The 115343-nt window shown below is 69.2% G+C and carries 92 protein-coding genes, 1 tRNA gene and 1 pseudogene (2 of these 94 running past the window's edge); 44 read left to right on the plus strand and 50 right to left on the minus strand.

Annotated features, from left to right (window positions below; translation table 11 throughout):
- Positions 1 to 804, plus strand: the 3' portion of a protein-coding gene (locus tag AB0I98_RS10045) for a condensation domain-containing protein (RefSeq protein WP_362938069.1). 579 nt of this gene lie to the left of the window's left edge; only the last 804 of its 1383 coding nucleotides appear in the window; its start codon lies beyond the left edge, outside the window; its stop codon occupies positions 802 to 804.
- 84 nt (positions 805 to 888) lie between these two features.
- Positions 889 to 1734 (plus strand): hypothetical protein, encoded by an 846-nt coding sequence (locus tag AB0I98_RS10050; RefSeq protein ID WP_362938072.1) that lies wholly within the window; start codon positions 889 to 891, stop codon positions 1732 to 1734.
- Positions 1735 to 1781: 47 nt separating this feature from the next.
- On the opposite strand, the gene mmsA is transcribed toward AB0I98_RS10050, so the two are convergent.
- Genes mmsA through iolC form a run of 5 tightly spaced genes read right to left on the minus strand, consistent with a single transcriptional unit; the run spans position 1782 to position 7827 of the window.
- On the minus strand, positions 1782 to 3284 hold the full coding sequence (mmsA, locus tag AB0I98_RS10055) for a CoA-acylating methylmalonate-semialdehyde dehydrogenase (RefSeq protein WP_362938075.1): 1503 nt from the start codon (positions 3282 to 3284) through the stop codon (positions 1782 to 1784).
- A gap of 14 nt (positions 3285 to 3298) precedes the next feature.
- Positions 3299 to 5182 carry a 3D-(3,5/4)-trihydroxycyclohexane-1,2-dione acylhydrolase (decyclizing) gene (gene iolD / locus AB0I98_RS10060; RefSeq protein ID WP_362938078.1) on the minus strand — a complete coding sequence of 628 codons (1884 nt, stop codon included), beginning with the start codon at positions 5180 to 5182 and terminating at the stop codon, positions 3299 to 3301.
- A complete protein-coding gene (gene iolB, locus AB0I98_RS10065) occupies positions 5179 to 5991 on the minus strand; it encodes a 5-deoxy-glucuronate isomerase (RefSeq protein WP_328364195.1) in 813 nt (270 codons plus the stop codon). The genes iolD and iolB overlap by 4 nt, the downstream gene beginning before the upstream one ends.
- A gap of 7 nt (positions 5992 to 5998) precedes the next feature.
- A complete protein-coding gene (locus AB0I98_RS10070; protein ID WP_362938081.1) occupies positions 5999 to 6880 on the minus strand; it encodes a deoxyribose-phosphate aldolase in 882 nt (293 codons plus the stop codon).
- On the minus strand, positions 6877 to 7827 hold the full coding sequence (iolC, locus tag AB0I98_RS10075; RefSeq protein ID WP_362938085.1) for a 5-dehydro-2-deoxygluconokinase: 951 nt from the start codon (positions 7825 to 7827) through the stop codon (positions 6877 to 6879). The genes AB0I98_RS10070 and iolC overlap by 4 nt, the downstream gene beginning before the upstream one ends.
- 125 nt (positions 7828 to 7952) lie before the next feature.
- Here iolC and AB0I98_RS10080 point away from each other — a divergent pair, with 125 nt between their 5' ends.
- The gene (locus tag AB0I98_RS10080) at positions 7953 to 8870 is read left to right on the plus strand and encodes a sugar phosphate isomerase/epimerase (protein WP_362938088.1); all 918 of its coding nucleotides are present in this window, start codon (positions 7953 to 7955) and stop codon (positions 8868 to 8870) included.
- A 351-nt stretch (positions 8871 to 9221) separates the two neighbouring features.
- Positions 9222 to 9422 (plus strand): MerR family transcriptional regulator, encoded by a 201-nt coding sequence (locus AB0I98_RS10085; protein ID WP_362938091.1) that lies wholly within the window; start codon positions 9222 to 9224, stop codon positions 9420 to 9422.
- Positions 9423 to 9510: 88 nt separating this feature from the next.
- Here AB0I98_RS10085 and AB0I98_RS10090 read toward each other — a convergent pair whose 3' ends face one another.
- Positions 9511 to 10557: a zinc-dependent alcohol dehydrogenase family protein gene (locus AB0I98_RS10090; protein ID WP_362938094.1), complete on the minus strand. Its 1047-nt coding sequence runs from the start codon at positions 10555 to 10557 to the stop codon at positions 9511 to 9513.
- A 102-nt stretch (positions 10558 to 10659) separates the two neighbouring features.
- The gene (locus tag AB0I98_RS10095; protein ID WP_362938097.1) at positions 10660 to 12912 is read right to left on the minus strand and encodes an MMPL family transporter; all 2253 of its coding nucleotides are present in this window, start codon (positions 12910 to 12912) and stop codon (positions 10660 to 10662) included.
- Positions 12913 to 13040: 128 nt separating this feature from the next.
- Here AB0I98_RS10095 and AB0I98_RS10100 point away from each other — a divergent pair, with 128 nt between their 5' ends.
- The 3 genes from AB0I98_RS10100 (at position 13041) to AB0I98_RS10110 (ending at position 16301) form a co-directional block, all read left to right on the plus strand.
- Positions 13041 to 13724 (plus strand): TetR/AcrR family transcriptional regulator, encoded by a 684-nt coding sequence (locus AB0I98_RS10100; protein ID WP_362938100.1) that lies wholly within the window; start codon positions 13041 to 13043, stop codon positions 13722 to 13724.
- A gap of 92 nt (positions 13725 to 13816) precedes the next feature.
- Positions 13817 to 14032 (plus strand): cation transporter, encoded by a 216-nt coding sequence (locus AB0I98_RS10105; RefSeq protein WP_362938103.1) that lies wholly within the window; start codon positions 13817 to 13819, stop codon positions 14030 to 14032.
- Between the two features lie 25 nt (positions 14033 to 14057).
- Complete coding sequence (locus AB0I98_RS10110) at positions 14058 to 16301, plus strand: heavy metal translocating P-type ATPase (protein WP_362938106.1); 2244 nt, start codon at positions 14058 to 14060, stop codon at positions 16299 to 16301.
- Positions 16302 to 16918: 617 nt separating this feature from the next.
- Here the strand turns inward: AB0I98_RS10110 and AB0I98_RS10115 are convergent.
- Together AB0I98_RS10115 and AB0I98_RS10120 are read right to left on the minus strand one after the other, a co-directional pair.
- Entirely contained in the window at positions 16919 to 18208 is a 1290-nt protein-coding gene (locus AB0I98_RS10115; RefSeq protein ID WP_362938109.1) for a citrate synthase, read from the minus strand.
- Positions 18209 to 18428: 220 nt separating this feature from the next.
- Positions 18429 to 20690 carry an ATP-dependent RecD-like DNA helicase gene (locus tag AB0I98_RS10120; RefSeq protein WP_362938112.1) on the minus strand — a complete coding sequence of 754 codons (2262 nt, stop codon included), beginning with the start codon at positions 20688 to 20690 and terminating at the stop codon, positions 18429 to 18431.
- Between the two features lie 125 nt (positions 20691 to 20815).
- On the opposite strand from AB0I98_RS10120, the gene AB0I98_RS10125 reads away from it, so the two are divergent.
- Positions 20816 to 21718, plus strand: coding sequence for a ribokinase (locus AB0I98_RS10125; RefSeq protein ID WP_362938115.1), 903 nt, complete (start codon positions 20816 to 20818; stop codon positions 21716 to 21718).
- 251 nt (positions 21719 to 21969) lie between these two features.
- The gene (locus tag AB0I98_RS10130; protein WP_362938118.1) at positions 21970 to 22932 is read left to right on the plus strand and encodes a helix-turn-helix domain-containing protein; all 963 of its coding nucleotides are present in this window, start codon (positions 21970 to 21972) and stop codon (positions 22930 to 22932) included.
- Between the two features lie 203 nt (positions 22933 to 23135).
- Here the strand turns inward: AB0I98_RS10130 and AB0I98_RS10135 are convergent, their stop codons facing one another.
- Genes AB0I98_RS10135 through AB0I98_RS10145 form a run of 3 tightly spaced genes read right to left on the minus strand, consistent with a single transcriptional unit; the run spans position 23136 to position 26289 of the window.
- Positions 23136 to 23969 (minus strand): sugar phosphate isomerase/epimerase family protein, encoded by an 834-nt coding sequence (locus tag AB0I98_RS10135; RefSeq protein ID WP_362938121.1) that lies wholly within the window; start codon positions 23967 to 23969, stop codon positions 23136 to 23138.
- Positions 23966 to 25135, minus strand: coding sequence for a dihydrodipicolinate synthase family protein (locus tag AB0I98_RS10140; protein ID WP_362938124.1), 1170 nt, complete (start codon positions 25133 to 25135; stop codon positions 23966 to 23968). The genes AB0I98_RS10135 and AB0I98_RS10140 overlap by 4 nt, the downstream gene beginning before the upstream one ends.
- Entirely contained in the window at positions 25132 to 26289 is a 1158-nt protein-coding gene (locus AB0I98_RS10145) for a Gfo/Idh/MocA family oxidoreductase (protein WP_362938128.1), read from the minus strand. Before AB0I98_RS10145 ends, AB0I98_RS10140 begins: the two co-directional genes overlap by 4 nt.
- Before the next feature lie 306 nt (positions 26290 to 26595).
- Here AB0I98_RS10145 and AB0I98_RS10150 point away from each other — a divergent pair, with 306 nt between their 5' ends.
- The gene (locus tag AB0I98_RS10150) at positions 26596 to 27642 is read left to right on the plus strand and encodes a LacI family DNA-binding transcriptional regulator (RefSeq protein WP_362938342.1); all 1047 of its coding nucleotides are present in this window, start codon (positions 26596 to 26598) and stop codon (positions 27640 to 27642) included.
- Positions 27643 to 27882: 240 nt separating this feature from the next.
- Here AB0I98_RS10150 and AB0I98_RS10155 read toward each other — a convergent pair whose 3' ends face one another.
- Positions 27883 to 28536: a hypothetical protein gene (locus AB0I98_RS10155; protein WP_362938131.1), complete on the minus strand. Its 654-nt coding sequence runs from the start codon at positions 28534 to 28536 to the stop codon at positions 27883 to 27885.
- A 172-nt stretch (positions 28537 to 28708) separates the two neighbouring features.
- Between AB0I98_RS10155 and AB0I98_RS10160 the strand changes: the two genes are divergently transcribed.
- The gene (locus AB0I98_RS10160; RefSeq protein WP_362938134.1) at positions 28709 to 29641 is read left to right on the plus strand and encodes a bifunctional helix-turn-helix transcriptional regulator/GNAT family N-acetyltransferase; all 933 of its coding nucleotides are present in this window, start codon (positions 28709 to 28711) and stop codon (positions 29639 to 29641) included.
- 18 nt (positions 29642 to 29659) lie between these two features.
- Positions 29660 to 30460 (plus strand): sugar phosphate isomerase/epimerase family protein, encoded by an 801-nt coding sequence (locus tag AB0I98_RS10165; protein ID WP_210576798.1) that lies wholly within the window; start codon positions 29660 to 29662, stop codon positions 30458 to 30460.
- On the opposite strand, the gene AB0I98_RS10170 is transcribed toward AB0I98_RS10165, so the two are convergent.
- Positions 30444 to 31388: a LysR family transcriptional regulator gene (locus AB0I98_RS10170; RefSeq protein WP_362938137.1), complete on the minus strand. Its 945-nt coding sequence runs from the start codon at positions 31386 to 31388 to the stop codon at positions 30444 to 30446. The genes AB0I98_RS10165 and AB0I98_RS10170 overlap by 17 nt on opposite strands.
- 125 nt (positions 31389 to 31513) lie before the next feature.
- On the opposite strand from AB0I98_RS10170, the gene dnaE reads away from it, so the two are divergent.
- Positions 31514 to 35110, plus strand: a complete 3597-nt coding sequence (gene dnaE, locus AB0I98_RS10175) for a DNA polymerase III subunit alpha (protein WP_362938140.1) — start codon at positions 31514 to 31516, stop codon at positions 35108 to 35110.
- A gap of 81 nt (positions 35111 to 35191) precedes the next feature.
- Here the strand turns inward: dnaE and AB0I98_RS10180 are convergent, their stop codons facing one another.
- Together AB0I98_RS10180 and aroA are read right to left on the minus strand one after the other, a co-directional pair.
- Positions 35192 to 35833: a GNAT family protein gene (locus tag AB0I98_RS10180; protein WP_362938143.1), complete on the minus strand. Its 642-nt coding sequence runs from the start codon at positions 35831 to 35833 to the stop codon at positions 35192 to 35194.
- A gap of 28 nt (positions 35834 to 35861) precedes the next feature.
- A complete protein-coding gene (aroA, locus tag AB0I98_RS10185) occupies positions 35862 to 37088 on the minus strand; it encodes a 3-phosphoshikimate 1-carboxyvinyltransferase (protein WP_362938146.1) in 1227 nt (408 codons plus the stop codon).
- 403 nt (positions 37089 to 37491) lie between these two features.
- Here aroA and AB0I98_RS10190 point away from each other — a divergent pair, with 403 nt between their 5' ends.
- Both AB0I98_RS10190 and AB0I98_RS10195 read left to right on the plus strand, forming a co-directional pair.
- Positions 37492 to 39282 carry a glycoside hydrolase family 3 protein gene (locus AB0I98_RS10190; protein ID WP_362938148.1) on the plus strand — a complete coding sequence of 597 codons (1791 nt, stop codon included), beginning with the start codon at positions 37492 to 37494 and terminating at the stop codon, positions 39280 to 39282.
- 116 nt (positions 39283 to 39398) lie between these two features.
- Positions 39399 to 40031, plus strand: a complete 633-nt coding sequence (locus tag AB0I98_RS10195) for a hypothetical protein (RefSeq protein WP_362938345.1) — start codon at positions 39399 to 39401, stop codon at positions 40029 to 40031.
- A 46-nt stretch (positions 40032 to 40077) separates the two neighbouring features.
- Here AB0I98_RS10195 and AB0I98_RS10200 read toward each other — a convergent pair whose 3' ends face one another.
- From AB0I98_RS10200 to AB0I98_RS10240, 9 genes are all read right to left on the minus strand, one after another.
- Positions 40078 to 41511 carry a S28 family serine protease gene (locus AB0I98_RS10200; protein ID WP_362938151.1) on the minus strand — a complete coding sequence of 478 codons (1434 nt, stop codon included), beginning with the start codon at positions 41509 to 41511 and terminating at the stop codon, positions 40078 to 40080.
- Between the two features lie 168 nt (positions 41512 to 41679).
- A complete protein-coding gene (locus AB0I98_RS10205; RefSeq protein ID WP_362938348.1) occupies positions 41680 to 42069 on the minus strand; it encodes a hypothetical protein in 390 nt (129 codons plus the stop codon).
- Between the two features lie 89 nt (positions 42070 to 42158).
- Complete coding sequence (locus tag AB0I98_RS10210; protein ID WP_362938154.1) at positions 42159 to 45884, minus strand: ABC transporter ATP-binding protein; 3726 nt, start codon at positions 45882 to 45884, stop codon at positions 42159 to 42161.
- 89 nt (positions 45885 to 45973) lie between these two features.
- Positions 45974 to 46987, minus strand: coding sequence for an esterase-like activity of phytase family protein (locus AB0I98_RS10215; RefSeq protein WP_362938157.1), 1014 nt, complete (start codon positions 46985 to 46987; stop codon positions 45974 to 45976).
- 109 nt (positions 46988 to 47096) lie between these two features.
- On the minus strand, positions 47097 to 47570 hold the full coding sequence (locus tag AB0I98_RS10220; protein ID WP_362938160.1) for an asparaginase domain-containing protein: 474 nt from the start codon (positions 47568 to 47570) through the stop codon (positions 47097 to 47099).
- Positions 47571 to 47587: 17 nt separating this feature from the next.
- Positions 47588 to 48751 (minus strand): threonine synthase, encoded by a 1164-nt coding sequence (locus AB0I98_RS10225; protein ID WP_362938163.1) that lies wholly within the window; start codon positions 48749 to 48751, stop codon positions 47588 to 47590.
- Positions 48748 to 49707, minus strand: coding sequence for an ornithine cyclodeaminase family protein (locus AB0I98_RS10230; RefSeq protein ID WP_362938166.1), 960 nt, complete (start codon positions 49705 to 49707; stop codon positions 48748 to 48750). The genes AB0I98_RS10225 and AB0I98_RS10230 overlap by 4 nt, the downstream gene beginning before the upstream one ends.
- Complete coding sequence (locus tag AB0I98_RS10235; protein ID WP_362938169.1) at positions 49704 to 50867, minus strand: DSD1 family PLP-dependent enzyme; 1164 nt, start codon at positions 50865 to 50867, stop codon at positions 49704 to 49706. Before AB0I98_RS10235 ends, AB0I98_RS10230 begins: the two co-directional genes overlap by 4 nt.
- Positions 50864 to 51514: a helix-turn-helix transcriptional regulator gene (locus AB0I98_RS10240; protein WP_328364150.1), complete on the minus strand. Its 651-nt coding sequence runs from the start codon at positions 51512 to 51514 to the stop codon at positions 50864 to 50866. The genes AB0I98_RS10235 and AB0I98_RS10240 overlap by 4 nt, the downstream gene beginning before the upstream one ends.
- A 295-nt stretch (positions 51515 to 51809) precedes the next feature.
- On the opposite strand from AB0I98_RS10240, the gene AB0I98_RS10245 reads away from it, so the two are divergent.
- Together AB0I98_RS10245 and AB0I98_RS10250 are read left to right on the plus strand one after the other, a co-directional pair.
- Positions 51810 to 52754 (plus strand): EamA family transporter, encoded by a 945-nt coding sequence (locus AB0I98_RS10245; RefSeq protein WP_362938172.1) that lies wholly within the window; start codon positions 51810 to 51812, stop codon positions 52752 to 52754.
- Positions 52755 to 52931: 177 nt separating this feature from the next.
- A complete protein-coding gene (locus AB0I98_RS10250) occupies positions 52932 to 53735 on the plus strand; it encodes an endonuclease (protein WP_362938351.1) in 804 nt (267 codons plus the stop codon).
- Positions 53736 to 53784: 49 nt separating this feature from the next.
- Here AB0I98_RS10250 and AB0I98_RS10255 read toward each other — a convergent pair whose 3' ends face one another.
- The 3 genes from AB0I98_RS10255 to AB0I98_RS10265 form a co-directional block, all read right to left on the minus strand.
- Complete coding sequence (locus AB0I98_RS10255; protein ID WP_362938354.1) at positions 53785 to 54684, minus strand: SprT family zinc-dependent metalloprotease; 900 nt, start codon at positions 54682 to 54684, stop codon at positions 53785 to 53787.
- Positions 54569 to 58153, minus strand: a complete 3585-nt coding sequence (locus AB0I98_RS10260) for a DEAD/DEAH box helicase family protein (RefSeq protein ID WP_362938175.1) — start codon at positions 58151 to 58153, stop codon at positions 54569 to 54571. The genes AB0I98_RS10255 and AB0I98_RS10260 overlap by 116 nt, the downstream gene beginning before the upstream one ends.
- A gap of 150 nt (positions 58154 to 58303) precedes the next feature.
- On the minus strand, positions 58304 to 58672 hold the full coding sequence (locus tag AB0I98_RS10265; protein WP_362938178.1) for a hypothetical protein: 369 nt from the start codon (positions 58670 to 58672) through the stop codon (positions 58304 to 58306).
- A gap of 521 nt (positions 58673 to 59193) precedes the next feature.
- Here AB0I98_RS10265 and AB0I98_RS10270 point away from each other — a divergent pair.
- A complete protein-coding gene (locus AB0I98_RS10270) occupies positions 59194 to 60543 on the plus strand; it encodes a hypothetical protein (protein ID WP_362938181.1) in 1350 nt (449 codons plus the stop codon).
- Between the two features lie 93 nt (positions 60544 to 60636).
- Positions 60637 to 60732, plus strand: coding sequence for a DUF397 domain-containing protein (locus AB0I98_RS10275; protein WP_362938184.1), 96 nt, complete (start codon positions 60637 to 60639; stop codon positions 60730 to 60732).
- A gap of 61 nt (positions 60733 to 60793) precedes the next feature.
- On the opposite strand, the gene AB0I98_RS10280 is transcribed toward AB0I98_RS10275, so the two are convergent.
- The 7 genes from AB0I98_RS10280 to AB0I98_RS10310 form a co-directional block, all read right to left on the minus strand.
- Complete coding sequence (locus tag AB0I98_RS10280; RefSeq protein WP_362938187.1) at positions 60794 to 62002, minus strand: restriction endonuclease subunit S; 1209 nt, start codon at positions 62000 to 62002, stop codon at positions 60794 to 60796.
- The gene (locus AB0I98_RS10285; RefSeq protein ID WP_362938190.1) at positions 61995 to 64601 is read right to left on the minus strand and encodes an N-6 DNA methylase; all 2607 of its coding nucleotides are present in this window, start codon (positions 64599 to 64601) and stop codon (positions 61995 to 61997) included. Before AB0I98_RS10285 ends, AB0I98_RS10280 begins: the two co-directional genes overlap by 8 nt.
- Before the next feature lie 107 nt (positions 64602 to 64708).
- A complete protein-coding gene (locus tag AB0I98_RS10290) occupies positions 64709 to 65389 on the minus strand; it encodes an RloB family protein (protein ID WP_362938193.1) in 681 nt (226 codons plus the stop codon).
- Positions 65389 to 66666, minus strand: coding sequence for an AAA family ATPase (locus AB0I98_RS10295; RefSeq protein WP_362938196.1), 1278 nt, complete (start codon positions 66664 to 66666; stop codon positions 65389 to 65391). The genes AB0I98_RS10290 and AB0I98_RS10295 overlap by 1 nt, the downstream gene beginning before the upstream one ends.
- A gap of 118 nt (positions 66667 to 66784) precedes the next feature.
- A complete protein-coding gene (locus AB0I98_RS10300) occupies positions 66785 to 68476 on the minus strand; it encodes a thiamine pyrophosphate-binding protein (protein ID WP_362938199.1) in 1692 nt (563 codons plus the stop codon).
- Positions 68473 to 69441 carry an agmatinase gene (gene speB, locus AB0I98_RS10305; protein ID WP_362938202.1) on the minus strand — a complete coding sequence of 323 codons (969 nt, stop codon included), beginning with the start codon at positions 69439 to 69441 and terminating at the stop codon, positions 68473 to 68475. Before speB ends, AB0I98_RS10300 begins: the two co-directional genes overlap by 4 nt.
- A gap of 56 nt (positions 69442 to 69497) precedes the next feature.
- Entirely contained in the window at positions 69498 to 70952 is a 1455-nt protein-coding gene (locus AB0I98_RS10310) for a sodium:solute symporter (RefSeq protein WP_362938205.1), read from the minus strand.
- 122 nt (positions 70953 to 71074) lie between these two features.
- On the opposite strand from AB0I98_RS10310, the gene AB0I98_RS10315 reads away from it, so the two are divergent.
- Together AB0I98_RS10315 and AB0I98_RS10320 are read left to right on the plus strand one after the other, a co-directional pair.
- Positions 71075 to 72754 (plus strand): helix-turn-helix domain-containing protein, encoded by a 1680-nt coding sequence (locus tag AB0I98_RS10315; RefSeq protein ID WP_362938208.1) that lies wholly within the window; start codon positions 71075 to 71077, stop codon positions 72752 to 72754.
- Positions 72755 to 72820: 66 nt separating this feature from the next.
- Complete coding sequence (locus AB0I98_RS10320; RefSeq protein WP_362938211.1) at positions 72821 to 73609, plus strand: phosphatase; 789 nt, start codon at positions 72821 to 72823, stop codon at positions 73607 to 73609.
- Here AB0I98_RS10320 and AB0I98_RS10325 read toward each other — a convergent pair.
- The 4 genes from AB0I98_RS10325 to AB0I98_RS10340 all read right to left on the minus strand — a co-directional run bounded on the left by AB0I98_RS10325 (position 73602) and on the right by AB0I98_RS10340 (position 76458).
- Positions 73602 to 74471 (minus strand): acyl-CoA thioesterase II, encoded by an 870-nt coding sequence (locus tag AB0I98_RS10325; RefSeq protein WP_362938214.1) that lies wholly within the window; start codon positions 74469 to 74471, stop codon positions 73602 to 73604. The genes AB0I98_RS10320 and AB0I98_RS10325 overlap by 8 nt on opposite strands.
- A 35-nt stretch (positions 74472 to 74506) precedes the next feature.
- Positions 74507 to 75664 carry an acyl-CoA dehydrogenase family protein gene (locus AB0I98_RS10330; RefSeq protein ID WP_210576800.1) on the minus strand — a complete coding sequence of 386 codons (1158 nt, stop codon included), beginning with the start codon at positions 75662 to 75664 and terminating at the stop codon, positions 74507 to 74509.
- A 194-nt stretch (positions 75665 to 75858) separates the two neighbouring features.
- Positions 75859 to 76212: a hypothetical protein gene (locus AB0I98_RS10335; protein ID WP_362938217.1), complete on the minus strand. Its 354-nt coding sequence runs from the start codon at positions 76210 to 76212 to the stop codon at positions 75859 to 75861.
- A 9-nt stretch (positions 76213 to 76221) separates the two neighbouring features.
- The gene (locus tag AB0I98_RS10340) at positions 76222 to 76458 is read right to left on the minus strand and encodes a hypothetical protein (protein WP_362938220.1); all 237 of its coding nucleotides are present in this window, start codon (positions 76456 to 76458) and stop codon (positions 76222 to 76224) included.
- A 439-nt stretch (positions 76459 to 76897) separates the two neighbouring features.
- On the opposite strand from AB0I98_RS10340, the gene AB0I98_RS10345 reads away from it, so the two are divergent.
- Entirely contained in the window at positions 76898 to 77149 is a 252-nt protein-coding gene (locus AB0I98_RS10345; protein WP_362938223.1) for a hypothetical protein, read from the plus strand.
- Between the two features lie 47 nt (positions 77150 to 77196).
- Here AB0I98_RS10345 and AB0I98_RS10350 read toward each other — a convergent pair whose 3' ends face one another.
- Positions 77197 to 77790, minus strand: coding sequence for a TetR/AcrR family transcriptional regulator (locus AB0I98_RS10350; protein WP_362938226.1), 594 nt, complete (start codon positions 77788 to 77790; stop codon positions 77197 to 77199).
- An 86-nt stretch (positions 77791 to 77876) separates the two neighbouring features.
- Between AB0I98_RS10350 and AB0I98_RS10355 the strand changes: the two genes are divergently transcribed.
- The 10 genes from AB0I98_RS10355 to AB0I98_RS10400 all read left to right on the plus strand — a co-directional run bounded on the left by AB0I98_RS10355 (position 77877) and on the right by AB0I98_RS10400 (position 90878).
- Positions 77877 to 79493, plus strand: coding sequence for a carboxyl transferase domain-containing protein (locus AB0I98_RS10355; RefSeq protein WP_362938229.1), 1617 nt, complete (start codon positions 77877 to 77879; stop codon positions 79491 to 79493).
- 29 nt (positions 79494 to 79522) lie between these two features.
- The gene (locus AB0I98_RS10360; RefSeq protein WP_362938357.1) at positions 79523 to 81439 is read left to right on the plus strand and encodes a biotin carboxylase N-terminal domain-containing protein; all 1917 of its coding nucleotides are present in this window, start codon (positions 79523 to 79525) and stop codon (positions 81437 to 81439) included.
- Positions 81436 to 82392 (plus strand): hydroxymethylglutaryl-CoA lyase, encoded by a 957-nt coding sequence (locus AB0I98_RS10365; protein ID WP_362938232.1) that lies wholly within the window; start codon positions 81436 to 81438, stop codon positions 82390 to 82392. Before AB0I98_RS10360 ends, AB0I98_RS10365 begins: the two co-directional genes overlap by 4 nt.
- Positions 82393 to 82398: 6 nt before the next feature.
- Positions 82399 to 83559 carry an acyl-CoA dehydrogenase family protein gene (locus AB0I98_RS10370; RefSeq protein ID WP_362938235.1) on the plus strand — a complete coding sequence of 387 codons (1161 nt, stop codon included), beginning with the start codon at positions 82399 to 82401 and terminating at the stop codon, positions 83557 to 83559.
- 133 nt (positions 83560 to 83692) lie between these two features.
- Entirely contained in the window at positions 83693 to 84739 is a 1047-nt protein-coding gene (locus AB0I98_RS10375; RefSeq protein ID WP_362938238.1) for an ABC transporter substrate-binding protein, read from the plus strand.
- A 140-nt stretch (positions 84740 to 84879) separates the two neighbouring features.
- Positions 84880 to 85725, plus strand: coding sequence for a siderophore-interacting protein (locus AB0I98_RS10380; protein WP_362938241.1), 846 nt, complete (start codon positions 84880 to 84882; stop codon positions 85723 to 85725).
- A gap of 153 nt (positions 85726 to 85878) precedes the next feature.
- Positions 85879 to 87321 carry a lysine decarboxylase DesA gene (gene desA / locus AB0I98_RS10385; RefSeq protein ID WP_362938244.1) on the plus strand — a complete coding sequence of 481 codons (1443 nt, stop codon included), beginning with the start codon at positions 85879 to 85881 and terminating at the stop codon, positions 87319 to 87321.
- Complete coding sequence (locus AB0I98_RS10390; protein WP_362938247.1) at positions 87305 to 88582, plus strand: lysine N(6)-hydroxylase/L-ornithine N(5)-oxygenase family protein; 1278 nt, start codon at positions 87305 to 87307, stop codon at positions 88580 to 88582. The genes desA and AB0I98_RS10390 overlap by 17 nt, the downstream gene beginning before the upstream one ends.
- Positions 88579 to 89112 (plus strand): GNAT family N-acetyltransferase, encoded by a 534-nt coding sequence (locus AB0I98_RS10395; RefSeq protein WP_362938250.1) that lies wholly within the window; start codon positions 88579 to 88581, stop codon positions 89110 to 89112. The genes AB0I98_RS10390 and AB0I98_RS10395 overlap by 4 nt, the downstream gene beginning before the upstream one ends.
- Positions 89109 to 90878 (plus strand): IucA/IucC family siderophore biosynthesis protein, encoded by a 1770-nt coding sequence (locus tag AB0I98_RS10400; RefSeq protein WP_362938253.1) that lies wholly within the window; start codon positions 89109 to 89111, stop codon positions 90876 to 90878. The genes AB0I98_RS10395 and AB0I98_RS10400 overlap by 4 nt, the downstream gene beginning before the upstream one ends.
- 130 nt (positions 90879 to 91008) lie before the next feature.
- Here the strand turns inward: AB0I98_RS10400 and AB0I98_RS10405 are convergent, their stop codons facing one another.
- Complete coding sequence (locus AB0I98_RS10405; RefSeq protein ID WP_362938256.1) at positions 91009 to 92568, minus strand: beta-N-acetylhexosaminidase; 1560 nt, start codon at positions 92566 to 92568, stop codon at positions 91009 to 91011.
- Positions 92569 to 92697: 129 nt separating this feature from the next.
- Here AB0I98_RS10405 and AB0I98_RS10410 point away from each other — a divergent pair, with 129 nt between their 5' ends.
- Positions 92698 to 93582: a DUF4429 domain-containing protein gene (locus AB0I98_RS10410; RefSeq protein ID WP_362938259.1), complete on the plus strand. Its 885-nt coding sequence runs from the start codon at positions 92698 to 92700 to the stop codon at positions 93580 to 93582.
- Between the two features lie 12 nt (positions 93583 to 93594).
- Here AB0I98_RS10410 and AB0I98_RS10415 read toward each other — a convergent pair whose 3' ends face one another.
- Positions 93595 to 95154, minus strand: coding sequence for a metallophosphoesterase family protein (locus AB0I98_RS10415; protein WP_362938262.1), 1560 nt, complete (start codon positions 95152 to 95154; stop codon positions 93595 to 93597).
- Between the two features lie 186 nt (positions 95155 to 95340).
- Between AB0I98_RS10415 and AB0I98_RS10420 the strand changes: the two genes are divergently transcribed.
- Together AB0I98_RS10420 and glmS are read left to right on the plus strand one after the other, a co-directional pair.
- Entirely contained in the window at positions 95341 to 95598 is a 258-nt protein-coding gene (locus tag AB0I98_RS10420) for a hypothetical protein (RefSeq protein ID WP_210576728.1), read from the plus strand.
- Between the two features lie 12 nt (positions 95599 to 95610).
- On the plus strand, positions 95611 to 97428 hold the full coding sequence (glmS, locus tag AB0I98_RS10425; protein WP_362938265.1) for a glutamine--fructose-6-phosphate transaminase (isomerizing): 1818 nt from the start codon (positions 95611 to 95613) through the stop codon (positions 97426 to 97428).
- A 150-nt stretch (positions 97429 to 97578) separates the two neighbouring features.
- Here the strand turns inward: glmS and AB0I98_RS10430 are convergent, their stop codons facing one another.
- The gene (locus AB0I98_RS10430; RefSeq protein ID WP_362938268.1) at positions 97579 to 98145 is read right to left on the minus strand and encodes a GPR1/FUN34/YaaH family transporter; all 567 of its coding nucleotides are present in this window, start codon (positions 98143 to 98145) and stop codon (positions 97579 to 97581) included.
- A gap of 151 nt (positions 98146 to 98296) precedes the next feature.
- Complete coding sequence (locus AB0I98_RS10435) at positions 98297 to 98824, minus strand: universal stress protein (protein WP_362938271.1); 528 nt, start codon at positions 98822 to 98824, stop codon at positions 98297 to 98299.
- Between the two features lie 317 nt (positions 98825 to 99141).
- Here AB0I98_RS10435 and AB0I98_RS10440 point away from each other — a divergent pair, with 317 nt between their 5' ends.
- The 5 genes and pseudogenes from AB0I98_RS10440 (at position 99142) to AB0I98_RS10460 (ending at position 102610) form a co-directional block, all read left to right on the plus strand.
- On the plus strand, positions 99142 to 99462 hold the full coding sequence (locus tag AB0I98_RS10440; RefSeq protein ID WP_210576732.1) for a hypothetical protein: 321 nt from the start codon (positions 99142 to 99144) through the stop codon (positions 99460 to 99462).
- Between the two features lie 378 nt (positions 99463 to 99840).
- Positions 99841 to 101105, plus strand: a pseudogene (locus AB0I98_RS10445) (helix-turn-helix domain-containing protein).
- Between the two features lie 147 nt (positions 101106 to 101252).
- Complete coding sequence (gene orn / locus AB0I98_RS10450) at positions 101253 to 101855, plus strand: oligoribonuclease (RefSeq protein WP_210576734.1); 603 nt, start codon at positions 101253 to 101255, stop codon at positions 101853 to 101855.
- A gap of 115 nt (positions 101856 to 101970) precedes the next feature.
- A tRNA-His gene (locus AB0I98_RS10455) sits at positions 101971 to 102043 on the plus strand.
- A gap of 66 nt (positions 102044 to 102109) precedes the next feature.
- Complete coding sequence (locus AB0I98_RS10460; protein WP_362938274.1) at positions 102110 to 102610, plus strand: GNAT family N-acetyltransferase; 501 nt, start codon at positions 102110 to 102112, stop codon at positions 102608 to 102610.
- Between the two features lie 2 nt (positions 102611 to 102612).
- On the opposite strand, the gene AB0I98_RS10465 is transcribed toward AB0I98_RS10460, so the two are convergent.
- On the minus strand, positions 102613 to 103668 hold the full coding sequence (locus AB0I98_RS10465; RefSeq protein ID WP_362938277.1) for a LacI family DNA-binding transcriptional regulator: 1056 nt from the start codon (positions 103666 to 103668) through the stop codon (positions 102613 to 102615).
- A 329-nt stretch (positions 103669 to 103997) separates the two neighbouring features.
- Here AB0I98_RS10465 and AB0I98_RS10470 point away from each other — a divergent pair, with 329 nt between their 5' ends.
- The 4 genes from AB0I98_RS10470 (at position 103998) to AB0I98_RS10485 (ending at position 108772) form a co-directional block, all read left to right on the plus strand.
- The gene (locus AB0I98_RS10470; RefSeq protein ID WP_362938280.1) at positions 103998 to 105317 is read left to right on the plus strand and encodes an extracellular solute-binding protein; all 1320 of its coding nucleotides are present in this window, start codon (positions 103998 to 104000) and stop codon (positions 105315 to 105317) included.
- A gap of 5 nt (positions 105318 to 105322) precedes the next feature.
- Positions 105323 to 106333 (plus strand): sugar ABC transporter permease, encoded by a 1011-nt coding sequence (locus AB0I98_RS10475; protein WP_362938283.1) that lies wholly within the window; start codon positions 105323 to 105325, stop codon positions 106331 to 106333.
- Between the two features lie 11 nt (positions 106334 to 106344).
- On the plus strand, positions 106345 to 107247 hold the full coding sequence (locus AB0I98_RS10480; RefSeq protein ID WP_362938286.1) for a carbohydrate ABC transporter permease: 903 nt from the start codon (positions 106345 to 106347) through the stop codon (positions 107245 to 107247).
- Between the two features lie 97 nt (positions 107248 to 107344).
- Positions 107345 to 108772 (plus strand): GH1 family beta-glucosidase, encoded by a 1428-nt coding sequence (locus AB0I98_RS10485; protein WP_362938289.1) that lies wholly within the window; start codon positions 107345 to 107347, stop codon positions 108770 to 108772.
- A 66-nt stretch (positions 108773 to 108838) separates the two neighbouring features.
- On the opposite strand, the gene AB0I98_RS10490 is transcribed toward AB0I98_RS10485, so the two are convergent.
- The 5 genes in view from AB0I98_RS10490 to AB0I98_RS10510 are tightly spaced (at most 24 nt apart) and all read right to left on the minus strand, a layout consistent with a single transcriptional unit that may run on beyond the window.
- A complete protein-coding gene (locus tag AB0I98_RS10490) occupies positions 108839 to 110845 on the minus strand; it encodes a beta-galactosidase (protein WP_362938292.1) in 2007 nt (668 codons plus the stop codon).
- Positions 110842 to 112155: a glycoside hydrolase family 36 protein gene (locus AB0I98_RS10495; RefSeq protein WP_362938295.1), complete on the minus strand. Its 1314-nt coding sequence runs from the start codon at positions 112153 to 112155 to the stop codon at positions 110842 to 110844. The genes AB0I98_RS10490 and AB0I98_RS10495 overlap by 4 nt, the downstream gene beginning before the upstream one ends.
- Positions 112156 to 112179: 24 nt before the next feature.
- Positions 112180 to 113064: a carbohydrate ABC transporter permease gene (locus AB0I98_RS10500; RefSeq protein WP_362938298.1), complete on the minus strand. Its 885-nt coding sequence runs from the start codon at positions 113062 to 113064 to the stop codon at positions 112180 to 112182.
- A complete protein-coding gene (locus tag AB0I98_RS10505) occupies positions 113061 to 114038 on the minus strand; it encodes a sugar ABC transporter permease (protein ID WP_362938301.1) in 978 nt (325 codons plus the stop codon). Before AB0I98_RS10505 ends, AB0I98_RS10500 begins: the two co-directional genes overlap by 4 nt.
- Positions 114035 to 115343, minus strand: the 3' portion of a protein-coding gene (locus AB0I98_RS10510) for an ABC transporter substrate-binding protein (protein ID WP_362938304.1). Its footprint extends 5 nt past the window's final position; only the last 1309 of its 1314 coding nucleotides appear in the window; its start codon lies beyond the right edge, outside the window; the stop codon is at positions 114035 to 114037. Before AB0I98_RS10510 ends, AB0I98_RS10505 begins: the two co-directional genes overlap by 4 nt.

A 115343-nucleotide genomic window follows, 5' to 3' on the forward strand; every position in this document is an offset into this window, starting at 1 on the left:
GGCAGTCCGGCTCCACAGGATCCAGTCAGCAGTTATGTCGACTTCTGCGAGATCGAGCGGGCGGACGCCGACCGGATCGACGAGAGCCACGAAATCGTCGCCCGCTGGCGGGAGTTCATCCGCCGCTGCGACGGCCGGCTGCCGAACTTCCCCGTCGACCTCGGCCTGGACCCCGACGCCGGGCTGCCCACCCAGAAGTTGATGCGGGAGACGCTGGTGGACGCGGACGACGCCGCCGCCTTCGAGGCGTACTGCCGGCCCTACGGCGGCAGCCTCGTCGGCGTCCTGGCCGCCACCGGCCTCATCGTCCGGGAGCTCGGCGGGCAGTCCGTCTACCGCACGGTCGTGCCCTTCCACACCCGGGTGAAGTCCCACTGGTCGGACACCGTGGGCTGGTTCGTGGGCGGCGCCCCGATCGAGGTTCCCCTGGCGCCGGGCCTCGACTTCCCGGCCGCCCTGAAGGCCGTACGCGCCGAGATGCACGCCAACCGGTCCCTGGCCCGCATGCCCATCGCCCGGGTGCTGCGGCTGCTCGGCTCCGACTTCCGTCCGACCTCGCCCGACCTGTACTCCATCGTCTCCTTCGTCGACGGACGGGACCTGCCCCGCTCCGCGGACTGGTCCGAGCTGGCGGCGTACGGACTGCTGCGGGTGTCCTACGGCGACCAGGTGTGCGTATGGATCAACCGGCTGCACGAGGGCCTGTGGTTCGCGAGCCGCTACCCGGACACCGATGTCGCGCACAAGAACATGCGGTTGTACGTCGAGCGGCTGCGGGACCTGATCAGGTCCGTGCCGCGGTGACGATCACCCCGCTGTGCGCGCTGATGTCAGTGGGGCTCATCAGGGCCCCGTGCACAGTCGATTCACGGCTACGGGTGGGGACGAATGAAGCAGAAGTACACCGCTGCCTGGGTGGGGTTCACGGCGGCGGCGCTGGTGGCGACGGCCGGGTGCGGCGCGGAGGCCACGAAGGAGACCGCGGAGCAGGCGGTCAAGGCGGCCGGCAACGCGGACAAGATCATGGCGGTGCTGTCGCGGGCCGCGGACCGGACCGAGGAACTCGGGTCTGCCGAGGTGAAGATGACCACCTCGATCGACGGCGGCGCCCCGATCGCCATGGACGGCACGTACTCCTGGGGCGACGGGTACGCGTTCGACGTCGAGATGGACACCAAGGCCGTGCAGATGCAGGAACTGACGGACGCACCGAAGGTCCGCTGCCTGTTCGTGGACGGCGACTACTACTACGACGTCGACCCACAGCCCTCCGGCCCCCTCGCGGGCAAGGAGTGGATGAAGATCGACGGTTCGGCCGTGTTCGGCGAGGACGCCGACCAGGCGCTCAGCGGAAGCTCCGGCGGCAGCCCGTCGGCCTCCATGAAGAGCCTGAAGTACGCCGAGGACGTCGAGGACCTCGGCACGGAGACCGTGAACGGGCAGCGGACGACGCACTACCGGGCCGTCCTCGACAAGGACAAGATGGGCCAGCTCAAGGAGCTCTACGGCGACGACGAATCCCTCTACAGCTCGATGCTCGGCGCCGACGGCTCGCTGACCATGGACATCTGGGTCGGCGACAAGGACCTGCCGGTGCGGCTGAAGCAGGAGACCGGCGCCATGAAGGTCACCATGGACTTCGAGAAGTTCGGCGCCACGGCCGACGTCTCGGCGCCGCCCGCCGCGCAGACCGGTGACCTCACCGAGGTGCTCAAGGCGGCCAACGGTCAGTGACATGACGGAGCCCGGGCACGTGCGGTGCCCGGGCTCAGCTGTGTCACTCAGTGGTTGCGCGGGAAGCCCAGGTCGACGCCGGCCGGGGCGTCGGCCGGGTCGGGCCAGCGGGTGGTGACGACCTTGCCGCGGGTGTAGAAGTGCGTGCCGTCGTTGCCGTAGATGTGGTGGTCGCCGAAGAGCGAGTCCTTCCAGCCACCGAAGCTGTGGTAGCCGACGGGGACCGGGATCGGGACGTTCACGCCGACCATGCCGGCCTCGATCTCCAGCTGGAAGCGGCGGGCGGCGCCGCCGTCCCGGGTGAAGATCGCGGTGCCGTTGCCGAAGGGGGAGGCGTTGATGAGGGCCACGCCCTCGTCGTACGTCTCCGCACGCAGCACGCACAGGACGGGGCCGAAGATCTCGTCCTGGTAGGCCTTCGCGGTGGTCGGCACCTTGTCCAGCAGGGAGATGCCGATCCAGTGGCCGTCCTCGAAGCCGTCGACCGTGTAGCCGGTGCCGTCGAGGACGACCTCGCAGCCCTCGCCCGCCGCGCCCTCGACGTAGGAGGCCACCTTGTCGCGGTGGACCTTGGTGATCAGCGGGCCCATCTCGGAGGTGGGGTCGTTGCCGGGGCCGATCTTGATCTTCTCGGCGCGCTCGCGGATCTTCTCCACCAGCTCGTCGCCGATCGCGCCGACCGCCACGACCGCGGAGATCGCCATGCAGCGCTCGCCCGCGGAACCGTAGGCGGCGGAGACGGCGGCGTCGGCCGCCGCGTCCAGGTCGGCGTCCGGCAGGACCAGCATGTGGTTCTTGGCGCCGCCGAGCGCCTGGACGCGCTTGTGGTTGGCGGAGGCTGTGGTGTGGATGTAGCGGGCGATCGGGGTCGAGCCGACGAAGGAGACGGCCTTGACGTCCGGGTGCTCGAGCAGGCGGTCGACGGCCACCTTGTCGCCGTGGACGACGTTGAACACGCCGTCCGGCAGCCCGGCTTCCGCCAGCAGCTCGGCGATCTTGATCGACGCCGACGGGTCCTTCTCGGACGGCTTCAGCACGAAGGTGTTGCCGCACGCGATGGCCATCGGGAACATCCACATCGGGACCATCGCCGGGAAGTTGAACGGCGTGATGCCCGCGACGACGCCCAGCGGCTGGCGGATGGAGGCGACGTCCACGCGGCTGGCGACCTGCGTCGACAGCTCGCCCTTCAGCTGCACGTTGATGCCGCACGCCAGGTCGACGATCTCCAGGCCGCGCGCGACCTCGCCGAGGGCGTCGGAGTGCACCTTGCCGTGCTCGGCGGTGATCAGCTCGGCGATGGCGTCCCGGTTGGCGTCGAGCAGCGCCCGGAACTTGAACAGGATGTTGGTGCGCTGGGCCAGCGAGGACTGGCCCCAGGTCACGTAGGCCTCCTTGGCGGCCTGCACCGCCGCGTCCACCTCGTCGACCGAGGCGAACGCGACCTTCGTGGTGACCGCGCCGGTGGCAGGGTCGGTGACCGGCCCGTACGTACCCGACGCGCCTTCGACGGTCTTGCCGCCGATCCAGTGGTTGACGATCTTCGTCATGACCAAGAACTCCTTCACAGATGGCGGCGTCGGGCGTTGACGTGCCGGTCGTACTCCTCGCGGGCCTTCACCGCCGACGAACGGGTCGCGGTCTCGGCCACAGGTACATCCCACCAGGCCTGCGCCGGAGGCGGGCCCGACACTGTGTATGCCGTTTCGGTCTCGACGTAGACACATGTGGGAGTGTCGGCGGCCCGCGCCTCGGCGAGCGCCTCGTGCAGGTCGGCGACGGTCTTCGCGCGCAGCACGCGCATGCCGAGGCTGGCGGCGTTGGCGGCGAGGTCCACCGGCAGCGGGGCGCCGGAGAACGTCCCGTCTCCGGCGCGGAAGCGGTAGGCGGTGCCGAACCGCTCGGCGCCGGTCTCCTCCGACAGGCCGCCGATGGACGCGTACCCGTGGTTCTGCACGAGCAGCATCTTGATCGCGATGCCCTCCTGCACGGCCGTCACGATCTCCGTCGGCATCATCAGGTAGGTGCCGTCGCCGACCAGCGCCCACACGGGACGGTCGGGCGCCGCGAGCTTCACGCCGATCGCGGCCGGGATCTCGTAGCCCATGCAGGAGTAGCCGTACTCCAGGTGGTACTGGTCCGCCGACCGCGCCCGCCACAGCTTGTGCAGGTCGCCCGGGAGCGAGCCGGCCGCGTTGATGATGATGTCCGACTCGTCGACGATGGCGTCCAGCGCGCCGATGACCTGCGGCTGCGTCGGCCGGACATCGGGCTCCTCGGCCTCGAAGCAGGCGTCGACGCGCTGCTCCCAGCGCTCCTTGTCCTCGCTGTACTCGGTGACGTACGCGTCGGGGACCCGGTGGCCGTGCATGCCCAGGGACTGGGTGAGTTCCTGGAGGCCGCTGCGGGCGTCCGCGATCAGCGGCAGACCGGAGAGCTTGTGGCCGTCGTACGGGGCGATGTTGAGGTTGAGGAAGCGGACGTTCTCGCCGGTGAAGAGGGTGCCGGAGGCCGTGGTGAAGTCCGTGTAGCGGGTGCCGACGCCGATCACCAGGTCGGCGGTGCGGGCGAGTTCGTCGGCGGTCGCGGTGCCGGTGTGGCCGACGGCGCCGACGTCCTGCGGGTGGTCGAAGCGCAGGGAGCCCTTGCCCGCCTGGGTGGAGGCGACCGGGATGCCGGTGGTGCGGGCGAACTCCTCCAGCGCCTCCTCGGCACGGCTGTGGTGGACGCCGCCGCCCGCGACGACGAGCGGGCGCCGGGCGGCTCGGATCGCGTTCACGGCCTCGGCGAGCTCGGTCGGGTCCGCTCCTGGCCGTCGTACGACCCAGGTGCGCTCGGCGAAGAACTCGTCCGGCCAGTCGTAGGCCTCGGCCTGGACGTCCTGGGGCATCGCGAGGGTCACCGCGCCGGTCTCCACCGGGTCGGTGAGCACGCGCATCGCTTGCAGGGCCGCCGGGATGAGGGCCTCGGGGCGGTGGATCCGGTCGAAGTACCTCGACACCGGGCGGAGGCTGTCGTTGACCGAGATGTCGCCCGCGTACGGCACTTCGAGCTGCTGGAGGACCGGGTCGGCGGGGCGGGTGGCGAAGATGTCGCCGGGGAGGAGCAGCACCGGAAGGTGGTTGATGGTGGCGAGGGCGGCGCCCGTGACCAGGTTGGTCGCGCCCGGGCCGATGGAGGTCGTCACCGCGTGCGTGGACAGGCGGTTGGACTGGCGGGCGTAGCCGATCGCCGCGTGCACCATGGACTGCTCGTTGCGGCCCTGGTGGTACGGCATGTCATCGGCGTACTCGAGCAGCGCCTGGCCGAGCCCGGCGACGTTGCCGTGGCCGAAGATGCCCCAGGTGGCGTCGATGAGCCGGTGCCGTATGCCGTCCCGCTCCGTGTACTGGACGGACAGGAAGCGCACCAGCGCCTGCGCGACCGTCAGCCTCGTCGTTGAGGTCATCGGTAACCCTCCGTGTGATCCGGGTGGAAGCAGATCCGCCACTCCCGAGTCTCGCCGGGCCCCGCCATGACGTTCAGGTAGTACATGTCGTGGCCGGGCTGGGCGATCGACGGGCCGTGCCATCCGTCGGGGACGAGGACGGCGTCTCCGGAGCGGACCTCCGCGAGGACGTCGGATCCGCCCTCACGGGAGGGGAATACGCGCTGATAGCCGAAGCCGTTCGGGCCGTCGATCTCGAAGTAGTAGATCTCCTCGAGCTCCGCTTCCTCGCCGGGCCGGTGCTCGTCGTGCTTGTGCGGCGGATACGACGACCAGTTGCCGCCGGGTGTGATCACCTCGACCGCGATGAGCTTGTCGCATTCGAACGCGTCGGCGGAGGCGAAGTTGCGCACATGGCGGGTGCGGTTGCCGCTGCCGCGCTGCTCGACGGGGACCTCCGGCGCGGGGCCGTAGCGGGCGGGGAGTCGTCGCTCGCACTTCGCTCCTGCCAGGGCGAAGCGGCCTCCCGCGCCGGAGGCGATCTGTACCCGGGCGTCTCGGGGCGCGTACGCGAAGTCGGTGACCGACGCGAACACGCTCTCCCTGCCCAGGAGTTGGAATACCTCGTCCTCCACTTGCACCGTACAACCACCGCTCAGCGGCACCACGATCCACTCGCTGTCACCGGTGGTGAAGGTGTGCGAACCACCCGCCTCCAGCTCGACGATCCGCAGACTGGAGTGGGTCCAGCCGGCCAGCTTGGGGTCGATGTCGAGCGCGTAGTGCGGGTCGGCGGTGGCGCCCTTCGGGACGTACAACTCGTTGCTCATGCGGCCCTCACAGCAGTCCTACGGCGGTGTCCACGGCGGCGGCCACATCGCCGTCCGCCGGGTACAGCAGCGAACGGCCGACCACCAGGCCCTGGACGGTCGGCAGTTGGAGGGCGCCGCGCCATTTCTCGTACGCGCCGTCCTGATCGTCCCCGACATCGCCGCCCAGCAGCACGGCGGGGAGGGTGGAGGTCTCCATGACCCGGGCCATGTCGTCCGGGTTGTCGGTGACGGGGACCTTCAGCCAGGTGTACGCCGAGGTGCCGCCCAGGCCGGAGGCGATGGCGATCGACTTGGTGACGGCGTCGGCGGAGAGATCGTTGCGGAGCTTTCCCTCGGGCGTACGACGGCTGATGAACGGCTCGACGAACACGGGGAGTTGGCGGGCAGCCATGTCGTCGATCGCGCGGGCCGTGGACTCCAGGGTGGTGAGGGAGCCCGGGTCGTCGAAGTCGATCCGCAGCAGCAGCTTGCCCGCGTCGAAGCCGAGGCGCTCGATGTCCTGGGGGCGGTGGCCGGTGAAGCGGTCGTCGAGTTCGAAGGAGGCGCCCTGGAGGCCGCCGCGGTTCATCGAGCCCATGACGACCTTGCCGTCCAGGGCGCCGAGCAGCAGCAGGTCGTCCAGGATGTCGGCGGTGGCGAGGACGCCGTCGACGCCGGGTCTGGCGAGGGCCAGGCAGAGGCGTTCCAGGAGATCCGCGCGGTTCGCCATGGCGAACTTGCGGTCGCCGACGCCGAGCGCGCCGCGGGCGGGATGGTCGGCGGCCACGATCATCAGCCGGCCCGAGTCGCCCAGCAGCGGCCGACGGATGCGGCGGGCGGCCGCTTCGGCGATCGCCTCGGGGTGGCGGCTGCGGGTGCGGACCAGCGCCTCGATGTCGACGGTCACAGCACGGCTCCCGCGGTGAGGGCGGCTTCCACTTCGGCGGGGGTCGGCATGGCGGACGAGCACTCCAGTCGGGAAGCGACGATGGCACCGGCGGCGTTGGCGTGCCGCATGATCTTCTCCAGGTCCCAGCCTGCGAGCAGGCCATGGCAGAGGGACCCGCCGAAGGCATCGCCGGCGCCGAGGCCGTTGAGGACGGTCACGGGCAGGGGCGGGACTTCGGCGCTTTCGCCCTTGCTGTTGACGGCGAGGACGCCCTTGGGGCCCTGCTTGACGACGGCCAGTTCGACACCGGCGTCCAGGAGGGCGCGGGCGGCGGCGTGCGGTTCACGGACGCCGGTGGCGACCTCCACCTCGTCGAGGTTGCCGACCGCGACGGTGGTGTGGCGCAGGGCCTCGGTGTAGAAGGGGCGGGCCGCGTCCGGGTCGCTCCAGAACATGGGGCGCCAGTCGAGGTCGAAGACCGTCGTGCCGGCCTTGGCCCGGTGGGCGAGGGCCGCGAGGGTCGCCGTACGGCTCGGCTCCTCGCTCAGGCCCGTGCCGGTCACCCAGAAGACACTCGCGTCGCGGATCGCGTCGAGGTCGAGCTCATGGGCGTCGATCTCCAGGTCAGGGGCCTTGGGGCGGCGGTAGAAGTACAGCGGGAAGTCGTCCGGCGGGAAGACCTCGCAGAAGGTGACGGGGGTGGGCAGTCCGGCGACCGGGGTGACCCAGCGGTCGTCGACGCCGAAGTCCCGCAGTGCCTCGTGGAGGTAGGTGCCGAACGGGTCGTCGCCGGTACGGGTGATCACGGCGGTACGGCGGCCGAGGCGGGCCGCGGCGACCGCGACGTTCGTCGCCGAGCCGCCGAGGAACTTGCCGAAGGACGTCACCTGCGGCAGCGGGACACCCGTCTGCAGCGGATAGAGGTCCACGCCGATCCGTCCCATGGTGATCAGGTCGTACGCCATCGCGTTCCCTTCGTATCGGCTCTCTCCGGCTTTCTAGACCCCGATGGCGAGCCCTGTCAATGTTTTGTCCAGACATTCGGACCAGAGCTTGACAGGCCCTGCCGTGCGACCGGAAGCTGGCCGCCATGACTTCGTTGTCACCACAGTCCTCACTGTCCCGCATCCGGGTCGGGTCGGCGCCCGACTCCTGGGGTGTGTGGTTCCCCGACGACCCGCAGCAGGTTCCCTGGCAGCGCTTCCTCGACGAGGTCGCGCAGTCCGGCTACGAGTGGATCGAGCTCGGCCCGTACGGCTATCTGCCGACCGACCCCGCCGTGCTCACCGAGGAGACCGCGAGGCGTGGCCTCAAGGTGTCGGCCGGGACGGTCTTCACGGGGCTGCATCACGGTGAGGCCGTGTGGGAGAAGACGTGGGCGCATGTCGCGGACAACGCGGTGCTCGCGCAGGCCATGGGGGCGAAGCATCTGGTCGTCATCCCGTCCTTCTGGCGGGACGACAAGACCGGTGAGGTGCTGGAGCCGAGCTCTCTGACGGCCGAGCAGTGGCGGAACCTCGCCTCTCTGACCGAGCGGCTGGGGCGTCGGGTGCGGGAGGAGTACGGCCTGCAGATCGTCGTCCACCCCCACGCCGACACGCACATCGACTCCGAGGAGAACGTCGTCCGGTTCCTGGACGCGACCGACTCCGATCTGGTGTCGCTGTGCCTGGACACCGGGCACTACGCATACTGCGGTGGGGACAGCGTCAAGCTCATCGAGACGTACGGTTCGCGGATCGGGTATCTGCATCTCAAGCAGGTGGATCCGGAGATCCTGGCGGAGGTACGGGCGGAGGGGACGCCGTTCGGGCCTGCGGTGGCGCGGGGTGTGATGTGCGAACCGCCGTCCGGGGTGCCGGCGTTGGGGCCGGTGCTGGAGGCTGCGCAGCGGCTGGATGTGGATCTGTTCGCGATTGTGGAGCAGGACATGTATCCGTGTGCGGCGGATGTGCCGTTGCCTATTGCGGTGCGGACGCGGGCGTTTTTGAGGTCTTGCGGGGCGTAGCCCTCCGGGGTGGGGCCGGGCGCCTACTGGTCTGGTGGGTTGCGGGAGTAGGGCGGGTGCGGGTTGTGGGGGTTGTGGGGGTTGTTCGCGCCCACGCGGCGGAGCCGCAAATCGATACAGCCCCGCGCCCCTTACGGGCGCTGCAAGCAACCCTCGTGTCACAAATGACTCCCTTGCGTCACACATGTCGCATGTTCGCGAGTCATCCGTCACACCCCGTGCACAGGCCCTGACCCGCGCTCACTCTGCGTCGTTCACCGGGCACAGGCTTTGTGATCGCCAGCGCAGCGCCCGGTACCCCCGACGGCCGTTCCCGGCTGCCGCCGCGGTGCGCGCAGGGAGGTGCACCTCATGACCGACCGACGGCTCTGGTCCTACAAGGAGATCGCGGCGCACATCCGGGTGCAGCCGGACACCGTGCGGTCCTACCGCAAGCACGGGCTGCTGCCGCCACCCGACCATGTGGAGGGCGGCAAACCCTACTGGTACGCGGACACCGTCCGGGCGTGGGTCGCTTCCCGCCCGGGCAACCGGGCCCGTAGAGACGACTGAACGGCCCGTCGAGAGGGCTGAACCGCCCGTCGGCAAGGCTGAATGCCCCGTGCCTGCCCGGAAGCGCGGCCGGGCAGGCGCGGCGCGTTCAGCTCCACGGCTCGATGACCGTCACCCCCGCTCCCGGTGCCGTGCCCATCGCGGCGAGGGCCGCCGGTGTCGCGTCCAGCGTGATGGTGGAGGTGACCAGGAGGTCGGGGCGCAGGGCGCCTGTCCGGACCAGCTCCAGCATGGGCGGGTAGGTGTGAGCCGCCATGCCGTGGCTGCCGAGGAGTTCCAGTTCCAGGGCGATCGCGCGGGCCATCGGGACGGGGGTGGTGCCCGTGGGCGAGGGCAGCAGACCGACCTGGATGTGCCGGCCCCGGCGGCGCAGGCCGCTCACGGAGGCGGCGCAGGTCGCGGGTGCGCCGAGGGCGTCCAGGGAGAGGTGTGCGCCGCCGCCCGTAAGGTCGCGGATCGCCGCCGCCGTGTCCGGCGTCCTCATCCCGTCCACACACTCCGCCGCCCCGAACTTCCTTGCCAGGTCCAGTGCTTGGGCGGATACGTCGACGGCGATCACCCTCGCTCCGGACGCCGCCGCGATCATCACCGCCGACAGGCCCACGCCCCCGCAGCCGTGCACCGCGACCCACTCCCCCGCCGCGACCCTGCCCTGCTGCACCACCGCCCGGAACGCCGTCGCGAACCGGCAGCCCAGCGAGGCCGCCGTCGCGAACGACATGCCGTCGGGCACCGCGACGAGGTTGACGTCGGCGTGGTCCAGCGCGACGTACTCGGCGAACGAGCCCCAGTGCGTGAAGCCGGGCTGGGTCTGGCGTTCGCACACCTGCTGGTCGCCCGCCGCGCAGGAGGCGCAGGTGCCGCAGGCGCAGACGAAGGGGACGGTCACTCTGTCGCCGGGGCGCCATGCGGTCACTCGGTCGCCCACCGACTCGACTACACCGGCGAGTTCATGGCCCGGGACGTGGGGGAGCGTGATGTCCTCGTCGTGGCCTTGCCAGCCGTGCCAGTCGCTGCGGCAGAGGCCGGTTGCCTCGACTCTTACGGTCACTCCGTGGGGGGCGGGGGTTGGGTCGGGGGCGTCATTTCTGACCTCGGGCGGTTGGCCGTATCGCTCGAACATCACTGCGCGCATGTGTCTCAGCCTCCGAGGTGGGTGCCGCTATATGCCGGTTGTTGTCTGCGGCATCATCGTGGCTGGTCGCGCAGTTCCCCGCGCCCCTACGGGGCGCACTGCTCAACCGTGGGCTGTCACCTTGTCCCCTGTCTCCTCCCCTGCCTCCGTCGCGTCCGGCTGTGCCGTTCCGGCCCCATCGCCCTCGCTCAAGCCGAACCGCTGATGCAAGCGGCGCAACGGACGGGGTGCCCACCAAGTCGCCCTGCCCGTGAGGCGCATCACCGCTGGGACCAGGAGGCTGCGGATGATCATGGCGTCCATGAGGACCGCCAGGGCGATGCCCAGGCCGAGCATCTTGGTGTTGGTTACTCGGGAGGTGCCTATGGCGACCATCACCACGGCCAGGATGACGGCGGCAGCGGTGATCAGTCCGCCTGTGCGCTGGAGGCCGTGCCGGACTGCCTGTTGGTGGTCGCCTGTGTGGTCGTACTCCTCCTTGATGCGGGAGAGCAGGAAGACGCCGTAGTCCATGGAGAGCCCGAAGGCCACGCAGAACATCAGGACCGGGAGGGTGGTCTCGATGGAGCCGGGGCTGGTGAAGCCGAGCAGGCCGGAGAGGTGGCCGTCCTGGAAGATCCAGACCACCGCGCCGAACATCGCCGTCAGGCTGAGCGCGTTGAGCACCACCGCCTGGATGGGGATGAGCACGCTGCCGGTGAGGAGGAAGACCAGGAGCAGGGTGACTATGGCGATGAAGGCCGCCGCCAAGGGAAGCTGCTCGGCGATCGCGTCCTTTGAATCGACCAGGACGGCCGCAGTGCCGGTCACCTTGGTGTCGAAGGGGGCGTCCGTTTCCCGAAGTTCGCCGACGAGTCGCTGGGCCGGGTCGTCGACCGGCTCGCCCTCGGGCTGCACGGTGAAGTAGGCCGAGTCGCCCTTCACCAGCGGGCCCTCGACCCGCAGCACGTCGGGGAGGGCGGCGATCCGCTGCTTGTAGGCGGCGTACTGCGCCTCGGTCGCCCGTCCCTCGGCCAGTACTTCGAGGCCGCCGCCGGGGCTGCCCGGGAAGCCCTCCCGGATGTGCTGCTGCACGACGTGGGACTCGGCGCTGGACGGCAGTTGGCGGTCGTCCGCCGTGCCGAACTTCACGCCCAGGAACGGCAGGCCCAGGAGGACCAGCACGGCGGTGGTGCCCAGGGCGAAGAACGGGGCGCGGCCCATGACGAGGGACGCGGTGCGCGCCCAGGCCGAACCTTCTTCGTCAGAGGTGCCGGGGGCTGCGGTCACCTTGGACTGCCTCCCGCGTCGGAACAGCTTCCGCAGGTCCAGTGCGTTCACCCGGTGCCCCAGCAGCATCAGCGCCGCCGGGAGCAGGATCAGCGCCGCCGCCGCGGCCAGCAGCACCACGGCGATACCCGCGTAGGCGAAGGACCGCAGGAAGTACTGCGGGAAGAGCAGCATCGCCGCCAGCGACACCGCGACCGTGAGGGCGGAGAAGAGGACGGTGCGGCCGGCCGTGCGCAGTGTGGTGCCGACCGCTGTCAACGGCTCGGCTCCTGTGGAGAGTTCCTCGCGGTAGCGGCGGACGATGAACAGGGCGTAGTCCACGGCCAGTCCGAGGCCCAGGGCCGTGGTCAGGTTCATCGCGAAGATGGAGACGTCGGTGAACTCGGTGAGGCCGCGCAGTACCGCGTTCGTCCCCAGGATCGCGACGATGCCGATGCCGAGCGGCAGCAGGGCCGCGACCGCGCTGCCGAAGACCATCACCAGCAGGACGAGGGTCACCGGCAGGGCGATCACCTCGGCGCGGGTCAGGTCCTCCTGGATGATCGTCTGCATCTCGTGCCGCACGGCGACCATGCCGCCGACCTTCACCTCCACCGGGCCGTGCGTGCCGCGGAACGAGGGCACGATGCGGTCCAGGGTCTCGCCCATCGCCGTCTCATCGCCGGTGAGCCGGGCGGCGATCAGAGCCTCGTGCCCGTCCTTGGCGCGCAGGGCAGCAGCCGCCGAGGGCTCGGCCTGCCAGTAGGAGCCGACGACTATGACGCCCTTCTCCCTTGCCAGCCGCTCGGCGAGACGCTCGGCCTCGGCGGCGACCGCCGGATCGTCGACCGAGGCGCGGCCCGCGTCGACGAGCAGCAGGAAGTTGGGCTGGGAGTCGGGGAATTCACGCTCCAGTGCCCTGGTCGCGTAGGTCGACTCGGCGTCCGGGTCCTCCCAGCCGCCGCTCCCCAGCCGGTCGGCCACACCGCCGCCGGCCAGCACGGCGAGGGCGGTCAGCACCAGGGCCGCGAGCAGCGATAACCGGGGTCGTGCGGTGACGAAACGGGTCCAGGCTCCGACCCGAGGCGGGCTGTTGACTTCGGTCATGGTGCGGTGTCCCCTTCACCGTGGAAACCGTAGACTGGAAAACACGAGAGATCGCTCGCGTTCCGACTCCAGAATGCGAGCGATCACTCGTGTTTGTCAATGATGTTCGGAGAACTGGGGATAACCGCGTGCCCGAGAACCAGGAGAAGCAGGAGAAGCAAGAGAAGAAGGACCAGCCGCGCCGGCGCCAGGCCCGCGGTGAGCGCCGCATCGCCCAGCTGCTGGAGGCCGCGGCCCATGTCTTCTGCACGACCGGCTACACGGCGGCCAGCGCCAACGCCATCGCCCGTGAGGCGGGCGTCTCGCCGGGCACGCTGTACCAGTTCTTCCCGAACAAGGAAGCGATCGCGATCGAGCTGGGCGACCGGCTCATGCACGAGATGCGGGAGGCGTACGGCGAGGCTCTCGCGCCGATCGACCCCGCGACCCCGCTGGAGGAGGCCGTCGGTGCGGCTGTCGACCGCTTCATCGCCTTCAACTGCGAACACCCCGTGTTCTTCGCGCTGATGCACGGCCCCGACGTCCCCGGCCGGATCGCCGAGGACCACGACGCGCTGCATGCGACCCTGCTCTCCCGGGTGGAGGGGCTACTCTCCTCACTCCTGCCGGACACCCCGGCCACCGACATCACCCGCATCGCACATGTGGTCCTGGGGATGTACATGGCCGGCCTGGAGCTGGTGCTCGCCCACGAAGGCGCCGAACGCGACGCGTACATACAGGAATTGAAGAACGTACTGATCCGCTACCTGGACCCGATGGTCGGCGACCGACTCGGCCGCACGGACCTCACCGCGACGCCGACTCCCTGAGCTTGGAGAGGTACCCCCTAGGGGTATACTCTGTGGGTATGGGGCTCCCCTGGGTCCCGTCAGCCTCACATGCCTCCACGAGGAGTTACGACATGAGCATCACCGCCACGTACAAGGTCAGCGGGATGAGCTGCGGACACTGCGAGGGCGCCGTCTCCGGCGAGATCTCCGAACTCCCCGGCGTCAGCTCGGTGAAGGCCGTCGCCTCGACCGGCGAGGTCACCGTCACCTCGGAGACCGCACTGGACGACGAGGCCGTGCGCACCGCCGTCGACGAGGCCGGCTTCGAACTCGTCGGTACGGTCTGAGAGCACCCCGAGAGCCCCTGAGCGCATGACCGGCGTCACCGTCACCACCACCGCCTCCACCGCTCCCGCGCCGATAGCCGCGACCTCCGAGGTCGAGCTGCTCATCGGCGGGATGACCTGCGCCGCCTGCGCGGCCCGCGTCGAGAAGAAGCTCAACCGCATGGACGGTGTGACGGCCACGGTGAACTTCGCGACGGAGAAGGCCAAGGTCAGCTACCCCGCAGACCTCGAGGTCGCCGACCTGATCGCCACGGTCGTCAAGACCGGCTATACGGCCGAGGAGCCCGCGCCCGTCAGCGAGGCGACGCCGCCCGAGGACCCCGAACTCACGTCCTACCGGCACCGCTTCACCGTCTCCGCGCTGCTCGCGATCCCGGTCATTCTGCTGTCGATGGTCCCGCCCCTCCAGTTCGACTACTGGCAGTGGCTCGCGCTCACCCTCGCCGCGCCCGCCGTCGCCTGGGGCGGATGGCCCTTCCACAAGGCCGCCTGGACGAATCTCAGGCACGGCGCCGCCACCATGGACACCCTGGTGTCGCTCGGCACGCTGGCCGCGTTCGGCTGGTCCCTGTGGGCGCTGTTCTTCGGCGACGCGGGCATGCCGGGCATGCGGGACAGCTTCCGGCTGACCGTCGGCGGCATGGACGGCGCGTCGACGATCTACCTCGAAGTGGCGTCCGGAGTCGTCGCGTTCATCCTGCTGGGCCGCTATCTGGAGGCCCGCTCCAAGCGCCGCGCGGGGGCCGCTCTGCGGGCGCTCATGGAACTCGGCGCGAAGGATGTCGCCGTCCTGCGTGACGGGCGGGAAGTGCGGATTCCGGTGGCGCGGCTGGCGGTCGGTGACCGGTTCGTCGTACGGCCCGGCGAGAAGGTCGCCACCGACGGGACGGTCGTGGAGGGCTCCTCCGCCGTCGATGCCTCCATGCTGACCGGCGAGTCCGTGCCGGTGGATGTGACGGTCGGGGACGCGGTCACGGGCGCCACGGTCAACGCGGGCGGGCGGCTGGTCGTCGAGGCCGTCCGGGTCGGCGCCGGCACCCAACTCGCCCGGATGGCCAAGCTGGTGGAGGACGCACAGAACGGCAAGGCCGAGGTGCAGCGGCTCGCCGACCGGGTCTCCGGGGTCTTCGTGCCGGTCGTCATCCTCATCGCGGTCGCCGCGTTCGGCGCCTGGCTCGGCCTCACCGGCGACACCGTCGCCGCGTTCACCGCGGCCGTCGCGGTCCTGATCATCGCCTGCCCGTGCGCGCTGGGCCTGGCCACCCCGACCGCCCTCATGGTCGGCACCGGCCGCGGCGCCCAGCTCGGCATCATCATCAAGGGCCCCGAGGTCCTGGAGTCCACCCGCCGCGTCGACACGGTCGTCCTGGACAAGACCGGAACGGTCACCACCGGCCGCATGACCCTCCAGCAGGTGTACGTCGCCGAAGGCGTCGACGAGCAGGAGCTGCTGCGGCTCGCCGGCGCCCTGGAACACGCCTCCGAGCATCCCGTCGCCAGGGCGGTCGCCGCGGGCGCCGAGGAGCGCGTCGGACCGCTGCCGTCGGCCGAGGGCTTCGAGAACATACCCGGGCGGGGTGTGCGAGGGCGCGTGGAGGGCCGTGAGGTGGCCGTGGGGCGCCTCTATGAAGGTCTCCCCGAGGAGCTGGCCCGGGCGAAGGGCGAGGTCGAGAGCAGCGGTCGTACGGCCGTCGTGGTCGGCTGGGACGGAGTGGCACGCGGTGTCGTCGCCGTCGCGGACGCCGTCAAGGAGACCAGCGCCGAGGCCGTGCGCGAGCTGCGCGCGCTGGGGCTGACGCCGGTGCTGCTGACCGGCGACAACCGGGCGGTCGCTCAGACGGTCGCGCGGGCCGTCGGGATCGACGAGGTGATCGCCGAGGTGCTGCCCGAGGACAAGGTCGAGGTCGTACGGCGGCTGCGGCGCGAGGGACGTACGGTCGCCATGGTCGGTGACGGCGTCAACGACGCGGCGGCGCTCGCCACCGCCGATCTCGGGCTGGCGATGGGTACGGGGACGGACGCGGCGATCGAGGCGAGCGATCTGACGCTGGTGCGCGGGGATCTGCGGGTGGCCGCGGACGCGATCCGGCTGTCCCGGAAGACGCTGTCCACGATCAGGGGAAATCTTGTGTGGGCGTTCGGTTACAACGTGGCCGCGCTGCCGCTGGCCGCGGCGGGGCTGCTGAACCCGATGATCGCCGGGGCGGCGATGGCCTTCTCGTCCGTGTTCGTGGTGACGAACAGCCTTCGGCTGCGGACGTTCCGCTGAAGTTACCGCTGGTTACGCGGAAGTAGAGGTGAGAGACCCCCTGGAGTCCGCGACGAGCCTCACATAAGCTCTTCACAAGGCTCGCGCATCTTCCTTACGATAGGGCCCCGATCACCGAATCGGGGCTCTTGCGCATCTAACGGACATATGCAAGAGACGCAGATCACAGTGATGTGAAGGTAACCATCGAAGGGGTTCGAAGGTCTAAGTTGACGATGTCGGGAAGCGTCTTGGGGGGCGCCAACTGACATCTGAGGATGTCTTGGGGGACTTCCTCAGAGCTGCGTTGCCGGGGCACGTACAGACGGGAAGCTTTGAGCGGCCCTCCCGATCGTGCGCTGTCCCGGCAGACCGCACACCCCAGGAGTACGACGAGTCCGCTCGTTTTACTCAAAAACTGCCTCGGCAGTTTGCTCGACAGCGATTTCAGGCGCTGGTTTCTCACAGACGCCCGGCCGGATCCCGTGGGGGGAATCCGCACCGGGACATGGGAAGGCGCCCTGATCGTCGGCCCGTGGGGGGACCGGCGCAGGGCGCCTTCCTTCTTTTTGCTTTTTGCTCAGAGCACGACCCCAGTGACGGGGCACCAGTGACCCGGCGCCCCTCACCAGCAGGTGTCAGCGAGCCTCCACCGGCACGAAGTCGCGCTCGACCACGCCCGTGTAGATCTGGCGCGGGCGGCCGATGCGGGAGCCGGGTTCCTTGATCATTTCGTGCCACTGGGCGATCCAGCCCGGGAGGCGGCCGAGGGCGAAGAGGACCGTGAACATCTCGGTCGGGAAGCCCATGGCGCGGTAGATCAGGCCGGTGTAGAAGTCGACGTTCGGGTAGAGGCTGCGCGAGACGAAGTAGTCGTCGGAGAGCGCGTGCTCCTCCAGCTTCAGCGCGATGTCCAGCAGCTCGTCGGACTTGCCGAGGGCCGAGAGGACATCGTGCGCCGCCGCCTTGATGATCTTCGCGCGCGGGTCGAAGTTCTTGTAGACCCGGTGGCCGAAGCCCATCAGCCGGACGCCGTCCTCCTTGTTCTTCACCTTGCGGATGAAGGAGTCGACATCGCCGCCGGAGGCCTGGATGCCCTCGAGCATCTCCAGGACGGACTGGTTGGCACCGCCGTGCAGCGGGCCCCACAGCGCGGAGATGCCCGCGGAGATCGAGGCGAACATGTTCGCCTGCGAGGAGCCGACCAGACGCACCGTGGAGGTCGAGCAGTTCTGCTCGTGGTCCGCGTGCAGGATCAGCAGCTTGTCGAGGGCGGCGACCACGACCGGGTCGAGGTCGTACTCCTGAGCCGGCACCGAGAAGGTCATGCGCAGGAAGTTCTCGACGTACCCGAGGTCGTTGCGCGGGTAGACGAAGGGGTGGCCGATCGACTTCTTGTACGCGTACGCCGCGATCGTCGGGAGCTTGGCGAGCAGCCGGATCGTGGAGAGGTTGCGCTGCGTCTCGTCGAACGGGTTGTGGCTGTCCTGGTAGAAGGTCGACAGCGCCGAGACGACCGACGACAGCATCGCCATCGGGTGGGCGTCGCGCGGGAAGCCCTTGTAGAAGTTCTTGACGTCCTCGTGCAGCAGGGTGTGCTGCGTGATGTCGTTCTTGAACGTGGTGAGCTCGTCGACGGTCGGCAGCTCGCCGTTGATCAGCAGGTAGGCGACCTCCAGGAAGGTGGAGCGCTCGGCCAGCTGCTCGATCGGGTAGCCGCGGTACCGCAGAATGCCCGCTTCGCCGTCCAGATAGGTAATGGCGGATTTGTACGCGGCGGTATTGCCGTAACCGCTGTCCAGCGTCACCAGACCGGTCTGGGCGCGGAGCTTGCCGATGTCGAAGCCCTTGTCACCGACGGTGCTGTCGATCACCGGGTAGGTGTACTCGCCGTCGCCGTACCGCAGTACTACAGAGTTGTCGCTCACGTCTTCCCTCACCGACGTTGTGCCTCATCTTCGAGGTTGCCCTGACTGTCTCTACCATCCCCCATTTGGCGCAGGTGAGTGCACTCGGGGTCGACCATTGGGCCTATTGGCGGCACTGAGTGCCGCCAACTGTTCATCCTGCCCCTTCTTGTTCCCCGTCTGCTAGTGCTGTGTGACCCAAACGACTCATTTGATCGATCATTTTTTACACGGCCTCTCGTCAGCCGTTCAGAGGCCGCGGCGAGAGCCTGAAGTCGAGGGCCGTGCAGCGGCGTCCCGCGGACACCGTCCGCACCGCCTGTCCGATCGCCTTGCGCGAACCGACGAGGACGACCAGCTGCTTGGCCCGGGTCACCGCGGTGTACAGCAGATTCCGCTGAAGCATCATCCAGGCCCCGGTGGTGACCGGGATCACCACCGCCGGATATTCACTCCCCTGCGAGCGGTGAATCGTCACCGCGTAGGCATGGGCCAGTTCGTCCAGTTCGTCGAATTCATACGGAACCTCCTCATCTTCGTCGGTCAGCACCGTGAGGCGCTGGTCGACCGGGTCGAGCGAGGTGACCACGCCGACAGTGCCGTTGAAGACACCGTTCTTGCCCTTCTCGTAATTGTTGCGAATCTGGGTGACCTTGTCGCCGACCCGGAAGACACGGCCGCCGAACCGCTTCTCGGCCAGATCGGGGCGCCCGGGTGTGATCGCCTGCTGGAGCAGGCCGTTGAGGTTGCCAGCGCCCGCGGGCCCCCGGTGCATGGGCGCGAGCACCTGGACGTCACGGCGCGGGTCGAGCCCGAACTTGGCCGGAATCCGCCGTGCCGCCACATCGACGGTGAGCCGGCCGGCCTCCTCCGTGTCGTCCTCGACGAAGAGGAAGAAGTCCTTCATGCCGTCGGTGACCGGATGCTGCCCGGAGTTGATCCGGTGCGCGTTCGTCACCACGCCCGACTGCTGGGCCTGGCGGAACACGCGCGTGAGGCGGACGGCGGGGATCGGGCTGCCTTCGGCCAGCAGATCGCGCAGCACCTCGCCGGCCCCGACGCTGGGCAGCTGATCGACGTCCCCGACGAACAGCAGATGCGCTCCCGGGGGCACCGCCTTCACCAGCTTGTTGGCGAGCAGGAGGTCCAGCATCGAGGCCTCGTCCACCACCACCAGGTCGGCATCCAGAGGCCGGTCCTTGTCGTAGGCGGCGTCCCCGCCGGGCTTCAGCTCCAGCAGCCGGTGGACGGTGGAGGCCTCGGCGCCGGTGAGTTCGGCGAGGCGTTTGGCGGCGCGGCCGGTGGGGGCGGCGAGGACGACCTTCGCCTTCTTGGCGCGGGCCAGTTCGACGATCGAGCGGACCGTGAAGGACTTGCCGCAGCCGGGCCCGCCGGTGAGGACCGCGACCTTCTTCGTCAGCGCCAGCTTGACGGCGGCCTCCTGTTCGGGGGCGAGCTCGGCGCCCGTACGCCCCTTCAGCCAGCCGAGCGCCTTGTCCCAGGCCACGTCATGGAAGCCGGGCATCCGGTCCTCGTCGGTGCGCAGGAGGCGCAACAGCTGGGCGGAGAGGGCGAGTTCGGCGCGGTGGAAGGGGACGAGGTACACGGCGGTGACGGCTCCACCGTCCGAGCCCGGCACCTTCTCCCGTACGACGCCAGGCTCGCCGGATTCCTCGTCCGGCTGGGCCAGTTCGGCGAGGCACTCGATGACCAGGCCGGTGTCGACCTGCAGCAGCTTCACCGCGTCGGCGATCAGCTGCTCCTCGGGGAGGTAGCAGTTGCCCTGGTCGGTGGCCTGCGACAGCGCGTACTGCAAGCCCGCCTTGACCCTCTCCGGGCTGTCGTGCGGTATGCCGACGGACTGGGCGATCTTGTCGGCGGTGAGGAAGCCGATGCCCCAGACGTCGGAGGCAAGGCGATAGGGCTGGTTCTTCACCACGGAGATCGAGGCGTCGCCGTACTTCTTGTAGATGCGGACGGCGATGGACGTGGACACCTCCACCGTCTGCAGAAAGAGCATGACCTCCTTGATCGCCTTCTGCTCCTCCCAGGCGTCGGCGATCTTCTTGGTCCGCTTGGGACCGAGCCCGGGGACCTCGATGAGCCGCTTGGGCTCCTCCTCGATGATCTGCAGGGTGTCCAGGCCGAAGTGCTGGGTGATCCGGTCGGCGAAGACCGGCCCGATGCCCTTGACCAGACCGGAGCCGAGATAGCGGCGGATGCCCTGGACGGTGGCCGGGAGGACCGTCGTGTAGTTCTCGACGGTGAACTGCTTGCCGTACTGCGGATGCGAGCCCCAGCGGCCCTCCAGCCGCAGCGACTCCCCGACCTGGGCCCCGAGCAGCGCCCCGACGACGGTCAGCAGATCCCCGCCGCCGCGGCCGGTGTCGAGCCGGGCGACCGTGTAGCCGTTCTCCTCGTTGGCATACGTGATCCGCTCCAGGACGCCTTCAAGTACGGCGAGATGCCGCTCGCCCGTAGAACTCCCCGCCTGACTGGCCATGATCCGACGGTACCGGCAGGCACCGACAGACCGCAGTGGCGAGCACCGCGGCCTGTGGGAGTACCTACGATGCGAGCGACCATGTTCGAGATGAGATGGTCCTGGGCGAATCGGGGAGACATTCCATGTACGACTACGACCTCCTGGTCGTGGGTTCCGCCAACGCCGACCTGGTGATCGGCGTCGAGCGGAGGCCCGCCGCCGGGGAGACGGTGCTCGGCTCCGACCTGACCGTCCACCCCGGCGGCAAGGGCGCGAACCAGGCGGTCGCGGCCGCCCGGCTGGGGGCCCGTACGGTGCTGCTGGCCCGGGTCGGCGACGACGACCACGGGCGGCTGCTGCTCGACTCGCAGCGGGCGGCCGGCGTCGACACGGTGGGTCTCCTGGTCGGCGGCGCTCCGACCGGGGTGGCGCTGATCACCGTGGACCCGTCCGGGGACAACAGCATCGTGGTCTCGCCGGGCGCCAACGCCCGTCTGACGCCACCGGACGTACGGGTCGCGGCCAGCCTCTTCCAGGCGTCCCGGGTGGTCTCGGCGCAGCTGGAGATTCCGCTGGAGACGGTCGTGGAGGTGGCGAGGAACCTCGCGGACGGCAGCCGCTTCGTACTGAACCCGTCACCCCCGCGCCCCCTGCCGTCCGAACTCCTCGCCGCCTGCGACCCGTTGATCGTGAACGAGCACGAGGCGAAGGTGATCCTGGGCGCGGCCGCCGTGGGGGATTCCCCCGAGGACTGGGCGCGGATCCTGCTCGCGAAGGGCCCGCGGTCGGTCGTCGTGACCCTGGGCGCGGACGGTGCGCTGGTGGCCTCCAACGAGGGTGTCACCCGGGTCCCGTCCGTGAAGGTGAACGCCATGGACACGACGGGCGCGGGTGACGCGTTCACCGGCGCGCTGGCCTGGAAGCTGAGCGCGGGCGCGTCCCTGGTCGAGGCGGCGGCGTACGCGGCCCGGGTCGGAGCGGCGGCCGTCACGAAGCCGGGCGCGCAGGAGTCGTTTCCCACGGCGGCAGAGGTGGATGCCCTGTGAGGATGAAACAGAATTGAAGAGGCCCGGTCATCGACCGGGCCCCCTCATGTTTTCCCCTCCGCATCAGAACCCCCGCGATCCCCCCAGATCCCCCTCCAGAAGTCCTGATGCCAAGTACGACCCGCGGACTGCCGGAAGGGTTGCACGGTCTCTCCAGAATTTTTCGGTCCGCCCGCGCGCGGGGTCCCTACGATGGCCCGAAGGACGAGGGCCCAGAGCTTCCCGCGCGGTGCGGGTGGGGGTGCACGCCGATGCTGATGCAGGAGTTCACGACCGAGGTGGTGCCTGCCGCTGAGCGGTTCGAGCTGTGGCAGGACATCAGCGCGCGCACGTACATGCCCCATCTGCTGCGCACCGACTGCCGGGGCGACTTCCGCGCCACGCTGCGCACGCTGCCGCTCGGTGATGTGCGGATCTCCTCGGTGGCCTTCGAGCATCTGGTGTCCGTCCGCACGACCCGGCTCATCCGGCGCTTCGATCCCGAGGTCTACCTGTTCAACTGCCAGCTCCACGGCAAGGGAGTCGTCGCACAGGACGGCCACGACCGGGCCTTCCGCGCCGGTGACCTGCTGCTCATCGACAGCAGCCTGCCGTACGAGTCCTGGCACTGCATGTCGTCGGACACCGCGTCGACGGTGATCGTCGCGATGCCGCGCGCGGTGCTGCCGCTGCCGCCGCGGACGGTACGGCGGCTGCTGGCCCAGCCGATTCCGCTGGACCGGGGCCTGGGTGGGGTGCTGTACCGCTGGCTGGCCGACATCGCGGCCCGCGCCGACGAGTTCACCGAGGCCGATGTGCCGACGCTGGCCTCGGTCACCACGGATCTGCTCGCGTCCGTGTTCGGCGACTGTCTGGACGCCGAGGACGCGCTGACGCCGGAGGCCCGCCGCCGCGCCCTGCACACCCGGATCCGGGACTTCATCGACCAGAACCTCGGCGATCCGTCGCTCTCCCCGGCGGGCGTCGCGGCAGCCCACGGCATCTCGGTGCGCCACCTCCACCAGCTGTTCGCCGAGGAGGGCGCGACGCCGGCCGCCTGGATCCGCCACCGCCGCCTGGAGCGCTGCCGCCGCGACCTCGCCGACCCGCGCCTGCGCGCCCGCTCCATCCAGACGGTGGCGGCCCGTTGGGGCTTCACCGACCCGGCGGCGTTCAGCCGGGTCTTCCGGCGGGAGTACGGAATGGCGCCCAGGGACTACCGCCACCGCACCTGACGAGCCCGCCGCTCATCGCACGGAAGCGTGCAGGAATCGCCAAGATCCGTGCACGCCCGGCCAAGGATCCGGGCGCTGTGCCTTGACATCCTGTTGCCCGGGGGAGGACCCGTCGCACCGCGAGGGAAGCACGGGGCACGGGGGTACGGCGGCTCACTGCCGGTGTCGGCGCGGCAGTGAGCACCGTACACAGCGCCCGCCTGTCACCCGGCCGTGTGCTCCACGAACCGCGCCGCCGTCTCCGCCAGCACCTCCCGCCCGTCCCGGGCCCACAGCGCGTCGTTGAACAGCTCGACCTCGATGGGCCCGGTGTACCCGGCCGCCTCGACGTACCCCTGCCACTCCCGCATGTCGATCGAGCCGTCCCCGATCTGACCGCGGCCGTTCAGCACGCCCTCCGGCAACGGGGTGGTCCAGTCGGCCAGTTGGAAGGTGTGGATACGGCCGCCGGCGCCCGCGCGGGCGATCTGCGCGGGCGCGTTGTCGTCCCACCAGATGTGGTACGTGTCCACCGTGACGCCGACCTGCTGCGCGGGGAAGCGTTCCGCGAGGTCGAGGGCCTGGGTGAGGGTGGAGACCACGCAGCGGTCCGCCGCGTACATCGGGTGCAGCGGCTCGATAGCCAGCCGTACGCCGTGAGATTCGGCGTATGGCCCCAACTCGCCCAGCGCGTCGGCGATCCGCTCCCGCGCGCCGTGCAGGTCCTTCGAACCGGCCGGAAGGCCGCCGGAGACCAGGACCAGCGTGTCCGTGCCGAGCGTGGCCGCCTCGTCGATCGCTCGGCGGTTGTCTTCGAGGGCCTTGGCCCGCTCCCCCGGGTCGATCGCCGTGAAGAAGCCGCCGCGGCACAGAGTCGTCACCGTCAGGCCCGCCTCGCGGACCAGCTTGGCGGTCGCCTCCAGGCCGTACGACTGGACCGGATCACGCCAGAGGCCGACGTTGCGGATGCCCAACCGGCCGCAGGCGTCGGCCAGTTCGGGCATGCTCAGCTGCTTGACCGTCATCTGGTTGATGCTGAAGCGTTCGATGCCGGTCACTGGTTCACTCCGTACAGGCTCAGCAGGTTCTTCATCCGCTCCTCCGCCAGCTTCGGGTCGGGGAACAGGCCCAGTCCGTCGGCGAGTTCGTAGGCGCGGGCGAAGTGCGGGAGCGAGCGGGCCGACTGCAGGCCGCCGACCATCGTGAAGTGGGACTGGTGGCCCGCGAGCCAGGCCAGGAAGACCACGCCCGTCTTGTAGAAGCGGGTCGGGGCCTGGAAGAGATGGCGGGACAGCTCGACGGTGGGGTCGAGCAGCGCCCGGAAGCCGGCCGCGTCCCCGGTGTCCAGCACCCGTACCGCCTCGGCCGCCAGCGGCCCCAGCGGGTCGAAGATGCCGAGCAGGGCGTGGCTGAAGCCCTGCTCGTCGCCCGCGATCAGCTCGGGGTAGTTGAAGTCGTCGCCGGTGTAGCAGCGGACGCCGTCGGGAAGCTTGCGGCGCACGTCGATCTCGCGCTCGGCGTCCAGCAGGGAGATCTTGACGCCGTCGACCTTGTCGGGGTGAGCGGCGATGACCTCCAGGAAGGTGGCCGTCGCCGCGTCCAGGCCGGTCGAGCCCCAGTAGCCCTCCAGGGCCGGGTCGAACATCGGGCCGAGCCAGTGCAGGATCACCGGCTCGGAGGCCTGACGCAGCAGGTGCCCGTAGACCTCCAGGTAGTCCTCGCGGCTCTTGGCGACGGCGGCCATGGCCCGGGAGGCCATCAGGATGGCCTGCCCGCCGGCCTCCTGGACGACCGCGAGCTGCTCCTCGTACGCGGTCCGGATCTCGTCCAGGTTGTACGGGTAGCCGATCTCGGTGACAGGGAGCTGGTCGGTGCCCACGCCGCAGGCGATGAGGCCGCCGACCGACCTGGCCTCGGCGGCGCTGCGCCGGATCAGCTCGGCCGCCCCCGCCCAGCCCAGCCCCATCCCCCGCTGGGCGGTGTCCATCGCCTCGGCGACACCCAGGCCGTGCGACCACAGGTGGCGGCGGAAGGCAAGGGTGGCGTCCCAGTCGACGGCGGCGGGCGAGTCGGGGGTGACGTCGGCGAACGGGTCGGCGACGACATGGGCCGCCGAGAAGACCGTACGAGAGGTGAAGGGGGCGCCGGGGGTGACGGCGAGGGGCTCGGGGCGGGGCTCGTACGCCCTCAACCCGCCTTCGGCGTCCGGGAGTCGGATGGTCACAGCGCGATCTCCGGTACGTCGAGACGGACGCCCTCGGCCGAGGACTTCAGGCCCAGTTCTGCGAGTTGGACGCCTCGGGCGCCGGCGAGGAGGTCCCAGTGGTAGGGGGCGTCGGCGTAGACGTGCCTGAGGAAGAGCTCCCACTGGGCCTTGAAGCCGTTGTCGAACTCGGCGTTGTCGGGCACCTCCTGCCACTGGTCGCGGAAGACCTCGGTGGCGGGGATGTCCGGGTTCCACACCGGCTTGGGGGTGGCGGACCGGTGCTGGACGCGGCAGTTGCGCAGACCGGCGACGGCCGAGCCCTCCGTGCCGTCGACCTGGAACTCCACCAGCTCATCGCGGTTGACGCGGACGGTCCAGGAGGAGTTGATCTGGGCGATCGCGCCGCCGTCGAGTTCGAAGATGCCGTAGGCGGCGTCGTCGGCGGTGGCGTCGTAGGGCTTGCCGTTCTCGTCCCAGCGCTGCGGGATGTGGGTGGTGGCGATGGCCTGGACGGACTTCACCCGGCCGAACAGCTCGTGCAGGACGTACTCCCAGTGCGGGAACATGTCGACGACGATGCCGCCGCCGTCCTCCGCACGGTAGTTCCAGGAGGGGCGCTGGGCGGCCTGCCAGTCGCCCTCGAAGACCCAGTAGCCGAACTCGCCGCGGATGGAGAGGATCCGGCCGAAGAAGCCGCCGTCGATGAGCCGCTTCAGCTTCAGCAGGCCGGGGAGGAAGAGCTTGTCCTGGACGACGCCGTGCTTGATGCCGGCGTCGGCGGCGAGCTTCGCCAGCTCCAGGGCGCCCTCCAGGCCGGTGGCGGTCGGCTTCTCGGTGTAGATGTGCTTGCCCGCGGCGATGGCCTTCCTGAGCGCCTCCTCGCGGGCGGAGGTCACCTGGGCGTCGAAGTAGATGTCGACGGTCGGGTCGGCGAGGACCGTGTCGACGTCGGTCGAGATGGATTCCGGATCCAGGCCGTGCTGCTCGGCGAGCGCCCTGAGCGCGTGCTCGCGGCGGCCGACCAGGATCGGCTCCGGCCACAGCACGGTGCCGTCGCCGAGGTCGAGGCCGCCCTGTTCACGGAGGGCCAGGATCGAGCGGACCAGGTGCTGGCGGTAACCCATGCGCCCGGTCACGCCGTTCATGGCGATACGCACCGTCTTGCGTGTCACGTCATTCCCTTCGTGGGCGTTGTACGCGGTGGTGCGCCGCGTACGCCCCTCGCGTCACAGGCGAGCGAGGTGAGCCGTACAGCAAGCGCTTTCTATCTAGTGAGAAGCTAGCCTCTGACCAGGGGTCTGGACAAGACCGTAACGAGGTCGAGTTGTTCGAGGGGGCGAACAACAGGGGTCGATGGCCTTAAGGTCTGCTCGGCATGTGGGGAACCGTGGCCGCGACCGGCCTGTCTACGACGACGTATGCCGAAGCCTGACGAGTACGAAGAGGTACGACGAGATGCGCGACCGGAGGACGACGAGATGACGGTGACCCTGGCGGACGTGGCGGCCCGCGCGCAGGTCTCGCCCGCGACGGTGTCGCGCGTGCTGAACGGGAACTATCCCGTGGCAGCCTCCACCCGCGAGCGGGTACTGCGGGCCGTGGACGAGCTGGACTACGTGCTGAACGGCCCGGCGAGCGCGCTGGCGGCGGCGACCTCGGACCTGGTGGGGATTCTCGTCAACGACATCGCCGACCCGTTCTTCGGGATCATGGCGGGTGCGGTCCAGTCGGAGATCGGGGGGCCGGGGGGACGTGCCGGGGGTGAGCGGCTGGCCGTCGTCTGCAACACCGGGGGTTCGCCGGAGCGTGAACTGACCTATCTGACCCTGCTCCAGCGGCAGCGGGCGGCGGCCGTGGTGCTGACCGGCGGTGCCGTGGAGAACCAGCCGCACGCGGCGGCGGTGGCCGCGAAGCTGCGGAGGCTGGGCGACGCGGGCACACGGGTCGTCCTGTGCGGCCGGCCGCCGGCCCCGGACACCGAGGCGATCGCGCTGACCTTCGACAACCGCGGGGGCGGGCGGGAGTTGACCGAGCACTTGATCGGCCTCGGACACCGGCGGCTGGGCTACATCGCGGGACCCGAAGAACGGACGACAACCCGGCACCGCCTCGAGGGCCACCGTGAGGCGCTGGCCGCGCACGGCATCGAGGAGGACCCGCGCTGGACGGTACACGGCCGCTACGACCGCCGGTCGGGCTACGAGGCAACGCTGGAACTGCTCCGCCGGGACCCGTCGCTGACGGCCGTCGTGGCCGCCAACGACTCCGTCGCACTGGGCGCGTGTGCCGCGCTGCGGGACTCCGGACTGCGCATCCCGGACGACGTGTCCGTCGCCGGCTTCGACGATCTCCCGTTCAGCATCGACGCGGTGCCTGCGTTGACGACGGTCCGACTGCCACTCGCGGAGGCGGGGGCACGGGCGGGACGCATCGCGATGGGGCGCGAGGAACCGCCGCCCGGGGGGATCGCGACGGTTCGGGGGGAGCTGATGGTGCGGGGGTCTTCTGGGGTGCCGCGAGACTGAGGGGGCGGCGGCTTCGGGGGTGACGGGCTGTGCGTAGGGCCGGGTTTCCGAACGGGAAGCTCCGGGGGTGCGGCGCTTTCGGGGGTGACCGGCTGTGCTGGGGGCCGGGTTTGCGAACGGCAGGCTCCGGGGGTGCGGCGCCTTCGCGGGGCACCGGCTCCTAGGGTGCGGCGTCTCCGCGAGTGACCGGCTGCGCTGGGGCCGGGTTTCCGAACGGCGTGACCAGTGGACGCCTGGGTGTCAGGCGGCCAGGTGGCTGAGCGGATCGCGGGGCGCCAGCCACACTCCGACCCCCGGCGCGAGCCGGGCCGCGCGAGGGTGGCGGAATCCGAGGGGGCGCAACTGGTCCATGTGGCGCGGGGAGATCGTGGCCGCAACGGAACTGGCGCCCTTGGCGTCGACGGCGCGCAGGCCGGGGGCCAGCAGCTCGGCGACCACGCTACGGTCCCAGGCCTCCGTGTCGTCCGGCGCGCAGACCGCGACCACCGTCCAGTGCGGCCCGTCGAGGCCCGCCGCCCGCAGTGCCGCCGGCAGGACCGGCTCTTTCGGCTCCTTCGGAACTGAGATGTCGAGTTCGCGGGCGAGGAGGCTGCCGAAGCGGGTGTGGTGGGGTTCGGTCCCGGTGCCGGGCGGCAGCCACACCGCGGCCGCGAGGAGTTGGCCGTCCGCGCGCTCGGCCACCCACACCTCACCCTCTTCGAGGGCGTAGTGGGCCAGCATCAGACGCATGGCGCGCTGCGCCTGGTCCCAGTCCACGGCGGGACCTTCCGGCACCGGGAGCGCCGGACGGGGCGAGGTCGCAGACGGGGCGAGCAGGCGCACCACGGCGGGTACGTCCACCAGTCCGGCCGCGCGTACGACGGTGCTCCGGGGCTTCAGCTGAAGGATCGTCATGCCGGCATTCCATCTCTTCCGTCGATACGAAACGGTTTCGTACAGATAAGCTACGACGGGCTCGATCGAAACGCAAGCGTTTCTTTAATTCGACTGGACTGGCGGCACCCCGCGCCCTAGGCTCGCCCCGACGGTATCTCTGACTGAGTCAACCATCCGGGGGTCGACGACCATGACCGTCCAGGACATCCGCGCCTTCAACCGCTTCTACACGAACGTGATCGGCGCCCTCGACTACAGCCGCCACCTCTACGCGCCGTACACCCTCACCGAGTCCCGCGTCCTGTACGAACTCGCGCACTCCCCGCGTACGGACGCGGCCGATCTCCGGACCGAACTCTCCCTGGACGCGGGCTACTTGAGCCGCATCCTCAACAAGTTCGAGCGGGACGGCCTGATCGAGCGCACGCCCTCCCGGCGTGACCCGCGCCGCCGCAACGTCACCCTCACCGCACGCGGCCGGGAGACCGCCGCGCTGCTCGCCGAGCGGGCGGACGAATCCGTCGGTGCGCTGCTGTCCACCGTGCCGCCCGCGGACCGCCCCCGCCTGTCCGAGGCGATGCGGACGGTCCGTACGATCCTCTCCGCCGCCCGCCCGCCCCGCGCCGAGGATGTCGTCCTGCGCGACCCCGGCCCCGGCGACCTCGGCTGGATTGTGCAGCGCAACGCCGCGCTGTACGCCGCCGAGTACGGCTGGAACGCCGACTACGAGGGCCTGGTGGCACGTATCGTCGCCGACTTCGCGGAGGATCACGACCCCCACCTGGAGCGGGTGTGGATCGCGGAGCTGGACGGCCGCCCGGTGGGGTGTGTGATGTGCGTACGGGACGACGCGCCGGCCACGGCCCGCCTACGGCTGCTGCTGGTCGAGCCCGACACCCGCGGCCTCGGCATCGGCGACCGTCTCGTCCGCGCCGTGATCGACTTCGCCCGCGGCGTCGGCTACCGCGAACTCGTCCTGTGGACCAACGACGTCCTGGCCGCCGCCCGCCGCATCTACCAGCGCCACGGCTTCGTCCTCGTCGCCGAGAAGCCGCACCGCTCCTTCGGCAAGGATCTCGTCGGCCAGGACTGGCGCCTGGATCTGCACGGGACGGGTGAGTGACGAGTAGGGTCGATGACCATGAAGCTGGCGTTCTCCACCCTCGGCGTCCCTGGCCTCCCCATCGCGGACGTGCTGCGCCTCGCGGCCACGCACGGCTATCACGGCGTCGAGTTGCGCGCACATCCTGAGGAGCCGGTGCACCCCGGCATCGGGCTCGCCGAACGAGCCGACGTGGTCGCCGAGTTCAAGGCGGCGGGGGTGGAGGTCCTGGGCGTGGCGGGCTACGCGCGCGTCGCCGCACCAGGCCCCGACGAGCCGGTGATCGAGGAGATCCACCGCCTCCTGGACCTCGCCCGCGACCTGGGCGCCGGCTTCATCCGGGTCTTCCCCGGCGCCGGCACCGACCAGTCCGCCGAGGAGGCCGACGCGACGGCCGCGCGACGCCTGGGCACGGCCGCGGAGTACGCGGGCGACCTCGGCGTACGCATCCTCCTCGAGACCCACGACTCCCACCGCACCGGCGCCGCCGCGATCCGCGTCCTGGGCCTGGTCGGCCACCGCCAGGTCGGCTCCCTCTGGGACGTCATGCACACCTGGCTCGGCGGCGAACAGCCCCACGAGACCTACGCCGCCCTCTCCCCCTACCTCGGCTACGTCCAGGTCAAGGACATCGCCTCCGCCACCGACACCACCCCCCTCCCCCTCGGCACGGGCGTCCTCCCCCTCACCGAATGCGTCGAGGTCCTCTCCCGCCACGGCTGGGACGGCTGGCTCTGCTGGGAGTACGAGAAGCGCTGGTACGAGGCCGCTGCGCCCCTTCCGGAACTGCTGGGGGCGGGACGCGAACACCTGGCCCGGCTGCTCAACGAGTCGGCGTAGGCCGGGCCCATTCCGGTGTCCAGACTCCGGTGGCGGGGCGGCCGGGGTAGGCGGAGGTGAGGTGGTGGTGGAGTACGGCAAGCGCGGGGTGGGGATTGTCGGTGCGCCAGAGCAGTGAGTGCGGGTAGACCGGGGTCGGGTCGCGCATCGGGATGCGGCGCAGGTCATAGCCGGCGGGCCAGACCAGAGGGGTCCGCTCGCTGAGGAACGTCGCCAGGCTCGAGGAGCCACCGATGGTGTCGAGCAGGTCCTCGACGCCGAAGTTGGGGCCCGTCGCCTCGACGGTGAAACCGAACGCGGCCGCGAGTTCGTCGTAGTACGCCGCCCACTCCGTGCCGGGGTCGTTGCCGGGCATCCAGATCCGGCAGCCCGCGAGCTGTGCGGGCGTGACCGACTGCTCGCCGGCGAGCGCGTGGGCGGGGCCGGTGACCAGTTGGAGTGGCTCGTCGAGGACCGGCACGGCCTCGATGTCGTCGGGGAGGCGCCGTCCGGGCATGAGCACGGCGCGGAGGGTCGCGTCGATCGTGCCGGACTCGACGGCGTCGATGGCCCGGTCCGCGCCGAACAGGGTGACCACGTCCAGTTCGATGTCCGGATGCGCCCGGTGGAAGTCGCGCACCAGGCCTCCCGTCGCGACGCGGCGGCCGACCACGTCGACGCGCAGCGCGCGGCTGCCGGGCCGTACGGAGGCGGCTGCCCGCTCGGCGGCTCGCAGGAGCGTGCGGGCATGGGGCAGGAAGGCCTGCCCGTCGATGGTGAGCTCGGCACCGCGTGCGGTGCGGGTGAACAGCCGTACGCCGAGCTCCGCCTCCAGCGCCGCCACGCGCTTGGACACCGCCTGTTGGGTGAGCGAGAGGTCGGCGGCGGCCTTCTGGAACTGTCCCGCGTCGACGGCGGCGACGAAGGTGCGGACGGCGTTGAGATCCATGCCGCCCAGCCTAGAGATACAACCTCTGGTTGTGCACTCGCGGTGTATCAGTTGTTTGATCTGGGAGTTTGCCTCTCGCTTTGATGCTCTGAGTCAACGCGACGTTGAGCGGAGGTCACTCGCCCGTGCCGGATTCCTTTGTCCATCTGCACAACCACACCGAGTACTCGATGCTGGACGGCGCGCAGAAGCTCCGGCCGATGTTCACCGAGGTGGCACGGCAGCGGATGCCCGCGATCGCCATGAGTGATCACGGCAACATGTTCGGTGCCTACGAGTTCGCACAGGTCGCCAAAGACTCCGAAGGCATCAAGCCGATCATCGGCATCGAGGCGTACGTGGCACCCTCCTCCCGGTTCGTCCGGAAACAGGAGTTCTGGGGGCCCGGTGGCCGTCGCGCCATGAGCGCGGACGGTGAGGGGTCGAAGGATGTCTCCGGTGGCGGCCGCTTCACCCACATGACCATGTGGGCGCGCGACAGCCAGGGCCTGCGGAACCTGTTCTGGCTCAGCACCCAGGCCAGTTATGAAGGTCAGTTCCCTGCCGGAAAGCCGCGTATGGACCGGGAGTTGATCGCTGAACGGCCGGACGGTGTCATCGCCACCACCGGCTGCCCCTCCGGCGAGATCCAGACCCGCCTGCGGCTGAACCAGTACGCCGAGGCGAAGGCCGCTGCCGCCGCTTATCAGGAGATCTTCGGCCGTGAGAACTACTTCCTGGAGCTGATGGACCACGGCCTGGACATCGAACGTGAGGTCCGTGAAGGCCTGTTGCGCCTGGCCAAGGAAATGAACATTCCCCTCCTGGCCACCAATGACGCGCACTACGTCACCGAGGACCAGGCCGACGCCCACGACAGCCTGCTGTGCATCGGGGTCGGCAAGAACAAGGACGACCCGAACCGCTTCCGTTTCAACGGCTCCGGCTATTACCTCAAGAGCGCCGCCGAGATGCGCGGCCTGTTCTCGGAGCTGCCGGAGGCCTGCGACAACACCCTGCTGATCGCCGAGCGCATCGAGTCCTACGACGAGGTCTTCGACTACGTCGACGAGATGCCGCAGTTCCCGGACGTGCCCGAAGGCGAGACCCAGGAGTCGTGGCTGCGCAAGGAAGCCCTCAAGGGTCTGGCGATGCGCTACGGGGACCCGATCCCCCAGCACGTCCTGGACCGCTTCGAGACCGAGATGTCGGTCATCGGCCCCATGGGGTTCAGCTCCTACTTCCTCGTCGTGGCGGACATCTGCCGCCACGCCCGGGACAACAAGATCTCCCTCGGTCCGGGCCGGGGTTCGTGCACCGGCTCGATCGTCGCCTACGCCACCCGAATCACCGAGCTGTGCCCCCTGGAGCACGGCCTTCTCTTCGAGCGGTTCCTGAACCCCGAGCGCATCAACCCGCCGGACGTGGACCTCGACTTCGACGACCGTCAGCGCGACCGGATGGTCCGCTACGTCACCGAGAAGTACGGCGGGGAGTACACCGCGATGGTGAACACGTTCGGCAAGATCAAGGCCAAGAACGCGATCAAGGACTCCTCGCGCATCCTCGGCTACCCCTACGCCCACGGAGAGCGGATCACCAAGGCACTCCCGCCGGACCAGAACGGCAAGCCCGCCCCGCTGGCCGCCATCTTCGACCCCTCCCACGAGCGGTACGGCGAGGCCGGCGAGATCCGGCAGATGTACGACAACGAGCAGGATGTGAAGCGGGTGATCGACACCGCCCGCGGGGTGGAGGGCCTCACCCGCGGCACCGGCGTGCACGCCGCCGCAGTGATCCTTTCCAAGACGAAGCTCACCGACCGCATCCCGCTGCACATGCGTGCCTCGGACGGCGTGAAGATCACCGGCTTCGACTATCCGTCCTGCGAAGCCATGGGCTTGATCAAGATGGACTTCCTCGGGCTGCGGAACCTGGGTGTCATCGACCAGGCCATCGAGAACATCCGCGAGAACCGGGGCATCAGCCTGGCCACCGTAGATCCCCTGGACGGCGACCCGTCCACCGTCGTGATCCCTCTGGACGACGCCAAGACGTACCGGCTGCTGGCCGAGGGCAACACGTTCGGTGTCTTCCAACTCGACGGCGGCGGCATGCGCGTCCTGCTGAAACAGATGGAACCCACCCGGTTCGAGGACATCGCCGCGGTCAACGCCCTCTACCGGCCCGGCCCGATGGCGGCCAACGCGCACACCAACTACGCGCACCGCAAGACCGGCCGCCAGGAGATCACCCCGATCCACCCGGAGCTGCGCGACGCTCTGGAGCCGATCCTCGGCAACACCTTCCATCTGCTCGTCTACCAGGAGCAGATCATGGCGATCGCCCGGGAACTGGCCGGGTACACCCTCGGCGGCGCCGACCTGCTGCGCCGTGCGATGGGCAAGAAGAAACCGGAGGTGCTGGCCGCGGAGTGGGACAAGTTCCACGACGGCATGCGCGGCAACGGATTCAGCGACGAAGCCATCAAGGCCCTGTGGGACGTCATGCTCCCGTTCTCCGGCTACGCGTTCAACAAGTCCCACACCGCCGGCTACGGCCTGGTCTCGTACTGGACCGCGTACCTCAAGGCCAACTACCCGGCCGAGTACATGGCCGCCCTGCTCACCTCGGTCGGCGACGACAAGGACAAGGCCGCGATCTACCTCGCCGACGCCCGCAAGAACGGCGTCCGGGTCCTCCAGCCCGACGTGAACGAGTCCGTCGCCGAGTTCACCGCCGTCGGCGACGACGTGCGGTTCGGGCTGAAGTCCGTACGCAACGTCGGTGACAACGTCATCGAGGCCATCGTCGATGCGCGCCGCCGGAAAGGGAAGTTCACTTCCTTCTCCGACTTCCTCGACAAAGCCGACCTGCCGGCACTGAACAAGCGGGCCGTGGAGTCCTTGATCAAGGCCGGCACCTTCGACTCCCTGCGGCACTCCCGCAAGGGCCTCACCGCCATCCACGAGGACGCCATCGACGCGATCATCCCCGTGAAGAAGGCGGCAAGCTTCGGGCAGGACGATCTCTTCGCCGACCTGGGCGGCGCAGCAAGCGGCGAACCGGCCTTCGGCCTCGACTTCCCCATCGACGACACAGAGTGGCCACGCAGACAGTTGCTTGCGACCGAACGCGACATGCTCGGCCTCTACGTCTCCGCCCACCCGCTGGACGGCGCCGAGCACGTCCTCTCCAGGGCACGGGACTGTTCCATCGCCGAACTGCTCGCCTCCGGCCGCACGACCGGGGACGTCCAGCTCTCCGGGCTGATCACCGGCATCCAGCTCAAGATGACCAAACAAGGCAACGCCTGGGCCATCGTCAACCTCGCGGACCGTGACGCCGGCATCGAGGTCCTGTTCTTCCCCGCGGCCTACCAACTCGTGCAGCACGCACTGGTTGAAGACAACGTGATCTCCGTCAAGGGCAAGATCGAAGACCGGGACGGAACGGTGAACATCTTCGGGAGAGAACTCGCCGTACTGGACGTGTCCTCCGCCGAACACGGCAGCAGGCCTCCCGTCCGGCTCGCGCTCCCCGCCCACCGCATCACCGAACAGTCCGTGAAGGAACTCAAGCGCATCCTTGCGGACCACCCGGGCGCCAGCCCCGTACACCTCACCGTCCGAGGCGCTCGCAAGACCACCGTCTACGCCCTACAGGCCACCGTGGACCCCACGACCATCGCCTCCGACGTGAAGGGCACCTTCGGAGCCGACGCCTGGGAAGGCGTTGCATGAGGCGCCTCTTTCCGTCGAAGGTCGCCGCCGCCTCCGCCATCCACATCCGCGACTCCAAGACCCCCGACAACCCGTACTTCCTCACGTTCGCCGCGAAGTGACCGCCAACGCCTTCGCCAGCCGCCTCTCCAGCCGTGCCCTGCACGTCGGCCACTCCGTCGCCGTAATCGAATAGATCGCGGAGTCACGCAACCGGCCGTCCTCACCCGGCGCGGACGAGCGGGACCAGTTCCTGAGCACGCCCTCGAAGTGGGCGCCGGTCGCTGCGATGGCCGCGCGGGAGCGGGCGTTGCGGACGTCCGTCTTCAGGTCGACCCGGGACACGTCCCACTCCTCAAAGGCATGGCGGAAGAGGAGGAGTTTGGACTCCGTGTTCAACCCCGTGCCCTGAGCGCTCGCCGCCAGCCAGGTGAAGCCGACCTCGATGGCGTCCAGGCGGTCGTCGGAGAGCCAGGAGCGTGGCTCCCAGTACGACGTCGTACCGACGGCCCGTCCCGAGGCGATCGAGACCTGGGCGTACGGTGCCAGGCGGCCCGTAGCCGCGCGGGCGAGCTGCGCGTCGACGTACGCCCCGATCTCCTCCGCCCTCGGCACCCACGTGAACTCGTACGTGCCCCGGTTCTCCTCCGCCGCCACCGCCAAGTCGGCCGCATGCCCGTGCCCCAGCGGCTCCAGGCGCACCAACTCGCCCTCCAGAACGGGCCCTTCCAACTTGAAGCTCACGTGCGGTGCCCCTCAGTCGCTAAGGTCGCTAAAGATTGAGCTCCGCGAACGCCTCATGGAACCCGGGGAAAGTCTTCCGCACGCACCCAGGGTCGTCGAACGAAATACCCGGCACCCGCAACCCCGTCACAGCGAAGGACATGACGATGCGGTGGTCCCCGTACGACTTGATCTCCGCGCCGGCAGGCAACGCACTTGGCCGGACCTCGATCCAGTCCGGCCCCGTCTCGACCTCCGCCCCCAGCCGCCGCAGATTCTCCGCGCACGCCTCCAGCCGGTCGCACTCCTTCACCCGCGTATTCGCCACGTCCTCGATCCTCACCGGACCGGAGGCGAACGGGGCGATCGCGGCCAAGGTCGGCATGGTGTCTGAGATGTCCCGCATGTTGACCGTCAGGCCACGGAGTTCGCCGGTCCCCCTGACCGTCGTGTTCTCCGCACCGACCGTCACCTGCGCGCCCATCCGGCCCAGTACGTCCACGAAGTCCAGGTCGCCCTGGAGGGCCCCGGCGCCAAGGCCGGGGACCGTCACCTCGCCGCCGGTAACGGCCGCCGCGGCGAAGAAGTAGCTCGCGGTCGAGGCGTCCGGTTCGATCGCGTACGTCGTGGCCCGGTAGCCGCCCGGCGGGACCACGAAGACGTCGCCGTCCCGCCCGACCTTCACGCCGAACGCCCGCATCATCGCGAGGGTGATCTCCACGTACGGCGCCGAGACCAGGTCCGTGACCTTGATCCGCAGGCCCTTGCGGGTGAGCGGGCCGAGCAGCAGCAAGGCCGTCAGGTACTGCGAGGACTGGCCGGCGTCCAGCGTCACTTCGCCGCCCTCGACTCCCGACGCCCGGACGGTCAGGGGGTGATGGCCCTCCGTCTCCTCGTGCCGGAGGTCGACGCCCAGGTCGCGCAGGGCGCGGGACAAGGGCAGCAGGGGGCGGCGGCGCATCTGTGCGGAGGCGTCGAAGCGGTAGGTCCCGCGCCCTGTCGCCGCCAGGGTCGGCAGGAAGCGGGCCGTCGTCGCGCCGTCGCGGCAGTACACGTCCGCCTCGGTCACGGAAGGGCCCTCAGGGCGGCCGTCGATCTGCCAGGTGTCCGGGGTCCGGCCCACGCGGTAGCCGAGGCGGGTCAGGCCTTCCGCGAAGCCTTCCGTGTCGTCTGAGCGGAGCGGGCGTACGAGGGTGGTGACCCCGTCGGCGGCCGCCGCCAGGAAGAGGGCGCGGGCGGTGATGGACTTGGAACCGGGGATGTCGACAACAGCCATGCCCCATGATCCCCCGGCCCTCGCCCTCGGTGTCGTCACGTCCACGGGATGGACCACGGAACGTCGCCCGGTGGTCACCGACGTCCCGTTGATCCCTGGGTCACCAACTTCCGGGAATCGGGGCGGACCCGGGAACCCGGCCACACCCCCGCTCGTCCAACCCGCAAGCTGTCGGAGAGTCACCGTGGTGCGGTGTCGGCCTCGCTGCTGGCTGCGAACGCTGACTTACCCTCTCCGCCGTGCTGCGGCCGGCAGCATGCCGCCATCGGCGCGCCCCCCTCCCATAGCGCCGATGGCGGCCCCTCCACCACTAACGTGCGTTCCCTTGACTGGCAGAAACTTCCCGGATATTGGTGACTCCTCGGAAGTTTCCTTCAGCGGATCACCTCCGGAAGGAGCGCACGTGCCCTCCAGACGTACCGTTCTGGCCGCCACCGCAGGCGTCGCCGCCACTCTCGCGGTGGGCGGACCCGCCTACGCGGACGACAAGAAGCTCCGCTCTCTCATCTCCCGTATGACGCTGCCCGAGAAGGTCGGGCAGCTCTTCGTCATGCGGGTCTACGGCCATTCCGCCACCGCCCCCGACCAGGCCGACATCGACGCCAACATCAAGGAGATCGGCGTCCGCAACGCCGCCGAGCTCATCGCCGAGTATCGCGTCGGCGGCATCATCTACTTCACCTGGGCGCACAACACGCGCGATCCGCATCAGATCGCCGACCTGTCCAACGGCATCCAGCGCGCCTCGCTGCGGCAGCCGCGCGGGCTGCCCGTCCTCGTCTCCACCGACCAGGAGCACGGGATAGTGTGCCGAGTCGGCGAGCCCGCCACGCTCTTCCCGGGCGCCATGGCCATCGGCGCGGGCGGGTCGCGCACCGACGCACGTTCCCTCGGCCGTATCGCCGGGCAGGAGCTGCGCGCCATCGGCATCCGGCAGAACTACTCCCCCGTCGCCGACGTCAACGTCGACCCCGCCAACCCGGTCATCGGCGTCCGCTCCTTCGGTTCCGAACCCGGCGCGGTGGCCGGTCTGGTGGCTGCCGAGGTCACCGGGTACCAGCGGTCGGGCGTCGCGGCGACCGCCAAGCACTTCCCTGGGCACGGGGACACCACCGTCGACAGCCACACCGGCTTCCCCGTCATCACGCATAGCCGGGAGGAATGGGAGGAACTGGACGCCGGGCCCTTCAGGGCCGCGATCCGCGCGGGCATCGACTCGATCATGACCGCGCACATCCAGTTCCCGGCCCTCGACGACTCCGGCGACCCGGCCACCCTCTCCCGCCCGATCCTCACCGGCATCCTGCGGGAGGAACTCGGTTACGACGGAGTCGTGGTGACCGACTCCCTCGGGATGGAAGGCGTGCGCACCAAGTACGGCGACGACCGCGTGCCGGTGCTCGCGCTCAAGGCCGGTGTGGACCAGCTCCTCAACCCACCGAAGCTGGACGTGGCGTGGAACGCCGTCATCCAGGCCGTGGAGGACGGGGAACTCACCGAGGCCCGGCTCGACGAGTCGGTGCTGCGCATCCTGCGGCTGAAGGCGAAGCTCGGACTGTTCGACGCGCCCTACGTCAGCCCGGGCGGCGTCGACCGGAACGTGGGCACCCCGGCCCACCTCGCCGCCGCCGACCGCATCGCCGAGCGGACGACCACGCTCCTGGTCAACGAAGGCGGGCTGCTGCCGCTGTCCGCCGGCGAGCACCCCAGGCTCCTCGTCGTCGGCGCCGACCCCGCCTCCCCGTCCGGCACGACCGGACCGCCCACCGCCGTCCTCGCCGCCGCCCTCACCGAACTCGGCTTCACGGCCACCAGGTTGTCGACCGGTACGGCCCCGACCTCGACGGCCATAAGCGCCGCCGTCGCCGCGGCGGGCGAGGCGGACGCCGTCGTGGTCGGGACGTACAACGTCACGGCGAGCAGCTCTCAGAAGACCCTGGTCCAGGAGCTGCTGGCGACGGGGAAGCCGGTGGTGGCGGTCGCCACCCGCAATCCGTACGACGTGGCCCAACTGCCCGACGTCCAGGCCTACTTGGCGTCCTACTCCTGGACGGACGTCGAGCTGCGCGCCGCGGCTCGCGTGATCGCCGGGCAGGTGCGGCCACGCGGGAAACTGCCGGTACCGGTGCAGCGGGCCGACGATCCGGCGCGGGTGCTGTATCCGGTCGGACATGGGTTGTCGTATAGGACGTAGCGCACATACGTCATGCGCCCGGCGTACACCCGCCAATGGGCGCAAAGCACCCCGATACGTCTGGCGTGCGCCCGCCTCGGCGGGTCACGCTGGGCGGGGATGTCGGGGGGATGGCGATGCAGAACAAGGGTTCCGTGGGGGTGGTGTGCGCGTCGGCGGCGCTGCTCCTCGCCCTGCTCACGGGGTGCCAGGGCGATCCGCCCGCGGCCGCGGAGGAGACGCCGGCGGGCAGCGGACGGGCGACGTCGACGCAGCCGTCCGGGCATGGCGCGGTGTTCCTCGCGGTCGACGAGTGCAGTTCCTTCGGTACGACGAGCTTCACCGAGGTGCCGTGCACCAGTGAGCGGGCCGCGGCACGGGTTGTGGCCCGGCACGACGGCCGGGTGGGCGACGGGCCGCTGTGCCCCGGGACCTCGGACTTCGTCCTGCACATCAGCGACGAGGCGCCGGCCTCCGACGAGGACGGCGACGGAACGGTCCCCCAGGGCTACGCCTGTATGCGCAACCTCTCCCCGCCCCACCCCGGCGACCCCGGCGGCGGAGGCGGCCCCCGCACCATCGTCGGCGACTGCGTCTACAGCTCCGGCGACGGACAGGTCCGCGAGACGTCCTGCGAGGGCGAGGGCAGGCGGGAACCCGAGTACGAGGTGACGCGGGCCGTCGGCAAGCGCACGGAGTGCCCGCCGTCGACGGCGCTGTACGTCGAGTTGGGCGGGCCTGATCCGGTGGGCTGCGCCCGGCCGCTGTGAGCAACGGCCGGGCACACCTCATGCGTTCCTCACGCGCTCCTCTGCGTTACGGACGCAAGGTCGGCTCGCGCTCGATGTCGTGCTTGTCCAGCTTGCGGTCGAACTTGGCCAGCGGCTTGGCCACCGCGGGGTTCGACTGGACGGCGCTGGACGCGACGCCCGCCCACTGCAGGATCCGTGCCGTCGCCAGGGACTTCTCGTCGGGGACGAGGCCCGCGACGTTGGCGCCGTGGTTCAGGCCCGGCGCGGTGAAGACGTAACTGTCACGCGCCTTCTTGCCGAGATGGAACGGCTCGGCGCCCCACGGGTCGTTCTCGCCGTAGACGAAGAGCATCTGCCTCGCGTTGTGGCGGACCCAGCTGTCGACGTCCTTCATGACGTACGGCTGGAACTTCATCGGGATCGACCGCGGCACGAAGTTGCGCGGCGGCAGGTAGCCGTAGCGGATGTACTTCTTCTCGATGTGCGGGAAGACGATCGTCGGAGCGCCCAGCTGGGTGCCCGCCTGGTAGAAGTACGGCGTGTACGGCTCCAGGCCCTGGTCCGTGTAGAAGGAGAACCCGGCGATGGTGTCGAGCGTGTTCCAGATGGCGTCGTCGCTGGCGTTCTTGGCGTCCGCCGGGATGGTGTCGCAGTCGGACAGCAGGCTGTACTGCCAGAAGCCCCAGACGTAGTCGAGGACGGTGGCCTCGTAGGCCTTGTCGAGGCTGCCGATGGTGTTGAAGGTGTAGCCGTTGTCGGCCGCGTAGGCCTCGTACCGCTTCTCCATCGGCTCCCGGCGCACCAGCGCCTCGCGCTGCACGCCGTTCAGCCGGTCGCGGCACTCCTTGGTGCCGACGGTGGCGAAGAACTCGTCGTAGGCGGAGTCCTCCTTGTTCACCACGTCGTTGGGGGCGACGTAGGCGACGACGCCGTCCATGTCGCGCGGGTAGAAGCGCTCGTAGTACGTGGCCGTCATGCCGCCCTTGGAGCCGCCCGTGGAGAGCCACTTCCGGTCGTAGATCGGCTTGAGCGCCTTGAAGATGCGGTGCTGGTCGCTGGCGGCCTGCCAGATGTCCAGCTTGGTCCAGTCGGCCGGGTCGGGCCGGGACGGGGTGAAGAAGCGGTACTCCATGGAGATCTGGTTGCCGTCCACGATCTGGGTCGGCTCGCTGCGGCGGGGCGTGGTGGAGACGTTGTAGCCGCTGGTGAAGAAGACCGTCGGGCGGGCCTCGTCCTTGTGCAGCACGGTGATGCGCTGCTGGAACGTGCCCTTGGACGGGCGCCGGTGGTCGACCGGCTGGGTGTAGTTGAGGACGAAGTAGCGATAGCCGGTGTACGGCTTCTCCTCGACCAGGCTCATGCCCGGAATGGAGAGCAGCTTCTCCTTGATGTCAGTGGTGCCGGTGGCCTCCGGCTCGGCGGCGGTGGCCGCTCCCGCCGTACTCAGTGTGCCTATGAGCACGGTGAGCGCCAGCAACCATCTGAGCGCCTTGCGCATGCACCCTCCCGGTGAATACAGATGTGCGCCGGAAGCTAGCGGAGCAAGTCACCCGAGCACCAGGGGAGATGACGGTTGATCGGGAAAACCCTGTAGAAAACCTGTGGATCAGTAACCTGTGGACCAGTCACCTGTGGACCAGTCACCTGTGGACCAGTCACCTGTGGATCAGTACCGGATCCAGCCGGTGCTGACCGATCCCCCGCCGACCGCGCCCTTCACGCGCACGCTGCGGTGGCCCATGTAGACCAGCGGCGTGCTGATGCGGCGGACGCGCTTGTCCGTGAAGGCGACCGGGTGATGGCCGCGCACCTGCACGCTGACCTTCATCGTCCGCACGGGGCCGGGGTTCTTGGCGAGCGTGACGGCACAGATCTCGCGGTCCTGCTTGTAGACGCGCACGATGCCGGTCGAGAACGTGAGTGTCCTGACCTTGCGGCCGGCGCAGGGCTTGGCGGCCGCGTGCGCCTCGGCCGGTGCCGCCAGCCCGAGCAGTCCGGATGTGGTGAGCACGGCAATGCCGAGCGCCAGCCCCCGGCGTATCGCACCACGGTCCACAGTCATCCCTCCCGTACCTCGTCCATGAGCGTACGGGTGTACGGACGCAGGACGTATGTCGGATGGTTGCGCGACCGTCGGTGCGACCGTCAGTGCGACGCGCCGACCGGCTCCTCCGGCTCGGCCTGGCCGACGAACGTCCGCCACAGGTCCGCGTACTGCCCGCCCCGTGCGAGGAGTTCCTCGTGGGTGCCGTCCTCGGCGACGCGGCCGTGGGCCATGACGACCACTCGGTCCGCGCGGGCCGCGGTGGTCAGGCGGTGGGCGACCACGAGGGTGGTACGGCGGCCTGCCAGGCGGTCGGTGGCCTGGTTGACCAGGGCCTCGGAGGCCAGGTCCAGGGCGGCGGTCGCCTCGTCGAGGAGCAGGATGTCCGGGTCGACCAGCTCGGCGCGGGCCAGGGCGATCAGCTGCCGCTGGCCCGCGGAGAGGTTGCGGCCGCGCTCGGCGACCTCGTGCAGGTAGCCGCCCTCGAGCGTGGCGATCATGTCGTGCGCGCCGACCGCCCGGGCCGCCGCCTCCACTTCGGCGTCGGTGGCGTCGGGGCGGCCGTAGGCGATGGCGTCGCGGACGGTGCCCTGGAAGAGGTACGCCTCCTGCGGGACGACGCCCAGGCGGTGCCGGTACGACGTGAGGTCGAGGGCGCGCAGGTCGGTGCCGTCGACGGTGACGCGGCCACCGGTGGGGTCGTAGAAGCGGGCGACCAGCTTGACGAGGGTCGACTTGCCGGCGCCGGTCTCGCCTACGAAGGCGACGGTCTGGCCGGCGGGGATGGCGAGGTTGATCCCGGTGAGGGCCTCCTCCTCGCCGCCGTACGCGAAGTGCACGTCCTCGAAGGCGACTTCGCCACGGAGCGAAAGCACGTCGAGCGGCTTGTCGGCGCTCTTCGTCGACGTCGGTTCCTGGAGCAGCTCCTGGATGCGGCCCAGCGAGACCGTTGCCTGCTGGTAGCCGTCGAAGACCTGGGAGAGCTGCTGGACGGGGGCGAAGAACAGGTCGATGTAGAGGAGGTACGCCACCAGCGCGCCGGTGGTGAGCGTGCCGTTGTCGACCCGCCCGGCGCCCACGATCAGCACGGAAGCCGCGGCGACCGACGACAGCAGTTGCACGCCGGGGAAGTACACCGAGATCAGCCACTGGCCCCGGATACGGGCCTGGCGGTAGCTGTCGCTCCGCTCCGCGAACCGCCGTCCGCCGTCCCGCTCGCGCCGGAACGCCTGCACGATCCGCAGCCCGGAAACCGACTCCTGGAGGTCGCCGTTGACCACCGACACGCGTTCCCGGGCCAGTTCGTACGCCTTCACGCTCGCCCGGCGGAAGAAGACCGTGGCGAGGATCAGCGGCGGGAGGGTGGCGAAGACGATCAGCGCCAGCTCTACGTCGATCACCAGCAGGGCGACCATGATGCCGAAGAACGTGACGACCGAGACGAACGCCGTGACCAGGCCGGTCTGCAGGAACGTCGACAGCGCGTCGACGTCCGTCGTCATCCTCGTCATGATCCGGCCGGTCAACTCCCGCTCGTAGTAGTCGAGTCCGAGCCGCTGGAGCTGGGCGAAGATCTTCAGGCGGAGGGAGTACAGCACGCGCTCGCCGGTGCGTCCGGTCATGCGGGTCTCGCCGACCTGCGCCGCCCACTGGATCACGACGGTGAGCAGTCCGAGCAGCGAGGCCGCCCAGACCGCGCCGAGGGCCATCTCCGAGACACCGCTGTCGATGCCGTGCCGGATCAGGACGGGCAGGAGGAGGCCCATACCCGCGTCCACGGCGACGAGGGAGAGGCTGACGAGGAGGGGCAGGCCGAAGCCGCGCAGCAGCCGGCGCAGGCCGTAGCTCTCCTCGGCCCGCACGGCACGTGCCTCGTCGATCTCCGGGGTGTCGGTCGCCGGGGGCAGCGCGTCGACCTGGGCGAGGAGTTCGGGGGTGGCCGGGGTGCCGTCCATCGCGAGGTCGCGCGGGGTGCGCTCGCCCGCCCACAGCCGGGGCGTGATGCCGCGTTCGGCGTCGAATTCGGCGTCCAGCTCGTCCCGTACGGAGGTGTCCTCCTGCGGACAGGCGGGCTGGGCGTGGCCGGGCGAGACGCCGCCGAGTTCGTCCGGGTCGGTGAGGAGCCGGCGGTAGAGCGCCGACCGCTGCTGGAGTTCCTCGTGGGTGCCGATGTCGGCGAGCCGGCCGTTCTCGAGGACGGCGATGCGGTCGGCGAGGTTGAGGGTGGAGCGGCGGTGGGCGATGAGGAGGGTGGTCCGGCCCTCCATGACGTGCTTCAGGGCCTCGTGGATCTCGTGCTCGACGCGGGCGTCCACGGCGGAGGTGGCGTCGTCGAGGACGAGCAGCCGCGGGTCGGTGAGGATCGCGCGGGCGAGGGCGACGCGCTGGCGCTGGCCGCCGGAGAGGGTGAGGCCGTGCTCGCCGACCTTGGTGTCGTAGCCGCCGGGGAGTTCCCTGATGAAGCGGTCCGCCTGGGCGGCGCGGGCGGCCGCCTCGATCTCGTCGTCCGTCGCGTCGGGACGGCCGTACGCGATGTTGCTGCGGACCGTGTCCGAGAAGAGGAAGGAGTCCTCGGGGACCAGCCCGATCGCGGCCCTCAGCGAGTCGAGGGTCAGCTCGCGGACGTCGTGGCCGCCGATGAGGACGGCGCCGTGGGTGACGTCGTAGAACCGGGGCAGCAGCAGCGAGACCGTCGACTTGCCGGAGCCGGAGGAGCCGACGACGGCGAGGGTCTCGCCGGGGTGGATCTCGAAGCTCAGCCCGTCGAGGACAGGGCGGTCGTCCTCGTAGCCGAAGGAGACGTCGTCGAACTCGACGGTGGCGGGGGCGTCGGCGGGCAGCGTCTTGTGGCCGTCCTCGAGCGCCGGCTCGGTGTCGATCAGCTCCAGGACGCGTTCCGTGCCGGCGCGGGCCTGCTGGGCGACCGTGAGGACCATGGCGAGCATCCGGACCGGGCCGACGAGCTGGGCGAGGTAGGTGGAGAAGGCGACGAACGTGCCGAGCGTGATGTGACCGCGGACCGCGAGCCAGCCACCCAGCGCGAGCATCGCGACCTGGCCGAGGGCGGGGACGGCCTGGAGGGCGGGGGTGTACCTGGAGTTGAACCGGATCGTGCGCAGCCGCCCCGCGAAGAGCCTGCGGCCGACCTCCCGCAGCTTCCCGGTCTCCTGCTCTTCCTGCCCGAACCCCTTCACCACGCGTACGCCGCTGACGGCGCCGTCGACGACGCCCGCGACGGCCGCCGCCTGGGCCTGGGCGTACCAGGTGGCGGGGTGCAGCTTGGTGCGGCTGCGCTTGGCGATGAACCAGATCGCGGGCGCGACCGCGAGGGCGACCAGCGTGAGCGGGAGCGACAGCCACGCCATGATGACCAGGGAGATCAGGAAGAGCATGAAGTTCCCGATGGTCATCGGGAGCATGAAGAGCAGGCCCTGGATCAGCTGGAGGTCGCTGGTCGCCCGGCCGACGACCTGACCGGTGGACAGCTCGTCCTGCCGGCGGCCGTCGAGCCGGGTGATCGTGCCGTACATCTCGGTCCGCAGGTCGTGCTGGACGTCGAGGGCGAGACGGCCGCCGTAGTAGCGGCGGATGTAGGTGAGGACGTAGACGAGGAGCGCGGCGCCGATCAGGGCGCCCGCCCAGACCGCCATGGACCGGCTGTGATCGACGATCACGTCATCGATGATCACCTTGGTGATCAGCGGGGCCAGCGCCATGACGGCCATGCCGACGAGCGAGGCGCCGAGGGCCAGGACGACGTCCTTGGGGTAACGCCAGGCGTACGCCCACAGCCTTCGCGCCCAGCCTTGCCCCTGCCGCGCTGCCACGTCGGTGCCTCCCCGTTCTGTTGGATCTACGGAAGGCACCAACGCGGAATGAAGCGGATTTCATCCCTCCGTCATGATCGCCGTCGTGATCAGATACGAACGCGGAGGTCGTAGAAGCGCGTCGTCTGTGCCGCGTTCTGGTTGTCGTCGCTGGCCAGCAGTACCTTCAGGCGGCCCTTGGTCCAGCCGGTGATCGTCATGGCCTCGATGTTGTCGAGGAGGGGGTTGGGCTGGGGCTGCTTGGCGGTCGCGCCGAGTGACGGGCAGTTCACGAGGTCGGCGAGGAGGGTCTTCTTGACCAGCCGTACGCCGTCCGGGCCGGTCAGCGTGTCGATGCCGCCGGTGTCGGTCGCGCGGCGCGGGTCGGCGAGGTAGAGGCGGACGGTGTTGCCGACGCCGGAGGTGAAGCCGCGCTCCAGGACGAGGAGCCGGCCGTCGGGCAGCGCGGTGACCTCGGGGACGCCGAGGCCGGTGTCGGCCCGGTAGGCGTACTGTGCGCCGAGCCCGAAGGTGCCGTGGTGGCGCTTCCAAGTCTGCCAGCGGACGATGCCGGCGGTGTCGCCGGACAGCGCGTACTCCATCGACGCGAGGGTGTGCCCGCCGGGGAGCATGGTCAGGCCCTCGAAGGTGCCGTTGGTGACGGCCCGCCCGGCCGGGGCGACCTGGAGGGAGGCCGGTACCGGGAGACGGTCGAGGATCTTGCCGTCGCGGGAGTAGCGGCGTACGGACGGCTCGGTCTCGGAGCTGATCAGCCGGGTGCCGTCCCGCTCCACGACCAGTCCCTCGGAGTCCAGCGCGGTGCCGCTCTCGTCGGCGAGCTGGACGACGGACTTCGGCTGGAGGGTCCTGCGGTCCAGCGTGAACAGCGACGAGCGGTCGCTGAGCGCGGCGAGGTCGCCGTTCCGGTCCACGGCGAGCGCGGAGAAGTTGCCGACATAGGTGCCCTGGTACGTCGTCTTGTCCAGGGCGTCGGAGAAGCCCTGGATGGCGACGGAGGGCGAACAGGCGTGATTCTCGCCCGCGTTGGCGGGCCCTGCGACGGTGAGGCAAGTGGCCGCCGCCAGGCCGGCGGTGGCGGTCGCGAGTACGGTTCTCAGACGCATGGGCGTCACCGTAGGGCGGGCCGGTGACGGAGGGGAGACCGGCTCATGAAGCGTCGGCTCGCGACCAGGGCCTTGGCGAGCGGTCGAGGTCAGTCGAGGTCGGTCGAGATCAGAGAAATATTCCTCGCGCGCGGTCCTTCTGTGCCTGCCCGGCGGGGAGGATGCGGCCGCTCATGGCGATGTGGACCCCGTGGGGCAGGGTCTGCAGGGCGGCGACGGCGAGTCCGAGGTTGAAGGGGGCGTCGCTGTCGGTCATCCGTGCTGGTTGTATCGCCCCGGTCATGACGATGACCTTGCCGGTCAGGTCGCGTAGGTGTTCGGCTGTGGTGGTCATGGTGTCGGTGCCGTGGGTGATGAGGATGTGTTCGGCGTCGGCGGTGCGGACGTGGTGGCGGATCAGGTCCCGGTCGGCGTCGTCGAACGCGGCGCTGTCCTTGCGGCACACGCTTTCGACGGTGAACTCGTGGAGTGTGCGGGCCCGTTCGAGGATGGGCACTGCCATCGGCTGACCGATGACAAGGGTGCCCTGCAGGGAGTACTCGACGTCGATGGAGCCGCCGGTGGTGATGACATGGATGCGCATGGGGTTCCTGTCGGTGCTCAGGCCGGAGGCTTGGACTTGAGTCCGCTGCCGCACAGGGGTGCCACGGCGGTGGGAAGGCCGTCGGGCCGGGGGGTGGTGGGGATCTGCCCGGCCTGCCCGGCTTCGATGGCGGCCCAGCACACGGCAGAGGTCGGTTCGACGTAGAGGCCGGAACGGGCCAGGGAGGCGTGGGCGGCGTGCACCTCGTCGTCGGTGACGGTGACGATGGTGCCGCCGGTGGCCCGGACCGCGGTGAGGATCTGGGAGCCGCGGGCGGGGCGCGCGATGGCGATGCCCTCGGCCACGGTGCCGTGTGCGGTGATGTCGCTCGGCACCGGCCGGCCGTCGGCGAAGGCGGTGGCCAGCGGTGCGCAGCCGGCGGCCTGGACCGCGACGATCCGCGGCAGCCGGTCGATCAGCCCTTGGTGGAGGAGCTCGACGCAGCCGAGGTGGGCGCCGAGCACGAGGGTGCCGTTGCCGACGGGCAGGACGAGGGTGTCGGGCAGCCGGCCGCCGAGCTGTTCCCACAGCTCCAGCACGTAGGTCTTGGTGCCGTGCAGGAAGAAGGGGTGGTAGACGTGGCTGGCGTAGAAGACGCCCGGCTCGTCGGCTGCTCGGGCCGCCGCCTGGGCGGTGTCCTCGCGGGTGCCGGGGATCTGGTGCACGGTGGCTCCGTAGGCACGCAGTTGCCCGACCTTCCCTGCTGAGGTGCCGGCCGGAACATAGACGTCGCAGGCGATGCCGGCGCGGGTGGCGTAGGCGGCGACGGCGGTTCCCGCGTTGCCGCTGCTGTCGGCCATGAGCCGGGACACGCCGAGGCGGGCGGCGAGAGCAGCCAGCATGACCGCGCCGCGGTCCTTGAAGGATCCGGTCGGCATCAGATGGTCGACCTTGAGCTGGACAGCGGGCCGGCCGGGCACGGTGACCAGTGGGGTCATGCCCTCGCCCATGGTGATGTCGTGCGGTTCGCCGATCGGCAGGGCTTCGGCGTACCGCCACAGACTCGGTCGACGCGTGGCGAGGCCGGCGGCCTTGGGCATGACCGGCGTGAACCCGGCGAGATCGAGGACCCCGTGGCACTTCGCGCACCGCCAGGCCAGGTCGTCCAGCGGATGGGTGTGGCCGCACGCGGCGCACCGCAGCGCCATGGTGGCCGGCGTCGGGCGGGCGGTGTGGGTCATTCGGTGGTTCCGGAGGTGAGTGCGGCGGCATGCAGGAGGGCTTCGGCGACGAAGAGGTCCTGCAGGGCGATGCCGGAGCTGTCGAACACGGTGATGTCCTGCTCGCTGCGGCGCCCCTCGGCCTGCCCGGTCAGGACGTCGCCCACGGCGGTGAGTGCGAGGGTGCCGTCGTCGATGAGGTGGGCGACGTGCTGCAGTTCCCCGATGCGGACCGCCTGGGAGGGCAGGTCGCAGAACAGGCGTGCCTCCTTCAGCAGTTGCGGAGGCAGTTCCTGTTTGCCGTGTGCGTCGGAGCCCATGCCTGCGATGTGGGTGCCGGGGCACACCCACGCGGCGTCGAACAGAGGCGCGCGGGCGGTGGTGGCGGTGACGATGATGTCGGCGGCGCGGCACGCCTGTTCGGCAGGGGTGAGCCGGCCGGCGAGCCCTCGCTCGGCCAGCTGGGTCAGGAAGTGTTCGCCGCGCTCGGGGGTGCGGGCGACGACATGGACGGTGGTGATGGGGCGTACGCGGCTGACCGCCGCGCATTCGTACAGGGCCTGGTGGCCCGTGCCGAAGATGGTCAGGGTGGTGGCGTCGGCGCGTGCCAGGACGCTCGCGGCGACCGCGTCGGCCGCGGCCGTGCGGTAGGCGTTCACGACGCCGGCCTCGACGACCGCACCGATGCGGCCGTGCTCCTGGTCGAAGAGCAGGACCAGGGAGTTGTGCCGGGGAATGCCCTTGTCGGCGTTGCCCGGCCAGTAGCTGCCGATCTTCACTCCGGCAAGCCCGGCCGATGCGCCGGACTTCACGGTGAACCGGTTCTCGTCCTGTGATCCGTGGCCGAGGACCGCGGGGAAGACCTCGGCCTGCGAGCCGACGGCGGCGATCAACGCGTCGCGCACGGCCGTGAAGGCCAGCTCTTCGGTGATGAGAGCGGCGGACCGCTCTTCGGGCAGGAATTGCACGGTGGTCACCAACCTCGGATGCGCGGCCACACGGCCTCGACGGTGCGGGAGCCGGGTTCGGTCACGTGGTAGCGGTCGTGCTGTGCGGCGGTCGCACAGGCGTGGATGGGCAGGATCCGTACGCGCGTACCGACCGGCAGATCGGGTAGGGCGGCGGTGCTGTCCGGGCGCACGGAGAGCACGCCGTGCTCCTGGCTCGCGTCGGTCATCAGCAGGCCGTCGAACAGAGTGCCGTCCAGGTCGGCGACGAGGCCGTATCCCTGATCCACCCGCTGACGCGAGGTGCCGCGGTCGCGTGACGTCGCCATCCAGCCCGCGTCGGTGAGGATCCATCCCTTGTCCGGGCGGTGACCGATCACCGTCGTGACCACCGTCATCGCCAGGTCGGCCGTGGAGCACACGCCGATCCCGGCCATCACCAGGTCGAAGAAGACGAAGTTGCCGGCCCGGACCTCGGTGACGCCGGTGAGGTCGGTCGCGAAGTGTGCGGTCGGCGTCGAACCCACGCTCACCACCGGCGCCTCATGACCGGCCGCCCTCAACACGTCGGCGGCCCGCACGGCGCACCGGCGCTCGTTCTCGGCGGCGGCGCGCAGTTCGTCCCCGCCGTCGGCGTAGTACGACTCGCCGGCATGGACGAGCACACCCCGCAGGTGGGCGCCCCCGTCACGCAGAGTCCGCGCGATGTCGAGCAGCACCGGGTCGTCGGGGCGCACCCCACCCCGGTGGCCGTCGCAGTCGACCTCGATCAGCGCCGGAATGCCGGACATCCCCACGCGATCGGCAGCAAGCGCGGCGGCCTGCTCCTCGCTGTCGAGCAACACCGTCAGGTCCACGCCCCGCTCGCGCAGCGCGGTCACCCGGCGCAGCTTGTGCGGCGTGATGCCGACCGCGTACAGAATGTCCCGATAGCCGACGGCGGCGAACGCCTCAGCCTCCGCAAGCGTCGACACCGTGATCGGTCCCGGCTGCCCGTCGTACAGCAGCGCGGCCACGTCGAGGGACTTGGCCGTCTTGACGTGCGCCCGCAGCGTGACACCGAGCCCGTCGAGGTGCCCCCGCAGCCTGCCGATGTTCGCCTTCACCGTGGCCGTGTCCAGTGCCAGGAACGGGGTGTCCGGATCATCGAGCGTGCTCCGGAGGCGCAACTCTTGTCCACGGTCGGTCATCGGCTCTCCTCGCCGCTGCGGCACTCGTTGAGATCCGCGTATACCGCCGAGCGGGATACGCCCAGCCGTTCGGCGATGCGCGGCACCGCATTCCGAACCGTGAAGACACCGCGCCGGTCCAGGACGTGCAGGAGAGCCAGTCGCTCCACCCGGGTCAGACTGCTCACCGGCTTGCCGCGGGACACCTCCTCGGCCCGGATCAGCGCGTCGACCACGTCGTCGAAGTCGTTGCTGAACGTGGTGTCCGTGACCTGCACGGGCGGCGTCCCCGCCAGTGCCGTCAGCAGGTCACCGGCCTGCCGCAGAGCCGTGACGTCGACATTGACGCACAGCGCCCCGAACACATGGCCCGCACCATCGCGCAACGGCATGGTCGACGACTTGATGATCCGCCCGTCCCCGGTGCGCGTCACATAGTTGATGTCGTTCGTCGCCGCGTCCCCCTGCGCCAGCACGGCCAGGCCGATCTCGCTCAGCGCGCCGCCGACCTTGCGGCCGGTCACCGCACCGGAGACCGCCGCGACCGACTGCTCACCCCGTCGGTAGTCGTGCAGCACGACCTCACACGTCGGCCCGAACGTCTCCGCCAGCCCATCGATGACCGGCAGCAACGCCGCCAGGATCGCGTCCGCGCTGTCGTCGGCCATCGCACCGCCCCTCAGTCACTTCCAGCCCGTTACGCCACTATAGTAAACGTCCAGCCTCTGGACGTAAAGTCCAGAGCGATGGCATGTCGAACTCGAATGGCTATACGACCAGATACGATCCCCGAGTGAGTACCTACTGGCACGCCGTCACGCCCCCTCCCTGCGCCTGACCGGGCGCAGACGCTGAGGGTTTGATTCCCCCGGCCCCGACCGACCCACCGGGCGGTGAGGGGCCGTCGCCGTGCGCCCGTTTCGGACCCAGTCCCAGACGCATCGACGACGGAAGACCACGACCGTGCCGAACCGCACCACCACTCTGCTTCCCGCGCGCCCGGACGCGCGCCTCCTCACCGGCCCCGCACCCATCCTCATCTCGGCCGTGCTGTGGGGCACGACCGGCACCGCCTCCTCCCTGGCCCCGGCCGGCGCCCCGGCGGCGGCGATCGGCTCCGCCGGGCTCACGCTCGGCGGCATCCTGCTGTTCCTGACCTCCCGCGGGGCCCGCTCACTGCCCGCCGTCTGCACCCGCCGTGAGCGGTGGCTGCTCGTGCTGGGCGCGCTGGCGGTGGCCGGATATCCGGTCACCTTCTATCCGGCGGTGGCCCGCACCGGCGTCGCGGTGACGACGGTCATCGCGCTCGGCAGCGCGCCGGTCTTCGCCGGACTGCTGTCCTGGATGACCGGGCAGTCCCGGCCCACCGCACGCTGGACGCTCGCCACGGCGGCGGCCGTCCTGGGCTGCGCCCTCCTCGTGCTGGGCCCCGAACTCACCGGCCACGCCCCGCCGATGGACGTGACCGGCGTCGCGCTCGCCGCGGGCGCCGGACTGTCGTACGCCGTCTACTCGCTGATCGGCGGCCGGCTCATCACGCGCGGCCACGCGTCCGACGCGGTGATGGGCGTGCTGTTCGGCGCGGCGGGGCTGCTCGTCCTGCCGCTCGTGCTGCTGGTGGACACGCAGTGGCTGACCACGACACGCGGCGCGGCGGTGGCCGGCTACCTCGCCCTGTTCACCGTCGCTCTCGCCTACCGGCTCTTCGGATACGGGCTGCGCCACACGCCCGCCTCGACGGCCACGTCACTGACCCTGGCCGAGCCCGCCGTCGCCGCGGTCCTGGGCGTCACCGTCCTCAGCGAACGCCTGCCGGCCGCCTCCTGGTGCGGGCTGGCCGTCCTCGCGCTGGGGCTGGTGTTCGTCAGCGGTGACAGCGGCGACAGCGGCCGGGCGAACAAGGGCTGACTCAGACCCGGTTGAGACCCGGTTGAAGCCCTCCCCGTGTCAACTCGCGTAGACAAGGGGCGATTTGCCGCTCCCGGTCACCCAATGGACACGCAGGGTCCATTTACAGCGCCACATGTCCATGTCACTCTCCCACTTGCCGCCTCCATTCAACCCGCGTAGATGGGACTCCCCCTCATGCTGGCGACACACATACGCCGCTGGAAGTCGGTGGCCCTCGCCACCGCCACCGTTCTGGTCGGTCTCAGCGCCCCCGCCCTCACCGCGACCCCCGCCGCGGCCACGACGACCGCGTACGACAGCACGTACTACAAGAACGCGATCGGCAAGTCCGGCACGAGCCTCAAGAGCGCGCTGCACACGATCATCAGCCCCCAGACCAAGCTGTCGTACTCGGCGGTCTGGGAAGCGCTGAAGGTCACGGACCAGGACCCGAACAACAGCAACAACGTGAAGCTGCTGTACTCGGGCATCTCCCGCAGCAAGTCACTGAACGGCGGCAACACCGGCAACTGGAACCGTGAACACGTGTGGGCGCAGTCCCACGGCGACTTCGGCACCTCGGCCGGCCCCGGCACCGACCTGCACCACCTGCGCCCCGAGGACGTCCAGGTCAACAGCATCCGCGGCAACAAGGACTTCGACAACGGCGGCAGCAGCTTCACCAACTCCGGCGGCAGCCTCACCGACTCGAACTCCTTCGAGCCCCGCGCCGCCGTCAAGGGCGACGTGGCCCGCATGATCCTCTACATGGCCGTCCGCTACGAGGGCGACGACAGCTGGCCCGACCTGGAGCCCAACGACGCCGTCACCAACGGCAGCGTCCCCCTCCACGGCCGCCTGTCGGTCCTGAAGGCCTGGAACGAGGCGGACCCGCCGGACGCCTTCGAGGAGCGCCGCCAGAACCTCATCTACTCCAACTACCAGGGCAACCGCAACCCGTTCATCGACCACCCGGAGTGGGTCGAGGCGATCTGGTAGCCCTTGCTTCGGCTGAACTCCCCTATTCCTGCGGGGAGTTCAGTCCCACTCACCGAATATCACCCATCCAGAGTCGCCGCCCCAGCTCGTCGAGGTCCGCCCGCCGCTCTTCGTACTCGGGCAGCGCGATCCGCAGCAGCCGCCAGAAGTCCTCTCGGTGACCGGACACCTTCACGTGGGCCAGTTCATGTGCGATGACGTAGTCGATCAGATGCATGGGCAGCTGGAAGAGCGGCCACCCGAGACTCATCAGCCCCTTGGCACCCGAGCCGTCCTGCGGCGGCCGATAGGAACCCCATCGGTCCCCCAGGTCCTGCACCTCCAGTTCCGGCTCGGCCACACCCATGCGGGCTGCCCAGGGTTGAAGCCGCTGTCCCGTCCAGTTCCGGCCGGCCCGGCAGTACCAGTCGACAAGCGCTGCTCGCCCCGCCTGCGGCTCCGCCGCCAGATCCGGACCCATGACAAGGCGCCCCGCAATCAGCCTAACCCCTTCGGCCACAGCCTCCTCACCGGACACAGCCAGACGATACGTCCGCCCCAAATAGCGGAAGACCTCTCCGTCGGTGAGCTGTTTGACGGGGCTGAGCGGCCGTGTCCGCTCACGCTCACGCCGCTTTGTCACCAACCAGTCCCGGTGAGCTCGCACGAACTCCTCCGCCTCGGCTGTCGAACGCCCGGCAGGAGTGTGCAGGGTGAGGGTCGCGTCAGCCTCGACAGTCAGTGCGAACCGTTTCCTGCGCGCGCTGGCACGCACCCGCAGAGACAGCCCGTCCACCGTGAGCAGGGCCTCTGGGGCTGAGTACGTCGAAGGATCGGCCGGCGCAGTCACCCGCCTATTCTCCCCTCGCCCTACCCCGGAACTGCCGAAGGTTGTCCTGCGCGAAAGACGCCAGGCGCTCAGCCGCGTTGTCCAACGGCACCCAGCCCGCGCCCACCACGGGCCGGACACCGCCGCTGAGCAGGACTTCATGCAGCTCTCCGGCCAACATGCTGATGTCCTGGTGCTGCCCCTGGTATGACGCCCTGGCCATGGCCCGGGTGGCCACATCGCACACTCTGCCCGTGAGCTGTCTGACGTCACCGCTGTCGGCCAGTCTGACCCCAGGGGTGTCCTCCAGGATTTGCTCCACCAACCGATACACCTTCTGTTCGAGCGGCGATAGACCGGCGAGCTCCGGGGACTCCTCCTGTTCTTGCCTGGCCTCCTCGATCAGCGGGCCGAATTCCTCGATCTGCTCCTCGAAGCGGCCCGGCATCGTGCGCAGGATCTCTTCCAGGCGCTTGGAGAGCCGCTCGTACTTCGCGGGGTCCTCCCGCTTCGTCCGCTCCTCCAGATGGAAGCGGAGCGCATGACCCATCTCCGCCGCGGCCTCCTGCGGCGGCAGTCGCCGCACGGCGTCATCGAAGGTGAGTGCGGTGAGCGAGACCGGCGGAATGACCTGATCGATCTCCGGGCCATCGAGGTGGTCGGCAATCATGGCCCGGACCTTGCGGCCGTAGCGGCGCAGCGTGAACGTGCCGCCCTCGGCGTCCCTGCACAGACGCCGCACCCGCTTCTGGAGGAGGCTCCAACGCCTGGCGTCCGCGACGTAGTCGAGGGCGTCCTCGTGCGGAAGGACGCGCTCAAGGGTGGCGAGGAACGCGTGCAGTACCTCGTCGAAGTCGAACCGCAAGGATTCGGGTTGCAATGCGAGAGCCGCGGGCCCCAGCTTGGCGAGCTGGTCGAGTTCTGCGTCGTCGATGCCGTTGTGCTGCAGGAAGTCGCGGACCTTTTGGGCAGCGGGCCCGAGGTTGTTCACCTCGTCGGACAGTTTGCGCATGGTGTCGGTGACATCGGCGTTCCGGTACCCGGCGAGTGCGCTGGAGAGGTGCTCGAAGACGCCGTAGTAGTCGACGACGTAGCCGACCTCCTTGCCGGGCGAGGTGCGGTTGACACGCGCGACAGCCTGGAGCAGCTCGGCGTCACGGATGGGCCGGTCCAGGTAGAGCACCTGCTCGCGCGGGGCATCGAATCCCGTGAGCAGCATGGACTTTACGATCAGGAAGGCGATGGGGCTGTCAGGGTGCACGGGGTCGGGCACCGAGGTGGGAAACGGCGGCGGCTCGCTGTTCGCAGCATTGGACCACGGGGTGTTCATGCCGTCGGCGGGGTCGGTGGGCGGAGTCGGGGCTTGCGGTGGGTTGAAGGGGGTCACGGCGACCCACTCCGAATCGGGCGCCAGCTCGGGGAACGCCTTCTGGAAGCGCTCGGTGTATGCCTCCTGGCGACCGGCGTCGGTCCACTCCTTCCACTCCCCCCTCTTGTGACCCGACCCTGGCGAAATGACGGGAACGAAGTCGATCCGGCGCAGCAACGCCCGGAACTGGTGGGCCTGGTGGAGATAACGCAGCCTTGCGGACAGCTGCTCCAGCGGGATACCGGCCACCGACTCCGGGTCGAACTCCGCCAGCTCGGCAAGCAGTTCGTCCCGGGCCCTGCGCAGAGCGTGGTGGTACTGCACGGCCGCCTTCCGGCTGACGGCCGCGACCTGTGCCTTGAAGCCGCCGGGCAGCACCGTGGTCACCCAGTGCTCCAGCATGTCCTCGGCCTTCGCCTCGATCATGGGAACTGACTCGGCGACGTCCCGCTCGGTGGGCCACCGCTTGAGCAGCGCGGCCCGCTCCTCAGGAGTGCGATCCCGGACGAGGTCGTCGAACCCTTCGTCGAGGACCTCCCCGTCACGGACCTCGCCTTCCCCCGTCCGCCCCTCGTAGCGGATGCGGACCACGACACCGTCGTACTCGGCGTCCTCCATCCGGTACTCGTCGAGGAAGCCCCGCGGCGAGTCGCCGCGTCCGAAGATCCGGCGGGTGTCCTCCTCGCGCCCGGTGATGATCGGCGTACCCGTGAACCCGATCTTGGCGGCGTTCGGAATCGCCTTGCGCAGAGCGGCATGCAGGATGCTCGTATGCGAGCGGTGCGCCTCGTCGACGAGAACGAGGATGTCCGGCGAGGTGTTGCACTCGGGGAAGTCCGGTACGGGTCCCTGGGTTTCGGCCTGTCGTCCCTGTTCGGCTTCCTCGCCCTCCCCGACCAGATCCCGGTCGTCCCCGCTGCCTTCCGCGTCCCCGGCGAAGGTGAACCCGGTCCCGTACTTCTGGATCATCCCGAAGACGACGCGCCGCCCCCCGTCCCGCAGCAGCCCTTCCATCTGCGTCCGGGTCTTCGCCGTCTCGACATCGGACTCGCTGAGCTTCAGCGTCCGCGAGAGCTGGGTCTGCAACTGGGTGCGGTCGGTGACCACGACCACCATGAACTCACTGAGCCGGTGGTGCAGATGAACCCGGCGCACCAGGAACGTCATGGTCAGCGACTTGCCGGAACCCTGTGTGTGCCAGATGACACCGCCGCGCTCGTCCTCGGTGTCACGCCCGGCACGAGCCCGCCCGGTCAGCAGTCTGCGTACGGCCTTCTCGGCGGCCCGGTACTGCTGATGCCGGGCGACGGCCTTCACGGTCCGCACGGCTCCACCGTCCACGCCCGACTCGACGGCCATCGGGATCACGTAGTGCCGTACGACGTTGAGCAGGGCGGCCGGCCGCAGGACCACACCGACGAGCTTCTGCTGCTCGCCGAGCGGCGCGGGCGCGGCCGGGTCGGCGCCGTCCGCGAGCAGGCCGGCGGTACGCAGCTCCCGCCGAAGCGTGCTCTCCTCCTCCGGTTCGACGCTGCGCCACGGGTGGAAGTGCTCGGGCTCGGAGGTGACGGTACCCAGGTGGGCGGTCTCTCCGGTCGCGGCGACGAGGAGCTGCACGGTCCGGAACAGTTCCGGCACACCGGCGGGGACCGGAGTACCGGTGGCGTCGAGGTCCAGAACGGGATTCCCCGCGTAGTGCCGAAGATCGAGTACGGCACTGCGGACGGGCTCGGCGAGATCGGCGCTCTTGCACTCGACGGCGACGAGCGGGATGCCGTTCACGAAGAGGACGAGGTCGAGGATCGACAGCTCACCCGAGCGGCTGCGTATGCGGAGCTGGTCGACGACGGTGAAGGTGTTGCGCGTGACACGGTCCGGGTGCCACTCGATGTACTGGACGGTGGCGGAAGGCCCACCGTGCGCGGCGGAGGGCGAGGGCAGCGTCCAGCCGTGAAGCAGCATGTCAGTGGCGGCGAGGTTCGCGTGCACGACGCCCTTGCCGAGGGAGAGGGAGGCGAGTTCACCGACCGCCCGCCGGACGTCGTCGTCGCCCATCCAGGACCGACCGTCACCGCCCCGGAGGTTGATCCGGCGCAGAGCGGGCCCGAGCTGGTCGACGAGCAGCGGCACAGCCGCGTCAAGCGTGTCCAACTCCACGCCCGGGACGTGCGTCCACCCCATGGCCTCCAACTGCGCGACGAACGGCCGCTCCGCCTCGTCCCGCTCGACGTGCACCGCCACGGCCCCGCGCCTCTCCGTACGTCCCTCTGTTGCCCGGAGATCCATTCTGCGCTGGGGGGCGAGGTAAAGGGAGGGGATCCGGACGGAGGAACATGGCTGAGCGTGCGGACGCATGAGGCTTTGTGGCGGTACGTCCGCACGCTCGACGAGTCACGTACCGAGGTCGTCTTCAGGGGCGGCGTCGAGGACTTGGTCTTCGTGGGACTCGGGGAGGCGGGCTCCCCTGCTCCGGGCGATGCGATGCACCTCGTGGAGCGATTCGGTCAATCGGGCCGCGAGGAAACGGAGTTGGGGCGCGGTGGCTTTGCTGTCACCGAGGAGGTCGGCGGCGTGGTCGAGTAGGTCGCCGGCCATGCCGAGCTGGACGGCTTCGACGTTGTCGGCGATGCGGGAGAGGTGGCTGGTCCCGGTGCTGTCAGTGAGCAGGTAGCAGGGGTTCCCGCCGACGCTGGACCAGGGGAGAAGACGGGGCCGGCTGGCTGCGGCGGCAACGTCGATGTCGCGGCTCTCGTAGATCATGCGGCGACCGCCTCGACGCTTTGAATTCGGCGTAGCCCGACGTCGATGCCATGCATGCGCCGTGGCCCTACGTCGACACCGTGCACGGCAAGCCGGAGAGCCCGTCGCCGGACGCGCTGCTGTCTGGCGTGCTCGCGTTGTTCGTGGGCGAGGAGATAGGGACGGACGAGTCGGGAGTCTTCGCCCCGGAGGATGCAGGTGTGCGGAAGCGGCAGAGTGGGGACAGGCGGTGCCCCCGTCAACCGATGGCGTCCTGAGGCAGGGAGGAGCCACCGCAACAGCGGCTCCACCAGGCAGGCGATATGGTGCAACACGTCTTCAACTCCATTGCAGTTGAGGGCCATGCCCCCGGGCCGTCGCAAGCGGTCGCGGGGGTCCTTCCTTTCGGCCGAGATCACTCGATGCCTGTGCAAGAGGTAACCGCTCCAACACCCTCCGCAGGTACCGTTGGAAGACGGTGGGACCGTGAACGCCGTGAACGCCGTCGTTGAACACCATGCAAGCCGCCGGGAGTTGAGGACATGGCACGGAAACGCACCCCCAACCGCGCCCTGGACAGCCTGCTTGACCAGGCACGATGGACCAGGACCCAGCTCGCACAGCAGGTGAATCGCCTCGGTCCTCAGGCAGGACTCGCCCTGACGTACGACCGCACCGCAGTCGCGCACTGGATTGCAGGAGTTCAACCAAAGCGCCAGGTCAGAGCGCTGATCGTCGAGGCCCTATCGGCGCGGCTGGGACGACCCGTCACCCATGCGGAGGCCGGCCTGGAGCCCGCACCGTCACTCACGGGTTCCCAAAACGCAGACACTGTCGAGGAGTTGATCGACCTCGGAAGGGCAACAATGGATCCGTCCCGCCGCAGCGTGCTGGCTGCCACGGTCTTCTCTGCCGCACTGTCAGTACCCGCGTTCACCCTCCCCGCGCGAGCAGCGGATGAACCGGTGACTCCCGGCAAGAAGACGGTCCGTATCGGTTCTTCACAGGTGCAATCGATCTGCACCATGACCGACCGGATCGCGGACATCCTCGACGAACTCGGAGCGGGTCACGCGATGCCCATGGCGTCCGCGTTCCTCGTCAATACCGTCGGTCCCTGGCTCCAGGCACAGGCCACGGAATCCGTCCGCAAGGACATGCTGGCCGCCGCGTCCGACCTCACGTATCTGACCGGCTGGATGGCCATGTACGAAAAGGCCCATGGCCTCGGACAGCGCTATTACGTCCAAGCCCTGAGCCTGGCGGGCGAGGCGGAAGACCACGTCACCTACTGCAGGACTCTGCGCGGCATGTCCCTCCAAGCCTCAAACCTGGGCTACGGCCCCAAGGCTCTGGAACTCGCGGACTCCGCAGCAGAAGCAGCCCCTTCTGCGGGCCCTCGTCTTGTTGCGTTCCTACGCGGCCAGCAGGCCCACTCCGCGTCCATGGTGGGCCTGAAACAACAAGCCCACACTCGCCTCAAGGAGGCGGAGGACGCACTGTCGAAGGCGGACAACCGCAGGGATGCGATCGGCGGCTATGACCAGACCGCCTACCTCTTTCACGTCTCCCATGTCCTGTACGAGGAGAAGGATTTCACGGGCTCGATCAAAGCCCTGAAACAGTCGATCCGCCTCCAGCCGAAACAGGAACGCCAGGGCCGCGTACACGCCTATGCGCTCCTCGCGCAGCGCCAGCTACGCGTCGGCCACTTGGACGCGGCCTGCGAGAGCTGGTCACGGTTCCTGGACGAGTACGAACACGTCTCGTCCAACCGCGGTGACGACCACTTCCGCACGATGAGCACGGAACTGCGCCGACACCCAACTGCCCGCCCTGTGCGCGAGCTTGCGCACCGTGCGCGAGATGTGGCTGCGGCCAAGGCGGCTTGAGGCTCTCGGAACTTGACAGCGCCGGCGCATGTCACAAGCAGCAATGAATGAGCGCGAACGCCATGGCTGACCGAACCATTCTGAACGACGGCGTTGCTAAACGGCTGGCGGACGTCCTCCTATAACGGTAACGAGGGCGGCAACTGCCTGGAGGTTCTGGACAACAAGAACGGAAACTTCCCCAGCTGACCGCGCCCCACAACGATTCGTCCGGCCCTCGACCCACGACGCGCGCCGGATATCGTTTGGCTCAGGCCGCCACAGCAGATACCGCAACCCGCCCCGACAAAAGGTCGTCCACAAGCCCCCGCTTGAGTTCGCGTAGCTTGTTCAACTCGCGCTTTTCACCTTCAATGTTTGCATCACAGGCAGAAATAGTGGTTACGAGATCTTGCTGTTCAGCGATCGGCACGAGCGGGAACTTCAGACTAGCGAATCGTTCGCCTCCCAGATGCGCGATACTGGTGGTCTTCTTGGCGATACCAGCGAAGACGCCAGCCTGAAGCCAATACTCGAAGATGATCTGCGCATACTCCGAGGTTACCCGCCGCTCGGGCCGAAATCTCACCAGCGTATTCTGAAAGAAGAACTTCCCAGGCGCGTCTCTATAGATGGCGCTACGTCCAACAAGCTCCAAACTCTGCCCCTCGTTTAGGAGGATGTCGCCAGGGTTGAGCGCGTATACCGACCGCTCTGCCTTCGTGAACCCCATGGTGTTGACGTCTGAGTAGTCGATCCGCCCAGCATGAACGTTGGCGACTCTCAGATACGGGTAGTGCTCCACTGCGGCTCGACTGTCGGGCGAAAGCTGCTTGCCCATGCGGACGTCACCGAGATCACGAACGGGCGTCCATTCAGGCTGAATCCGATCCATGAAATCCAGCAGCGTCCCCTGCCGTACGCTCCGCAGCTTGGCGATCGACGCCTCAATAACGCGCTCCAACTCGGTGAAGCTGTCAATCACTTCAACAACCCGTCGCTGGACTGGCAGCGGCGGAACGAGAACTCCGAACGACAGTACGTCCGACTTGGTGATGTTCGGATCCTTGCGGGTGCTCGCCGCATAGCGACTCCACCGCGGCTTGCCGTGCTGCAACGCAAGCAATAGATAGCGCGGTTCCAGCTGCGGACCAACCTCCAAGACCGAGATCGCCTGATTGACCGCTGCTGGCACTGCAAGAATCGCTGTGCGGCCGATCTGCTCCCAACCGCCGTACATGGCGAGGAGCACCGACTTTGCGGGGTAGACACGCGCTCCCGTCTCGGCGACAGCAACCTCGGTCAGTGACTCATCCGTTGCCTCGAGTGATCCTTCGTTGAGATCCAGGGTCTTCACCCATGGGATGCCCTGATGAGTGAAGTACCGAGCACCGGCCGTCCTGCTAGGAGTCGTTCCAGAGCTCACTCGGCAGAGACGACCGAGAGGTTCGAGGGGCCACTGCCCTCCTTCACTAGACACTCAGCCCCATCCCTTCAAGGAACCCGTCCAGCTTCCCCGCTGCCGCTTCCCGCCCCGCCCGAATCTCCCTCAACGACACCGCATACTTCAGCTCCCACGTCTCATAAGACGCCGCCAACTCCCGCTGCCACCGCACCACATGGCCATCCAGCTTTGCCGCCAGGTCATCCCGGAGCAGGTCGAGCACCACCCGGCGCTCCCCCTCCGCGTCCAACTCCTCCCGCGCGCGGAACAACCGCGGCGGCTCCTCCCCCAGCGTGGGCGGGTCGCTCGGATACGGATACCGATGGAAGTCCGCCTCAAGGCGTTTGATGTCCGCGCCCGCCTTCGTACGCGCCTTCTTCACCTTCGCCAGCTCAGCCGTGAGCTGGGCCAACTCCTCGACGCTCAGAGCGGCTTCTTCCGAGTCAGCCTCACCATCAGTCTCCGGCTCCTCCTCGCCCCCGGAAAGCCGCGCACTCAGCTCCTTGAACCGCGCATCAGCCTCCGCCTTCCGCGCATCCGCCTCCGCCAGCTCCTCCAAGAACCGGGGAGCAATGGCGGCAACCACCTTGTGGTCGTACGCCTGGCGCCGCTCCGCCGCCGTCCTCGTACGCAACTTCTTTGTTCGAGCGTCCTGTTCAGGCGAAAGCATCGTGTCGACGTTCTCGACCCACCCGTCGACCACACCCCCGAACCCGTTCTCCGACAACGCCAGCAGGTCGTACTTCGCGTCGTACCACCAACCCGCGACCGCCCCCGCCAACGCATACCGGTCCAGCAACCCGACCCGGCCCAGCCGTTCTCCGAACGACCTCATCAACTGCCCCCGCACCGCCATCAAAGCGGCCTTGCGCTCGGAGGACGTAGACGCTGCAAGAGCTTCAGGTGTGGCCGCCACCGCCTCCAACCGGCGGGCGGCTTCCTCCTCCCACCACTTGCCGAACTCCGCCCGCAACGCCTCCTCCCGAGGCCGGGCCAGCTCGCCCAGCTCGGGACCGCCACCCGCCGCCTCATCCCGGAAGTCCACATACGCCGGGTCCGCCGGCTCCCGCTCCACGAACAGATCGGTCACCCCGATCCCGAACGAGTCGAGCAGCGGCTTCTTCGCCTCGATCTCCGCGCGCGGGACCCCGCCCACCAGATGCGCTCGCACGTCCTGCGGCTCGGGCGGCGGCGTGTTGTCCACGTACCGGCGGATGTTGAGGTTGTCGTCATTGACCGCGAGTTCCTCGCGGGTCACGATCCGCGAGAAGCCGGGTACCTCCGCGTACGCGTGGAACGTTGAGACGATCTTCTCGGCGTGCTCGGGCAACAGCACGTTCTGCGCCCGCTCCGCGTGGAACTCCCGGTCAGCGTTGATGAACAACACCTTCCGCTCCCGCGCCGGATCCTTCCGCCCAGGTGGACGCAACACCAGGATGCAGGCCGGAATGCCCGTCCCGTAGAAGAGATTCGGCGCGAGGCCGATGACCGCCTCGATGGCGTCCTTCTCCAACAGCTCGGTACGAATGGCCTGTTCACCACCGCCCCGGAAAAGAACCCCGTGCGGCATGACCGTGATCACCATGCCGCCACGAGGGCTGTCTCGCTTGGCCTCCCACAGCATGTGCTGGAGGAACATCAGGTCGGCCTTGCCACGCTCGCTCGTCTTCCCGTACTTGGCACGCTCAGCCGGATGTGCCAAGTCCGCGAGGGCATAGTCCAGAGAGAACGGCGGATTGCTGAGCACGCCGTCGAACCGGTCCTCGTCCGACCGCGGAACATGGGCCGGCTGCGAGAGCGTGTCCCCAGTGGCCAGATCGAAGCGGCGCACCCCGTGCAGAACCATGTTCATCGTCGACATGATCCAGGAGCCGGAGTTGGCATCCTGTCCGGCGAAGAACATCGACGACGTGTCGCCGCCGTGCTCCTCCACGTACTCCGCCGCGTGGATGAGCATGCCGCCTGAGCCGACGCACGGATCGTAGATCCTCATGTTCTCGGTGGGGGCGAGGAGTTCGACCATCATGCGAACCACGGCACGCGGGGTGTAGAACTCGCCGCCCTTACGCCCGGCCGAGTCCGCGAACTCCTTGATCAGGTACTCGTACGCGGCACCGATCAGGTCGGGGAACTCGAAGTCCTCCGTGCGCAGCCGGATCCGCCCGAAGTGCGCGATGAGGAGCTTCAGACGCTGGTCGGCGAGCTTGGCCGCGCCGGACGCGGCGCCCGATCCGCCGATGCGGTTGAAGTCGAGGTGGTCGAAGAGGCCCTTGAGCTTGGTGTTCTGCCTCTCAAGGGCTTGCAGCGCGGGACGCAGGGTCATCTCGTTGATGTTGTGGGTGGCAGCGGAGACCTTGTGCCAACGGGCCTCCTTCGGCACGTACAGCACATCGCGCTTGCGGTAGGGGCCTGCCTGCTCCAGATAACCGGGAAGGTCTTCGTCGCTGAGCTTCAGCTCCTCGACCGCGTACTCCCTGAGCTTGTCCCTGGCCGCCTCGAACTCGTCATTGGCCCGCTTCAGGAAGAGCAGCCCGAAGATGTAGTCCTTGTATTCGGAGGCGTCCATCGTGCCGCGCAAAATGTCAGCGGCGGCCCACAGATGCCGTTCCAGCTGGGCGAGCGTGAGCTTGGCCACGTGCGACTCCCTACGACCCGACCTGAGATAACGGAGAGACTTTATTGCCCGGCCGGGGCCATATCGAAATCAGCGCGTACCTGTGGCCAACCTTGCGGCCGACGCGATCAGTACGTGTCGATGTGCAGTGCCTTCTCCACGAACTCATGCACATCGGTGTACGGGTCCCGGTCCCACTTGTCCACGTGCGCGGCGTGCTGGCTGTTCATCCGCTCAGCGTTCTTCCGCGCCGCCTTGTAGCGGCCCAGGACCTGGTGTGGCAGGACGACCTTGGGAGTCTTGGCGTCCTGGGAGCCGCGCTGGAACGGCAGCCGTTCGGCCGCTCCGTCGCACACCCCCGCGAACGAGCCGCTGACCGGCTTGTAGTGGGCGAGGCGCCACACCTCGAAGCACGGATGCGAGAAGGCGACTCCGATGCCCGCCTTCTCCGCCTCCTCCAGCGCATCGCGAATGTACTTGTAGTTGTCGTGGTCGAAGAGGCACCAGACTTCGGGCAGGAACTTCGCGTCCAGTTTGGCCCGCTTCGCCTTACGGTCCTCTTCGCGCTTCAGCTTGATCGCCTGCTCGACGAGGTCGAGCGGCTTGCGCCCGCTGTCGGCCTTGCGGTTGGCGATGTGCATCTCCACCGGGACCTTGTCGGCTTGCGAGACGCCCTGGTCCTTGAGGATGTCGAGATACGAAGGCTCGGTCACCTTGCCCTCGGTGAAGATGTAGACCTGACGCCTGCGCTGTCCGCCCCGCCGGGCCGGGCGCTCCCACGAGTCCTTGCCCTTCTGCGCCCGCCCCATCAGTCCCGCCCCGCCCGGTCCGATCGACCACCTGTCTCGCCGTACGTGTCGGCCTCACGCGCCACGAGCAGCCGCCGGGCGATCTGTCCCTCCAGGAGGGCCGGAACCCCGCCGAAGGCCCCCGCGAGATAGGACTGCGTGAGGTCCTCCTCCTCGCCCGGCTCCACATCGGTGAGTGGATACAGCTCGGTTGCCCCGTCCTTGTCCTTTTCCGTCAGCCACACCTGCCCGGGGTCCAGGAGCCGTTCGCCGCTCGGGGTGGTGAGGACTGTTGCGTCGTGCGACGTGAAGACCAGCTGGGCACCCTTGGGGTTCGCGTACGGGTCGTGGAAGAGCCGGACGACCTCAGCTGCGAAGCGGGAGTGGAGGCTGGCGTCGAGTTCGTCGACGAGTAGGACCGCGCCTTCGTCGAGGGCAAGAAGCAGAGGGCCCAGGAGGGCGAACCAGGAGCGGGTGCCGTAGGACTCCTCCTGCCAGTCGAAGGACACGTCCCCGGCAGCCGAATGGTGAGTCAGCTTCACCACGTCCTGGCCGGGGCCTTCCTGGACAACCGTCGCCCCGGTGATGCCAAGGTCGGCAACCCGCAGCAGCTCCTGGATCCTGGTGGCCCTCGGCCCTGACAGTTCCTTCGCGGTGTACCGCGCTCGCTCGTCCCGCTCGACCTCCGGGTTGATCATCCAGAAGTTGCGGCGGAACCAGTGGAAGAGCGGGGAGAGCTGCGGATGGTTGTCCGTGCCGGCCGTGGAGAGCAGCAGTGCGTTCGGCCGCGTACGCCGTACGAGCTGGGCCCGGTCCCTGACACGTCCGCCAGGCCACTTGAAGACGTCCGGCCGGGAAGCGTCACGGTCGAGCCATTCCTGGCGGCGGCCGCGCGGATAGCTGTGCAGCCACTCGGACTCGACACGGGTGGCGCCGAGCTCGAAGCCGTACGTCCAGCGGACCGACTCGATGACGACATCGACCTCGAAGAAGGAGGGTTCGCTCTCGCTCTTGGGGCTGAGCGCGAAGACCTGGCGCGGGATGCCGTCGTAAGAGGCCCAGCGCGCATAGGAGTTGAGGACCGCATTGCGCATGTCGGTCATCGCGGTCAGCACGTTCGACTTACCGGAGGCGTTGGCCCCGAAGATGCCGATCAACGGGAGGACGGAGATGGATCCGCCGCCTGCAAGATCCACCAGGGTCGCCGACCCGCCCTGTCCATCGCCGGACGCGACGAAGGACAGCTCCTGCTCGTCTCGCAGGGACCGTACGTTCGCGACGCGGAACCTCAGCAGCACGCTGTCCTCCTCTCCGGGCTCAGAGTAATGGCCGCATCTGACATCGGCCCGGTCGGGGACGCCTGCGACCTCAGGGAACATATCCCGTGAAGGTCACCGCGAACAGCCGATCGGGTGATCAGTCCGAGCCCAGGTGGGTCGGCGCAAACATGCGCAGCACTGCCGGCAAAACGACCACCGACGGCCCCGGTGCGGCCAGCGCCTTCGCCAGGTCCGTCTCCAGGGTCTCGGGGGACGTACGAACCCCCGGGACCCCGAAGGACTCCGCCAGCGCCACATAGTCCGGCCGCGTCAGTTCCGTCGCCGTCGCCTCCCCGAAGGCGTCGGTCATGTACTCGCGCAGGATGCCGTAACCGCCGTCGTCGACGATCAGCCAGGTGACCGGCAGGTCGTACTGCTTGGCCGTCGCCAGCTCGGCGATCGAGTACAGCGCGCCTCCGTCACCCGACACCGCCAGCACCGGATGTGAAGGGTCCGCCGCCGCAGCGCCCAGCGCCGCCGGGAAGCTGTAGCCGAGGCCGCCGGCGCCCTGGGCGGAGTGCAGGAGGTTGGGGCCCTTGGCGTCGAAGGCGGACCAGGCCCAGTAGGCCAGGATCGTCATGTCCCAGAAGGACGGGGAGTCGGCGGGCAGGGCCCTGCGGACGGAGGCCAGCACGTTCTGTTCCAGGGTGAGTTCCTGGGCGGCGATGCGCTCGGAAACCTTCGCCAGGACCGCCCGCACCCGCTCCGGCGCCGACGGGTCCGGCCGCTCCTCCACCGTCTCCAGCAGCGCCTGCAACGCCAGTCGCGCGTCCGCGTGGATGCCCAGTGCCGGGTGGTTGGACTCCAGCTTGCCGAGGTCGGCCTCGATCTGGACGACCCGGCCGCGCGGCTTGAACGTGTGGTAGTTGGACGACACTTCGCCCAGACCCGAGCCGACCACCAGCAGAACGTCCGCGTCCTCCAGGAAGTCCGTGGTGTGCCGGTCCTCGATCCACGACTGGAGCGAGAGCGGGTGCTTCCAGGGGAACGCGCCCTTGCCGCCGGGCGTGGTGACCACCGGCGCCTGCAGCATCTCGGCGAGCCGACGGAGTTTGCCCGAGGCGTCCGACCGTACGACTCCCCCGCCCGCGATGATCGCCGGGCGGGCCGCCTGCGACAGCAAGTCGGCTGCCACCGCCGTCAATTCGGGGCGCGGCGGCAGCTCGTCGGGGAAGGCGTCGCCGCCCGTCACGACCGGGATCGAGGTCTGCGCCAGTAGCACGTCCTGCGGGATCTCCACCCACACCGGGCCGTGCGGGGCCGTCAGCGCCGACTTCCAGGCCGCCTCGATGGCGGAGGGGATCTGTGACTGCGTACGGACGGTGTGGACGGACTTGACCACGCCCCTGAACGAGGCCGCCTGGTCCGGGAGTTCATGCAGATAGCCGTGGCGTCCGCCGCCCAGCCCCGCCGTCGGGATCTGGCTGCTGATCGCCAGGACGGGCGCCGAGGCCGCCGCCGCCTCCTGGAGCGCCGCCAGCGACGTCAGCGCGCCCGGTCCCGTCGACAGCAGCAGCGGCGCCGCCTCGCCCGTGATCCGGCCGTACGCGTCGGCCGCGAACCCGGCGTTGTTCTCCACCCGCAGCCCGATGTACCGCAGGTCACTGCGCCGCAGTGCGTCGAACATGCCGAGGGCGTGCTGGCCGGGCAGCCCGAACACCGTCGTGGTGCCGAGCGCCGCCAGCGTCTCCACGACCAGGTCTCCGCCGTTGCGGCCGGGGGGAGGATTCAGCGCGGCCGAGATCTGCGCCTCGGTCGGACGGAGCACCAGGTCGTGGTCGTGAGTCACTGCGCGCGGGCCTCTGCAATCTGGCGGGACATGATCGTGGTCAGTTCGTACGCCGTGTGGGACGCGGCCACCGACGTGATCTCGGCGTGATCGTACGCGGGGGCCACCTCGACGACATCCGCCGAGACCAGGTTGCAGGACGCCAGACCCCGCAGGATCTCAAGGAGCTCCCTCGACGTCATGCCGCCCGCCTCCGGTGTCCCCGTGCCGGGCGCGTGTGCCGGGTCCAGGCAGTCGATGTCGATGGAGATGTACAGCGGGCGGTCACCGATGCGCTGGCGCAGCTGGTCGGCGACCTCGTCGACACCGCGCCGCATCACATCGGCGGACGTCACGATGCCGAAGCCGAGCTTGGCGTCGTCGTCCAGGTCCTGCTTGCCGTACAGCGGCCCGCGCGTACCGACGTGGGAGAGGGCGGAGGTGTCCAGGATCCCCTCCTCCACCGCCCGCCGGAACGGCGTCCCGTGCGTGTACTCGGCGCCGAAGTACGTGTCCCAGGTGTCGAGGTGCGCGTCGAAGTGCAGCAGCGCCACCGGGCCGTGCTTCTTGGCCACGGAGCGGAGCAGCGGGAGCGCGATGGTGTGGTCGCCGCCGAGGGTCATCAGCCGGGTCCCCGTCCCCAGCAGCTCGTCCGCCGCCGCCTCGACCGTCTCCACGGCCTCGTTGATGTTGAACGGGTTCACCGCGATGTCCCCGCCGTCCGCGACCTGCGCCAGCGCGAAGGGGGACGCGTCCTGCGCCGGGTTGTACGGGCGCAGCAGCCGGGACGCCTCGCGGATCGCATTGCCGCCGAAGCGGGCGCCCGGCCGGTACGAGACGCCCGAGTCGAACGGCACGCCGACCACGGCGACATCGGCACGGCCGACCTCGTCGAGCCGCGGCAGCCGGGCGAAGGTCGCGGGTCCGGCGTACCGCGGGATGCGGGAGGAGTCGACGGGGCCGCGGGGCGTCTCGGTGCTGCTCATCGGGAAATGCCTTCTTTCTCACGCTTCATCGCGTATGTACTACTTGCCATACGACTTTACTGGTGCGCCGGGACCGGCTCCGACCGGGGTTCGGCCGCCCGCCCGGCGAGCCGCTCGCGCCAGGCTTCGAGTACGGCCGCGTCGGTCGCCGGAGTCGCCAGGGATACGACGACATAGGTGGCCAGCGAGGACAGCAGCCCGTAGTAGATGGGCTCGTTGGCGAGGATGCCGTACGTCGCCATCAGGCCGATGACGGCGAGACCGCCGACGGCGACGGAGGCGAGCGCGCCCTGGGCGGTGCCCCGCTTCCACAGCAGTCCGCCGAGGATCGGCACGAGGAGTCCGCCGACGAGCAGGTTGTACGCCACCGTCAGCGCCTCGACGACGTTGTTGAGCGCGATGGCCGTACCGATCACCGCAAGGCCCATGATGAGGATGAAGGCGCGGTTGTCCTTGACCTCGTCGCGCTCACCGCCCGTGATCTTCCCCCGCAGCCGCGACCAGATGTCGTTGTTGGCGACGGTGGCACAGGCGATCAGCGCGCCGGAGGACGTCGACATGACGGCCGCGAGCGCGGCGGCCAGCACCAACCCCCGTACGCCCACCGGGAGTTCGTCCTTCACGATGGTCGCGAAGGCGTCGTCCGCGCTCCCCAGCTTCGGGTACAGCACCTTGGCCGCCGTACCGATGACGGCGCCCGCGAGGGCGTACGCGAGGCAGTACGTGCCCGCGACCGTGCCACCCCACTTCGCCGTCCTGTCGCTGCGGGCCGTGAACACGCGCTGCCAGATGTCCTGACCGATGAGCATGCCGAAGGTGTAGATCAGCACGTAGGTGAAGATCGTCTCGCCGCCGATGCCCAGCGGGTCGAAGTACTCGGTGGGCAGCTGCGCCTTCATCTCGCTGAACCCGCCCGCCTTGACGACGGCGATGGGCAGCAGGAGCAGCAGCACGCCGATCGTCTTCACCACGAACTGCACCATGTCCGTCAGCGTGATCGACCACATGCCGCCGAGCGTCGAGTACGCGACGACGATCGAGCCGCCGAGGATGATCGCGATGGTGCGGTTCATGTCGAAGAGGACGTCGAAGATCGTGGCGTACGCGATCGTCGAGGTGACCGCGAGCATGAGGGTGTACGCCCACATGACGACACCGGAGATGACGCCGGCTCGGCCGCCGTAGCGCAGGTCGAGCATCTCGGAGACGGTGTAGACCTTGAGGCGGGCGATGCGGGCGGAGAAGAAGACGGAGAGGGCGAGGAGTCCGAGGCCGATGGTGAAGACCATCCAGGCGCCGGAGAGCCCGTACTGGTAACCCAGCCCGACGCCCCCGATGGTGGACGCGCCGCCGAGGACGATCGCGGCCATGGTGCCGGAGTACATGGTCGGGCCGAGACGGCGGCCCGCGACCAGGAACTCGCTCTTGGACTTGGCGCGGCGCATGCCCCACCAGCCCATGGCCAGCATGCCGACCAGATAGACGACGATCACTGCGTAGTCGATGGCCACAGGGCCCTCCTTCGGTCGGTAGCGCCGGCGGGTGCTGACGACCGACCCTAGGTGGCCGGGAAGCGACTGCGAAGTGTACGTTTCATCCATTCGAGGTGCCCCGAGTAGAGGAAGCGCACACCATGCCGGAACCCTCTGTTCCCCCCACGCCACCCGTGCCCCTCGCGTCCCTCCTGGCCCGCGAGGACCTCGCCCTGCGCCAGATCGCCGGGCCCACCGATCCGGACATCGTCATCCACTGGGCGCACACCTCGGAGATGGCGGACCCGTACCCGTATCTGCTGGGCGGCGAGCTGCTGCTGACGGCCGGCGTACACATCCCTGACGCGGCGGGCTCGGGCACGTACTTCGACGACTACGTCTCCCGGATCGTCGCGGCGGGCGGCGCGGCCCTCGGTTTCGGGCTCGCCCCGGTCCATGACACCGTGCCGCGGGCGCTGGTCGCGGCCTGCGAGGCGTACGAGCTGCCGCTGGTCGAGGTCCCGCCGCAGACCACCTTCTCCGGTGTCGCCCGCGCCGTCTGGCAGCTCATGGCCCAGGCCCGCCTCGCGGAGCTGCGCCGGGTGACGGAGGCCCAGCAGAGCCTGGCCGCCGCGGCCTCCCGCCCCGACCCGGTGCCGTCGGTACTGCGGCAACTGGCCCAGCGGGTCGGCGGACGAGCGGTGCTGTTCGGGCCGGACGGCGGGGAGATCGCGGCGGCGGGGCGGGCACCCGAGGGCGAGACGAAGGGGGCGCTGGCGGATCTGGCGGGGGTGGTGCGGCCGACGGACGCGGCGGCGAGGCGGGGCGGGCGCGGCGCGACGGCCGCCGCGGACCGCACGTCCGCAGGCCACCCGGCCGATGAGCCCAGCGGGCCGGCACCAGCCACCCGCCCACCCGCAGGCCCCTTCCGCCCCGCCTCCGCCGCCGTTTCCGGCCGGGCGGCACAAGGCGACCGCCCACCCGCCGCCCGACCGGCCCCGGCCGGCACCGTCCGCCCCACCTCCGCCACCGACACCGTCGCCGGCACCCACCTCGCCGCCTACGCCCTCGGCGCCGGACAGGGCTTCGTGCTGGGCATCGCGGCCCCGCAGCGCGACCCCGGTGACCACACCATCGCCTCCGTCGCCGCCGTGCTGCTCACCCTCCTCACCGGCGAGCACCACAGCGGCGCGGGCGCGGCCCGGTCCTCCGCGCTGGTACGGATGCTGCTGGGCGCCCCGCCCGAGGAGGTCGCGCCGCTGCTGGGGCCTGTGTCGGAGGTGGCGCCTGCCGACCGGTGGCTGGTCGTGCATGCGCGGCCGGACGCGCAGCGCCCCGACGCCATGGCGGCCTCGGCGCTGGGCGCGGCGCTCGGTTCGCCGTTGGTGGACCTCGCGGCGGATGTCGTACGCGTGCTCGTGCCCCTGCGTGAGATCGAGCCGCAGCCGGGCTGGACGCTCGGCGTCAGCGCGCCCGCCGCGCCGCAGGAGTGGCCGTCGGCCGACACACAGGCGGCCCGCGCTCTGGCACGCGCGCGTGCCACCCGCGCGGCCCTGGTCCGGCACGGCGCCCGCCCCGGTCTCGCCGAACTCCTCCCGCGGGAAGAGGCGGAGGCGCACGCCCGCGCGCTCCTGGCTCCCGTCGCGACCACTCCGGCCCTCACCGAGACCCTGCGCACCTGGCTTTCGCTGCACGGGAGTTGGGACCGTACGGCCGTCGCACTGTCCGTGCACCGCAACACCGTGCGGCAGCGGATCGCCCGGTGCGCGGCGTTGTTGGGCGCCGACCTGGACGATCCCGACGTACGCATGGAGTTGTGGTTCGCGCTGCGGAACGGGTGAGTGACGCGTGTCCCAGCGGGCGGGACGCCGGGTGTTCGCCCTGCGGTCTGCCTCACAATGGTTCCCATGCCGATATCCGGGACCCCCAGCCGCGCCGAGCTCGTCGACCACCTCGTGAAGACCCGTATCGCGGGCGACGTGGCCACGCCTCGCGAGAACAACCTCTCCCACTACCGCAAGCTGGCCAACGGCGACCGGCACTACTGGCTCGGCCTCGAGCTCGGCGAGCGCTGGACGGACGAGCAGGACGTGCTCGCGGTGATGACCGAGCGGGTGGGAGTGAACGACGACCCGGAGTACCGGCACGGCCAGGACACCATCGACCCCGAGCTGACGGTCGACGCCCTGGAGCGGATGGCGGCCCGGCTGCGCAAGGCGGCCGACGGCGAGCAGCGGGTGCTGTTCGCCACCGGCCATCCCGGCGGACTGCTCGACGTGCACCGCGCGACGGCCGCCGCGCTGCGCACGGCCGGCTGCGAGATCGTCGTGATCCCGGACGGGTTGCAGACGGACGAGGGATACGTCATGCAGTTCGCGGACGTGGCGATGCTGGAGCACGGCGCCACGCTGTGGCACACGCACTCCGGCGCCCCGATGCGCGCCATCCTCACCGCCCTGGAGCAGGAGGGCCGCCCGCTGCCCGACCTGGTCGTCGCCGACCACGGCTGGGCCGGATACGCCGCCCAACACAGCGTCGACTCTGTCGGATACGCGGACTCCAACGACCCGGCCCTCTTCCTCGCCGAGTCGGAAGGCACCCTCCAGGTGGCGGTCCCCCTCGACGACCACGTCCTCAGCCCGCGGTACTACGACCCGCTGACGGCGTATCTGCTGGCCGAGGCGGGGCTCACCTAGGCCGGGGGGCGCGCACCACGCCCTCCTGGATCACCGATATCGCGAGCTGTCCGTCCTGCGTGTAGATGCGGGCCTGGCCGAGACCCCGGCCGCCGTGCGCCGACGGGGACTCCTGGTCGTACAGGAGCCATTCGTCGGCGCGGAAGGGCCGGTGGAACCACATCGCATGGTCCAGGGAGGCCCCGACGACGTCCCCGACCGCCCATCCCCCGCGCCCGTGCGCGAGGAGGACGGAGTCGAGGAGGGTCATGTCGGAGACGTAGGTGGCAAGGACGACGTGCAAGAGCGGGTCGTCGGCCAGTTTGCCGTTGGTGCGGAACCAGACCTGGGAGTGCGGCTCGCGGGGCTCGCCGTAGCGGCCGTACGGCGGGTCGTCGACGTAGCGCAGATCTACGGCGGCCCGCGCCTCCAGCATCTTCTCGACGACCTCGGGGGCGAGGTCGTACGCCGGCAGCCGTTCCTCGGCGGTGGGGAGGGTGGCCGGGTCGGGGGCGGGCGGCATCGGGGTCTGGTGCTCGAAGCCTTCCTCGTATTTCTGGAAGGAGGCCGAGAGCGCGAAGATCGGCTGTCCGTGCTGGATCGCGACCACGCGGCGCGCGGTGAAGGAACGGCCGTCGTTCATACGGTCGACGTTGTAGACGATGGGGGCGCCCGCGTCGCCGATGCGCAGGAAGTACGCGTGGAGGGAGTGGGCGAAACGGTCCTCGGGAACCGTACGCCCGGCGGCGACGAGCGCCTGGGCCGCGACCTGTCCGCCGAAGACGCGTGGGACGACGGCGGAGCGGGACTGGCCGCGGAAGATGTTCTCCTCGATCTGCTCGATGTCGAGCAGATCGAGGAGACCCTGTAGTGCCTGGTTCATGGCACCTTTTCTACTGGCCGGTAATTTCGAGAACCTTACAGGCCCATGTCCTTCGCGATGATCGACTTCATGATCTCGCTGGTCCCGCCGTAGATGCGGTTCACGCGGTTGTCCGCGTACAGGCGGGCGATCGGGTACTCGTTCATGAACCCGTAGCCGCCGTGCAGTTGGAGGCAGCGGTCGATCACGCGGTGCGCGACCTCGGTGCAGAACAGCTTGGCGCTGGCGGCCTCGGCCGGGGTCAGCTCACCGGCGTCGAGGGCCTCGAGGGCGCGGTCGGCGACGGCCTCCGCCGCGTCCACCTCGGCCTGGCAGGCGGCCAGTTCGAACTTGGTGTTCTGGAAGGAGGCGACGGTCTTGCCGAAGACGGTGCGGTCCTGGACGTACTCCTTGGCGAACCGGACGGCCGCCTTGGCCTGGGCGTAGGCGCCGAAGGCGATGCCCCAGCGCTCGGACGCCAGGTTGTGGCCGAGGTAGTAGAAGCCCTTGTTCTCCTCGCCGAGCAGGTCCTCGACGGGCACCTTGACGTCGACGAACGCCAGCTCGGCGGTGTCGGACGTCTTCAGCCCGAGCTTGTCGAGCTTCCGGCCGACCGAGTAGCCCTCGGACTTGGTGTCCACGGCGAAGAGGGAGATACCGAAGCGGCGGTCCTCGGCGGTGGGCGCGGACGTCCGGGCGCAGACGATCACGCGGTCGGCGTGGACGCCACCCGTGATGAAGGTCTTGGCGCCATTGAGGACGTAGTGCGTGCCGTCCTCGCTGAGCTTGGCGGTGGTCTTCATACCGGCGAGGTCGGACCCCGTCCCCGGCTCGGTCATGGCCAGCGCCCACATCTCCTCACCGGAGACGAACTTCGGCAGGAACCGCTTCTTCTGCTCGTCGGTGGCGAGCATCTTGATGTACGGCAGACCGAGCAGCACGTGCACACCGGAGCCGCCGAACTGCACACCCGCGCGGGCCGTCTCCTCGTACATCACGGCCTCGAACTTGTACGAGTCGATGCCGGCGCCGCCGAACTCCTCGTCCACGCGGATACCGAAGACGCCCAGCTCGGCCAGCTTGTAGTAGAAGTCGCGCGGCGCCTGACCAGCCGCGAACCACTCGTCGTAGACCGGCACGACCTCGGCCTCGATGAAGGCGCGAAGGGTCTCCCGGAACGCCTCGTGATCCTCGTTGAACACCGTACGGCGCACGCCGTCCTCCTCCACCGGTACATGTCTAAGCGCTTGCTCATTCAAGGTACCGGCGAGTAGGACGCGGCGTCCAGAGAGGGCTGGGGGTAACGCTCGTCACGCCGGGGGGCGGGTGGGGGCGCGCACGGGGCCGGATCCGCATGGCCCGTCTTGGTATGCCGCTCGTGCTGCTGCGTGTGTTGTCGGTCACCTCTTCAGTTCCTTCCCAAGCTGATGATGATGAGAGTTAGCGTGGGCAGTGCGGTGGCCGCGGCGCTCAGTAGCCAGTACGCATGGGGTGACAGCGCCGTCCTGCGCCGGAAAGGACGGTTGGCCAGCCACCAGACGAGCCCGAACAGGGTGAGGATCGGTGTGGCGACCATGAACCAGGGCAGCATGCCGTCGTTCTCGGTGGGTTCGTGCTCGGTCCAGCCCAGGTCGGCAAGGGGCCAGTTCGACGCGAAGTACCACAACAGGAACGCGGGCACCACGGCTGGGATCCCCAGCAAGATGTTGACGACCAGGGGGAGACTCCGCCGGAGCCAAGGGTGTGCGGTGCTCGTCTTCATTCGGTCTCACTAGCCGCGCGACAGCATGTTGTAGTTCTCCAGCACGTTGTACAGGCCGATCAGCTCACGGCCGTACTTCGCGGCGTTGTCGTTGGTGCCGTTGTACCGGGCCAGCAGGGCCTGGGTCTGGGCCGGGGTGGTGGTGAGGCCCGGCCGGGGTGCGCTGATCTGGTAGGCGTTGTAGATCGTCAGGTACGCCACCGAGCGGATGTTGTACGTCGGCTCCTCGTTGAGCTGCTTCCACACCGTGGGTATGTCGTCGTCCGTGAGCGGCGAGCCATTGATGATGCCCTGCTCCCGGCAGACGGGAAGCTCTACGTCTACCGGGGTGACGGCTACGGCAGCGTCGACGTCTCCCAGCGCATGACCATGCGGCTGCCGGACGACGGACCCGATCCGGCCACGTTCACCCAGATGATCACCGGCGACTACAACCTGGACCAGCGGCCCGACTGTTCGTCACCACCGGCGGCGGTTTCTGGATCCTCACCGGCTACACCGGGGCGACGTTCTCCAAGGCCACGCAGGTCGCCGCCACGTCCTGGGCCGAGCGCGACCTCGTCTCCGTCGGCGACCACAACGCGGACGGCGCGCCGGACTTCGCCTACCGATCCGAATCCTCGGACCGACTGCTCCTCTGCCATGGCATCAAGCACACGGAGAACGGCGGATCCACCCTTGCCTCGTGTCCACGGCCGCCGGTTCCCTGAACGGCGCGGACACCGTCTATGCCGAGGGCTGGAGCGAGGGCAGCACACCCGTCACGCACCTGTACGGCACCCCGGACGTCAACGGGGACGGCACCCCCGACATCTGGGCCCTCGGCTCCGACGGGAGCATCGCCCTGTACGCGGGGGGCAAGAACGCCATCGGCGCCGCCATCACGGTGCAGGCCGCAGCCAGTGAGTGGGGCACGAACGAGCTGGCCTTCGGCTGAGTCGAGGCGCCCGTCGCACGCCGATCGTCAGGCCTGCGCCGGGCGCCTCACTCCGCCCCCGCCGCCCCGAACGCCCCCCGGGCCATCCGGTGCAGCAGTTCCGCCGTGGCCGCGCGTCCCGGGAGGGAGCCCGGGCGGCCCAGGTGTGGGGTCGAGTTGAGGAGGCCGAAGACCGAGTGGACGGCTGAGCGGGCCGTCGGTTCGGTGAGGGCGGGGTAGACCTTGCGCACCACCTCGACCCACAGCTCGACGTACTGCCGCTGCAGCTGTCGTACGAGCTTGCGGTCGCTGTCGCGGAGGCGGTCCAGCTCGCGGTCGTGCAGGGTGATGAGGGGGCGGTCGTCGAGGGCGAAGTCGATGTGGCCCTCGATGAGGGAGTCGAGGAGCGCGTCGGGGTTGCCGTCCGTCTCGGCGACCCTGCGCTTCCCGCCCGTCAGCAGCTGGCCGCTGATGCCGACGAGCAGCTCGGCGAGCATCGCGTCCTTGCCCGCGAAGTGCCGGTAGAGGCCGGGGCCGCTGATGCCCACCGCAGCGCCTATCTCGTCGACTCCGACCCCGTGGAAGCCGCGCTCGGCGAAGAGCCGGGCCGCTTCCTTGAGGATCTGCTCACGGCGGGTGGGGGCGTCGGTTCTGGTGGCCATGAAACCAATTCTAGACAGGGAGGTTAGCGGTCGTTAACCTGGAGGAAATGCGTTAACGCTCATTAACAAGGTGAGGGGACCGCAGGATGCAACAGGCACCGGAGCTCCACAGCGCGGCAGACCCCGCGTCGGAGGCCTGGCGGGCCAATGAGGCGGCACAGCTGGCGCTCGTCGAAGAGCTGCGCGGCAAGCTCGCCGCCGCCCGGCTCGGCGGCGGCGAGAAGGCCCGCGCACGACACTGCGCACGCGGCAAGCTGCTGCCCCGCGACCGGGTCGACACCCTCCTCGACCCCGGCTCGCCCTTCCTGGAACTGGCCCCGCTCGCGGCCGACGGGATGTACGACGGACAGGCCCCGGCGGCCGGTGTCATCGCCGGGATCGGGCGGGTCGGCGGGCGCGAGTGCGTGATCGTCGCCAATGACGCCACCGTGAAGGGGGGCACGTACTACCCCATCACCGTGAAGAAGCATCTGCGGGCGCAGGAAGTCGCCCTGGAGAATCGGCTGCCTTGCCTCTATCTGGTGGACTCCGGCGGGGCCTTCCTTCCCATGCAGGACGAGGTCTTCCCCGACCGTGAGCACTTCGGGCGGATCTTCTACAACCAGGCCCGGATGTCGGCGGCGCGCATCCCGCAGATCGCGGCCGTGCTGGGGTCGTGCACGGCCGGTGGGGCTTACGTCCCCGCGATGAGCGACGAGGCCGTGATCGTCCGCAATCAGGGCACCATCTTTCTCGGCGGGCCCCCGCTCGTGAAGGCCGCCACCGGCGAGGTCGTCACCGCGGAGGAGCTCGGCGGCGGCGAGGTCCACGCGCGCGTGTCCGGCGTGACCGACCACCTCGCGGAGGACGACGCGCACGCGCTGCGGATCGTCCGCAATATCGTCGCCACGCTTCCCGCGCGCGGGCCGCTGCCCTGGGACGTGGTGCCCGCCGTGGAGCCGAAGGTCGACCCGTACGGGCTGTACGGCGCCGTGCCGGCCGACCCCCGCACTCCGTACGACGTCCGCGAGATCATCGCGCGCATCACCGACGGCTCGCGCTTCTCCGAGTTCAAGTCCGAGTTCGGGCAGACCCTGGTCACCGGCTTCGCCCGGATCCACGGCCACCCGGTCGGCATCGTCGCCAACAACGGCATCCTGTTCTCCGAGTCCGCCCAGAAGGGCGCCCACTTCATCGAGCTGTGCGACCAGCGCGGGATCCCGCTGGTGTTCCTGCAGAACATCTCCGGGTTCATGGTCGGCCGGGACTACGAGGCCGGGGGCATCGCCAAGCACGGCGCCAAGATGGTGACGGCGGTCGCCACCACGCGCGTGCCGAAGCTGACGGTCGTGGTGGGCGGGTCGTACGGCGCGGGCAACTACTCGATGTGCGGCCGGGCCTACTCCCCCCGCTTCCTGTGGATGTGGCCCGGCGCCAAGATCTCCGTCATGGGCGGCGAGCAGGCCGCCTCCGTCCTCGCCACCGTCAAGCGTGACCAGCTGGAGGCCCGCGGGGAGTCCTGGCCCGAGGACGAGGAGGAGGACTTCAAGGCGCCGATCCGTGCGCAGTACGAGCGTCAGGGGAACGCTTATTACGCCACCGCCCGGCTCTGGGACGACGGCGTCATCGACCCGCTGGAGACCCGTCAGGTGCTGGGCCTGGCCCTGACCGCGTGCGCCAATGCGCCCCTGGGTGATCCCCAGTTCGGCGTCTTCCGGATGTGAGGGACCTTACGACCATGTCCGACACGATCATGTTCGACACCGTGCTTGTGGCCAACCGGGGCGAGATCGCCGTCCGGGTCATCCGCACGCTGCGCACGCTGGGCGTCCGCTCGGTCGCCGTCTTCTCCGACGCGGACGCCGACGCCCGGCACGTCCGGGAGGCCGACACGGCCGTACGGATCGGTCCCGCCCCGGCGGCACAGAGCTATCTGTCCGTGGAGCGCATCCTGGAGGCCGCCGCCCGCACCGGCGCCCAGGCGGTCCACCCCGGGTACGGCTTCCTCGCCGAGAACACCGCGTTCGCGCGCGCGTGCGCCGAGGCGGGCCTGGCCTTCATCGGGCCGCCCGCCGAGGCGATCTCCCTCATGGGCGACAAGATCCGGGCGAAGGAGACGGTGCAGGCGGCCGGGGTACCGGTGGTGCCCGGCGGCCGCGACCCCGAACTCACCTACGCCGCCCACACGTTGGGCGCCCCCGTGCTGCTGAAGCCCAGCGCCGGCGGTGGCGGCAAGGGCATGCGCCTGGTGCGCGACCTGGCCGTGCTGGACGAGGAGATCGCGGCGGCCCGGCGCGAGGCCGCGGCCTCCTTCGGCGACGACACGCTCCTCGTCGAGCGGTGGATCGACCGCCCCCGGCACATCGAGATCCAGGTCCTGGCGGACGCCCACGGGAACGTGATCCACCTGGGCGAGCGCGAGTGCTCTCTCCAGCGCCGCCACCAGAAGATCATCGAGGAGGCCCCTTCAGTCCTGCTCGACGAGGCCACGCGCGCGTCCATGGGCGAGGCGGCGGTCCAGGCGGCCCGTTCCTGCGGTTACGTCGGCGCGGGCACGGTCGAGTTCATCGTCCCGGGCGTCGATCCGTCGTCGTACTACTTCATGGAGATGAACACCCGCCTCCAGGTGGAGCACCCGGTGACCGAGCTGATCACGGGCCTTGACCTGGTGGAGTGGCAGCTGCGGGTGGCGGCGGGAGAGCGACTGCCGTTCACACAGGACGAGATCCGGCTGACCGGCCACGCGGTCGAGGCCCGCGTCTGCGCCGAGGACCCATCGCGCGGGTTCCTGCCGTCCGGCGGCACGGTCCTACAACTGCGCGAGCCCCAGGGCAACGGCGTCCGCACCGACTCCGGGCTCAGCGAGGGCACCGAGGTCGGCAGCCTGTACGACCCGATGCTGTCCAAGGTGATCGCGTACGGCCCCGACCGCGCGACCGCGCTCAGGAAGCTCCGGGCCGCCCTCGGGGAGACGGTGACGCTGGGCGTGCAGACGAACGCGGGGTTCCTGCGGCGGCTGCTGGCCCATCCGGCGGTGGTCGAGGGCGAGTTGGACACGGGCCTGGTCGAACGGGTGGTGGCCGACCTCGTCTCCACCGACGTACCCGAAGAGGTCTACGAGGCGGCAGCGGCCGTACGCCTGGAAGCGCTGCGGCCGCACGGGAACGGCTGGACCGACCCGTTCTCGGTGCCGAGCGGCTGGCGGCTGGGCGGGGAAGCCAAGCAGGTCGGCTTCCACCTCCGGGTGCACGACCCCGTGGAGTACGTCCCGCGCGGCACGCACACCGTCACCGATGACGAGGTGTCGGTGCTGCTGGACGGCGTCCGGCACACGTTCCACCGAGCCGCCGACTGGATCGGCCGCGACGGCGACGCCTGGCACGTCCGTGACCACGACCCGGTCGCCGCCTCGCTCACCCGGGCCGCGCACTCCGGTGCCGACTCGCTCACCGCGCCGATGCCGGGCACGGTCACGGTCGTGAAGGTGGCCGTCGGTGACGAGGTGGCCGCCGGTCAGAGTCTGCTGGTCGTCGAGGCGATGAAGATGGAACACGTCATCTCCGCCCCGCACGCCGGCACGGTCGCCGAGCTGGATGTGGCACCGGGCACGACGGTCGCCATGGACCAGGTACTGGCGGTCGTCGCACCGCACGAGGAGGCGGAGGAATGACGGTTCAGGGACTCCCCATGGCCGTACCGGCCCAGGGTCTGCCCACCCGGGTGCGGATCCACGAGGTCGGCGCACGCGACGGACTGCAGAACGAGAAGTCGACCGTGCCGACCGAGATCAAGGCGGAGTTCATCCGCCGGCTGGCCGACTCGGGCCTGACGACGATCGAGGCGACCAGCTTCGTCCACCCCAAGTGGGTGCCTCAACTCGCGGACGCGGAAGAGCTGTTCCCGGCCGTGAGCGGGCTGCCGGTCGCACTCCCGGTGCTCGTGCCGAACGAACGCGGACTGGACCGGGCGCTGTCCCTCGGCGCCACCCGCGTCGCCGTCTTCGCCAGCGCCACCGAGTCCTTCGCCAAGGCCAACCTCAACCGGACGCTCGACGAGGCGCTGGCCATGTTCGAGCCGGTGGTCGCGCGGGCGAAGGCCGAGCAGGTCCACGTACGCGGCTATCTGTCGATGTGCTTCGGCGACCCGTGGGAGGGCCCGGTCCCCGTCCACCAGGTCGTGCACGTCGCCAGGGCCCTGCTGGACATGGGCTGCGACGAGCTGAGCCTCGGCGACACGATCGGCGTGGCGACCCCGGGCCATGTCCTCGAACTGCTCAGGGCACTCAATGAACAGCACGTCCTGACCAGCGCGTTGGGCGTGCACTTCCACGACACGTACGGCCAGGCGCTGGCCAACACCCTGGCCGCGCTGCAACACGGCGTCACCACCGTCGACGCCTCGGCGGGCGGCCTCGGCGGCTGCCCGTACGCCAAGTCCGCCACCGGCAATCTCGCCACCGAAGACCTCGTGTGGATGCTCCAAGGACTCGGCATCGACACCGGAGTCAACCTCGGCCGTCTCGTCGCCACCAGCGTCTGGATGGCCGCCCACCTGGGCCGACCCAGCCCGTCCCGCGCCGTCCGCGCACTCGGTACCACACCACAGCCCCACAAGGAGCAGTGATCTGCCATGGACCACCGCCTGTCCCCCGAACTCGAAGAACTCCGGCGTACGGTCGAGCAGTTCGCGCACGACGTGGTCGCCCCCAAGATCGGCGAGTTCTACGAGCACCATGAATTCCCGTACGAGATCGTCCGCGAGATGGGCCGCATGGGCCTGTTCGGGCTGCCGTTCCCGGAGGAGTACGGCGGTATGGGCGGCGACTATCTGGCGCTGGGCATCGCCCTGGAGGAACTCGCCCGCGTGGACTCCTCGGTGGCCATCACCCTGGAGGCCGGCGTCTCGCTCGGCGCGATGCCGATCCACCTCTTCGGCACCGAGGAGCAGAAGCGCGAGTGGCTCCCCCGCCTGTGCACCGGCGAAATCCTCGGCGCCTTCGGCCTGACCGAGCCGGACGGCGGCAGCGACGCGGGCGCGACGCAGACGACGGCCCGGCTGGACGCCGAGACGGACGAGTGGGTGATCAACGGCACGAAGTGCTTCATCACCAACTCCGGTACGGACATCACGGGCCTGGTGACGGTCACGGCGGTGACGGGCCGCAAGCCGGACGGCAGGCCGCTGATCTCCGCGATCATCGTCCCGTCGGGAACCCCGGGCTTCACGGTCGCCCCGCCCTACTCGAAGGTCGGCTGGAACGCCTCCGACACCCGCGAGCTGTCCTTCTCCGACGTCCGCGTTCCGGCCGCGAACCTGCTGGGCGAACAGGGCCGCGGCTACGCCCAGTTCCTGCACATCCTCGACGAAGGCCGTATCGCCATCGCGGCCCTCGCGACGGGCCTGGCCCAGGGCTGCGTGGACGAGTCCCTGAAGTACGCGAAGGAACGCCATGCCTTCGGCCGCCCGATCGGCGCCAACCAGGCGATCCAGTTCAAGCTCGCCGACATGGAGATGAAGGCCCACACCTCCCGCCTGGCCTGGCGTGACGCGGCCTCCCGCCTGGTCGCCGGCGAACCCTTCAAGAAGGAGGCGGCCCTGGCCAAGCTCTACTCGTCGACGATCGCGGTGGACAACGCCCGTGAGGCGACCCAGATCCACGGCGGCTACGGCTTCATGAACGAATACCCGGTGGCACGCATGTGGCGCGACTCGAAGATCCTGGAGATCGGTGAGGGCACCAGTGAGGTCCAACGGATGCTGATCGCCCGGGAGTTGGGGCTGACGAGCTGAAACCGCAGGTCACAGGGTTCGCACAGGCTTCGGACCGGGGGCGACCCATCCCCTGGACAAGTAGTGAGGTTAGGCTAACCTACGTTCGAACTTGTCCGGCGGGCGCTTCGCCCCGTTCGAAAGCAGTCACACCATGTCCAACGCCAGAGCCACCCACTTCACCCGCCGTGGCATCCTCGCCGCCGGTGGCGCCCTCGGCCTCGGTGCCGCGCTCGCAGCCTGCGGAGACGACGACGCGAAGAGCGGTGGCTCTGAGTCGACGGCCTCCGCGAAGGCTACCGGCCCCTGGTCGTTCAAGGACGACCGCGGTACGACCGTGAAGCTGGACGAAGTCCCCACGAAGATCGTCGCCTTCACCGGTGTCGCCGCCGCCCTCTACGACTACGGCATCGAGGTCAAGGGCGTCTTCGGCCCGACCAAGACCAAGGCCGGCAAGGCGGATGTGCAGGCCGGCGACATGGACGTCAGCAAGCTGACGGTCTTCGGCAACGTCTGGGACGCGTTCAACGTCGAGCAGTACGCCGCCTTCCAGCCCGACGTCCTCATCTCCACGACCTTCGACAGCGCCGGCACCCTCTGGTACGTCCCCGAGGCGTCCAAGGACAAGATCGCCAAGCTCGCGCCGAGCGCCGCCATCTCCGTCTACGACCGGCAGCTGACCAAGCCGCTGGGGCGCATGTGGGAGCTGGCCGAGTCGCTCGGCGCCGACATGACGGCCGACAAGGCCGTCCAGTCCAAGAAGAAGTTCGAGGACGCGGCCGCCCGGCTGCGCGCGGCGGCCAAGGCCAAGCCCGACATCAAGGTGATGGCCGGTTCCGCCAGCGCGGACCTCTTCTACGTGTCCGGCACCAACTTCTCCATCGACCTTGAGTACTTCAAGGCTCTCGGCGTGAACTTCGTCGAGCCCCCGGAGAAGGCGAAGGAGGCGACCGGTGGCTGGTTCGAGAGTCTCAGCTGGGAGAACGTCGACAAGTACGGGGCGGACGTCATCATGATGGACGACCGGTCCTCGACGGTTCAGCCGGCCGACATCACTGAGGGCACGTGGAAGCAGTTGCCGGCGGTTAAGGCCGGGCAGGTCATCGCTCGGTCGCCGGAGCCGATTCTGTCTTACGACAAGTGCACGCCGTTGCTTGAGAATCTCGCTGAGGCTCTTGAGAAGGCGAAGAAGGTCAGCTGATCAACGGGGCTTGATGTTGTGGGTGAGCTGCGGGCCGGTGGGGGCTGGTCGCGCCCACGCGGCGGTAGCCGCAAATCGACACAGCCCCGCGCCCCTAAAAACAGGCAAGCTCCCCCGCCCCCCTTTCAGGAGCAACCCCAATGGCTACCGCCGTCGTCGCCCCGTTCCGGTTCTTCTCCCTGCGTGTCGTACGGACTCTGCGGCTCGGGCCGTCTCTGGTCCGGGTCACCTTTGCCGGGGACGAGTTGCGGGATTTCCACTCCAACGGGCGTGACCAGTCGCTGTCGTTGTTTCTGCCGCACCCGGGACAGACCGAGCCTGCCGTGCCCATCGAGCTCGGGGATGGCTGGTGGCAGGGGTGGCGGGAACTGCCGGATGACGTGCGGGCGGTGATGCGGTCCTACACGTTGCGGGCGTTGCGCCGGGAGCCCGACGAGATCGATATCGACTTTGTGCTGCACGGGGTCGAGCCGGGCGCCGCTGTGCCTGCCGGGCCGGCCTCGCGGTGGGCCTCGCAGGCCTGTGCTGGGAATCGTGTGCTGTTGCTCGGGCCGGCTGTCGCCGACAACCGGGCCATTCGTTTCCGGCCGCCCGCCGACACGGATCTGGTGGTGATCTGGGGCGACGAGACCGCCGTACCGGCCGTCTCCGCCATCGTCGAGTCGCTGCCAGCCGGCACCCGTGCCCGGGTCTGGCTGGAGGTGCACCATGCCGGTGACATCCAGGACCTGGTGACGGAGGCGGACGCGGACATCACGTGGCTCGTACGCGCCGAGGGGTCCCCCATGGCCCTCGACGCCGTGCGGGCCGACCAACTCCCGCCCGCCGAGCGGCCGTACGTCTGGATCGCGGGTGAGTCCGGCTGCGTGAAGCAGCTGCGCCGGCATTTTGTGGGCGAGCGCGGGATCGACCGCCGCCGGGTCACGTTCGTGGGCTACTGGCGGCAGGGTCTGACCGAGGAACAGCTGCGCGAGCGCGGCGAGTAGTGAGACAGCGACAGAAGTGACCACCGTCACGGGCGGGGTTGGATTTCTCATGCGCTAAATTCGATGAAGTTAGGTTAGCCTTACCAAAGTTGAAGTACAGATTCCGCTTCTTCCTGCCCCGCCGACGGATCGTCCCCACCGGAGGACCCCCACATGCGCTCGCACCTGCTCAATGACACGACCGCGGAGCGGTATCGCAGCTCCGTGACCGAAGGAATCGAGCGGGTGGCGGCCAAACTCGCCACCACCGACCGTCCGTTCACCGGCATCACGGTCGACGCCCTCGCCCCCCGTATCGACGCGATCGACCTCGACCGGCCGCTGCACGACACCGCCGCGGTCCTCGACGAACTGGAGGACGTCTACCTCCGGGACGCGATCTACTTCCACCACCCCCGCTATCTCGCCCACCTCAACTGCCCGGTCGTCATCCCGGCCGTGCTCGGCGAGGCGGTCCTCTCCGCCGTCAACTCCTCCCTGGACACCTGGGACCAGTCGGCAGGCGGCACCCTCATCGAGCGCAAGCTCATCGACTGGACGACCGCCCGAATAGGCCTCGGCGAGAACGCCGACGGTGTCTTCACCTCCGGCGGCACGCAGTCCAACCTCCAGGCGCTCCTACTCGCCCGCGAGGAGGCCAAGTCCGACTCCTTCGCCAAACTGCGTATCTTCGCCTCCGAGGTCAGCCACTTCAGCGTGAAGAAGTCCGCGAAACTGCTGGGCCTCGGCCAGGACTCCGTCGTGTCCATCCCCGTCGACCACGACAAGCGGATGCAGACCGTCGCGCTCGCCCATGAGCTGGAGCGCTGCAAGAAGGACGGCCTGGTCCCCATGGCCGTCGTCGCCACCGCCGGCACCACCGACTTCGGCTCCATCGACCCGCTGCCCGAGATCGCCGAACTGTGCGAGCAGTACGGCACCTGGATGCACGTCGACGCCGCGTACGGCTGCGGACTCCTCGCGTCGATCAAGTACCGCGACCGCATCGACGGCATCGAGCGCGCCGACTCCGTCACCGTCGACTACCACAAGTCCTTCTTCCAGCCGGTGAGTTCATCGGCCGTGCTGGTCCGCGACGCCGCCACGCTGCGGCACGCCACCTACCACGCGGAATACCTCAACCCGCGCCGGATGGTGCAGGAGCGCATACCCAACCAGGTCGACAAGTCCCTGCAGACCACCCGCCGCTTCGACGCGCTCAAGCTGTGGATGACGCTGCGGACGATGGGCGCCGACGGGATCGGCCAGCTCTTCGACGAGGTCTGCGACCTGGCCGTAGAAGGCTGGCAGCTGCTCGCCGCCGATCCGCGCTTCGACGTGGTCGTGGAGCCGTCGCTCTCCACCCTCGTCTTCCGCTACATCCCGGCCGCCGTCACCGACCCCGCCGAGATCGACCGGGCCAACCTGTACGCCCGCAAGGCCCTGTTCGCCTCCGGTGACGCGGTGGTCGCGGGCACCAAGGTCGGCGGCCGCCACTACCTGAAGTTCACCCTGCTCAACCCCGAGACGCAGGCATCCGACATCGCCGCCGTCCTCGATCTGATCGCCGGCCACGCCGAGCAGTACCTGGGAGAGACCGTTGTCCGCGCTTCCTGAAGCCTCTGAAAAGACCCTCGACTTCGTCGGGATAGGCCTCGGCCCCTTCAATCTCGGCCTGGCCTGTCTGACCGAGCCGATCGACGAACTCGACGGCGTCTTCCTGGAGTCGAAGCCGAACTTCGAGTGGCACGCGGGCATGTTCCTGGACGGCGCCCATCTCCAGACCCCGTTCATGTCGGACCTGGTCACCCTCGCCGACCCGACGTCGCCGTACTCCTTCCTCAACTACCTCAAAGAGCAGGGGCGGTTGTACTCGTTCTACATCCGCGAGAATTTCTACCCCCTGCGGGTCGAGTACGACGACTACTGCCGCTGGGCCGCCAACAAACTCAGCAGCGTCCGCTTCAGCACGACGGTGACGGAAGTGACGTACGAGGACGAGCTGTACGTCGTACGCACCACCAAGAACGAGACCTTCCGCGCCCGCCACCTGGTCCTCGGCACCGGCACCTCGCCGTACTACCCCGAGGCGGTGCGCGGCCTGGGCGGCGACTTCTTCCACAACTCCCGCTACATGCAGAACAAGGCGGAGCTGCAGAAGAAGGAGTCGATCACGCTCATCGGCTCCGGCCAGTCCGCCGCGGAGATCTACTACGACCTCCTCAGCGAGATCGACGTCCACGGCTACCGGCTGAACTGGGTGACCCGCTCCCCGCGCTTCTTCCCGCTGGAGTACACCAAGCTCACGCTGGAGATGACGTCGCCGGAGTACATCGACTACTTCCGCGAGCTCCCCGAGGCCACCCGCTACCGCCTCACGGCCCAGCAGAAGGGCCTGTTCAAGGGCATCGACGGCGACCTGATCAACGAGATCTTCGATCTGCTCTACCAGAAGAACCTCGGCGGCCCGGTGCCCACGCGTCTGCTCACCAACTCCGCGCTGAACGGCGCGCGGTACGAGAACGGCACGTACAGCCTCTCCTTCCGCCAGGAGGAGCAGGACAAGGAGTACGAGATCGAGTCCCAGGGCCTGGTCCTGGCCACCGGCTACCACTACGCCGAGCCGGAGTTCCTGAAGCCCGTGCGCGACCGGCTGGTCTACGACTCGCAGGGCAACTTCGACGTCGCCCGCAACTACTCGATCGACACGACCGGCCGGGGCGTCTTCCTGCAGAACGCCGGCGTCCACACCCACAGCATCACCAGCCCCGACCTGGGCATGGGCGCGTACCGCAACAGCTACATCATCCGTGAGCTGCTCGGCAGCGAGTACTACCCGGTCGAGAAGACCATCGCGTTCCAGGAGTTCGCCGTATGAGCCCCCTGACCTTCACCTTCCGCCCGCTCGACCCCCTCAACGACGCCGAGCTGCTGCACACCTGGGTCACGCATCCCAAGGCGTCCTACTGGATGATGCAGGACGCGAAGTTGCAGGACGTCGAGCGCGCCTACATGGAGATCGCGGCCGACGAGCACCATCACGCCCTGCTCGGGCTGCGGGACGGCGAACCGGCCTTCCTCATGGAGTACTACGACCCCGCGCACCGTGAACTGGTCGGCCTGTACGACCCGCAGCCCGGCGACGTCGGCATGCACTTCCTGGTGCCGGCGACCGACCGGCCCGTGCACGGCTTCACCCGGGCCGTCATCACCGCCGTGATGGCCCACCTCTTCGAGGACCCGCGCACCGCCCGCGTCGTCGTCGAGCCGGACATCGCCAACAAGGCCGTCCACGCCCTGAACGAAGCCGTCGGGTTCATCCCCGAGCGGGAGATACAGAAGCCGGAGAAGAAGGCGTTGCTGAGTTTCTGCACACGCGACCACTTCGAGAAGGCGGTGCACGGATGACCCTCGCCGACGCCACGGCCCACCTCTCCCCCGAGCGCTGGGAGCGGGCAAACCGCCTCCTCATCCGCAAGGCGCTCGCCGAGTTCGCGCACGAGCGGCTGATCACCCCCGAGAAGGACGGTGACCAGTACGTCGTCCGCAGCGACGACGGCCTGACCCGGTACACCTTCACGGCATTGGTCCGCGCCCTCGACCACTGGCAAGTGGACGCCGACTCCATCTCCCGTCGCCGCGACGGCGCCGAACTCCCCCTCGCCGCCCTCGACTTCTTCATCGAGCTGAAGAAGTCACTCGGCCTGAGCGACGAGGTCCTGCCGGTCTACCTGGAGGAGATCTCCTCCACCCTCTCCGGCACCTGCTACAAGCTCACCAAGCCGCAGACGACCTCCGCCGAGCTGGCGAAAAGCGGCTTCCAGGCCATCGAGACCGGCATGACCGAGGGCCACCCCTGCTTCGTCGCCAACAACGGCCGGCTCGGCTTCGGCATCCACGAGTACCTCTCGTACGCCCCCGAGACCGCGAGCCCGGTCCGCCTGATCTGGCTCGCGGCCCACCGCTCGCGCGCCGCGTTCACGGCCGGTGTCGGCATCGAGTACGAGTCCTTCGTACGGCAGGAGCTGGGCGAGGAGACCGTCGAGCGCTTCTACGACGTCCTGCGCGACCAGCACCTCGACCCCGCCGACTACCTCCTCATCCCCGTCCACCCCTGGCAGTGGTGGAACAAGCTGACGGTGACCTTCGCCGCCGAGGTCGCCCAGAAGCACCTGGTCTGCCTCGGCGAGGGCGACGACGAGTACCTGGCCCAGCAGTCCATCCGCACCTTCTTCAACAGCACCACCCCCGAGAAGCACTACGTCAAAACTGCCCTCTCGGTCCTCAACATGGGCTTCATGCGCGGACTCTCGGCCGCCTACATGGAGGCCACCCCCGCCATCAACGACTGGCTCGCCCAGCTCATCGACAACGACCCGGTCCTCAAGTCCACCGGCCTGTCGATCATCCGCGAACGCGCCGCCGTAGGCTACCGGCACCTCGAGTACGAAAAGGCGACGGACCGCTACTCGCCGTACCGCAAGATGCTGGCGGCCCTGTGGCGCGAAAGCCCGGTCGCGTCCCTTCAGGAAGGCGAGTCCCTGGCCACCATGGCCTCCCTCGTCCACGTCGACCACGAGGGCACGTCCGTCGCGGGCGCCCTGATCGCCCAGTCGGGCCTGACCCCGACGGAATGGCTGCGCCGCTACCTGCGGGCGTACTTCACCCCGCTCCTCCACAGCTTCTACGCCTACGACCTGGTGTTCATGCCCCACGGCGAGAACGTCATCCTCGTCCTCAAGGACGGCGTCGTAGAACGCGCGATCTACAAGGACATCGCCGAGGAGATCGCCGTCATGGACCCGGAGGCAGTCCTGCCGCCGACGGTCGAGCGACTGCGGGTGGAGGTCCCGGAGGAGAAGAAACTCCTCTCCATCTTCACGGACGTCTTCGACTGCTTCTTCCGCTTCCTCGCCGCGAACCTCGCGGCCGAGGGAATCCTGGAGGAGGACGCCTTCTGGCGCACGGTCGCCGAAGTCACCCGCGACTACCAGCACTCGGTGCCCGAACTCGCCGACAAATTCAACCAGTACGACATGTTCGCCCCCGAGTTCGCCCTCTCCTGCCTCAACCGCCTCCAACTCCGCAACAACAAGCAGATGGTGGACTTGGCGGACCCGGCGGGCGCACTCCAGCTGATCGGCAACCTGAAGAACCCCATCGCAGGGCTGTAAAGCCCTCCACAGACAGGCGGGCGCCTCGGAGTACGGTCCTCCGAGGCGCCCGTCTTCAGGGGCGCGGGGCTGTGACATATGCGGCTCCGCCGCGTGGGCGCGACCAGCCCCCCACCGACCTGCAGCCGAGTCACCAAGGCACCTGCGGCGACCGGTAATACCCGATCCCCAACGCCTCCCACCGCGCCCCCTGCGCAGCAAGCCGCACCTTGTACTCATCCCAGTCATGCGTGGAAGCCGGCGACCACCCCAACTCAGCCACCCCCGCCAACCGCGGAAACGCCATGTACTCGATATCCGCGGACTTAGTGATCGTCTCGCTCCACAACGGCGCCTCAACACCCCGGATCGCAGAGGCCGGCGCCCCCGCGAGATAGTCACCGGGATCCCAGTCATACGACCGCCGCACCTCGACGTACCCCGCCCACGACAACCCCAGCGGCGTATTCGCGTCGTACTTCATGTCGAGGTAAATCCGGTCGGCCGGCGACAGAATCAGCCCCGTCCCATTCCGCGCCGCCGCAGCAACCTGCGCCTTCTCCTCCGCACTGGTGGAGTCGAGCCCCCAGTACTGCGCAAGCGCCCCCTTCACCGGAGTGGCCCCGGTCAGCTGATGCCAACCCACCACGGTCTTCCCATACTTGGCGACGATCGGCTGCACCCGGTCCATGAACTTCACATAGTCCGCATGACTCGTGGAATGCGCCTCATCCCCACCGATATGCAGATACCGCCCCGGCGTGATCGCCGCCAGCTCCCGCACCACGTCGTCCACGAAGTCGTACGTGATCTCCTTGTCCACGCACAGCGAGCTGAAGCCGACCTCCGTGCCGGTGTACAGCGGCGGAGCCACACCGTCGCAGTTCAGCTCGGCGTACGAGGCCAGCGCGGCGTTCGTGTGGCCGGGCATGTCTATCTCGGGGACGACCTCCAGATGGCGGGAGCCCGCGTACCGGACGATCTCCTTGTAGTCGGCCTTGGTGTAGTAGCCACCGGGGCCACCGCCGACCTGTGTGGAGCCGCCGTACGTCGCCAGCCGCGGCCAGGAGTCGATGGCGATGCGCCAGCCCTGGTCGTCGCTGAGGTGCAGATGCAGCTTGTTCATCTTGTACAGGGCGAGCTGGTCGATGTAGCGCTTGACCTGGTCGACGGTGAAGAAGTGCCGGGAGACGTCGAGCATGGCGCCGCGCCAGCCGTACCGCGGGGTGTCCTTGATCGTGCCGCCGGCGATCAGCCAGGGCCCGGGCTGCACGGAGTCCTTCTCGACGGCGGCGGGGAGGAGCTGACGCAGGGTCTGGACGCCGTGGAAGAGCCCGGAGGGCCCCGCCGCCGTGATGGTGACGCCCTTGCGTCCGCTGTCCAGGCGGTAGCCCTCCGCACCGAAGGAGCCCTTGCCGAGCCGGAGTTGGATGCCTCCGGAGCCATACGTCGTGACCGGCAGTCGATAACCGGTCGAGGGACGCAGGACGTCCGCCAGATACTCGCCGACCCGGCGTGCCTCGCGCGAGCCGTCGACACGGATGCGGGTGGAGTCGGTGATGCGGTACGGCGATCCGCCCGCGTCGACCGAGGCGGGGGCCGGGATCACCCGGTCCAGCGGCGTCGCGGCGGCCCGCGGGGCCGGTGCCGCGCCGACCGCCACGGCTCCGGCCGCCGTCACCAGCAGCAGCGAACCGAGGAGCCGGAACATACGGGGAGTCGTTCTGTGGTGCCGTCTCACATGCGCTCCCTTCAGGATTGCTCTCAGGATTACGCTCAGGATTGCCTTCAGGATTGGTAGAGACCACTCTCTCGCAGAAGCGATGAAACAATCCCTCCCATGGCGGAAATCATCCAGAAGGACGGCACCTGGGCCTTCGACGGCGACGCCCTGCGACTGACCCCAGGACGGGACAAGAACGTCAGCCTGCTCCGCAAGACCCTGGGTGAACTGGTCGTCCCCCTGGGCGCGTTGGCGGGCATCTCCTTCGAGCAGGGCAGGAAGTCCGGGCGGCTCAGGCTCCGGCTGCGCGACGGCGCCGACCCGCTGCTGCACGCCACCGGCGGGCGGCTGGCCGAACCCCACGACCCCTATCAGCTGATCGTCGACTCCGACCGCTACGGCGTCGCCGAGTACTTCACGGACGAGGTCCGCAACGCCCTGCTCCTGGACGAGGTGCCGTCCGACCCCGTCTCCGAGTATCTGCTGCCGGGCCCGGCGGTCCCGCTGTCGGTCTCCGCGGGCGACGGCACCGCCGGCTTCGACGGCGAGCGCATCCGCCTGGAGTGGAACTGGAAGACCGAGGACGCCAAGGCCGCCGCCGGCACCCGCACGCTCACCCTGTCCGACCTGACCGCCGTCGAATGGCACCCGGCGGCCGGCCTGGAGAACGGCTATCTCCGCTTCACCGTGAAGAACGCCCCCACCAAGGCCCCGCCCAAGTACGACCCCAACTCCGTCGAGCTGTGGGGCTTCAAGAAGGACCCGCTGATGGCCCTGGTCGCGGCGGCGGTCCAGGCCAGACTTCCGCATCCGGCCCAGGCCGCCGCCGTCGACGTACACGACGCACGACCGGAAGTGCCCTCTCCTCCGGTGGCCTCCGCCGAGGACGACCATGACGCCCTCCTGCGCCGGCTGCGCGAACTCGGCGAGCTGCACCGGTCGGGCGTGCTGACGGACGAGGAGTTCACCGTGGCCAAGCAGGCGATCCTCAAGCGGATGTGAGCGGCGTGAGGGCTACTTCGCCCTGCGCGCCACCGTGAAGTGGTCGATCCGGTCACCGGTCTCGGCGATGCCCGACACCTTCAGCCTGGCGTAGTGGCCGCGCGGGGCGGGCTCTACGTCCACGCGCAGGAACGAGTAGTTGAGGTAGCGCACCCGGGACCAGGCGACGGTCTCATCGACCTTGCCGTCCTTGGTATTGACGAACGAGGCCACGGAGTCGACCTCGTGCGGGTGCCCCTCGTAGGAGTCCGGCGCGCTGAACGCGTACAGGCTGCGGCCCGCCGCGCCGGCCGTCACATAGACGACGCCCTCGGTCTCGGGGTAGGCCGTGTCGCCGATGGCGAGCTTCTTGGCGACCTTGTTCCCCTTGATGACGTCGGTGCGCTCGTACTGGTGGTTGTGGCCGTTGATGACCAGGTCCACCGTGTATTTCTCGAACAGCGGCACCCACTCCTGGCGCACGCCGCCCTCCGAGGCATGCGAGGTGGATGTGCAGTAGGCGCAGTGGTGGAAGAACACGACGATGAAGTCGATGTCGTGCGCGGCCCGGTACTTCTTCAGCTGCGCCTCGAACCACGTGGTCTGGGTGCCGCCGGAGATGCCAAGGTTGGCGGGGATCTCGTACGACACGTCGTTCGGGTCGAGCGAGATGACCGCGGTGTTGCCGTAGACGAAGGAGTACACGCCCGGCAGATTCGCCTTGTCCGGCCCGTTGTCGGGGAGCGTGAAGCGGGCCTCCTCGCCGCCGTAGCCGTTGGGCGAGTACCAGGCTTCCATGTCGTGGTTGCCGTAACTCACCATCCATGGCACGGACTTGGCGACCGACTCGGTCTGGGCGAGGAACTGGTCCCACACCCGCGAGTCGAAGCCGGTGTCGGCGCTCTTGCCCGCGCCGGCCGGGTCGGCGTAGGCGATGTCGCCGGCGTGCAGATGGAAGACCGGGTCCTGGCCGAGGATCAGGCTGTCGTTGGCGAGGCCGTGGTAGCTGACGCCCTGGTCGCCGAAGGCGGTGAAGGTGAACGGCTTCTTGTGGTCGGGCGCGGTGGTGAAGGTGCCCAGGGTGCCGAGCAGATGCGGCTCGGCCGGGTCGAAGCCGTCGTGGCCGACGCCGTAGTAGTACGTCCTGCCGGGGCGCAGATGGGTCAGCTTGGCGTGCATGTAGTACTGGGTGTGGTCGGCGCTGACGCCGACGCCGGCCGGGGTGTAGAGGGTGCGCACCTCGGCGTCGATCTTGCGGGAGAGGTCCCAGGGGCGGGCGCCGATCCGGATGAACGGCTTCTTGACGGCGACCGGGACCTGCCAGGAGACGGTCATCTCGGTGCGCGCGTCGTTGCCGTAGGCCAGGTGGCGGCCGAAGGGGGCGACGAGCGCGCCGTCGACGGTCGCGGTGCTCGTCCGCTGCGTCGGCACCGCGGCCTGGGCGGTGGCACCCGGTACGAACGCGCCACCCGCGACGGCGCCGAGCGTGACGGCGCCGCCTCTGATCATCGTGCGCCGCGAGAAACGCGTGCGCAGGTACTCATGCTGCTCGGCCATGCTCATGCGCTCGGCCAGCCGCTCCGGTACTCCCATGCGAGGAATGTCCATGGCGACTGAAACTCGTCCCCTTGGGCAACGAGCCGAGTGCTCCCGGATGGACAGCTCACGAACAGGTGTCCATGACGGATTCAACGTTCTCCCAAAGAGATTCAACAGGCCAATGCCCGATATCGGGCAGGATTCTTGCGAAAGCGCCGCCGGTACCCCAGGATCTACCGGGTGCACGACGAACTCGTTGATCATCTGACGCGCTCCACGCCCCTCAGCCGGGGCGAGGCGCTGCGCGTGATCCAGGACGTGCTCGCCTACTTCGACGAGACGACCGAGGACTACGTCCGTCGCCGCCACCGTGAGCTGCAGGCCCAGGGCCTGGTGAACGCGGAGATCTTCGAACGGATCGAGGCGGACCTCACATACAGGGCGGTCGCACCCCCGGAGCTCACCCTCCGGCAGCTGCGCCGCATCGTCTACGGCTAGGAATACCTCTACATGTGCGGAATTGTCGGATACATCGGCAAGCGTGACGTCGCTCCCCTGCTCCTGGAGGGCCTCCAGCGGCTGGAGTACCGCGGCTACGACTCGGCCGGCATCGTCGTGACCACCCCCAAGTCCTCCGGGCTGAAGATGGTCAAGGCCAAGGGCAGGGTCCGCGATCTGGAAGCCAAGGTGCCGGCCCGCTTCAAGGGCACCACCGGCATCGCCCACACCCGCTGGGCCACCCACGGCGCCCCCTCCGACGTCAACGCCCACCCGCACCTCGACGCCGAGGGCAAGGTCGCCGTCGTCCACAACGGCATCATCGACAACGCCTCCGACCTGCGCCGCAAGCTGGAGGCCGACGGCGTCGAGTTTCTCTCCGAGACCGACACCGAGGTCCTCGTCCACCTGATCGCCCGCTCGCAGGCGGAGAAGCTCGAGGACAAGGTCCGCGACACCCTCCGCGTCATCGAGGGCACCTACGGCATCGCCGTCCTTCACGCCGACTTCCCCGACCGCATCGTCGTCGCCCGCAACGGCTCCCCGGTCGTCCTCGGCATCGGCGAGAAGGAGATGTTCGTCGCGTCGGACATCGCGGCCCTGGTCACCCACACCCGGCAGATAGTGACGCTGGACGACGGCGAGATGGCCACCCTCAAGGCCGACGACTTCCGCACGTACACGACGGAGGGCACGCGTACGACCGCCGAGCCGACCACGGTCGAGTGGGAAGCGGCGTCGTACGACATGGGCGGCCACGACACCTACATGCACAAGGAGATCCACGAGCAGGCGGACGCCGTGGACCGCGTCCTGCGCGGCCGCATCGACGACCGCTTCTCCACCGTGCACCTCGGCGGACTCAACCTCGACGCCCGCGAGGCCCGCCAGATCCGCCGCGTCAAGATCCTCGGCTGCGGCACCTCGTACCACGCGGGCATGATCGGCGCCCAGATGATCGAGGAGCTGGCCCGCATCCCCGCGGACGCCGAGCCCGCCTCCGAATTCCGCTACCGCAACGCGGTCGTCGACCCCGACACCCTGTACATCGCGGTCTCCCAGTCCGGTGAGACGTACGACGTCCTGGCCGCCGTCCAGGAGCTGAAGCGCAAGGGCGCGCGGGTGCTGGGCGTGGTGAACGTCGTCGGCTCGGCGATCGCCCGCGAGGCGGACGGCGGCATCTACGTGCACGCGGGCCCCGAGGTCTGCGTGGTCTCGACGAAGTGCTTCACCAACACGACGGTCGCCTTCGCGCTCCTCGCCCTGCACCTGGGCCGCACCCGCGACCTCTCTGTCCGCGACGGCAAGCGCATCATCGAGGGCCTGCGCAAGCTCCCCGCCCAGATCGCCGAGATCATGGAGCACGAGGGCGAGATCGAGAAGCTGGCCCAGCAGTACGCCGAGGCCCGCTCGATGCTCTTCATCGGCCGAGTCCGCGGCTACCCCGTCGCCCGCGAGGCCTCCCTGAAGCTCAAGGAGGTCTCCTACATCCACGCGGAGGCCTACCCCGCCTCAGAGTTGAAGCACGGCCCCCTGGCCCTCATCGAGCCCGCCCTCCCCACGGTCGCCATCGTCCCCGACGACGACCTCCTGGAGAAGAACCGCGCCGCCATGGAGGAGATCAAGGCCCGCAGCGGCAAGATCCTCGCAGTGGCCCACCAGCACCAGGAGAAGGCCGACCAGACGATCGTAGTCCCGAAGAACGAGGACGAACTGGACCCGATCCTGATGGGCATCCCCCTCCAACTCCTCGCCTACCACACGGCATTGGCACTCGGGCGGGACATCGACAAGCCGAGGAACCTCGCAAAGTCAGTAACGGTGGAGTAGTAGGCCTGTTTTTAGGGGCGCGGGGAACTGCGCGACAAGCCCCCACACACCCGCAGAGGCCACACAACAGAACGGACCCCCACGTGCCGCCACCAAGCACGGGGGGTCCGTCCATTCGCCGGGGGCCGCCCAAACCCCCAGCCTGCGCAGCTAGCCGTGGGCCGTCACGCCCCGACCGGCAGCACGCCCTCGCAGCGCCGTCGGCCAGTGAGCCAAGGCCGCAGTCGCCGCATACCAAGCCACTGCCCCTGCCGCGACAGCGAACCACCCACCCACCTTGGTGAGCCCGTCATTGTCGGCGAAGTTGGCGATAGCCATGAGCACCAGGGCGACGAAGAACAACCCGTACATCCCCTGACCGAGCTGATCGCCACCCGCGAGGGTGAGCGTCAGCGCCACCAGGGCGAAGAGCAGCAGGAACAACCCGGCCGCGTTGGCGGAGACTTGGGCGTCAGCGGAGACGGCCCACGTGAACCAGAGCGCACCGAGCGCACAGAGCGCCGTACCACCGACGGAGTCCCTGTCCCGGAAGGCCATGAGGCCGGCGACGAAGAGGGCAACACCGCCCACATACTGGGCGATTGATACGGCGTCAGCAGCTGACACACCGTCGATCACATCGGTGTACCCCAGCCCGAAGGCCAACAGGGTGATTCCCAGGGCGAGTCGGCCGACCACGGTAGTGATTCCGCTTCCCGCAGAGACGTCGTTGTCCACGGCGGGCTCCCTTCATACATGTGCAGTTGTGCGGTGACCGATATATGCCCTTCACAAGGGCACAAACACCTCTACGCACGAGTAGTTTTACGCTCTGCACAAAGAAGGTCCGGCCGCGCCAACGGCACATCTCACCTGGGACAACGGCGAGTTACGGAATGACAACGACGGGCCGCTTCGCACGCTTGGCGAGCCTCCCGGCAACGGACCCGAAGATCCGTCCGACGATGCCCTGCGTGGACCCGACGACGATCGCGTCCGCCTCGTACTCCCGCCCGACCTCTTCGAGTTCATGGCAGATGTCGCCGCCGCGCTCGACGAGGATCCAGGGCACCTCGGCGAGATAGTCCGCACAGGCGAGCTCAAGACCGAGCACCTCGGTGCGATGGTCCGGGACGTCGACGAAGACGGGTGGCTCGCAGCCGGCCCACACGGTGGTGGGCAGCCGGTTGGCCACATGGACGATGATCAGGCCCGACCCGGAGCGATGGGCCATCCCGATGGCGTACGCGAGGGCGCGCTCACTCGAGGTGGAGCCGTCGAAGCCGACGACGACGCCGTGCTTGAAAGCGGGATCGCAGGAACGGCGTGACTCTTCCGCCGCCAGGGGATCGGCCGCCGTGTGGTCGGCGACCGGCCGCTTGCGGTCCGCGGGTTCGAAGAATTCGTGACCGGCCATGGCTGTCTCGGCGTTGTGATCCTTTTGGGAGGGACGACAGTGTGCGGCGGAGCTGTGTCCGGGAATCATCTTCCCAACCCCATACCCCCAAGGGTACGGCGGCACGCCTCCTTAAGCCCAGATCCCGCGCAACCTCCGCGGGGGTTCCAGGGAGCATGCACGAGGCCACGCCCGTAACGCAATGGTTGCTGCGCCGTACAGGCGGTTTGCACAGCATTCACTTACCCGGCCTGCGCGGGGCCGGAGCAGCACGTACAGTGACCGACACCTCGAACAGGCGTTGAACCCGGCGACCGACCAACCCCCGGGAGCACGCAATGTCCGGCCCACGTTCCACCCCCGAGGCCCCCCACTCCCAGGACACCGCGACCGACGTGGTCCGCTGGGCGGCCTTCAGCTGTGTACTCGTCCCCGTCGTCCTTGTCGTGTACGGCACCTCGCTCGCCGGCGCCACGGGTACGGCCCTCGGCCTGGCGGCCGTCACCGCCGTCTGCCGGGTACTGCTGCGCCAGTCCGAACGCAGCGCCGCCCGACCGCTCACCGACGAACCCGCACCACACCGGGGCCGTCACCACAGGAGCGGAACGGGGGCCCATCGAGGCGGACGTCACACTGGGGGAAACTCACCGGTCGACTGACCGGTTTCCGCACCCGGAACCGCTTCTTTTCAGCCAACTTCTGGCCACCGCACGCCCCTTGCCCGGAGCACCCCCCACGCCCCGTTCCACCTGCACGGAAAGGGCCTCGAAGGGCGTGCGCACCCTACAGGGATTGGCCACTGCGACGAGGCGCACTTCCCTGCACGCCCCGCGAGTGCAACGCTTCGTGATCGAATGCTTCACGCCAAGTTGCCAAGTCGACAATGTGCCGGGTGATGAACTGGTCACCCCGGCACCACGGGACGCAGTAGATTCGATCTTGACTGTCTTACGGCGGGGGACTCGTGCAGGACCGAGGGGAAACGTGCAGGAGCGACACAACCGAGGAGCCGCGACCACCGAGGGGGGCTTAGCAGTATGAGCCACGACTCCACTGCCGCGCCGGAAGCCGCGGCCCGGAAACTTTCCGGGCGACGCCGCAAGGAGATCGTCGCGGTGCTGCTGTTCAGCGGCGGCCCCATCTTCGAGAGTTCCATACCGTTGTCGGTGTTCGGAATCGACCGCCAGGACGCCGGCGTACCGCGCTACCGACTGCTGGTGTGCGGTGGCGAAGAAGGACCGCTGCGGACCACGGGGGGCCTGGAGCTCTCCGCACCGCATGGCCTGGAAGCGATCTCGCGGGCGGGCACGGTCGTCGTGCCTGCCTGGCGCTCGATCACTTCCCCGCCACCGGAGGAGGCGCTAGAAGCACTCCGCCGGGCACACGAAGAGGGCGCCCGCATCGTAGGGCTGTGCACCGGCGCCTTCGTACTGGCGGCGGCCGGCCTGCTGGACGGCCGCCCCGCGACCACCCACTGGATGTACGCGCCGACGCTGGCCAAGCGCTATCCGTCGGTGCACGTCGACCCACGGGAACTCTTCGTGGACGACGGCGACGTACTGACGAGCGCGGGCACCGCGGCCGGAATCGACCTGTGCCTGCACATCGTGCGGACGGACCACGGCAACGAGGCGGCGGGCGCGCTCGCCCGGCGCCTGGTGGTCCCGCCGCGCCGGAGCGGCGGCCAGGAGCGCTACCTCGATCGATCTTTACCAGAGGAGATCGGCGCCGACCCGCTGGCCGAGGTCGTCGCCTGGGCGCTGGAGCACCTCCACGAGCAGTTCGACGTGGAGACGCTCGCCGCGCGCGCGCGTACATGAGCCGTCGTACGTTCGACCGCCGGTTCCGCTCGCTGACCGGAAGCGCCCCGCTGCAGTGGCTGATCACGCAGCGGGTGCTCCAGGCGCAGCGGCTGCTGGAGACGTCGGACTACTCGGTGGACGAGGTCGCGGGCCGCTGCGGCTTCCGTTCGCCGGTGGCGCTGCGCGGGCACTTCCGCCGCCAGCTCGGCTCGTCGCCCGCGGCGTACCGGGCCGCGTACCGGGCGCGCAGGCCACAGGGCGAGAAGCCGGTGGACACCGACGGAGCGTCGGCCTCGACCGGCTCACCGGGCTCCCCGAGCCCGGCGCCCGCGCTCCATTCGGAGGGCCCCGGCCCGGTCCCGATGCAGACCCGCCGTACAGCGGCGGCGAGCGCGGTCGGACCGTCGCCGTCGCTGGCGGCGACCGCGTCCGGCGAGCACGTCCGTGAGGCGTATGCGGGAAGCCGGGCGACATTGCCGGGGCAGCGCAGCGGATCGTAGGCCGATGTCGATGGTGAGGGGCGTGGAATCTCCACGCCGGGGAATCTCCACGCCCGGAGATTTCCGCGCCCCTCACCACCGCGCCCGGCGTGAGCCCGGCGCCACCGCGGGGCCCTCATAAGCGGAGGTCGGCTTTAGGGTGGTCGCATGAACGATCGTATGGTCTGGATCGACTGCGAGATGACCGGCCTCTCGCTGTCCGACGACGCGCTCATCGAAGTGGCCGCCCTCGTCACCGACTCCGAGCTGAACGTGCTGGGCGAGGGTGTGGACATCGTCATCCGTCCGCCGGACTCCGCGCTGGAGACGATGCCGGACGTGGTGCGTCAGATGCACACCGCCTCCGGACTGCTCGACGAGCTCCCGGCCGGCACGACTTTGGCGGACGCCGAGGAGCAGGTGCTCGCCTACGTCCGGGAACACGTCAAGGAGCCCGGCAAGGCCCCGCTGTGCGGCAACTCCGTCGGCACGGACCGCGGTTTCCTCCTGCGGGACATGCCGAAGGTCGAGGAGTACCTCCACTACCGCATCGTCGATGTGTCGTCGATCAAGGAGCTGGCCCGGCGCTGGTACCCGCGCGCGTACTTCAACAGCCCCGAGAAGAACGGCAACCACCGCGCCCTCGCCGACATCCGCGAGTCCATCGCGGAACTGCGCTACTACCGCGAGGCCGTCTTCGTCCCCCAGCCCGGCCCCGACTCGGACACGGCGAGGACGATTGCCGCGAAGTACGTTCTGCCTGCTCAGTAGGCAGGTCAGGGGCGTTGAGTGGGGCGCCGCGAAAGCCAGGCGCGAGCACCCCTTCGGACCCTGTACACTTTTTCTCGGCCGGTCGGGGAGAACACTCGTCGAACCGCCGGTCATGGTGGGTGTAGCTCAGCTGGTAGAGCACCTGGTTGTGGTCCAGGATGCCGCGGGTTCGAGTCCCGTCACTCACCCTGAGTAATCAGCCGGTGACTTCGAGAAATCGAAGCCACCGGCTGATTCCGTTTCCGGGGGTCCTGTTGCACACCGAACCGATCCACACCGCCCGCCTCGACCTCCTCCCCCTGCGCGTCGAGCACGCACTCGAGATGGCCGCCGTACTCTCCGACCCGGCCCTGCACACCTACATCGGTGGCACTCCGAGCACCCCCGAAGCTCTCCGCACCCGCTACGAACGCCTCGTCGCCGGCTCCCCCGACCCGGCCGTCTCCTGGTGCAACTGGGTCCTGCGCCGCCGCACCGACTCCCACTTCATGGGCACCGTCCAGGCCACGATCACGGGGCCGACCGCGGAGATCGCCTGGGTCGTGGGCACGCCGTGGCAAGGACGCGGTTATGCCTCCGAGGCGGCGCGAGGGCTTGTGGCCTGGCTACGGGAGCGATCCCCGGGGCTCACGGTGATCGCCCACATCCATCCGTCCCACCACGCCTCGGCCGCTGTGGCCAGGGCCGCCGGCCTGTCTCCCACGGACGAGGAACACGACGGCGAGGTGCGGTGGCGGCTCTCTCCGCACCGATGACGTCATGACGACGTGCGCGGCACCAGTTCCGTCGCCAGGACCAGTTGGTGGCGCTCCAGGCCTCGGGAGGCCGGGGGGCGGCGGTCGGCTATTTCGGTGAGGAGGAGGTCGATCATGGTGCGGCCCATTTCCTCTATGGGCTGGCGGACGCTGGTGAGGGGCGGGTCCATGTGGCGGGCGATGGCGGAGTCGTCGTAGCCGACGAGGGCGACGTCGTCGGGGATGCGGCGGCCGGCCTCGCGGAGGACCTGGCGGGCGCCGGCCGCGGTGACGTCCGAGGCGGCGAAGACGGCGTCGAGGTCGGGGCAGCGGTCGAGGAGCGCGGCCATCGCCCGGTGGCCGCCCTCCTCCGTGAAGTCGCCGGGTTCGATGAGGCGATCGTCGGCCTCGTGGCCCGCGTCGCGCAGGGCGTCGCGGTAGCCGTCGACGCGGCGCTGGGCGCCGTAGACGTCCTGACGGCCGGTGATGTGGGCGATCGTGCGGCGACCGCCGGCGAGGAGGTGCTCGACGGCTGAGCGCGCGCCGCCATAGTTGTCGGAGTCGACCGAGGTGAGCGTCTCGGCGGCCGACCTGGGGCCGCTGATGACCGCGGGTATCTCCAGTTGGGCGAGGAGGTCGGGGAGCGGGTCGTCCGCGTGGACCGAGACCAGCAGGACGCCGTCGACGCGGTGGGCGGCGAGGTACTGGGCCAGGCGGGCGCGCTCCCGGTCGCTGCCCGCGAAGATCAGCAGCAACTGCATCTCGGTGTCGGAGAGTTCGGCGCCGACGCCCTTGAGGATGTCCGAGAAGTACGGCTCCGAGAAGAAGCGCGTCTCCGGCTCGGGGACGACCAGGGCGATCGCGTCCGTCCGGTTGGCGGCGAGGGCGCGGGCGGCCGTGTTCGGGACGTAGCCGAGCTCCGCGACCGCCGCCTCGACGGCCGCACGGGTGGCGTCGCTGACCCGGGGCGAGCCGTTGATCACCCGGGAGACCGTGCCCCGGCCGACTCCGGCGCGGGCGGCGACCTCTTCGAGGGTGGGCCGACCACCGCTTCGGCCCCGCGCTCCATGGATTGCCATGTGGCTCCGCCTTTCCGCCGTCACCGCGCCGGCCTGGAATCTAACAGTCCCGGCTGGGATGGTGACTTTCCGAGCCGCCCCCGACGGGCCGGGCCCTGCCGCCGAGGTCCAGTTAACGTCCCGATAACTGAACGCATATCTCCGCGCCCGCTCCCTTGACACCCCCGCTCGGACCGACGAGTCTTCAACACATCACCTGTGGGAGCGCTCCCACAGTACCTGACACATACACATCCCGCACGTTCCCCGCCCGAGCCGCAGCGAGAACTAACGGGCCCAACAATGCCGTTGGCCGGGGGGTCGGCACGTCAGGGCAACAGGAGGACGCAATGCGAGCACGTACCCGAACCGCCCGCAGGGCGGTAGTCCTCGCGGCCGTCGCGTCGCTGGGCGCCGGGCTGCTGGCCGGCTGTGCCGACGACGGAAACGACGACGGAGGCTCGTCGTCGGAGGGCGGCGGCGGAGGCAAGACCAAGATCACCCTCGGGCTTTTCGGCACCGCGGGCTTCGAGGAATCCGGCCTGTACAAGGAGTACGAGAAGCTCCACCCGGACATCGACATCCAGCAGACCGTCGTGGAACGGAACGAGAACTACTACCCGGCGCTCATCAACCACCTCACCACCAACAGCGGTCTCCAGGACATCCAGATGGTCGAGGTCGGCAACATCGCCGAGATCGTCGAGACCCAGTCGGACAAGCTGCTCGACCTGTCGAAGTACGGCAAGAAGAGCGACTACCTCGAGTGGAAGTGGCAGCAGGCCACCACGAAGGACGGCCAGACCATCGGTGTCGGCACGGACATCGGACCGATGGCCATTTGCTACCGCACGGACCTGTTCAAGGCGGCCGGTCTGCCCACGGACCGCGAGGAAGTCGGCAAGCTGTGGGCCGGCAGCTGGGACAAGTTCGTCGACGTCGGCAAGCAGTACCAGGACAAGGCGCCCAAGGGCACTACCTTCCTGGACTCCCCCGGCGGTCTGATCCAGGCGATCCTCAGCGGTGAGAAGGACCGGTTCTACGACTCGTCGGGCAAGGTCATCTACAAGACGAACCCGGCCGTGAAGGACGCCTTCGACCTCACCGCGCAGGCCGCCGAAGACGGGCTGATCGGCAACCAGACGCAGTTCCAGCCGGCCTGGGACACGACGATCGCCAACAGCAAGTTCGCCGCGATGTCCTGCCCGCCTTGGATGCTCGGCTACATCAAGGGCAAGTCGAAGCCCGAGTCGGCCGGCAAGTGGGACATCGCCCAGGCGCCGAAGTCCGGCAACTGGGGCGGCTCCTTCCTGACCGTGCCCAAGTCCGGCAAGAACACCGAGGAGGCGGCGAAGCTGGCCGCCTGGCTGACCGCGCCCGAGCAGCAGGCCAAGCTGTTCGGCGTACAGGGCAGCTTCCCGAGCACCCCGGCCGCGTACGAGTCGACCGAGGTGACGAGTGCGAAGAACGACATGACTGGTGACGCGCCGATCGGCACGATCTTCGCCCAGGCCGCCGAGAACATCCCCGTGCAGACGATCGGCCCGAAGGACCAGATCATCCAGCAGGGCCTGACCGACAACGGCGTCATCCTGGTGACCCAGGGCAAGTCTCCCGAGGAAGCCTGGAAGAACGCCGTCAAGACCATCGACAACAACCTGGACCAGTGACCCGTATGACCACTGGGCACGAAACCGCTGCCGCGCCCCCCGCCAAGGAGGGGGGCGCGGCCCCGGCCCGCCCGCCCGCGGGACCCCCGGCCGACGAGCGCCGCCGAGCCCGGCTGTCGCGCCGCTGGCAGCGGGACATGCGCTGGAGCCCGTACGCCTTCGTTTCCCCGTTCTTCTTGCTGTTCCTCGCGTTCGGTCTGTTCCCGCTGATCTACACCGGCTGGGCCTCGCTGCACCAGGTGGAGTTGACCGCGCCCACTGACATGAGCTGGGTGGGGATGCGCAACTACACGCGCATCTTCGAGGACGACTTCTTCTGGAACGCGGCGAAGAACACGCTGACCATCGGGATCATCTCGACCGTCCCGCAGTTGCTGATGGCGATGGGCCTGGCGCACATCCTCAACTACAAGCTGCGCGCCTCGACCTTCTACCGGGTCGCGATGCTCGCCCCGTACGCGACATCGATCGCCGCCGCCTCGCTCGTCTTCGTCCTGCTCTTCGGCCGTGATTACGGCATGATCAACTGGGCGCTGAACCTCGCCGGCATCGACAACATCGACTGGCAGAACGACAAGTGGGCCTCGCAGATCGCGGTCTCCACGATCGTCATCTGGCGCTGGACCGGCTACAACGCGCTGATCTATCTGGCGGCGATGCAGGCGATCCCGCAGGACCTGTACGAGTCCGCGGCCCTGGACGGGGCCAACCGCTGGCAGCAGTTCTTCCATGTGACGCTGCCGTCGCTGCGGCCGACGATCCTGTTCACGGTGGTCGTCTCGACCATCGGCGCCTCCCAGCTCTTCGGCGAGCCGCTGCTGTTCGACGCCAACAAGGGTGCCTCCGGCGGAGCCCAGCACCAGTTCCAGACGCTCGGCCTGTATCTGTACGAGCAGGGCTGGGTCAACCAGCACCTCGGCCGTGCCTCGGCGATCGCGTGGACGATGTTCCTGATCCTCATCGTCATCGGGATCGTCAACTACGTCATCTCGCGCCGGCTGCGCGCCAGTAGTTAGGAGAACCGGCCGTGACGACGACACTGAATCCGCCGACCCCGCCGGAACAGAAGCCGGGGCGCGTACGGCGCCCCAAAGCCGCCCGTGCCGGCGGCACCCTGCACGCCGGGCCGATCGCGTACCTCATCCTGGCCCTGTTCACCATCGGCTCGCTGTTCCCGCTGGTGTGGACGGCGATCGCCGCCTCGCGCGACAACCAGCGGCTGGCACAGAACCCGCCGCCGTTCTGGTTCGGCTCCGGCCTGTTCGACAAGCTCGAAATCGCCTGGACCGACGCCAACTTGGGCGAGGCGTTCATCAACACCACGTTCGTGGCGGGGGTTTCGGCGATCACCATCGTCACCCTGTCCACGATCGCCGGGTTCGCCTTCGCCAAGCTGCGCTTCAAGGGCCGCAACGCCATGATGCTGATCGTGATCGGCACGATGATGGTGCCGCCGCAGCTGAGCGTGATCCCGCTGTACATGATGGTCGCCAAGCTCGACTGGTCCGACCAGCTGCAGGCGGTGATCCTGCCCTCGCTGGTGAGCGCGTTCGGGGTGTTCTTCATGCGGCAATACCTGATCCAGGCGCTGCCGGACGAATTGATCGAAGCGGCCCGGGTGGACGGCGCGAGCAGCTGGCGGGTGATCTGGCACATCGTGTTCCCAGCGGCACGCCCCGCGATGGCGGTGCTCGGCATGCTGATGTTCGTCCAGACCTGGAACGACTTCCTGTGGCCCTTCCTGGTCCTGACCCAGAACGGCAACCCGACCGTGCAGGTCGCGGTCGCGGGCCTGGGCCGCGGCTACACGCCCGACCAGTCCCTGATCATGGCGGGCGCATTGCTCGGCACGCTGCCGCTGCTGGTGGTCTTCGCGATCTTCGGCAAGCAGATCGTCGGCGGCATCATGCAGGGCGCTGTCAAGGGCTGACCTCCTGCTTTCCAGGGGGCCGGGTCACCGCCGCCTCGGCCCCCCTTCCCTCCCCTCCTACCCGTCGGTCTTCACGACCTCCAATGGGAGCGCTTCCATGCCTGAGCCCGAAACGCCCGTCTCCTTCCCTCCCGCCTTTCTCTGGGGTGCCGCGACCTCCGCGTATCAGATTGAGGGGGCGGTGCGGGAGGATGGTCGTACGCCCTCGATCTGGGACACGTTCAGTCATACGCCGGGCAAGACGGCCGGTGGTGAGCACGGTGACATCGCTGTCGACCACTACCACCGGTATCGCGAGGACGTCGCGATGATGGCCGAGCTGGGCCTGACCGCGTACCGCTTCTCGGTGTCCTGGTCGCGGGTGCAGCCGACGGGCCGGGGCCCGGCCGTCCAGAAGGGACTGGACTTCTACCGCCGGCTGGTGGACGAGCTGCTGGCGGCCGGCATCAAACCGGCTCTCACCCTCTACCACTGGGATCTGCCGCAGGAGCTGGAGGACGCGGGCGGCTGGCCGGAGCGGGACACGGCGTTCCGGTTCGCCGAGTACGCGCAGATCGTCGGCGAGGCGCTCGGCGACCGGGTGGAGCAGTGGATCACCCTCAACGAGCCCTGGTGCAGCGCCTTCCTGGGCTACGCGTCGGGGGTCCACGCGCCGGGCCGCACGGACGCGGCGGCGGCGCTGAAGGCGGCGCACCATCTGAACCTGGCGCACGGCCTGGGTACGTCCGCTCTGCGTACGGCGATGCCCGCCCGCAACTCCGTGGCGGTGAGCCTCAACTCCTCGGTCGTCAGGACGGTGTCCGAGGACCCGGCCGACCTGGCGGCGGCCCAGAAGATCGACGACCTCGCCAACGGCGTCTTCCACGGCCCGATGCTGAACGGCGCCTACCCGGACACGCTCTTCCCGGCCACGTCGTCCGTCACCGACTGGTCGTACGTCCTGGACGGCGACCTGGCCCTGATCCACCAACCGTTGGACGCGCTTGGCCTCAACTACTACACACCGGCGCTGGTTTCGGCCGTGGAGCCGGACGCGAGCGGCCCGCGGGCAGACGGCCACGGAGCAAGCTCGTTCTCCCCCTGGCCGGGCGCGGACGACGTCGCCTTCCACCAGACCCCGGGCGAGCGCACGGAGATGGGCTGGACGATCGACCCGACCGGCTTGCAGGATCTGATCATGCGCTACACACGCGAGGCCCCGGGCCTGCCGATCTACATCACCGAGAACGGCGCGGCGTACGACGACAAGCCCGACCCCGACGGCCGCGTCCACGACCCCGAGCGGATCGCCTACCTCCACGGCCATCTGACCGCCGTACGCCAGGCGATCACCGCCGGCGCCGACGTCCGCGGCTACTACCTGTGGTCCCTGATGGACAACTTCGAGTGGGCCTACGGCTACGGCAAGCGCTTCGGCGCGGTCTACGTGGACTACTCCACGCTGGAGCGCACGCCCAAGTCGAGCGCCCTGTGGTACGGGGAGGCAGCACGCACGGGGAGCCTGCCGGCCATACAGGGGGACTGAGCGGGGGCGGGGCGCGGCATGCGGTGGGGGCATGCCGCGCCTCGGTCTGTTCAGTGCGGCTGCCTTTTAGTGGGGCTGCCGCACCACCGCGATCTCCCCCGGCGCTACCTCGACCATGCCCGACATGACCGGCTTCCCGGTGAGGAGTTCGGTGGCGTCGGCGGAGACCTGGACCTCGGCTCCCTTTCCGGCGTGGTCGATGAGGAAGAGGTAGTCGGCGTCCGTGCCGCGCCGCAGCACCGCTTCGATGCCCTCGGGGACGGCGTCCAGCACCGGTCGTACGCCTGCCTCGGTGCGGATGCGGTCCAGGAGGGCGGTGAGGGTGTCGGGGTCGGGGCGGGTGGAGACGTACCAGGTGGTCCCCGTGCCGTGGGAGTTGCGGGTCACCGCCGGGACACCGGCCAGGGGCCCGTCCGTGTACGAGGCCACCGCCTCGGCGCCTTCCAGGCGGACGCGCTCCGACCACAGGGTTGCGGTCGCGTCGCCGCCGAGGCCGATCTTCTCGCCCGGCAGCAGCGGGAAGAGCTCGTCCGTGCGGACGCCCAGTGCCTCGCGGAACGCGCCGGGGTAACCGCCCAGCCGTACATGGCAGTTCTCGTCGACCATCCCGGTGTGGAAGCCGACGGCCAGGGTGCCGCCGCGTTCGGCGAAGCCGGTGAGGTTGGCGGTGCCCGTGTCGTCGATCAGGTAGAGGCTGGGAGCGAGGACCAGGCGGTACGACGACAGGTCCGCGTCCGGGCGTACGAAGTCCACGGCGACGCCGGCCCGCCACAGGGGCTCGTACCAGGAGCGGACGAGGTCGAGATGGCGGACCGTCTCGCTGGGCTGGGAGGGGAGTTCGAGGGCCCAGCGGGCGTCCCAGTCCCAGGCGATGGCCACCTGCGCGGTGCCGGTGGTCCCGCGTACCTCGGCCAGTGCCTTCAAGTCCGCGCCGAGCCGGACCACGTCACGCCAGATCTGGCTGTCCGTGCCCGCGTGCGGCAGCATCGCCGAGTGCCACTGCTCGGCGCCCGCCTTGGCGGCCCGCCACTGGAAGTAGGCGATGCCGTCGGCGCCGCGGGCGACATGGGCGAGGGCGTTGCGGCGCAACTCGCCCGCGGTCTTGGCCCGGTTGACCGGCTGCCAGTTCACCGCGCCCGTCGAGTGCTCCATCAGCAGCCAGGGGCCGCCCGCGAGTGAGCGCATCAGGTCGCCGCTGAGGGCGATGTCGATCTCTGACTCGGGGTCGGTGGAGCGGAGGTAGTGGTCGTTCGAGACCACGTCCAGCTCCGGCGCCCAGCGCCAGTAGTCCAGGGCGTCGAAGTTGTACATCACCATGAAGTTGGTGGTGGCGGGCAGAGACGGGGCCGCCTCGCGCAGGACGTCCCGTTCCGCCTTGTACAGCGACAGCAGCGCGTCGCTGCAGAAGCGGCGCCAGTCCAGCTGGTGGGTCGGGTTGGGGACGGCGCCCGTCGGGCGGGGCGGGATGATCTCGTCCCAGTCGTAATACCACTGGCTCCAGAAGGTGGTGCCCCAGGCGTGGTTGAGGGCCGCGAGGTCGTCGTACTTCGCCCTCAGCCATACGCGGAACGCCGCCGCGCTCTCGTCGCAGTAGCACTCCGCGTTGTGGCAGCCGTACTCGTTGTGGACGTGCCACATCACCACGGCCGGGTGGTCGGCGTACCGCTCGCCCAGCGCGCCCGCGATCCGCAGGGCGGCCTCGCGGTAGGCGGGGCTCGACGGGCAGAACGTCTGGCGGCTGCCGTACGACAGCCTGCGCCCGTCCTTGTCGACGGGCAGCGCCTCGGGGTGCTTGCGGAAGAACCACGCCGGGGGTGCGGCCGTCGGGGTCGCCAGGTCGGCGGCGATGCCGTTCGCGTGGAGCAGGTCGAGGATCTTGTCCATGCGGGAGAAGTCGTACTCACCCTCGGAGGGCTCCAGCAGCGCCCAGGAGAAGATGCCGACGCTGACCATGGTCACGCCGGCCTCGCGCATCAGGCGTACGTCCTCGGCCCAGACCTCTTCTGGCCACTGCTCGGGGTTGTAGTCGCCGCCGTAGGCGATGCCCGGAAGGTTCAGTGCGCGCTTGGTCATCGGGCAACTCCGCTCAGGAGACGGCGTGTTGTGGTCACGCCCCACTCGTCGAGCGACAGCAGGCGGTCGCTGGACGCCATCAGGCCGCCCGTCGCCTCCACGTGCGCCGCCCAGCGTTCGCGGGTCTCGACCGCGGGGCGGGCCATCAGGCAGTCGGGGTCGTTGATCCAGAGGCGGCTGTGCTGCCACTGCCGTCCGACGCCGGTGAACTCGGCGGCGTCCTGGCCGGGCTGGCTGAAGTCGTCCGCCTTGGGGCGGCGGTAGGGCGCGGTGTCCGCGCTGACGCGCATCGCGTCGAACAGGCCGATGGAGGGGAGGATCGGGGCGCCGCAGCCCAGCAAGTAGGCGTCGTCGCCGATCGCCTCGCGGATGAGGGTGATGCCCTCGCGGTACGCGGTGAGCGGGTCCGCGCCGGAGTGTCGTACGCCGTCCAGGGCGCCCGCGTAGAGGAAGTCGACCTTGAAGTAGTCGTAGCCCTCGGTGCGGAGCGTGCTGAACACCTCGACCAGGTAGGCCGCCGCCTCCGGGTGGGTGGTGTCCAGGGCGTACAGGTCGTGGCCCCAGTTGACGCCTGCGTGCAGGGGCGCGCCGTCCGCGTCGCGCACCAGCCAGTCGGGCCGTGTGGCGGCCAGTTCGCTGCTCGGGTCCACCAGGAACGGTGCCGTCCAGATGCCCGCCCGGCGGCCCCGGGCGCGGATCGCGTCGGCGATGCCCGCGCGGGAGCGGAAGCGGCCGGAGAGGGTGAGCCAGTCGCCCAGCTTGCTCTGGTAGCCGTCGTCGATCTGGACGACGTCGATGGGCAGGTCGAGGGTGTCCATCGCACGGAGGTTCTCGTGGATGTCGTCCTCGGTGACGTCGGTGAAGTACTCGTACCAGGAGCACCAGACGGTCGGCGCCGGGCGCGGGGCCGGTACGCCGAAGCCGGCGGCCCAGTCCGCCAGCACCGACTGGATGTCCGTCCCGGTGAACAGCTTCACCGGTCCGTCGGCGCTGATCTCCGCCTGGTCGCCGTGGACGGTCAGCCGGATGGACGGGACCGAGTGCTGCGGGTCCGGCGCCGCCCACAGCCGGACCGGGGAGCCGTCGCCCGGGTCGAGCGCCAGCAGGCCCTCCCCCTGGAAGGTCCCGGCGGGGACGGTGACGCCCGGGCGGTAGCAGACCGTCGCCCAGTTGTCGTTGGTCGGGCGGTGGGGGGTGTCACCGAGGGCGTAGGCGCCGCTGGGGCTCCAGGACTGCCAGCCCTCCTCGTGGACGCGGGCTGTGCGCGGGTCCACGGGGACGGTGGCGACCGGGGTGAAGGGGTTGTGCACGGGGTTCTCTTTCGGGAAAGGGGGTCAGCCCTTGTTGGCGCCGAGCGTGAGGCCGCTGACGAACTGCCGCTGGAGCACGAAGTACACGATCAGCGTCGGGATCGCGGTGAGCAGGGCGCCGGCGGCGACCAGGTTGGGGTCGGTGAAGTACGCCCCGGTGAGGTTGTTCAGCGCCGAGGTGATCGGCATGTTCTCGCCGGTGGAGATCAGGACGAGGGCCCAGAAGAAGTCGTTGTAGATCCAGATGGACAGCAACGTCGCCAGGGCCGCCATCGCCGGACGGCACAGCGGCAGCACGATCTGCCAGTACATGCGCCACACCGAGGCACCGTCGACCAGCGCGGCCTCGGTCAGCTCGTGCGGCAGCGAGCGCATGTAGTTGCTGAGCACGAAGGCGCAGAAGCCGGACTGGAACGCGACGTGGATGAGGACCAGGCCGAGCGCGGAGTCGTACAGCTTGCCGGACATGGTGATGCCGGGCAGGTCGATCAGCAGGAACATCCGGTACAGCGGGGTGATGATGACCTGCTGCGGGAGCAGGTTGCCGGCCGTGAAGACCAGCAGCAGCGCGATGTTGAGGCGGAAGTCGAAGCGGCTGACGTAGAAGGCGACCATCGACGACAGGAACAGCGTCAACAGCACCGCCGGCACGGCGATGATCAGCGTGTTGACGAAGTAGTGGCTCATGTCCGACTGCGTGAACGCGTTGGTGAAGTTGTCGAAGTTCAGCGTGTCCGGCCAGGACACGTATCCCTTCTCACTCGTCTCCGCGTACGGCCGCATCGCCGAGTACAGCGCCCACAGCAGCGGCCCGAGCCAGGCCAGGGAGGCACCCGCGAGGAACAGGTGCAGCAGGATCCGGGCGGGGCGGATGGGCGTACGGGCCTTGGTCACGACGGTGGTGCTCATGCGCGCCGCTCCTTCCGGAAGGTGGCCACCAGGTACGGAATGATCACGACGAGCGAGATCAGCAGCAGGACGACCGCGATCGCGGAGCCGTATCCGATGCGGCTGGACTCGCCGATGATGTTGTTGGTGACCAGGATCGAGAGCAGCTCGGTGCCCTCTGCGCCCTTGTTGAAGACGAAGACCAGGTCGAAGGCGCGCAGGGCCTCGATGATGGTGACGACCAGGACGACCGTGTTGGTGGGGCGCAGGGTGGGGAAGATGACGTTCTTGAACGTCTGCCACTCGTTGGCGCCGTCCAGCGAGGACGCCTCCCGGAGAGAGGGGTCGACGCCCTTCAGGCCGGCCAGGTACAGGATCATCATGTAGCCGGTGTGGCGCCAGGACGCGGCGATGAGGATGGCCCAGAGGTTGAGGTCCGGGTCGCCGATCCAGTCGATGTACTTGCCCGGCTCGTTGGCCCCGATGATGCTGTTGATCAGGCCGGTGTCGGGGTTGTAGATCAGCTGCCAGACGAAGCCGATCACGGCCATCGACATGACGACGGGCAGGAAGAACGCCGTCTGGTAGACGCGGCTGAACCGGATCTTCTTGTCCAGCTGCACGGCCAGGAACAGGCCGAGCGGTGTCGGGATCGCGATCAGTACGACGAACCAGATGACGTTGTGCTGGACGGCGGGCCAGAACTGCGGGTTCTGCTCGAACAGTTCCTTGAAGTTCTGCAGCCCGACCCACTGGATCGAGTCGAAGCCGATGCCGTCCCAGGTGGTGAAGGCCAGCGCGATCGAGGCGAGGGCCGTCACCCAGACGAGGGCGATGTGCAGGATCGTCGGCAGACCCGCCATGAAACCGAGGGTGATCCGGTCACGGCGGGTGAGCAGACGGCGGTGGCCGTGGGAGGCCTTGGGCGCGGGGGCAACGCCCGGAGGCGGCACGGCGGCCGCCTCCGGGATCTCCTTGGTGGTTTCGGTTGTCATGACTGGGCGAAGATCGTCTTCTTCTGGCGCTCGATCGAGGACAGCAGGCTGTCGACGCCCTTGGGGTCACGGATGAACTTCTGCAGCGCGGGCTGCATCACGGTGGAGGTGAAGTCCGGGCGGCTGTCGCGGTCCATGAACTGCGTCAGCGACTTGGCGCCGGAGATCATGTCGTACGCCTTCTTCTGGATGGCGGTGTACGACGACGTGTCGGCCTTGGTGGACGCGTGGACCACGCTCGGGTCGGACTTGAGGTAGATGTCCTCGGCGTCCGGGGTGCCCAGGTACTCCAGCAGCTTGACGGCCTCGGCCTTGTTCTTCGGGCTCTTACTCATCATGAAGCCGTCGGTCGGCGCCTCGACGGTGTCCTGCCCGTACGCCGGGTCGATCTCCGGGAAGGCGAAGAAGTCGAGGTCGTCCAGGTCCGCCTTGTTGGTGAACTGCTGCGCCACGAAGGTGCCCAGGATGTACATGCCGGCCTTCTTGGAGGCCAGGGTCTGGGCGGCGTCCTGCCAGGTGCGGCCGACGGCGCCTTCCTGGTGGTAGGGGAGGATCTCGGCCCACAGGTCGAAGACCTTGCGCACCTTGGCGTCGGTCCAGGACGCCTTGCCCGCCATCAGCTCGACATGGAAGTCGTAGCCGTTCTGGCGGAAGTTGATCTGGTCGAAGGTGCCGAGCGCGGGCCAGGCGTCCTTGTCGCCGAAGGCCATCGGGACCAGCTTGTCCTTCTGCATCTGCTTGCACAGCGCCACGAAGTCGTCCCAGGTGGTGGGGACTTCATAGCCGTACTGCTGGAAGACGCTCTTCCGGTAGAAGACCGCCCAGGGGTAGCTGTACAGCGGCACGAAGTAGTACTTGCCGTCCTCACCCTTGCTGAGCTTCTGCATCGCCTCGGGGAAGTTCGCCCCGATGGTCTGCCACACGTCGTCGATCGGCGTGGCGAGGCCCTTGGCCGCGAAGAACTGCATCCGGTACCCGGCGAACCAGGTGAACACGTCGTCCGGCGTGCCCTGGAGGTAGGAGTTGATCTGCTCCTGGAAGGTGTTGGAGTCCTTGGTGTTCACGTCGACCGTGATGCCGGACTTCTTCTTGTAGGCCGCGTAGATGTCGGCGAACGCCTTCTTCGGCACCGGGTCCGACGCCTTCGAGCCCAAGCTGACCGTCTTCGGATCGGCGGCCGTACCACTGCCGCCGCACGCGCTGAGCAGGGGTATGCCGGCACCGAGCACGGCCGCGCCGCCTATGCCGCGCAGCAGGGTGCGACGGCTGGGCGCGGGGAGGGCGAGGCCCGAGGGGGAGAGATCG

The sequence above is a fragment of the Streptomyces sp. NPDC050211 genome (assembly GCF_040656035.1).
In the GTDB taxonomy this organism is placed as follows: domain Bacteria; phylum Actinomycetota; class Actinomycetes; order Streptomycetales; family Streptomycetaceae; genus Streptomyces.

Bases quoted from the DNA above. Each gene is read 5' to 3' on its own strand.
- AB0I98_RS10155 (WP_362938131.1), bottom strand. From the start codon at position 28,536: ATGACGATCCTTCAGCTGAAGCCCCGGAGCACCGTCGTACGCGCGGCC.
- AB0I98_RS10105 (WP_362938103.1), top strand. From the start codon at position 13,817: ATGAGCATCACCGCCACGTACAAGGTCAGCGGGATGAGCTGCGGACAC.
- AB0I98_RS10050 (WP_362938072.1), top strand. From the start codon at position 889: ATGAAGCAGAAGTACACCGCTGCCTGGGTGGGGTTCACGGCGGCGGCG.
- AB0I98_RS10370 (WP_362938235.1), top strand. From the start codon at position 82,399: ATGGACCACCGCCTGTCCCCCGAACTCGAAGAACTCCGGCGTACGGTC.
- AB0I98_RS10395 (WP_362938250.1), top strand. From the start codon at position 88,579: ATGAGCCCCCTGACCTTCACCTTCCGCCCGCTCGACCCCCTCAACGAC.
- AB0I98_RS10325 (WP_362938214.1), bottom strand. From the start codon at position 74,471: ATGAACCAGGCACTACAGGGTCTCCTCGATCTGCTCGACATCGAGCAG.
- AB0I98_RS10085 (WP_362938091.1), top strand. From the start codon at position 9,222: ATGACCGACCGACGGCTCTGGTCCTACAAGGAGATCGCGGCGCACATC.
- AB0I98_RS10170 (WP_362938137.1), bottom strand. From the start codon at position 31,388: ATGGATCTCAACGCCGTCCGCACCTTCGTCGCCGCCGTCGACGCGGGA.
- AB0I98_RS10360 (WP_362938357.1), top strand. From the start codon at position 79,523: ATGTTCGACACCGTGCTTGTGGCCAACCGGGGCGAGATCGCCGTCCGG.
- AB0I98_RS10215 (WP_362938157.1), bottom strand. From the start codon at position 46,987: ATGCGTCTGAGAACCGTACTCGCGACCGCCACCGCCGGCCTGGCGGCG.
- AB0I98_RS10220 (WP_362938160.1), bottom strand. From the start codon at position 47,570: ATGCGCATCCATGTCATCACCACCGGCGGCTCCATCGACGTCGAGTAC.
- AB0I98_RS10500 (WP_362938298.1), bottom strand. From the start codon at position 113,064: ATGAGCACCACCGTCGTGACCAAGGCCCGTACGCCCATCCGCCCCGCC.
- AB0I98_RS10165 (WP_210576798.1), top strand. From the start codon at position 29,660: ATGAAGCTGGCGTTCTCCACCCTCGGCGTCCCTGGCCTCCCCATCGCG.
- mmsA (WP_362938075.1), bottom strand. From the start codon at position 3,284: ATGACGAAGATCGTCAACCACTGGATCGGCGGCAAGACCGTCGAAGGC.
- AB0I98_RS10110 (WP_362938106.1), top strand. From the start codon at position 14,058: ATGACCGGCGTCACCGTCACCACCACCGCCTCCACCGCTCCCGCGCCG.
- AB0I98_RS10415 (WP_362938262.1), bottom strand. From the start codon at position 95,154: ATGGGAGTACCGGAGCGGCTGGCCGAGCGCATGAGCATGGCCGAGCAG.
- AB0I98_RS10290 (WP_362938193.1), bottom strand. From the start codon at position 65,389: ATGGGGCGGGCGCAGAAGGGCAAGGACTCGTGGGAGCGCCCGGCCCGG.
- AB0I98_RS10465 (WP_362938277.1), bottom strand. From the start codon at position 103,668: ATGGCAATCCATGGAGCGCGGGGCCGAAGCGGTGGTCGGCCCACCCTC.
- AB0I98_RS10380 (WP_362938241.1), top strand. From the start codon at position 84,880: ATGGCTACCGCCGTCGTCGCCCCGTTCCGGTTCTTCTCCCTGCGTGTC.
- AB0I98_RS10440 (WP_210576732.1), top strand. From the start codon at position 99,142: ATGTCCGGCCCACGTTCCACCCCCGAGGCCCCCCACTCCCAGGACACC.
- AB0I98_RS10485 (WP_362938289.1), top strand. From the start codon at position 107,345: ATGCCTGAGCCCGAAACGCCCGTCTCCTTCCCTCCCGCCTTTCTCTGG.
- AB0I98_RS10435 (WP_362938271.1), bottom strand. From the start codon at position 98,824: ATGGCCGGTCACGAATTCTTCGAACCCGCGGACCGCAAGCGGCCGGTC.
- AB0I98_RS10270 (WP_362938181.1), top strand. From the start codon at position 59,194: ATGGCACGGAAACGCACCCCCAACCGCGCCCTGGACAGCCTGCTTGAC.
- AB0I98_RS10235 (WP_362938169.1), bottom strand. From the start codon at position 50,867: ATGACCGACCGTGGACAAGAGTTGCGCCTCCGGAGCACGCTCGATGAT.
- aroA (WP_362938146.1), bottom strand. From the start codon at position 37,088: ATGGCTGTTGTCGACATCCCCGGTTCCAAGTCCATCACCGCCCGCGCC.
- AB0I98_RS10150 (WP_362938342.1), top strand. From the start codon at position 26,596: ATGACGGTGACCCTGGCGGACGTGGCGGCCCGCGCGCAGGTCTCGCCC.
- AB0I98_RS10355 (WP_362938229.1), top strand. From the start codon at position 77,877: ATGCAACAGGCACCGGAGCTCCACAGCGCGGCAGACCCCGCGTCGGAG.
- AB0I98_RS10505 (WP_362938301.1), bottom strand. From the start codon at position 114,038: ATGACAACCGAAACCACCAAGGAGATCCCGGAGGCGGCCGCCGTGCCG.
- glmS (WP_362938265.1), top strand. From the start codon at position 95,611: ATGTGCGGAATTGTCGGATACATCGGCAAGCGTGACGTCGCTCCCCTG.
- AB0I98_RS10320 (WP_362938211.1), top strand. From the start codon at position 72,821: ATGCCGATATCCGGGACCCCCAGCCGCGCCGAGCTCGTCGACCACCTC.
- AB0I98_RS10315 (WP_362938208.1), top strand. From the start codon at position 71,075: ATGCCGGAACCCTCTGTTCCCCCCACGCCACCCGTGCCCCTCGCGTCC.
- AB0I98_RS10125 (WP_362938115.1), top strand. From the start codon at position 20,816: ATGTACGACTACGACCTCCTGGTCGTGGGTTCCGCCAACGCCGACCTG.
- AB0I98_RS10160 (WP_362938134.1), top strand. From the start codon at position 28,709: ATGACCGTCCAGGACATCCGCGCCTTCAACCGCTTCTACACGAACGTG.
- AB0I98_RS10130 (WP_362938118.1), top strand. From the start codon at position 21,970: ATGCTGATGCAGGAGTTCACGACCGAGGTGGTGCCTGCCGCTGAGCGG.
- iolB (WP_328364195.1), bottom strand. From the start codon at position 5,991: ATGAGCAACGAGTTGTACGTCCCGAAGGGCGCCACCGCCGACCCGCAC.
- orn (WP_210576734.1), top strand. From the start codon at position 101,253: ATGAACGATCGTATGGTCTGGATCGACTGCGAGATGACCGGCCTCTCG.
- AB0I98_RS10090 (WP_362938094.1), bottom strand. From the start codon at position 10,557: ATGCGCGCAGTGATGTTCGAGCGATACGGCCAACCGCCCGAGGTCAGA.
- AB0I98_RS10350 (WP_362938226.1), bottom strand. From the start codon at position 77,790: ATGGCCACCAGAACCGACGCCCCCACCCGCCGTGAGCAGATCCTCAAG.
- AB0I98_RS10095 (WP_362938097.1), bottom strand. From the start codon at position 12,912: ATGACCGAAGTCAACAGCCCGCCTCGGGTCGGAGCCTGGACCCGTTTC.
- desA (WP_362938244.1), top strand. From the start codon at position 85,879: ATGCGCTCGCACCTGCTCAATGACACGACCGCGGAGCGGTATCGCAGC.
- AB0I98_RS10405 (WP_362938256.1), bottom strand. From the start codon at position 92,568: ATGTTCCGGCTCCTCGGTTCGCTGCTGCTGGTGACGGCGGCCGGAGCC.
- iolD (WP_362938078.1), bottom strand. From the start codon at position 5,182: ATGACCTCAACGACGAGGCTGACGGTCGCGCAGGCGCTGGTGCGCTTC.
- AB0I98_RS10080 (WP_362938088.1), top strand. From the start codon at position 7,953: ATGACTTCGTTGTCACCACAGTCCTCACTGTCCCGCATCCGGGTCGGG.
- AB0I98_RS10400 (WP_362938253.1), top strand. From the start codon at position 89,109: ATGACCCTCGCCGACGCCACGGCCCACCTCTCCCCCGAGCGCTGGGAG.
- AB0I98_RS10250 (WP_362938351.1), top strand. From the start codon at position 52,932: ATGCTGGCGACACACATACGCCGCTGGAAGTCGGTGGCCCTCGCCACC.
- AB0I98_RS10475 (WP_362938283.1), top strand. From the start codon at position 105,323: ATGACCACTGGGCACGAAACCGCTGCCGCGCCCCCCGCCAAGGAGGGG.
- AB0I98_RS10335 (WP_362938217.1), bottom strand. From the start codon at position 76,212: ATGAAGACGAGCACCGCACACCCTTGGCTCCGGCGGAGTCTCCCCCTG.
- AB0I98_RS10470 (WP_362938280.1), top strand. From the start codon at position 103,998: ATGCGAGCACGTACCCGAACCGCCCGCAGGGCGGTAGTCCTCGCGGCC.
- AB0I98_RS10195 (WP_362938345.1), top strand. From the start codon at position 39,399: ATGCAGAACAAGGGTTCCGTGGGGGTGGTGTGCGCGTCGGCGGCGCTG.
- AB0I98_RS10490 (WP_362938292.1), bottom strand. From the start codon at position 110,845: ATGACCAAGCGCGCACTGAACCTTCCGGGCATCGCCTACGGCGGCGAC.
- AB0I98_RS10225 (WP_362938163.1), bottom strand. From the start codon at position 48,751: ATGACCCACACCGCCCGCCCGACGCCGGCCACCATGGCGCTGCGGTGC.
- AB0I98_RS10410 (WP_362938259.1), top strand. From the start codon at position 92,698: ATGGCGGAAATCATCCAGAAGGACGGCACCTGGGCCTTCGACGGCGAC.
- AB0I98_RS10200 (WP_362938151.1), bottom strand. From the start codon at position 41,511: ATGCGCAAGGCGCTCAGATGGTTGCTGGCGCTCACCGTGCTCATAGGC.
- AB0I98_RS10240 (WP_328364150.1), bottom strand. From the start codon at position 51,514: ATGGCCGACGACAGCGCGGACGCGATCCTGGCGGCGTTGCTGCCGGTC.
- iolC (WP_362938085.1), bottom strand. From the start codon at position 7,827: ATGGCGTACGACCTGATCACCATGGGACGGATCGGCGTGGACCTCTAT.
- AB0I98_RS10365 (WP_362938232.1), top strand. From the start codon at position 81,436: ATGACGGTTCAGGGACTCCCCATGGCCGTACCGGCCCAGGGTCTGCCC.
- AB0I98_RS10375 (WP_362938238.1), top strand. From the start codon at position 83,693: ATGTCCAACGCCAGAGCCACCCACTTCACCCGCCGTGGCATCCTCGCC.
- AB0I98_RS10265 (WP_362938178.1), bottom strand. From the start codon at position 58,672: ATGATCTACGAGAGCCGCGACATCGACGTTGCCGCCGCAGCCAGCCGG.
- AB0I98_RS10120 (WP_362938112.1), bottom strand. From the start codon at position 20,690: ATGGCCAGTCAGGCGGGGAGTTCTACGGGCGAGCGGCATCTCGCCGTA.
- speB (WP_362938202.1), bottom strand. From the start codon at position 69,441: ATGAGCAGCACCGAGACGCCCCGCGGCCCCGTCGACTCCTCCCGCATC.